This window comes from Jannaschia rubra (genome assembly GCF_001403735.1).
GTDB classification, from domain to species: Bacteria; Pseudomonadota; Alphaproteobacteria; order Rhodobacterales; family Rhodobacteraceae; genus Jannaschia; species Jannaschia rubra.
The window spans coordinates 388,592-472,972 of record NZ_CXPG01000021.1; the positions used below are offsets into that span (position 1 = coordinate 388,592).

The window sequence follows — 84,381 nt, forward strand, 5'->3', positions numbered from 1 at the left end:
GGGCATCGTCGCCCGTTTGCGCGCCAAGGGAAAGGCGATGACAGCCGCTCGCGGCACCAAAGGTTAGGAGGAAACGATGAGTGACTTGCTGAACCAACTGGCCTTCGGCTGGTTTCCATACTTCGCCATCACCGTGCTGATCGTCGGTTCGATCCTGCGGTTCGACGCGGATCAGTATTCCTGGCGCTCGCAGTCCAGCCAGTTTTTGCGTCGACGCCAGATGACGATCGGCTCCAACCTGTTTCACATGGGGCTTCTGGTCTTGTTCGTGGGGCATTTCATCGGCCTTCTGACTCCCGTCGGTGTCTTCGATGCGGTGGGCGTCACCCACAGCTTCAAGCAGATCACGGCCATGGTGGTGGGGGGCATCGCCGGTGTGATGGCGCTGGTCGGTGCGACCCTTCTGCTGCACCGGCGCCTGTTCGATGATCGGATCCGACGCAGCTCCTCGGTGGGCGACATCGCGGTGCTGGTCCTGCTCTGGTTGCAGCTCGTCTTCGGCGTCGCGTCGATCTGGTGGACGGCCCAGCATCTCGACGGCAGCGAGATGGTGCAGTTGATGGGATGGGCGAACGCCATCGTCGTCTTCGACGCCGCCGCACCGGGCCAGCTGGCCGAGGTCGCCTGGATCTACAAGTTGCATATCATCCTCGGCCTGATCCTGTTCACGATCACGCCGTTCACGCGCCTCGTGCATATCTGGAGCGTGCCGATCTGGTTCCTGTTCCGGCCGGGCTATCAGATCGTGCGCAGCCGCCATCCGATCGGCAAGCGACGCGACATTCCGGCCGGACCCTCGCTCCCGGGCGGCGGACAGACGGTGGCGCGACAGGCGTCGGAAAGCGGAGGGTCGGGCGCATGACCAGGCATGAAGTTCCCCGGCTCAAGCCAGAGCCTCGACCAGCGCCGCAGATGATGAACGCCTGCCAGTCCGGCGGCTGCGGCGGCGGTGCACCCGCGCCACAAAAGGCGCCGCCGGTCTTTTCGACGGTTCGCGTCAACGGGGTGGAGATCGATCCCGATGCCATCGCGCAGGAAATGCAGCACCATCCGGCATCGGACGCCGATGCAGCCTGGCGCGGGGCCGCCCGCGCCCTCGCCGTCCGCGAACTGCTGCTGCAGGAGGCGCGGCGGCTGGACATGGCTTCACCGGCCGCGGGAGACGAGATGGATGAGGATGCGCTGATCTCGGACCTGCTGGAGTCAGGGGTCGTCCCCGAGGAAGCCGGCGACGAGGAGTGCCGCCGCTACTACGAGGCGAACCGCCAGCGGTTCCGGACACCGGACCTGTTCGAGGCATCCCACATCCTGATCGAGCCGGACGGAGACGGGGTCGAGGCATGGTCAACCGCAGGCATCCAGGCGCGGCGGATCGCGACGGAGGTGGGCGACGATCCTACGGCCTTCGCGGCCGCGGCGCGCGAGTATTCCGGCTGCCCTTCGGCGCAACAGGACGGATCCCTTGGCCAAGTGCGGCGCGGCGAACTGGTGGCCGAGGTGCAGCAGGCCATCGAGGCGCTGTCTCCCGGCGAGACATGCCGCCGGCCCATCCGCTCCGGGTTCGGCTGGCACGTGATCCGCCTCGCCCGCTGCATCGAGGGGCAGATCCTGCCTTTCGAAGCGGTCCACGAAAAGATCGCCGACATGATGGCGGCCCGCGCCTGGACGATGGGGGCGGCCCGATACGTGGCAGATCTGGCTCAACGGTCCGAGGTCGAGGGGATCGTCATCGAACCGGAGGTCGGATCATGATGCTGGGCGACGTGCTGGCCGCCGCGCAGCGGTCAGGCGCGGATATCGAGACATGGCTGAAACCGGCCGATCCCGACCTCTGGCAGACGTTGAATGCCCAGGCTGCGGCCGGCCGGGAGGACGCCGTCACCTTCGCCCGCGCCGCCATAGCCGATTTCTCGAACCGGGCGGGTGAGGAGGATTGGGCTATGCTGGTATCCAGGATGCGCGACGCCGACGATCCGGGCCGTGCCCTCCTGATCACGATGATACGGTGGCGCCTGGGCATCATCCGAAAGGAGACGTCGGGTGCAAACGAGGAGATGACGCCATGAACGATCCCGTCGGCAAGAATACGGAACGCAGCGGCCTGAACCCGAAGCTGAAGTCCGTCGAAAACACCTCTCGGGATACCGAGACCTCGACACGCCCGCCGGCCGAGAGCGCGTCCGTTCAGCATGACGACAGCCGGGCTTGGCCGATCATCTGGATCGTGGTCACGGTCATCTGCGTCCTCGTCGCGGCATATCTCCTGCTTTGGTAGGCAGCCGGGAAACCCTTCGGGTCGATGACACGGCCCGGGGTGTTGGCAGCGACTACGATGGTCGTCGCCCGCGCGCCCCGGGGAAGTGCGCTTCTGCCCATGCCTTCGACAGGACTACTTCGACCATCTTCCCGTGGCGACACCTCGCGTTCAAGGCCAGCGGACCGCAGAGGTATCTCCAGGCTCAGCCGTAGTAGCGGTCCAACGCGTCGCGAACGGCAGTTTGGTCCTCTGGCGGCATCTTCTCAAGGCTCTGAATGCAGAACGACGCGAAAGCGCCGGATTCCAGCGCCGCCAAGGTGGCCGCGAGCGCGCGCCCCGTTGGGCGCCCGGGTCTGACGTATCCGACGTCGCGGGGCGGTATCACGCGCGCCCCGAGTTCGAGTTCGAGATGATGGGTGAGCCCGATGGGCGAGACCTGTTCCGGCATGCGGAACCGATGGCCGGCCTGCGCGCGCAGCGCTTCCGCATTGCCATCATAAAAGGCGGCAAGGGTCGAACGCCGCATCGGGTGCGGTTGATGTTCAACCAGGAGGTAAGTCTTCCGTCGCCCGACCCGCCGCGCCGCAGAACGCTGGGCGGCGCCGTAGCCCGGCCGCCGGCCTCCGAAGGTCTCCTTCAGCCATTGCAGAGCCGGGGCCGGCAGAGGCTTCATCGCTCCCCGCAATACCGGGATCGGTCCATTGAAATAGTCTTCCGGCTCCATCTCGCGGCCCACGAAGATGTCGTCGTTGAGATAGATGAACCGCTCCGCCAGACCCGGAATGCGGTGCATCATGGTCTCGATGGAGCGCGAGGAGAAGACCGGCAGCAGGTCGGCATGGGCGCCGAACGCATCCGCGTGATCCACAACGCGGACTTTGCCGGACGGGTCGGACAGGGCATCGAGCGCTGCCGGCCGCTGACGGTCGGTCAGGACGTGGATGTGTCGCAGGAACGGGCAGAACCGCAGAAGCGAGGCGAGCGCATAGCGGATTTCGCCGGAACTGGTGAAGCGGACCGGCCCGGCGGCGTCGGCATGGGCCGCCGGATCGCGGTATTGCGCGCGCCGGGCCGCGTGGGCCGGGTCTGCGCCATCGACCCAGGTCACCACCGCGTCGATGGCGTCGGCGGGCGCTTCTTTCGTCACCGCGCTCCCTCCTCCGCGAGCAAGGTCCGGTAGATCGCGATCAGCGCCTCCGCCTCTCGCTCCAGCGAGAAATCATCGACGACATGCGTCCGCGCAGCCGCCGACCAGCGCTCCAGCATCGTCGGGTCCGACAGCGCATCGTCGAGCGCCTGCGTCATCGCCGGCGTGTCGTCGCGGTCCACCAACCGGCCGGTTTCACCGTCGACCAGCAGTTCCTCGAACGCGCCGACGCGAGTGGCCAGCACGGGAACGCCGCACGCCATGGCTTCGAGCGGAGTCAGCCCGAACCCCTCCCAGCGTTGGGGCGCGACGAACAGGTCGAGCGCGCGATACCAGTCGGCTACCTCGTCCACCGGAACCTCTCCACAGAACCGGATGCGGTCCGACAGGCCGGCAGCGTCGATCCGGTCGCGCAACTCCCGCTCGAACCCGCGATGCGCGTCCGTCGCGCGGCCAAGGACCATGCCGGTGACATCGTCGTGCCGGGCGACGGCGGCGAGCATCGCGTCCACGAAGACGTCCGTCCCCTTCTGGTGCCGGATGCGCCCGAAACACCCAACCAATCGCCCGTCGGGCAGACCGAGCCGCGCGCGCAGGGCAGCACGGGCCGCATCGTCGCCGGGCGGCGCGAAACGGTCGGTGTCGATGCCATGATGGATGACGGTCGCCGGCACCTCAAGGTACCTCGCGCCGCGCGCCGAGGTCGCCACCACCGCATCCATCCGCGCAATCAGAGCGCGGGTGTAGCCCGAATGGGCCCGCTGCGAGGCGGAGGTGAACATCAGCGCCAGGTTCTTGCGCAGCACTCCCCGCAAGAGCAGCCCCAGCAGCATCTCGGTGTTGCGCCGCGCGTGCCAGACCCGCCGCGTCCGCCGCGGAAGGAGCGCGACACGCCAAAGCGGCAGATGCGGCGTCGACGCCGGCAGGCCCGGCCCCGTCGCGCGGATCGCGATGGACCGCGCCTGCAAGGGGACAAGCCGCGCAATGGTCGCTGTCACCCCCGACAGCCGCCGCTTGAGGTTCGGGGCGAGGACGCTGGGCCCATCCGAGGGCACGGGAAGTGGCGGCACGGGGTCGGACGATGGCACGGACGGACCTCGCGGGGGCAGGAGCGGAAAGCGTGACCGCCAGATAACGCAAGGCCCCTCCCCATGCAAAGCCCCGCCGCCGCGCCTGAACAGGTTCGCCCTTGCCCAAAGGCGTGATAGGAGCGGCCAGCAGGACAGGACGGACCATGGACAAGCAGATCATTTGCATCAACTGGGGCACCCGCTACGGCGCGCGCTACATCAACAACCTCCATGCGATGGTGGCCCGCAACATCACGCCCCCCTTCCGCTTCCATTGCTTCACCGACGTCCGCGAAGGGGTCCACCCGGACGTCGTCTGCCACGATCTGCCGCCGATGCCGGGCGCTGTCCCGCGCAAGTCGCGGGGCAAGTGGCAGAAGGCGCGGCTCTGGGCTTCCGATTTGGGCGGGCTGTCGGGTCAGGTGCTGTTTCTCGACCTCGACGTGGTGGTGACGGGGTCGCTCGATCCGTTCTTCACGTTCGGCAATCCGGACGACGTCGTTCTGGCGCGGAACATGGCCAAACCCCTGCACCGCCTCGGCCAGACGTCGATCTACCGCATGCCGGTCGGGAAGCTCGCCCCCCTGCAGGAGATGTTCGCCGCCGACCCGGAGGGCGTCGCGGCCGAATACATCTATGAGCAGCATTTCGTGACGCGGAACGCGCCCGGCGGCATCGTCTTCTGGCCCCGCAGTTGGGTGCGGCACTTCCGCATCGAGTGCATCCGCAACTTCCCGCTGAACTACGTCCTTCAGGCCCGGAAACCCAAAGACGCTCGGGTCGTGATCTTCGCTGGCAAGGTCAATCCGCCCGATGCGATCCTGGGGCAATACGACGACAAGACCCCGCACCTGTCCCGCCGCGCCCATATCGCCCGCGCCCTGCGCAGCAAGCGGAAGCTGACCGCGCTGCGGTCCTATCTGCTGCCGACCGACTGGGTGCGCGAGGCGTGGCAGATGGACGAGCCGGACAGCACGCCGACCAACGGCTCCGGCACCGACTGAGGGCGGCCCGGCCCTCAGTCCACCCAGCGCCCTTCGTGCACGGCCGCCTCGACCTCCGCGACGTCCTCCGCGCTCATGCCGTAGTCGCGGACGGCGGCATCCGCGTCGATATAGCCGCGCGCCAGGTCGCGCCGCACCAGCGCGGGGTCGCGGTCGGCTGCCGCGCCATAGCCCGCCCCGCCCGGCAGGCCCAGCATCACGCGCCGGCCGTGGGGCACGAACTGCTTGCCCTTGCCGCGCATGGGCGTGCCGTCGTCTTGTCCGATGGTCGTGGCGCCGCCCGCCGCCCCACCGCGCCGGCCCCGGGCCGGATGGTCCACCCGGTCGAACATGGCCTGGAAATCGAACTCATGCCCCTCGCGCGCGCCGACTTCCATGAACTGCCCCAGTCCGCCGCGTCGCTCGCCCGCGCCCCCCGATCCGGGCCGCAGCTCCTTGCGCCAGATGACGACGGGGCCCGCATGTTCCGTGGCCTCGACAGGCATGGTCATTACCCCCGACGGAAACGCCGTCGCATTCAGGCCGTCATGCGCGGGCCGGGCCCCTGCCCCGCCCGAATTGAAGATCAGCACCTCGGCTCGCCGCGCGCCGTTCGGCGCCGGCGCGTCGGTCCGGGGCCGCAGCGAAAGCTGGAAGTTGCACAGGCACCCCGCCCCTTCGGCCGGCACGACGCCCGGCAGGATCTTGTCGAGCGCATCGTAGACTGCATCCGGCACGAAATGCCCGATGATATGGCGCAACGCCACGGGCGCAGGGTGGACGGCGTTGACGATCGTGCCCTCGGGCGCGCTGATCCGGAAGGGCGCGAGGGAGGCCGCATTGTTGGGGATCTCCGGCGCGATGGCGCATTTCAGGGCATAGCAGGCATAGGCCTTGGCGTAGACCAGCGGGCAGTTGATGCCTTTCGGGTCCACGCCGGACGTGCCCGCGAAGTCGGTCAGGATGTGGTCCTCGGCCACGGTCAGCCGCACCTTCAGCGTGATCGGCGTGTCGAAGCCGTCGACCGTCATCGACCCCTCGGCCGACATCCGCGGCAGGGCGGCGATCCGCTCCAGCGTGGCGCGGTGCGAATTGTCGAGGATGAACTCCGCGATCCCGCTCAGGTCATCTAGCTCGAACTCCTCCATCATCGCGCTCAGGCGACGATGGCCGATGTCGTTACAGGCCGCGAGCGCATACATGTCGCCCACGAGCTGGTCGGGTTCGCGCACATTGCCGCGCACGATCCGCAGCAGGGTTTGGTCGACCTCGCCCCGGTCGGCGAACTTCATGATGGGCAGATACAGCCCTTCCTCATAGACGCTGGCCCCGTCCGCGCCGAAGCCCCGCCCGCCGATGTCGACCACATGCGCGGTGCAGGCGAAGAAGCCGACATGCCGGCCTTTGTGGAAAGACGGCGTCACCATGGTGATGTCGTGCAGGTGGCCCGTCCCTTCCCAAGGGTCGTTCGTGATGTAGACGTCGCCTTCGTGGATGTTGTCGCGTCCGATCCGGCGGATGAAATGCGCGACGGCGTCGGCCATGGCATTGACGTGCCCCGGCGTGCCCGTGACCGCCTGCGCCAGCATCCGGCCATCGGCATCGTAGACCCCCGCCGACAGGTCGCCCGCCTCGCGCACCGAGGTGGAGAATGCCGTCCGCACCAGCGCCTGCGCCTGTTCCTCGACCACCGAGATCAGGCGGTTCCACATCACCTGATAGGCGACGTTCGACGGTTTCACGGATGTCATGGCGCGTCCTTCCGGGTGATGTCGATGCAGCCGTCCGATTGCCTGAGCGCGCAGCGGCTGGATGGGACGATGATCGTGGTCTCGTCTTCGGTGATGGCGGCGGGTCCCTCGACGGTGTCGCCGTCGGTCAGACCGGCGCGGGCGATGACCGTGGCATCCACCCTCCGCGCCAAGGCAGGGTCGAACAGGGAGCGTTGCGCGGTGGAGCGCGCGGGCTCCCCCGCGCCGACCGGCTCGATCCGCGCGACCGTCTCGGGCGGGGTCGTCGCGTTCACGGACCAGACCGTGATCTCGACGTCGAGCCCGGCGACGGTGCGGCTGAACAGGCGGGCGTAATCCGCCTCGAACAGTGCCAGGAAGCTGGCTGCATCAGGCGCCATGGCCTGCGCTTCGGTCAGGGTCACGGGGATTTCCCAGCCCTGCCCGGTATAGCGCATGTAGACCTTGAACTCCGACAGGATCTCGCTGTCGGCGTCGCAGGTCCGCACGAAGCCCGTCGCCTCGTCTCGCAGGTCGGACAGAAGCGCCTTTATGGCGTCCGGATCGAAATCCGAGAGCCGCATGTAGACCGACCGCGTCGCCTCGAACGAAAACGGTGCGCGCAGGAAACCGATGGCCGAGCCCACGCCCGCGCCGGGCGGAACCAGCAGGCGGTCGATCCCCAACTTTTCGCAGAGGCGACCGGCGTGGAGCGGCGCCGCGCCGCCGAAGGCGATCATGGTGTAGCCCGCAAGGTCCTCGCCATTCTCGACCGCGTGGACACGGGCGGCATTGGCCATGTTCTCGTCCACCACCTCGGCCAGCCCGAAGGCTGCCTCGGTCGCGTCCATGTCCAGCGGCTCGCCCAGAACCCGCGTCAGCGTCCCGATCGACGCCTCGGGGGAAAGGCGGATCGACCCGCCCGCGAACCCCTCGGGGTCGAGACGGCCCAGCGTCAGGTCGGCATCGGTCACGGCAGGCCGATCGCCGCCGCGACCGTAACAGGCAGGCCCCGGCTCCGACCCGGCGCTCTCGGGGCCGACACGGATCTGGCGCATCGCGTCGACATGGGCCAGCGATCCGCCGCCCGCCCCGATCTCGACCATGTCGATCACGGGGATCGAGATCGGCATCCCCGACCCCTTCTTGAAGCGATATGTCCGCGCCACCTCGAACACGCGCGCGGTCTTGGGCGTGCGGTCGCGGATGAGGCAGATCTTGGCCGTCGTCCCCCCCATGTCGAACGACAGCACCCGGTCGAGCCCGTGGCGCGCGGCGATGTCTGCGGCGAATACCGCGCCGCCCGCCGGCCCAGACTCGACCAGCCGGACGGGAAACTCCGCCGCGCTTTCCAGCGATATGATCCCCCCGCCCGAGTGCATCAGGAACACCGGACATTCCGCCCCCTGTTCGGCTAACCGCCCGCGCAGCCGTCCCAGGTAGGATTTCATCAGCGGCTTGATATAGGCGTTGGCGACGGTGGTGTTGAAGCGCTCGTATTCCCGCATTTGCGGCGATACTTCGCAGGAGAGCGAGACGGTCACGTCGGCCAGACGCTCGGCCAGCACATCGCGGATCATGCGTTCGTGGGTGTCGTTGAGATAGGAGTGCAGCAGTCCCACCGCGACGCTCTCGACGCCCATCGCGGCGATCCGGTCGGCCAGCGCCTCGACCTCCGCGCGGTCGAGCGGGATGAGGACGTTGCCACCCGCATCGACCCGTTCACGCAGGGTCAGACGCATCTGCCGCGGCAGCAGCGGCTCCGGCAGTTCCAGGTTCAGGTCGTATTGCTCGAACCGCGACTCGGTCCGCATCTCGATCACATCGCGAAACCCCTCGGTGGTGATGAGGGCGGTCTTCGCGCCCCGCCGCTCGATGAGGGCATTGGTGGCCAGCGTTGTTCCGTGGATGATCTGGTGAATGTCCGCAGGCACGATCCCGGCGCGGTCGCAGACCTGCCGCATCCCCTCCAGGATCGCGTCCTCGGGCGCGGCATAGGTCGTCAGCACCTTGGTCGAGACGCGCTGGCCGTGACATTCGAGCACGACGTCGGTGAAGGTGCCACCGATGTCGACGCCCATGCGAATGGAATCCCGTTTCATCGCGTCCCTCGTCCTGCTGCTGGGCGGAGCCTAGTCCGCACGCGGCGTCCCGCGCCAATCGTTTGACGCGATGGGGGCGATAAACCGGTGCGTTCAGCCGACCATCGTCAGGGCCAGCCGCGCAGCCTGCGCAACGTGGGGAGCGGCACGACCTTCATGGAACCGCGCGGCGAGCGACAGCGGCGCAGGCAGCCAGCCGGTGTCGAGCGCGACCAGTTCGCCCGCCGCAATGTGACGCGCCGCGATGGGCTGTGGCAACAGCGCCACGCCGAGTCCGTCGACCACCATCTGCAGGCAGGAGGCCATGCTGCTCGACGGGACAAGCCGTGCGGCCGGGACCCCGAGCTTTGCCGCCTGCGCCGAAAGTTGCGCGAAAGCTTCGGTATGCCGGGCATGGGTCAGGATAGGCTCGGCCGCGAGTGAGATCAGGTCGGGCCGGTCGGGAAGGCCTGCGGCGGCAGAAGGTGCGGCGAGCCAGACATAGGGTGCCTGCCCGAGGTCGATCACCCCGGTCGTGTCCGTGGCGAAGGGCGCGGTCTGGATCGTCAGGTCCAGGGCCCCCGCCGCCAGATCGCGGTCCAGAACGCGCGACAGGTCGACCGTCAGTTCGACGCTGAGCGACGGCCACCCGTCCTTGAGCGCGCGCAGGTAACGGTGGAGCCAGGTGCAGGCGACCAGTTCGGTCACGCCCAGCCGCAGCCGGCCTTCCACAAGATCGGGGCGTTCCGCGACGTCGATGAGCGTCTCGGCTTCGGCCAGGATGCGCCGTGCGGCCGCCAGCACGGCCTCGCCGCGCGCCGTCATCCGTACCGAACCCGCATCTCGCAGCATCAGGACATGGCCGAGCGTCTCCTCCAGCCCGGCGATGCGCGACGAGATATTGGGTTGCGTGGTGTTCAGATGCTCGGCCGCGCGACGGAACCCGCCGAGATCAGCGACGGTGACAAGCGCCTCGATCTGCTTCAGGGTGAAGGCGTTACCGATCATGGGCGGTCGTCCCCGGTGCGACTGCGTCGGGTCGGTGTATCTTGGCCGGCCTTCGCGCTCAACCGGTCGCGTCAGACCACTGTCGATTGCCGCATGGACGACATCAACGTGACCTCACCCATGGCGGTGCCGGGATAGGTAATCCGAAGATCGCCGGATGTCGGGTCGAACAATACCCGCCGGGGCCGCTGACCGCCCAGATCACTGCCCGCAACCGGAATGGAAAGCGTCGAAAGATGCCGCATGCAGGCCGCCGCGATCTCACCCCCCACATCACGGCCGCGTCCAAGGGTGCGCGCCCCGCCGGCGGCCTGCGCGATCAGATCCCGCTGGGCGACGCCCATGCGGGCCATGGAAGCCACGAGGCGGTCGATCTCCGCCGTCACCGCATGACTGCCCGCCGGGCCGGCGTCGACGGATTGGAAAATGTGGTTCATACCCCCAATGCGGGCTGCCGGGGCGTGCAGGAAGATCGCCACGCAGGACCCCAGCGTCGCCGCAAGTCGCAGATCCGCCCGATCCGAGACGAAATGGGCACCCTGTCCCACCTCCCGCCACGGCGCGCGGTCGACGGTCGGAAATTGCCGGGTCATCCACACCGCCTGTCCCTGATCCTTCATTCACGACGCCTTTCATCCGGTCCCGGGCAGGATGGCACTCGAAACCTCACCAAAGTCCTAAAGGGCGTGACCCCATCCTGACTTCCCCGACGGCAAGCGCAGACCGGGATCGCGACCGGAGGCGCCGATGCGGGATGGGACGACACCGACCGGCCGGCGATTGCCGATCGTCGCGACCGGCGCCACGGCGGGCGCTGTGGCCGGCATGATTGCCATGCGGGGGTCCGACGAACGGATTTGCATCGGAATTTCCGACGGTGCGATGCTCCTGGACATGCGGCGAAAGGACTTCACCGCCGAACCGTCGCGGCTGATGGGCGGGGATCTGTCCCGACCCGTCGCCCTGATCCGCGACGCCGGTGGGCGGTCGCAACGGCTGGCGGCGCGCCTTGCCTGCGCCGGGTTCAAGGGGGTGACCGACGTGCCGGAGGGGATGTCAGGCTCCGCCGCCGGGGCGGCGTGGCTGGCGCGGGGCCTGCCGGTTGGGCCAGCCCCTACTCGGCCGGCCGTGCCGTCAGGCTCGACTTCAGTTCCGCCCGCCACTGTGCGGCGCGTTTGGCCACAAGGGGTGCGCGCACCTCCTGCGGAGTGGCCATGGTGCCCGGCAGGACGATCCCCGACAGGCGCGACAGCGGCGCGGCCATCGCGAGACTCAGCATGATGGGCAGGAGCCAGAGCGAGACATAGCCCGTCGCCATGCCAAGCAGGAGCAGGGCACCCAGCCCCGTTTCGAGTGCATGGAAGCGCAAGACGGTGGACCAGTCCTGCATCGCCCCCTCGCGCGTCTGGGGGGCCCAATCGAACTTGCGCCCGGTCAGTGCGGCGAAGACGGCGATGGTCTGCTGCACCATGAGGACGGGCGCATAGGCGATGCTGACCGCAATCTCGAACAAGAGCGAGCCAGCGAAACGTCCCCAGCCGCCCAGCCGCGATACCGGCATCCCGGCGGCGACCAGCGCCAGCGCGCCGACGATCTTGGGCGCGAGCAGCAGGCCGTACATGATGACCATCAGCCAGATGTGGTTGACCGACGACATCTCGGGCCAGTTGGGAACCGTGGGATTGTCAGGCGAGAAGTAGTTGATGACCGACCTGTCCTTGCTGACTCCGATCACCGCCCAGAGCGTGAGCAGCAGGAACCACAAGGGCGACAGCAGATAGCCGATGGCCCCGTGGAACATGTGGAACCGCGACAGGGTGTGCAGGCCCGAGGTGCCCAGAAGGCCCAGATGCTGCAGGTTGCCCCGGCACCAGCGGCGGTCGCGCAGGACGTGGTCGATCAGCGTCGGCGGCGTCTCCTCGTAGCTGCCGCGCAGGCGGGGCAGGAAACGCACGGACCAGCCGGCACGGCGCAGGAGGCCCGCCTCGACGAAGTCATGCGAGAGGATCAGGTTGTCGCGGCTGCGGAAGCCGCGCACATGAGGCAGGCCTGCGCTGGCGGCGAAGGCCTGTGTGCGGATGATGGCGTTGTGACCCCAGTAGTTGCCCTCGCGCCCTGTCCAGCGGGCAAGCCCTTCGGCCAGGGCGACGCCATAGATGGCGTTCGCGAACTGCTGGCTGCGTGCGAACAGGGTGCGCGCGCCGATGAGTTGCGGAAACGACTGGATCAGCCCGGCGGAGCCGTCGCGCCCCATGGCATCGGCCAGCGACCGGATCGCCTGCGCCGACATCAGGCTGTCGGCGTCGAGCACCACCATGGCGTCATGCGCGCCGCCCCAGTGTTCGACCCATTGCGCCAGGTTTCCGACCTTGCGGTCGGTGTTCTGCACCCGCCGGCGATACCAGATGGCGAGGTCGGGCAGCCGCGCGCGCAGGGCGTCGAAGGCGGCCTCCTCCTGCGCCGCCCGGTCCGGGTTGCGTGTGTCTGAGAGGATATAGAGCGACCAGCGGTGCGCGCCCGGCGCGGCGGCCAGGCGTTCCATCATCGCCGCGGCGTTTCCGAAGACGTCCCAGGGCGCCTCCTCATGCACGGGGATCAGCAGGGCCACGTCCAGCGGTCGGACGGGTCCGGTTTCGGGGGCCACCCGGCGGAACATGGCGCCCGCCCCGGCAAGCACGGTGGCGAAGGTCAGCGCGACCCAGAAGAAGCCGATTCCGATGAGCAGGGTCAGCAACCCCTCGGCCCAGGTCGTGCCATTCGTGGCGAACCACGACAGGAATCCCCAAAGCAGCGCGCCGGTGCCGAGCGCGGCAGGCAGGAACGTGCCCGCCCGCCAGACGGCGGCCCCGCGATCCGGCGACACGCCCGGCGCGGAGTCGTCGCGGAACCGGCGCGACAGATCCTGTCGCGGATGGGCCAGCGGCGCATGCGGGGGCATGGAGGTAGGCGTGCGTTCATGCGTCATGAGATGTCCACCGATAAAGCCAGGCTTCGGAGAGGGCGGCGCCATCGCGGAAAAGCTGTGCGCGCAGTTCGACCGTCCGGGAGTCGCCGGGATCGAAGGTGAACGCGAGCCTCGCCCCTCCGGTTTCAGGGTTGCGCTGGAGGATTCCCGCCGACGTCTCGGCCTGCCCGGAGGCGACGTAGACGGCGATGCCGTCCAGCTGTCCCTCAAGCTCCGGCACGTCGAGCGCCGGATGGGCCGCGAAGTCGATTGCCACGATGGTGCGGTCGCGGTCGAAGTTCTGTCCGATGTGCGTGTCGATCACGCGGGCCACGTCCTGCCGGCGTGGGGGCGGCACCGAGGACACCTCGTCGGTCCAGATCATGCGATAGGCGAAGCGGTGCTCGCTTCCTGCGGCCAGCACGGCGTGGGGGCGCCAGTAGGCGACGATGTTGTCGTAGATTTCCTTGTCCGACGGGATCTCGACCAGACGCACGACGCCCGGACCCCAGTCGCCTTCCGGCTCGATCCAGAGGCTGGGACGGTCCTGATAATGCGCTTCCAGATCGGCGAAATCCGACAGGCGGCGGGCGCGCTGCATCAGGCCGAAACCGCGCGGGCCCTCGTCGACGAAGCTGCTGACCTGAAGCTCGGTCGGGTTGGCAAGCTGACGCCACAGCATCTCGCCCGCGCCGTTCCAGATGAGCAGGCCGTCGCTGTCGTGGATCGCGGGACGGAAATCGTCGAACCGGGGGCGGTTGGTTTGATCGTAAAGGAACATCGACGTAAGCGGCGCGATGCCCACGTGATCCAGATCCACGCGGGGGAACAGCGTCGCGTCTACCCGCATCTCGGCGGCAAGACCGGGCGTGATCTGGAACCGGAACGCGCCGGTGACGGAGGGGCTGTCCATCAAGGCGTGAACGGTTATGTCGGGGTCGCCGGGAGCGGGCCGGACCACCCAGTAGCGGATGAACTCGGGAAACTCCTCGCCATCCGGGTCGCCCGTCCGCAAGGCGAGGCCACGCGCAGAAAGGCCGTAGGCCTGCGCAGCGCCGATGGCCCGGAAATAGCTCGCCCCCTGGAAGACGGCGAACTCCCGCTGCTTCGTCTCGCCCTCGAACTGGTGACGCAGGCGCAGGCCCGAATAGCCCATCGTCTCGTCCACAGCCAGTTTCGGCGCATCGTCGGTGCCGGTGAACAGGTCGATATCGAAGGCCAGCCGATGCGCCTGCCCGTCTTCGACCACGTCGATCTCGACCGGGCGGGGGAAGTAGAGACCGGGATGGAACAGATCCATCTGGAACGGCAGGTCGGTGCCCGACCAGACGGCGTTGTCCACGTCGAACCAGATCTTGCGGTATTCGTCGTAGGTCAGGTTCAGCCAGGGCTCGGGCACCTTGGCGCGGGCCGTGAACTCCTGCGCCGCAAGGTCGCGCGCCAGATCGTGCACGGTATCGGGGCCGAAGGACGTGCTTTCAAGATAACGGGGCGTCACGGCACCCGCAGCGGCAGTCATCGCCAGAAGCGAGACGCCCGCAAGAAATCCACGACGTGTCATCGCTGCGCCCTCCAGGGTTGGGATTTGAACCAGCCGACGCAGAAGGCGCAGGCCACAAGAAGGCCGAAGCCTGTCAGGTTGACCAATGTCCAGGTCATGGCGTTCCTGCCGATGACGTCGAGGATGTAGCCATTCACCCGCGCCAGCGCCATGGAGAACACGAAAACGGCGAGACTCTGCTGACCGACCGTCATGACGATCTGCACCGTCTCGTCCCAGAGGCGCGCGGCGACCCCCTGCCCAGTGGCGATCAGGCGGTGCCCCCGCTCGCCCGCGGCGGCCCAAGCGAGGTAGGCGAGCGACAGGAAATCGACGTAGCGCAGGATGGCGAAGTCCGACTTGTCGAACCAGGCGCCGTTGGCCTGCCGCCATTCGATGGCGAAGCCGAAGGCCCGTGCGCCGACGTTCGAGTGAACCGCGCTGAGCACGACCACGGCGAGCGTCAGCGCGACGAGCCACGGCGTGACCGGCGGCGCGGGTATCCATCCCCGCATCAGCGCGAACCCGGTGAAGAACACCAACTGCCAGCCGAATGGGTTGAAGAACCACTGCCGGTCGGACCACGGCTCGGCCGGAAGCGACAGGTGCAGCGCGGAAAGCCCCAGCCACGACAGCAGCGCCTCTTGCGCCAGAAGCCAGACGCCGATCAGAACCGCCCCCAGCAACGGCAGCGACACGCGCGACAGGGCCATTACGAAGGGCATCATGGCCAGCACCGCCATGTACATGGGCAGAACGTCGAAGTAATTCGGCACATAGGTCAGCGTCATCAACCCGATGAGCTGCGGCGCAGGGTCGATGAAGAACTTCCAGAGGTTCAGCGACCCGATGTAGTCGCGGTCTGGGTACCAACCCGATGCGTCGATGGCCGCCATGATCGTGACGATGGCCACGAACAGGCAGATATGGGCCCAGTAGATCTGCCAGACGCGGTAGGCCACGCGCGCCGCGCCGAGCAGCCACCCGGCGCGGTCGAAGGTGCGTCCGAAGGCGATGGCGGAGGCCATGCCCGAGCAGAACACGAAGATTTCGGTCGCGTCCGAAAAGCCCCAGCGGGCCGGGAAGATCCACAGCGTCCAGGCATTGCCCGGCGTGTGCGCGACCAGGATCATGAACATCGCGAAGCCGCGGAAGAAGTCGAGCCGGGGATCGCGGATCGCCTTTCCGGCCGTGGCCATGGTCGGACTGCGCATGACGAGGTCGATGTCGGTTGACGTGGATGTCATTGAGGGAGGTCTCTGGAGGTGCCGGCGCAAATTAGGCAGTCGCGCTCCGCGAACAAGGGAAATTCGCTGCACCGGCGATGAATGCGCGCCGCACCGCCGCATATCGGTCTTCACAGCCGCCCCGCCGGGCGGTTCTGTCGTCCAGAAAGGCGCCGGCTTGAGTCAGAAGGCCAGCCCGGATGCCCGAATCGATGGTGATCCGTTCGAACACGTCGCGCTGTGCATGGCTTCCGCCAATGTCCTGCATGTGGGGCCGAGCGGCGGACAGCGCTGCGAAAGCCGCTGCGTGATCGCCCGCGGCGAAGGCGGCCAGTCCCCGCGCGGCGGCCGGCCCCGGCCCGTGGCGACCCTCCGGCGGCCGTGCCGTATCGGCCAGACGCGAGACGATGCGCCCCGCCGCCGCATCCCGCCCGTCCCCGGTCAGCGCGAGAAGATAGTGCAAGTCGGCGAACACGAGACACCCGTCGGCCGTCCGCGCGTCGGCCAGATCGGCCAGTTCGGACCAGCGATGCCCTACGTCGATGCCCTCCAGCTCAAGTCGCAGCAATAGCGACGTGGCGTTCGCGATGTCGCGGTAATCGTCCGTCCGCTCCGCCCGGACATGCTCGTCGTAGCAAGCCAGCGCCGCATCCATCCGCCCCAGGTCCAGAAGCATCAGCGCGCGGTGCCACCAGACATGGAAGCGGAAGTTGTTACAGTGGCCCCAGGCCGCCTGCCGCCGGTCGATCCAGTCGAGCCCACCCGCCGCATCGGCCGTCATATCGTGGACATGCGCGACGGCGTGCAGGCCCCAGGCGTCATCAGGCGCAAGATCGAGGGCCGCGTGTCCGGCGGCGGTCGCGGCGGCATAGTCGCCCGTCTCCTCCAGCGCGAAGGCGTGGCAACCGAGCAGATACCCGTGCCCCGCATGTTCAGAACCGTAGCACGGCAGCACTCGTTCAATAGACCGGCGCATCCCGGCGGCGTCCCCCGTTACGAACCGCAGCGCATGGCCCAGCTTCATGGCGAGCGTATCGGTCGGCGCGCGTCTCAAGGTCGTCTCGAGCGCCGTCATGGCGGCTTTCGGTGATCCGTCGAGCAGATGCCGCAGCGCCAGCATGAGATCCCGTTCCCGCAGGTTCGCGTCGGCCTCATATTCCTTGGCCCGCGCGAGGGCGGCGCGCGCATCGGCCAAAAGTTCCCGCCGGCCGAGGAGCACCAAAAACAGCCCCTTCAGCGCATGTGCACCCCCGTAATCGGGCGCAAGGTCCAGCAGCCTGGCAAGGTGGTCGGGGGTCGAGGCGCCGTGCGCCAGAAACGCGCCGGCCATCGCGTTCCATTCCGCCACCGCGACCGCGCTGTCCAGCGACACCGGCTGATCGAAGTGGTCGTGGCGTGACATGGCGATCCTCGCAAGGGCGTCGTCACATCCTTTAAGGCGAAGCCGTGCAGTTCCCTATAGTGCGGGCCGCCACATGACGGACACGTGACGGTCCGTCATCGCCCGTAGCGGCCCGTCCAGCGTCCACTTCGCCGCGTCCCGCCGATCAGTCGTCCGCGAAAGGATCCGGCCGGTCGAGCCGGTCCGTATCCGCCCCGAACCGCGGAGGAGCATGCCGATAGGTCACGGGCGTCGCCGAAAGCTTGAGCGGATTGCCGATCAGCGGCATGTGCAGGCCGTCCCGCTCCATGTCGACGAGCATCTCGCGCGCCTCGACCTGGTCGGACGCGAATACCTGCGGAAGGGTCTGCACGGGGCCGACGGGCACCGATGCGCCCTCCAGCCCCGCGATCACGCTTTCCGTCGTGCGCGCACGAATGACCGGGATGAGGTGCTCCGCAAGCGTCTCGCGGTTCGCCATTCGCGCCGGATTGATGGCGAACCGCGCATCCGTCGGCAGATCGTCCAACCCCAGCACGGCGCAGAACCGGCCGAACTGCCGGTCGTTGCCCACCGCCACGATGACGTGGCCGTCCGACGTCTCATAGACCCCGTAGGGAACGATGTTCGGATGCCCGTTGCCCCGTCGCCGTGGCGCCTCGCCCGACAGGCGGGTGTTCACCCCCTCGTTGATGAGCCAGGCGACCTGACTGTCGACCAGCGCCACGTCGACCTGCTGCCCTTCGCCCGTGGCCTCCGCATGGCGCAGGGCGGCCAGGATGCCGACGGCCGCATACATCCCGCACATCACGTCGGCGATGCCCACGCCGACCTTCATCGGCTGACCCTCCGGCTCGCCGGTCAGGGACATGATGCCGCCGTATCCCTGCGCCATCAGGTCGTACCCGGGCTTGGCCGCGTTGGGCCCGGTCTGCCCGTAGCCCGAGACGGAGCCATAGACGAGCCGCGGGTTCACAGCCCTGATCGACGCATAGTCCAGCCCGTATTTCGCCAGCCCGCCGGGTTTGAAGTTTTCGAGCAGGACGTCCGCCATTCCGGCCAGCCGCCGGATCTGCGCCTGCCCCTCGGACGTGGCGATATCGATGGCGACGGAAAGCTTGTTTCGGTTGGCGCACATGAAATATGCCGACAGGTCCGTGTCTTCCGCGCCGTCCTTCACATACGGCGGGCCCCATTGCCGCGTGTCGTCGCCGCCTGTGAGCGGGTTCTCGATCTTCAGGACGGTGGCCCCCAGGTCGCCAAGAAGCTGCGAGCAGGTAGGCCCGGCCAAGATGCGCGAGAGGTCAAGAACGCGTACGCCGGCCAAAGGCCCGGCGGATTTCGATGTCGGGTTGGAAGCGTCCGCCATGGTCTATCCAGTCTGTTCCGCAAGTCGTCAGGGATGGGACGGCTACCCTGCGGCGGCGTCCAAGGCGGACATATCAGCCCCGCACCGCCCGTCAAAGGCATCGCGCATCATTGCGTCGCGGCGTCGGCAACCTTGGCGAAGGCGTCGTCGAGTTCGGCGCCAATGGGTTCCAGGTCCGGCGCATCAGCCACGTAGGACGCAAGAACCTCGGAAGGCAGCCTGTAGCTGAGCGTCGCGGTGCCGTCCGCGTTCTCCGTCACATAGACACGCATCGGCGCCTCGATCATCGCCGGCGTGCTCAGCCGCAGGATCCGCACGGCATAGTCGTTGTTGAACAATCCGATCACGCGGTTGCCCGGTATGTCGATGCCCCGCGCGACGGCAGCTTCCGTCGGCCCCGCCATCGTCACGACGGCAAGGCCGCCCGCCCCCGCCGCCTGCCGCGCATCCTCGATCAGGTCGTCGAACGGCTTGGCGGTCGGCGTCACCGACCAGCCATCGCGCGACGCCATGTCGGCCACCTCCTGCGCGCCGAGCGGCGTGGAGAGAAGAACCAGCAGGGTCGTTGCACGGATAAGCATGACGGCGCCTCCCGACTGTCTCGCGACAGAGACCACGTGTGCCGCGCAGATTGCAAGCGCCTGTCGTTGAAAATGCCGTCGGTTCCGCTCTTGCACCCCACTGCCCGCGTGTCATAAACGACGCCCACGGACAGGTGGCCGAGTGGTCGAAGGCGCACGCCTGGAAAGTGTGTAGGCGGGAGACCGTCTCCAGGGTTCGAATCCCTGTCTGTCCGCCACTTGCCCCCGCGAAAGCGTTCTCCCGATCCGGCTGCGGCCGGATTTTTCCGTTGTATTCGAGGGTTATGCGGGTGGGGCTGAGCACTGCCCCTGCTGCCAGGAGGCCCGGAAGCGGTCTCTCCGGGCCGATATTCTCCGGACCTCATGACTGCGCCCGTTTGGTGAATTTCTTATAAGCCCTTGTAAGATAGCAAGAAAATCCAGCGTCCGAAATTGCTTGGATTGGAGTCGCGTTTGCGTCTGCCGCGACCGGGTTCGGAAGTTCTCTGTCGACGGCGTCCATTGGATTCCAAGCTCGCCTGTGAGAGCGAACTGTCGGCGTGGAGACAACGTTAGCCCCTAGATTTCGGTGTTTACGGCAGCTGGAACCGTAGATATCGTGGACCAGACCTTTAGAGAGACAGATTCAAGATATGCCGGCATGGGGGGAAACGCACGACGTTGCAGTGGCCGAGGCTCTCAGAGAGGGGCGCCGGGCATCGTCGCCCATCTACCAAACCAACTTGGGTTCGGCCTATTGCGGCGACTCTCTGAAGGTGCTCGGTAGCAAGCCGTTTTCGGTACACAAGGGTATGGTACAACTAGCGTTTACTTCGCCACCGTTCCCCCTGAATACGAAGAAGAGCTACGGAAACCTGCAGGGTGAAGACTACGTCCGGTGGTTCGCCAAGTTCGCCCCCCTCCTTCGTGACATGGTGACCGAGGACGGTTCCATCGTCATCGAAATCGGCAACGCGTGGATGCCAGGTCAACCGACCATGTCCACCCACGTGCTCGAGGCGTTCTTGCGGTTCCTCAAGAAGGGCGATCTGCACCTGTGTCAGGAGTTTATCTGGTATAACCCGGCGAGGCTGCCGTCGCCGATCGAGTGGGTCAACAAGGAGCGTTCAAGGGTCAAGGACGCATTCACCCGTATATGGTGGATGTCGCCGACCCCACGCCCGAAGGCGGACAACCGGAAGGTACTGCGGGAATACAGTCCGAGCATGAAGCGCCTCATCGAGACCGGCAAGTACAACGCCGGCGTGCGCCCATCAGAGCATCATATCGGCGCCGAAAGCTTCAAAGCCAACAACAATGGTGCAATTCCGCCCAATGTCGGTGGCGTGGACGCGCTACCCTCCATGGACGGTGTCATCACTCCGAAGGGTTTCGCAGAGTACCTTGAACAAACCGCTAATCTACTCAAGGCAGCCAATACTCTGTCTAGCGACTGCTATCGCAAATTCTGCCTAGAACGGGGTGCTCCAATTCATCCAGCCCGAATGCCTTCCACACTCGTCGAGTTCTTTGTCAAGTTCCTGACTGACGAAGGCGATGTTGTGCTTGACCCGTTCGCGGGAAGCAACACGACGGGGGCAGTTGCGCAGGACCTAGGCCGGCGATGGCTCTCCATTGAGGCAGACTGGAATTATGCCGCCCACTCCATCGGACGCTTCGACCCCACGGCACTCACATCGACCTGCGAAGGACTTGAGGTCAACGAGATCGAGCAGAACGAGGAACTAGGCGACCGGAGTTATAATGCTAAAGCGCCGCCGACTGCATCGTCCTCTGAGATGCTTCTGAAATAGATGCTGAATATGTCGCAGCCAAGAGATGAAGAACGGGCGCGAGTGAGCAGCGATGGCGCAATGCGCGATGCGCGACCGTTTCTGGGGGATCTAACGGTGCTCGACCTTAAGACAGAGTACCGCTCCCTAAAGGAAAATCCTGTCAGAGATTTCTACAGGCCGTGTCTGCTGAACTCCATTATCTACAAGCGAGCGGTCGGGTACTTTCGATCAACAGTTTATAACGTGATAGGTGCGTCATCTATTGAATTCGCTCGCCGTGGAGGTCGGACTGAACTTATTTGCTCCCCTGAGATGTCTGAGGAAGATGTCGACAGTATTGCCCTTGGATATGCCAGAAAGAGCGAAGTTATAGCTCAAAGGCTGACACAACAAATCGACTTCTTAATGTCTTCCGAAGAAACAGCTTTCAATACGCGACTTCTAGCTACACTCGTTTCGCTCGGCGCTTTGGAGATCAAAGTCGCCGTTCGCGCCGACCGGAAGGGCCTATATCACGAGAAGATCGGCATTTTTCTGGATGGTATCGGCAATTCTGTCAGCTTCAAGGGTTCAGCCAATGAAACTTGGAGCGGATGGCATCGGCAGGGAAACTTCGAGTCTGTAGAAGTATTCTGCAGTTGGCGAGAGGGATTGGAAGCGGAGCGCGTCAGAAACCACACGGCACACTTCGATGCGCTGTGGTCCGAGGACGATCCGGATATCGAGGTATTTTCGTTTCCAGATGGAGTGGTGGCTCATCTCAAGAAGGCAGCATTTAAGGACTTGGACGCCGTGGATCCGAAAGACGCAACGTCCCATGAAAAGCGGCGGACACCGCTACCTCACCAGGATGCAGCCGTGAGTGAATGGTTGTCTCGGGGCGGAAGGGGGATCTTTGAACATGCCACTGGTAGCGGCAAAACATTCACAGCGTTGATGGCAATTCGCCGCCAGGCAGAGTGCGGAAAGCCGACGTTGGTGGTTGTGCCGAGTAGACTGCTACTTGACCAATGGGCCTCCGAGATAAGGGACGAAATTCCGGAAGCGGCGTTGTTACTTGCCGGCGGCGGGAACAACGCATGGCGGGCGCCCCATCGTCTCAAGGGCATGACGGGCGCCGATACGGCGCATGGCGGCCGAATCGTTCTTACCACCATGCAAACCGCCTCCATGGACGCATTCCGCCATGCGGTTATCGACGGCGAACATCTCCTACTGGTCGCAGACGAAGTGCACCAGATCGGTAGTCCGCAGCACGCCCGCATCATGACGCTCAATGCCGGGTCGAGGCTTGGGCTAAGCGCAACGCCCATTCGCTACGGCGACCCTGAAGGCACCCGGCAGATATTTGAGTATTTCGGCGGTGTCATACCCCCGCCAATAACCTTAGCGGACGCAATCGAGGCTGGCCGTCTTGTTCCATACGAGTATCAGCCGCATGCGCTCAACTTAACCGCTGACGAAGCGGACGCTTGGCGAAACTATACCGATCGGATACGGCGCGAGATAGTGCAGCAGAAAGCAGACGAAGCGGGCGCACGCCCTCTTTCCGACAAGGCAAAGATGCTGCTTATACAAAGGTCCCGAATTGCCAAAAAGGCTGCGTCCAAGGTTCGGCTCGCATGCGATGTGCTCAAAGCGCATTTCGAGAAGGGGCAAAGCTGGCTCGTTTATTGCGAAGACGCTGACCAGCTCGCGCAAGTTCTCACTATATTGCGACAAGAGGGTATGGACCCTGTCGAATATCATTCGAAGATGGACGGGGATCGCGCCGCCACAATGTTATGGTTCCGCTCCTTCGGTGGCATCTTGGTGTCCATCCGCTGTCTCGATGAGGGCGTTGACATCCCGGACGTATCCCACGCCCTCATTCTCGCGTCATCGCAGAATCCGCGCCAGTTCATTCAACGCCGTGGCCGCGTCCTGCGGCGCGCACCTGACAAACAGGTCGCAGTCCTCCATGATGCCATAGTCGTACCGGTCAGCGCCGAAGACGAGCCCGATCAAATCAGCTTGCTGAAGTCGGAACTGGTGCGGGCGATTGAGTTTGCCGACCACGCGATCAACAAGGGCGCTGGTGCCGAACTCCGCGATATTGCGACCAGTATGGGTATTGACCCCGAGGGCCTGCTCAACAGCGGGCTTGAGGAGGACGAGGAGGAAGCCTGATGTCGGATGATAATGAACTTGGCCTGGAAACGCTTCTTGCCGTGAAAGCTCAGCTGGGCCTCGATTTGGACGATGATTTTCTGGAAGCGTGCTTCGCGATCCAAAAGAAGTACCAATTTAATCATGATAGGACGCTGTCCACACAGGCAATGGACCGCCTCATCGAGGACCGTGTCGAAAAAACCGATGTAAAGCAAACCGAGGGCGGGGCCTGACAGGATGAAGCTTCATAGTCTCAGAGCCCGAAATTTCATGCCCTACAAAGGCGAGATGGAACTGGCGTTTCCGCAGGACGAGCAGCGCAACGTCATGATTGTCTTCGGCGACAACATGCGCGGCAAGACAAGCATCCTGAACGCAATGCGCTGGGCCTTCTATGGTGAAGCACTAGGCCGCCACTCGCGGCCAATCCCGCTGCAGGAGATCGTCAACAAGGACGCGGCCTTGGTGGACGATTGGAGGGTGGAAGTTCACGTCAAGTTCGACGCTAACGGCCATGCATATGATCTGCGCCGGGTTGCCGAGCGCAGAAACATGGTCGCCAAACCTTCCAGACCTGAAGACTTCATTCGGTCGATTCACCTAACTCGCGATGGCTCCGCGGTATCTGGGGACCAAGTTGAAGCCGAGATTGGATTGATTGCGCCAAAGCAAATATCGCGTTTCTTCTTATTTGATGGGGAATTACTACAAGAATATGAAACGCTGCTGATCGAAGATAGCCAGCAAGGCCAGCAAATAAAAGAAGCCATTGAGCAGGTGCTTGGCGTGCCAGCGCTTACAAATGGTCGTGTTGATATTCAGACAATCCTTAAGCAGGCGCAAAAGCGGCAGAACTCCGATCTTAAGCAGATTGCCGGACTCGAAAAACAAGCGGAACGGCACGCGGAGTTGACCGGAAAGATTGATGCAATCGACCGAGACCTTGAGGATTTGAATTTAAGACTGAAGAAAGTTCGTGAAGAACGCACCGCGCTCGACGACGAAGTTGAAGCGGCACAGTCTGTGATCAGCGCAAAAGCGACGTTGGACGCAAAAGTCGGAGAGCGAAAGGTTGTGATTGATGATTGCGACAGGAAGGAAGGGGAGCGGCTCGATCTAATTTCTGGGGCGTGGAAAGATCTGATCGATGGGCAGCTCCAGATTAGGCGCGACCAGCTCGAAAGGCGGCGTAGAGAGTTGGTTGACTCGATCAAGAAGCGAAGCGCCCTAGCGCAGAAAGTCTCCGATCTGAAGCAGTTGCTTGACACGCGAGAATGTCCGACCTGTGAGCAAGAATTGAGTGACGAACGGCGGTTTCAGATTGGTCAGGCATTGGGCAAGGCCGAGACTGACTTGCGATCCATTGATGACAGCAGCTCCGCGCTACAGGACATATCGGGGCAGCTCGACGCGCTGTCGAAAATCCGAGGCATTAATGCCAAAGACCGGCTCAGGCAGGTAGAAAAAGATCTCCAGGGCTATAACGTGCGCCTGACGCAGATCGAAAATGACATAGAAAGGCTGCGCGACGAGATCGCTGGATACGATACGGCGGAGATTGCACGTAAGAGAGTATTGCTGAGCGAAAAAATTAAGGAAGAAGGTCGTTTGCAGGGCGACATTCAGGACCAGAACTCCGAGCGCAAGAAACTGGTAGACGAACTTGCAGTTTCGCAGAAGGCAATCGAGGGCCTGACCAAGGATCGCACGCAGCGCAGTACGCGCAAGGTATCGCTCTGCTCCGATCTTGAAAGGGTGTTTTCTGAGAGCATTGAGCAGCTAAGAAGCAAGTTACGCAAACGTGTCGAAGAACGTGCGAACGACGCTTTCAAACATATGACCACACAAAAAAGTTATCGCGGTCTTGCGATCAACGAGAATTATGGCCTGCAGATCGTCGATCCGTCCGGTCGTCACGTAGCCGTGCGAAGCGCAGGCGCGGAACAGATCGTGGCGCTGTCCCTCATCGACGGTCTGAACCGGACCGGGCGCGCCGCCGGACCAGTAATCATGGATACGCCGTTCGGCCGCCTCGACCTGAATCACCGCGACAACATTCTCAGCTACTTGCCTTCGGTAACGAGCCAGTTCGTGCTGCTGGTTCATAGTGGCGAGATCAGGAAGGAAACAGATCTTGCCATCATCGCCGAAAGAATTGGCGCTGTATACGAGATCAGGGAGATCAGCTCCACACAATCGCGGCTGGAAAGGACCACACTTTGAGCATTGCGGAACCTACCACAATCGGCCTGTCGGAGGGCGCTCACGAAAAGCTGAAGCGACTCCAGGAGGAACGGCAATTCCGAGATCTCCTCGATGGATATCGCTTTGCCATAGGACTTGCGCTTGCGCAGGGAGTTGAGCCGCCCGAAGTCCAGAAGCGAACAACGATCTTTAACGTAGGGACCGTTGATCCCGACCAATCCCTTAAGCGCTCAATCGAAGCGCTGATGGGAGATCGGGTTCAGGGTGCTTCGATATACAAAATGGCTGAGCGACTTGCGGAATGGGGCGTGAACGAACTTTCTGCCCAGGCGGAGGTCGGCAGTCTTGACTTTGTTAGCTTGCTCGACCTTGCAGGCGAAAAGGAGGCCGCCGATACATGACGGAGGCTCCCCTTCGTGCCTTCCTCATGGTGCGTTCGATTGACGGAACTTGGACAGTCACGGTTTGCCGCGACCTCGGTACCGTCGTACGCACATGGAGAGCGCGGAAGGAGCCGAACTTGGACGTGGCCGTGCTGCACGTTGGCTTCGATCGCCCGCCATCGCATAGCTTTAATGAAGTCGTAGATGCGTATCCTGGTCGCCTGCTTCTGACCACAGCGGCGAAGCATGTCGTGCCGACCACGTTCATTTCGTCCGCTGCCCCAGTAGGCACTGCAGAGAACACGGACGTGTTCATCGGGTTGCAAGGCTGGGGATACAAACTTGAAGACCCGACAGCGGGAACAGGCCATATTGAACCGCCACACGCGGAAGCCGCGTCCCGTGAACCGCAGGGTTGGGTTGCTTCGTTTCTGAACCAGCATCCTACGGATGCACAAGAGTTGTCGGAGCACGGAATATTCGACGACAGTACTTATCTTGACCGAGAAGTGGAACTGGAACGAAACGTTCGTCACCGCACTGGGCGGTTTCGCCTACATCACATCGTTGGCGCGAATTGCGATGACCCCTGCAAACTTGCCTGCGCCGCGCCGCCGTGGCTGGCAGCGCGGAATCTGATCTCCTTGAATTTGCCTGTGCGGGCCGCCAACGTCTTCCAGGTCAGCGGCATTGAGACGGTGCGCGATCTCGCCGAGTTTTCGATCGAGGCTCTTTTGAACCAAAAGAACTTCGGGCGAAAATCATTGGGAGATACGTTACAAGCATTGCTCGTCGCTCTTAACGATGGTCCGCCTCGGATGGCGACAGCGGAATCTCTTCCTGAATCAAGCCATTTTCTGACAGAGGTGCGGAGGTCGCTGCTCACATTTTCCGTCCGCGAGCGCGACGTGCTGATACGCCGCCTTGGCTTCGAAACAACCCCGGAGACACTACAGGAAGTTGCGGACGACTACGGCTTAACGCGCGAGCGCATAAGGCAGATCGAGGCGAGCGCTACCAAGAGGTGGATCCGCGAGTCATCCTGGGATGACATACTCGAACAGAAGATCTCCCAACTCATGATCGGCCGAAGCTTTCCCCTCCCGGTTGCTGGCATAGAAGCCATAGACGCGTGGTTTGAAGGTGTATCGGTACACAGGGTGTTTTTTAGAAACTTGGTGCAGACCGTATGCAGTGACCGCATTCATACGCTTCACATCGATGGCCTTTACTACTTCAGCCTCATGGCGCAGGAGATTTGGGGGCGCACGGTTTCTGAGGCCTCCGGGCTGTTGTCCTCTGGAGCGGGAAGGGAATGGAGTGAAGACTACGCCCGCTCGCTGGTGCACGGCTTACTGCCAGACAACGCAAAAGAATTCGGGACGATACTGTGGGATAAATCGTCCCGGCTCTGCCACTTCAGCACCAGCCCGGACGGTTTGCGCGTTCTCACCAGTTATGGTCGCGGGGCGGATCAAGTGGTTGAAGCAATTCTAGCCGAGTCTGATACACCGCTGCACTACACGGAAATTGCCGAGCGCGCAAAAATGCGGGATGGAAGAAGCCTGGATGTTAGAAGGGCGCATAGCGCTGCCGCAAACATAGGTTTCTTGTTCGCGCGCGGGACTTACGGACTTGCACGGCATGTGCCGCTATCCGACGAACAGATCACTCATGTTCGCACTGAAGCCGAAGATATCGTTTGCTCCGAAGCACCTGGTAGACAATGGCACACTTCGGAGATCTTATCAGAGATATCGGAGCGTATGGATGGAGGTATTGAGAGCCTGGACAAGTATCTGCTGGATATCGCACTCTTGAAATCGAGCATGCTTAGGCCTCTGGGAAAGATGACTTGGATCGCAGCCGGCGTTGACACCGAAGATCAATCCCGTATCGACGTTCATCAGGCTGTCGTCGCGATCGTTCAGTCGGCAGGCTGCCCGCTGAACACCAGCGAGATAAAGGAACGCCTTACCGCTGTGAGGGGCGTCAACGAGTTTTTCCAGATTTCCCTTGTAGATCCTCTTATTCGGGTGCAGCCCGGCTTGTGGGGCATAAACGACAGGGACGTGCCTTTTTCTCGTGAAGAACAACGCGAGCTTATCGAGCAGCTCGTACGCCTGCTTGAAGAGAAGCAATCAGGCATTCATGGAAGCGAACTGTCCGGTGTTCTTCCCCTACTAGACTGTCCGACCGATGCATTTCTATCAATTGCCTCACAGGACGATCGGTTAAAAATCGCGCAGGGTCGATATGTTTATCTCGCGCAATGGGGCAACCCAAGGCGCGAAACGATCGGTCACGCGGTTTCGGCCGTCCTTGAAGGAGCCGGCACCCCACTTACTCTTGAGAGAATTACTGGATTGGTCGAGAGCCGAATTGGCAGGAGGATCGACAAGCCAGTTATATCAGGTGCTTTGCAGGCTCTCGAAGCGATGTTCGATAGTGCAACAGGACAATGGAGCCTAACCATTTTGTCACCAGATGATGACGAAGACCTAGTGGAAACTAGCGATTACCATTCAGTCAATGCAAGGTCGGCTCTCTGACTAGCTCACGCGCAGGAATTCATAGTCATGCCAATGCTCGATTATCGAGTTTGTATGGCCCAATCTCGTAGTCCGGTGGGTGTGATGCCTAACTTTTTTCAGGTCTCTCTTGCAGTGCGGTCTTTGTGACTTTGCCAGTTTTTTGCTCCCTCCACTCCACTGGAAATGGCTCCAGCACCCGCGCCAGCGTAACCTCCGGCCCCTGCTTCCCGTCCAGGATCGCCTTGACGATGTCCGGCGCAAGCAGCGTCATACGAAGGACGCGGGTCATGTAGGAGGGCGCGATCCCCTCGCGCTCGGCCAGTTCGGCGATGGTGGCGAACTCGCCCGACTCCAGCATACGCTTCCACCGAAACGCGCGCGCCAGCGCCTTGACCAGCGCGCTGTCTGTGCGCCGCGGCTGCGCGGCTCCTTCGGGCAGTCGCATCTCCTTGCGGCCGCCACGTTTCACGATGCGGAACGGGACATGGAGCGTCATGGTTTCGGAAATCTGGGTGCCGCGGGTCATGCGGCCGCCACCATGTCTTCCGCCAGCATTTCGCGCGCGAGACCGCCGAGGCCATCAACACGGAGTCTGACGTTGAACCCCTCGGTTCCGATATCGACGCGCTCGACCAGCAGCGCCACGATGCGCGCCTGCTCGGCGGGGAACAGTTCGTCCCACAATTGGTCGAGCTGCTGCAGTGCGGTGCATGCGTCGGCTTCGGTGATGTTGGCGGCATGGGCGCGCGCGGCCTTGCAGGTCCCCGCGACGATCTCGGGCTGGCGGAACACGACGCGGAGTTGATCGATGACGGCGGCCTCGATCTCGCCTGCGGGCACGCGGCCGACCGGGCACGACCCACCGCCATGCTTCAGCACCGTCTGGCTGACATAGTAGCGGTAGAGCCTGTCGCCCTTGCGGGTATGCGTCGGCGAGAAGGCCGCGCCATCTGGGCCGAACAGTAGCCTCTTCAGCAGCGCGGGCGTGTCCGAGCGGGTGCGCGCGGCGCGCTCGCGCGGGCTCTCCTGCAGGATGGTGTGAACCTTGTCCCACGTCTCGCGGTCGATGATGGCGTCGTGCTCGCCGGGGTAGCTGTCGCCCTTGTGCACCGCCTCGCCGATGTAGGCGCGGTTGCTCAGCATCCGGTAGATGTATTTCTTGTCGATCCGGTTGCCGCGCGGCGTCCGGATGCCGAGTTTCGTGATCTCTCTCGCCACCTCCGTGCCCGACCCGATCTCGAGGAAGTGGGCGAAGATCCAGCGGACGTGCGCGGCGGCTTCCTCGTCCACCAGCAGTTTGCGGTTTTCCACCCGGTAGCCGTAGGGCGGCACGCCCCCCATCCACATGCCCTTCTTCCGACTGGCGGCGACCTTGTCGCGGATGCGCTCGGCCGTGACCTCGCGCTCGAACTGCGCGAACGACAGCAGGATGTTCAGCGTTAGTCGGCCCATGGAGGTGGTCGTGTTGAACGACTGGGTGACGGAGACGAAGGTCACCCCGTTCCGGTCGAACACCTCCACCAGCTTGGCGAAATCGGCGAGCGAGCGGCTGAGACGGTCGATCTTGTAGACCACCACCACGTCGACCAGCCCGTCCTCGATGTCCTCCAGCAGCCGCTTCAGGCCGGGTCGTTCCAGCGTGCCGCCCGAGATGCCGCCGTCGTCATACTGATCGCGGACCAGCACCCATCCCTCGGACCGCTGACTGGCGATGTAGGCTTCGCATGCCTCGCGCTGGGCGTGCAGGCTGTTGAATTCCTGTTCCAGCCCTTCCTCGGAGGATTTTCGGGTGTAGACCGCACAGCGCAGCTTGCGGACGACCTTCGATTTCTCGGGCGGCTTCGTCATGTCCGCCCCCTGTGGTTCTTGAGCCCGAAGAATACCCAGCCGTTCCAGCGCGTGCCGATAATCGCGCGGGCGATGGCGGACAGCGACTTGTACGGCCGACCTTGCCACTCGAAGCCGTCGGTGGTGACGGTGACGACCTGCTCGACACCCTGCCATTCGCGCAGCAGCCGCGTGCCGGTGATCGGGCGGTCACGGTCGGCGCGCATGCCGCGCTTCTTCCTGTCGGCGCCGTCCAGTTCCTCGCCCAGCCGTTCGAGGTGCCGGATCGTCTCGGGCTTCAGCCCGCCGTAGACAAGTTCCTGGATGCGGTATGCCAGGCGGGACTCGAGGTAGCGGCGGTTGAACGGCAGCGGCTCGCTGTCGAACAAGTCGCGCCATTGCGCCTTCAGCTCCGGCGTCGTCGCGGTCTTCAGCGCGGCCAGGCGCGCGGGGATGGGATCGTGAGTCATCATGCAGTTCTCCGGTGAGTTGGAGTTGCATGACGGCATTGGTCGGGCGGATAGTGTAGGCAACGTTCTCCAGTCTCGTCAGATACTTCGCCCTTCTCCCGCATGCGCAGCCGAACCAGCCCGAGCGCCAGCAGGCCGCACAGCTCAGTGCGGCGCTCTGCGGGCGTCATCTGGTCGGGCGGGAGCGGATTGGGGCGTTTCATGCGGGCCTCGGAGCGGTCGTCTCCTCTGGCCTCTACTCACCGTGATCGCGAACCGTCCCACGGCCGCTGGAAGTGCACGGACCGCGCCCATCCGGACTCGACTCAGGGTTGTTCGGAATGATAGAACATAGAGGGAACAATCAAGCTTGAAAGGAAAGGGATTCCGTTGGGCTCCGACATCAAGAAATTCGTCAATCCGAAGTTTCTCAACAGCATCGATGTCGTGCTCATGCGCGATCTCTTCGCGCGTCATTTCAAGGAAGATAAGCTTCCCCTCGCATTCGACGGTGACATTGCCGAAGTTCGCAAGCGGATGGCGGAGTATTTCGCGACGCCGATCACCGACTGGTCGGAAGGGCTGATCGCGGATCTTCATCGGGTCGCCGAACTCGGAACGGGCGAAGGGATGCAACTCATCCTGAACGAGGCGCGCCGCCGCAGCGTGATCCTCTTTCCCGCGACCGACGCGGAAGATGCCGGGTCCGCGCCGGTGAAGCACGAGGCCAAGCATGTGGCGCTGCACGCCTACCTGCATCATCATCAGATCTTCGAGGCTGCGGCCGATTTCCAGGCGCTGAGGGCGCCGACCGCAATGGCGGAGTTTCGCGGTCCGGAGCGCGATGTCGGGGCCGATCTGACGGAGGAAGCGTCGGCGGCATTCAAGGCCGCCATCGTCAAGCTGTTCGCGCAGGATCTGCAGGGCGATTACTGCCGTCTCGGCCCGTACGAGGAAGATGGCGAAATCAACCTCGTCGTCAGCCATGGCGCGCCTGTCACGACCACGCCGGTCGTGGCCGGCGACCGCGAACAGATCATCACCCTGCGCGCGGTGAAATATGCGGCGCTGCGCTACGCACCGAACGAAGGGCTCCTGCGCATCGGCGGAGTGCCAAGGGCGCAGCAGGCCGAAGTGGCGGCGATCTTCGCCGAACACATCCTCGGGCGACCCGGTTTCTTCGCCGGCAAGGACGCGCGCGATCTCTACACCCTCGATCCCATCACGGCTTTCGGCCCGGACTTCGCATTCCAGCATGCGTTCGACGAGAGGATCCTCGAGGTTCGGATCGTGGCGGCAGCGGCCGATTTCTTCGCCGAGGACGAGGATGGCGCATGGCGCTATATACGCAGTTGGGAATCGAAGGACGCATCCGGCGCGGCACTCCGGCATTTCAAGGCAAGCGAGGTGCGGTTCGGCCGCGGGTGGCGTCTGGGAGAAATCACGTTCCGGGTGTTTTTCAAGAGCGATGCGAAACAGCCCGCCAAGGTGACCGTGCGTTTGAAGCCGCCCGGCACGCTCGCCTTCCGTCGCACCAGGTTCGAGAAGGCGATTCACGCGCTGGTCGCGCGCAACGGGCTCGAAAAGGATCGCGATGCTGACCTGGTTGTGGAAGCGGCTGAGTAACGGCGGAGCGGAGGCCAGTGTCTCCGGCCGGGCGCTGCGCCGCTTCCCCGAGCGGGAGGTCGAAGGGCTGCTTCGGGCGCGGGTTCTGATCGAGCAGCGGAAGGCCGACAGCTGGTCCGTCTGCACGCATCGCGACTGCGGGCTCGACGCACGCCCGATCCGTAACGTCGGAGAACAACTCCTAGCCTGCTGTCCGCGCGACGTCGCGGCGGACGAGATGCTGGAGCCGGACGACCTTCGCCGGTTCGGGATCGATGTCGACAAGCTGATCTCGGCCATTGCGGCATCGGGCGGGTTGCAGGCGGCAGCCACCGTCGTTGCGGACGGGCTGTGGCTGCTGGGACGGTTGCCGACGGGTATCTGCGTCTTTCTCTGCCGCGACACGAATGTGCTGATGGCTCCTGCCACCATCCTCGCGACCAGGATGGCCGCTGGATCGGCACCCATCACCATCATCACCATCGAACTCGACCCGGCAACCGAACTGCAGTTGCGTGCGGCCGGTATCGAAGCCCGCTCGCTCACCGAGTGCGTCCTGGTGGACGATCACGGCACGGAACATCTTGCGCTTGACCGACTCTCGCTGATCGCCGTCACCGCGCCCCGCCTTGTCCTGAGCCGGAGCCGCCAGTCGGCAATGTTCGACGGACGCCGCCTCGATCTCACGCCGCAGATGTTCGCACTGATCCGGCTTTTCGCTGAACAGGCCGGGCAGCGCGACCCCGTGCTACGCAAGGAGGCCATCGACGCGCAGACCGGGCGTCCGGCGAACGAGATCGTGCGGGATCTGCGCAAGGCTCTGGTCGGATGCGGCCTGTCGCGGGCGGCCGCCGACGCCCTGATCGTGACCGTGCGTGGCTACGGCTATCGCCTCGGCATCGCTCCCGCAGAGGTGGCCGTCGAGGACTGAGTCCTCCGCACACAATCCACACACAACAAGCACACGCCAAACACACCGAAAGCCTCGGTGGGTCCGGCAGTCTTGGAACAACAGCAATGACGTTCCGAGGCTCCCACCATGCATCCACCAATTACCCCCGCCGACCTTTCCACGCTGATCGCTGAAGCCGATGTCGCCGCGCGCCGTCTGCGCCGCAAGCTGTTCTTGCCCGCGGCCGATCATGACGATCTCCGTCAGGACCTCCTGGTCGACCTGATCTGCCGCCTGCCTGGCTTCGACGCGCGGCGTGGGAGCATCGGCGCCTTCGCAAACATCGTCCTGCGCAACCAGTCCTCGCGCATCGCGATGCGTCACTACCGCCAGCGCCGTGCGCAGGGTGGGTCGCTGCTCTCGCTCGAGGTGCCGCTGGCCGGAACCCGCGAGCCGGTCGGCGACACGCTGACCGAGGACGACGGGCTTGCCGCCTGGCACGGCCAGACATGTTGCGCGGCGGCCGTCACCGAACTTCACCACGCCCTGCAGGCCGCCCTCGCGCGGCTCCCGGCCGAGGATCGCCGCTTCTGCGCGGCGCTGGCGCATCGCCCGGTCACCGCGCTCGCGGCCGAGGGTTTCGTGAGCCGGTCCACGCTCTACCGCCGCCTCGCCGATCTCCGTCACGTCCTCACCGCCCACGGTCTCGGTCCCGCCTGGGACGATCTCGCGGCGGCCTGAGTAGAGGCGAAAGGAGGAGATCATGTTCATGGGCACCACCGACTTCATCACGGTCCGCGCCCGCCGACCGCTCACCGAGATCGAGTTCTGCGCCTGGGTGGCGCAGGCCGTGCCGGGTGACCGGCTGGAGTACCATCGCGGCTTTCTGGTTCTCGACATCTTCCCGATGTTCGCCCGGCTCCCGGATCAGCAACGCGCGGAACTGGCCCGGCTCGGGTCGCGCGCCTTCTGGGCAGCCGAACAGGGTCTCGTGCACCTGGTGCAGGAGCGCACGGGCCCCGACCAGTTCGCCTACATCGCCGTCGCCCGCCCCAAGCCGAAGGCCGCAGCCGTCTCGCTGTCCGCGCTTCTGCTCGCCGAGCAGGGGCAGCCCGACCACGCCACCGGTTCGAGTGGTCGGGCTGCCGCGTGATGACCGCCTTCCAATCCCTTTTTGCCGATCATGGAGACCCTTACATGCCGTTCCCCGCGAACACCCCCACCGTCGACGACCTGCCGGGCCTCGGCCTGCAGGACATAGCCCAGCTGCCCGTCGAACTGCTGGCCATCCTGCAGCGCGATGTCGATGAGCGCATCAAGCGGGACAAGGCCGCGAAGGCCCGCCTCGATGGCGCGCTGACCGTCCGCTACGCTACCCGCGTCGCCGAGGAGCGGCAGGCCGCTCGCAAGGACACCGGCACGATCCACTTCGACGACGGAGATTTCACCGTGGTCGCCGATCTGCCGAAGCGGGTTGATTGGGATCAGGATCGTCTCGCCGCCATGGTCGAGCGCATCCGCGCCGCCGGGGACGATCCCGCGCAGTATGTCGACGTCGCCTTCAAGGTGCCCGAGCGCAAATACGCCGCCTGGCCCGATGCGATCCGCGCCGGTTTCGAGCCCGCGCGTACCGTCCGGCCCGGGACGCCGAAGATCGAGATCGTCCCGCAGGGAGGCGATTAATGACGGACAAGCTGCAGACGCCGATCGGCATGCGTTTCATCCGGCACGTTCACTTCTGCGATTCCGGCTGCTGGGATTGGACGGGTGCCAGGAACGAACACGGTTACGGCGTGATCGGCCGGGGACGGCGTGGCGAAGGAAACATCAAGGCCCACAGGCTGTCCTTCGAGATCTTCAACGCAGTGCAGCTGAACCCGGAACAGGTCATCTGCCACCGTTGCGAAAACCCGGCCTGCGTCAATCCCGATCACCTCTTCGTCGGCACCCAGCAGGACAATCTGGCCGACATGGCCCGCAAGGATCGGGGATCCATGCCGCCGCTGTTGCGCGGCGCCGAAAATCCGAAGGCCAAGCTGAACGAACACCTGGTCAGGCGGGCGTTCCAGCTTCGGGAGGATGGCCTGTCCACATACCGCATCGCCCATGAACTCCGCGTCAGTCGCCCGGCCATCTGCTCGGTTCTCAACAGAAAAACATGGAGGCATGTCGATGTCCGGACTTCCAAGCATATCGGCTGATCAACGGCTTGCCGAACCACGCGGCATCAAGGACTGCATCTTCGGGGTCAGCGGAATTGGCAAAACGTCACTGCTCTGGACCCTCGATCCCAAGCGCACGCTGTTCATGGATCTCGAGGCGGGCGATCTCGCCATCGAGGGCTGGGCGGGGGACAGCATCCGGCCGCGAACCTGGACGGAATGCCGGGATTTCGCGGTGTTCATCGGCGGACCGAACCCGGCCTTGCGCGACGAGCAGCCCTACAGCCCGGCGCACTACAGGGCTGTCTGCGACCGCTTCGGCGATCCGACAGCACTCGACCGCTACGACACGATCTTCGTGGACTCGATCACCGTAGCGGGGCGGCTGTGCTTCGGCTGGTGCAAGGGCCAGCCCGAGGCGCTGTCGGAGAAGACCGGCAAGCCGGATGTGCGCGGGGCCTACGGGCTGCATGGCCGCGAGATGATCGGCTGGCTCACGCATCTGCAGCACACGCGGGCCAAGAACGTCTGGTTCGTCGGGATCCTCGACGAGAAGCTCGACGACTTCAATCGCAAGGTTTTCCAGCCCCAGATCGACGGCTCGAAGACCGGGTTGGAGCTGCCGGGGATCGTCGACGAGGTGATCACCATGGCGGAGCTGAAGGCCGGTGGCGGCGATCCCTATCGCGCCTTCGTCTGCCAGACGATCAACCCCTGGGGCTTTCCGGCCAAGGACCGCTCGGGGCGTCTGGATCAGGTCGAGGAGCCTCACCTCGGCCGTCTGATGACGAAGATCCGCGCCCCAGTCGCGCCAGCGCCCAAGCGCCTGACCTACACCCCGCCACCCGCCGATCCGGCGGCTGACGCCCAATCCCAACCGCAATCCTGATCAGAAAAGGAGGTTCCCCATGGGTTCCTGGACCGATTTCAACGACGCGCAAAGCAACACCAACCTGATCCCGAAGGGCACGCTGGCCAAGGTGCGCCTGACCATCCGCCCCGGCGGTTTCGACGATGCCTCGCAGGGCTGGACCGGCGGCTATGCGACGCGCGGCTCGACCGGCGCGGTCTATCTGAACGGCGAGTTCACGGTGACCGAGGGGCAGTACGCCCGGCGCAAGATCTTCACCCTGATCGGGCTCTACGGCCCCAAGGGGCCGGACTGGGCGAACATGGGCCGCAGCCTCGTGCGCGGCATGCTGAACTCGGCCCGCGGGATTTCCGACAAGGACATGTCGGCCGAGGCGCAGGCGGCACGGCGCATCAGCGGCTTCGCTGATCTCGATGGGATCGAGTTCATCGCCCGCATCGACATCGGCACCGACGCCAGCGGCGACGACAAGAACGAGATCCGCAGCGCAGTCACGCCGGATCATCGCGATTACGCGCAGGTCATGGGGGCGGCTGGGCTGCAGTTCGGCGGACAGGGTGCAGCAGGACATGCCCCGCAGCAGACCACCCCTGCGGCACCGGCACATCAGCCCAGCCAGCCCGCTTCCGCCCCCGGGTTCGCCGGTCGGCCGAGCTGGGCGCAGTAAGGGGGAGACCGGCCATGCGCCTTCGCCCCCGCCAGAAGACCTTCGTCGAGCGCAGCGTGGCTGCGCTCGCCTCCCGCGGCAACACGCTGGGCGTGGCGCCCACTGGCGCGGGCAAGACCATCATGCTCTCGGCGGTCACCGGCGAGATGATCGGCGACGGCGCCAAGGCTTGCGTGCTCGCCCATCGCGACGAGTTGACGGAGCAGAACCGCGCCAAGTTCCAGCGCGTGGTGCCGGGCGTCGCCACCTCGGTCATCGACGCCACGGAGAAGTCCTGGGGCGGTCAGGTCGCCTTCGCCATGGTGCCGACGCTGGCGCGGACATCGAACCTTGCCGACATGCCACGTCTCGACCTGCTGGTCGTGGATGAGGCGCACCATGCCGTCGCCGACAGCTACCGCCGCATCATCGACCGGGTGCGCGAGGCCAATCCCGATGCCCGCATCTTCGGGATCACCGCCACGCCGAACCGGGGCGACAGGAAGGGCCTGCGCGACGTCTTCGACAATGTCGCCGACCAGGTGCGGCTGGGCGAGTTGATCGCCTCGGGCCATCTCGTGCTGCCCCGCACCTTCGTCATCGACGTGGGCGTGCAGGACGAACTGCGCTCGGTCCGCAAGACCATGTCGGATTTCGACATGGCGGAGGTGGCGGGCATCATGGACCGCGCCCCCGTCACCGACGAGGTGATCCGCCACTGGAAGGAAAAGGCGGGCGACCGGCAGACCGTGGTGTTCTGCTCCACCGTCGCCCACGCCGAGCACGTCACCGAAGCGTTCCGGGCGGCGGGCGTTTCCGCCGCGCTGATCCATGGCGATCTGGCGGCCGAGACCCGCAAGGCGATCCTCGCCGACTATGCGGCGGGCAGCATCCGCGTCGTGGTCAACGTGGCGGTGCTGACCGAGGGCTGGGACCATCCGCCCACCTCCTGCGTCGTGCTGCTGCGCCCCAGCTCCTACAAGTCCACCATGATCCAGATGGTCGGGCGCGGCCTGCGCATCGTCGATCCCGAGGAATACCCCGGTGTCGTGAAAACCGACTGCATTGTACTGGACTTCGGGACGTCGAGTCTCACGCACGGCACGCTGGAACAGGATGTCGATCTCGACGGGCGCGTTCCGACGCCGGGGGAAGCCCCCACGAAACTCTGCCCCGAATGCAAGGCCGAGATCCCGATCGCGGTCACCGAATGCCCGATATGCGGGTGCGAGCTGCCGCGCGAAGGCGCGGAGCCCATCGACAGTTTCGTCATGACCGAGCTCGACCTTCTCGAGCAATCGAGTTTCGCGTGGGTGGACCTGTTCGGCGACGACGCGGCGCTGATGGCCAACGGCTTTCACGCCTGGGGCGGCGTGTTCTTCCTCGAGGGCCGATGGCACGCGGTCGGGGGCGCCAAGGGCAAGGCGACGCGGCTCCTGAGCGTGGGCGAGCGCATCGTCTGTCTCGCGCAGGCCGACGACTGGCTGAACACCCATGAGACCGACGAGAGCGCCTTCAAGTCGAAGCGCTGGCTGAAGCAGGACGCGACGGAAAAGCAGCTGAACTGCCTGCCGCCCGAGTTCCGGCGCGACTACGGCCTTACCAGATATCGCGCCTCCGCGCTGATCTCGTTCCAGTTCAACAAGCGCGACATCCGGCGCCTCGTCACGGCGGCCGAGCCCGAGCGGAGGGCGGCGTGAATCATGTCGCGCAACTCCCATCCCCGCCCGCAGCGCCTGCGGATTGCCCGGAGCGTATTCGGCTCTGGCACCCGCGCCTCAAGCCTTGCGCCGTCTGTCTGCGCCCCGCGCGCGGCTTCGGTTTCTTCAACCCCAACAAACCCCGCCCCCGTGAACACCGCTGGTTCTGCTCGATGCACTGCCAGGCGTTCTTCGCGGCGCGCCACCGGAAAGGACTGACCATGCAGGGAACGACCGATGAAGAACGCCTCGCCATAGCGATGGTGATGAAACGGCTGGGCCAGACAATGGACCTGATCGGCTGGGACAAACGGCTGCGCGATCTCACCGAAACCGATGTCACCGCCCTGATCGAGGAGGTTCTGGAGGGCTATGGCGCCGAGATGTCGCGCATCGCCGCCAAGGGCGAGGTGCCGTTCTGATGCTGGATTTCAACCCGCGCCCCTCCATGGCCGAGCGGATCAACGCGCTGGTCGACGTGGCACTCATCGCCGAGCGGAAGGCCACGCCGCGCCGGACCTATCTCGGCGCGTCCCGTCTGGGGCATGCCTGCGAACGCGCGCTGCAGTTCGAGTTCGCGGGCGCGCCCAAGGATGAGGGCTCGGACTTTGGCGGGCAGACCCTGCGGATTTTCGAGATCGGTCACCAGCTCGAGGACCTGGCGATCCGCTGGCTGCGGGCGGCCGGGCTGGACCTCTACACCCGCAAGGGCAACCGCCCCGATGGGGAACAGTTCAGCTTCTCCGTCGCGGGCGGCCGCATCCGTGGCCATGTCGACGGGGTGATCGCCGCGGCCCCGGCCGCGCTCGGTCTGCGCACCCCGGCGCTCTGGGAATGCAAGACGATGAACGCGAAGAACTGGCGGGCCTGCGTCAAGGACGGGGTCGCCGTCTCCAAGCCCGTCTATGCCGCCCAGATCGCGATCTACCAGGCTTACATGGAGCCGTCGGTGCCAGGCATTTCCTCGGCCCCGGCACTGTTCACGGCGATCAACAAGGACACGGCCGAACTGCATCACGAGCAGGTCGCCTTCGATGCCGACCTCGCGCAGCGCATGTCCGACCGCGCGGTGCGGATCCTGCAGGCCACCGACGCGGGCGAGCTGCTGCCCCGCATCGCTGCCAACCGCGACTTCTTCGAGTGCCGGTTCTGCGTTCATGCCGAGCGGTGTTGGAGTCTGGCTGCATGAGCGACGAGCCCACCGAGCCATCCGATCCCGACCAGGAGCCAGCCATGCGCGACGACACCACGCCCGATGAGCCCAAGGAAAACATTGTCCATTTCAACCCATGGCGCGACTTCAACGACGCCGCGCCGCAGATCGACGTCTTCGGCGACGAGCCCGACCCTGCGCAGATCGCGCAATTCATGCAGCTCGTCTTCGGGTATTGCGACGGGCTGATCCCGGTCCGCAGCTTCATCGACAAGGGCCAAGGCATCGACGGCCGCCCGCATAACATCTGGCTGGAGGCGGATCATTCCGCCCCGGAAAAGATGGCGACCTTCGCGACATGGGCCTCGCGCGAGGGGGCGGCGGTCTATGTGATCCCCGGCACCGTGGCCGCGCCCGGTCAGGCCAAGGCGGCCGACATCCTGCAGATGCAGACGGTGGTGGTCGATCTCGACACCGGTGACATCGCCGCCAAGCGCGCGCACCTCGAGCGCCACCTTGGCGCTCCCAGCATGGTGGTGGAGAGCGGCGGCGTCACGGCCGAGGGGCAGCGCAAGTGCCATGTCTGGTGGGCGCTGACCGAACCCGCCGAGGGCGACGACATCGCGCGTGTCTGCCGTCTGCGCGGCGACATCGCCGCAAAGGTCGGCGGCGACATGCATTTCCGCTCCGCCCATCAGCCGATCCGGGTGGCGGGCAGCGTCTATTACAAGAACAACCTCAAGACGCAGGTGCGGATCGTCGAACTGAACGCCGACCGCGAACGCGATCTGGCCGAATTCATCGAAGCCGTCACCGACATGCCGCCCGCGCCGGGCGTGTCCCTGCAGCCCGCGTTCACCCATCCCGACAAGCCCAACCTGGACAATGTGCTGGTCACGCCGGTGCGCGAAGGGGCGCAGGACGACTGGTCCCGCTTCGAAGGTGCGTCCGCCGCGATCGGGCATTTCATCCGCATGGTCCACGAGGGCCGGATGACAAAGGACGAGGGCTGGATCGGCATCTGCGGCTACAACGCCGCGATGCTGCGACCCCAGTGGCCCGTCGAGCGGCTCAAGCGGGAATCCGAGCGGCTCTGGGAACGGCATGTCGAGAAATACGGCCCGCCGCTGATCCGGCTGGACTCCGGCGCACCGGGACCGGTCGAGATGCCCGCCTTCACGTTGGGCGCGCTGCTGGACGATCAGAGCCCGATGCCGGAGGACATCATCGCGCCCCGGGTGCTGACGCCGGGCGGACTGCTGGTGCTGGGCGGTGCGCCCAAGGTGGGCAAGAGCGACCTGCTGATTTCCTGGCTCGTCCACATGGCCGCTGGCGTGCCGTTCCTCGGCTTCACGCCGCCAAGGCCGCTGCGGATCTTCTACCTGCAGGCCGAGATCCAATATCACTATCTGCGGGAGCGACTGAAGCAGATCGCCCTGCCGTCCGACGTGCTGGCCGCCGCGCGCGACACCTTCGTCGCCACACCCAAGCTGAAAATGCTGCTCGACAACGAGGGCAGCGTGCGGGTCGCCCGTGCGATCCGGACGGCATTCCCGGATGCGCCGCCCGACATCTTCTGCGTCGACCCGATCCGGAACCTATTCGATGGCGGACCCGATGGCGGTGGCGAGAACGACAACACCGCCATGATGTTCTTCCTAAAGGAGCGGGTCGAGGTTTTGCGCGACCACATCGACCCGGACTGCGGGGTCATCCTGATCCACCACACCAAGAAGCTCAACAAGCACCAGGTGAAGGAGGATCCATTCCTCGCGCTTTCGGGCGCCAGCGCCCTGCGGAGCTTCTACACCTCCGGCCTCATCCTGCACCGCCCCGACGAGGACGCGTCAGAGCGCAAGCTGGAGATCGAGCTGCGCAACGGCCCCGCGCTGCCCTCGAAGCTGATCGACAAGGTTCGCGGCCAATGGGTCGAGATCAACCCGATGAACGAGCGCCTCGTGCGTCAGGACATCGGCGCCAGACACGATGCCGAGCGGGATCGGAAAAACCAGGTCGTCCTGGGGATGATCTTCGACGAGGCGGCCGAGGGTCGGCTCTACACCGCCACGCAGTTCGCGGAGGCGTTCGAGAACCAGCACGATCTCGGCGGGCGCTACAGCATCCGTGAGCGGCTGTCGGTGCTCGCCACAAAGGGCCTGATCAAGTTCCGCCGGAGTTTCACGGAGCACGGGTATGCCGGGACGCAATCACATTTCGGATATCTCGTGATCAGGGACATGCGCTTCGGCCGCGATCCCGTGATCGACACGGACACCGGAGAGGTCCTTGCCGAAGGCGTCGCGGTGCTGCCGACCCACTACAAATGCCCCCATTCCGGCCGCGCGCGAGAGGTCGAGAACCCCTCCGTCTGGGTCTATCCGGAGGAGGCCCATGACTGACTTCCTCATCATGAGCGCGACCTGCCTCATTCTCATCCCTTCCTCATGGTCCAATGAAATCAATGGGTTGGCGATGAGGATGAGAAAGGCCTTCCTCATCGACCCGCCTCATCCCTTGAGTCGTGAAAAATCAACGGGAACAGAGTCTTGCAGCCATAACATGAGGCGAGTGGGCAAGCCCCCATACTATGTATGGGGAGGCCAACCGGCAGGTTTGGCCTCGCCTCCCATACGTCGAGGGTGTCCGCGCGCGGGCTCCGACGCTCCCTGCACATTCCGATCCGACGACGGCGGCCCCGTACCGCCAAGCAACAGACCGCCGTCGTCTTCCACCCGAGCAGCCAACCAGAAGAGGAGACCACCCATGGCTGACCTGACTCTCGCCACCTCCAGCCGCGCGGCAATCCCCGATCTGCGGCCCGTCGTCCACGCCAACCGGGTGATGCTGGCGCTCGACCTCGGCACCGCAACGGGATGGGCGCTGCACGGCATCGACGGGCTGATCACCTCCGGCACGGCGTCGTTCCGCCCCGGCCGGTTCGACGGTGGCGGCATGCGGTATCTCCGCTTCACCAACTGGCTCACCGAAATCTACCGGCTGTCGGGCCCCGTCGCCGCCATCTGGTTCGAGGAGGTCCGCCGCCATGCCGCGACCGACGCCGCCCATGTCTACGGCGGGCTGATGGCCACGCCGACGGCATGGGCCGAACTGCGCGGCATCCCCTACGAGGGTGTCCCGGTCGGCACCATCAAACGCCACGCCACCGGCAAGGGCAACGCGAACAAGGACGCCATGATGGCCGCTGCCCGGGCGCGCGGCTTCTCGCCCGCCGACGACAACGAGGCCGACGCCATCGCGATTCTGCTCTGGGCGCTGGAAACGCGCGGAGGTGTGCAATGAGCGGGATGCGGTTCACGCCCAAGGGCTACGGCGGCCATCGCCGCAATCCCGACGAGGTCAAGCGCGACGGCTGGAAGGAACAGGGCCTGTTGGCCGTCGCCATCGACGACGACCGCCTGGCCTGGCCGGAGCGCGAGTTGGTCCGTCAGCTCGGCGAGCGGCTCTACGGCAAGCGGGAACGGGAGGCGCGTCATGGGTGAGTGGACCACAGCGCAGGTGCAGGACCGGCTGGAACTTGCGGCGGGCGTCATGCGGCAGATGCCGGGCGTCATGCCACAGGGCTTCTTCAACGCGTGGCCTGAGTATTTCCACAGCTTCGCCGACAAGGTCGGCCAGGAGCCGCAGATGCGTCGCCCGAGGCCCAGCCCGCGTCAGATCACGCAGGCCGAGGAAGCGATGCTCTGGCTGCGCTGGCTCGAGCCCGAGGATGGGCGCCTGGTCTGGGCCCGCGCCGACGGCATGGCGTGGAAGCCGATCTGCTGGCAGTTCGGCCTGTCGCGCACGGCCGCGACCAAGCGCTGGCAATACGGCCTTGCGGTGATCACCTGGCGGCTGAACGGTCGCGTGCCGTCGTCCCGGCGCTCGCAGCAGTTCGTCATCGAAAACGCCAATCGGCTGTCAAGAAAAATCGTCCTCTGAGGAAATTTTCGGGTGTACATCGCGGGCCCTTACACATTTCGTCGGGGCCGTTAGAAAACGAATATGCTCGGGAGAGGAGCGGGCAGGCAAACGCCGCGCCGCTGGCTTCCGGGGTCCAGCGAAAGGTCCGGCCGGGGTCCAATGGGCTAACCCATTGAGTTCTTGGTTCCTTCCTGGCGATATTCGTATGCTGGCGGGCGAAGCGCGGGACATCGCCAGCGACAAGGCCGGATTTTTGGGAAGCCACCCGGAAGCCGGACCCGCTCATGCCCCGCTCAAACACCAATGAACGCTGGCCTTCCGACCGGACACCGCTGGTAGCCGCTGGACCCCGCTTGGAGTCCGGCCCGGCATCCGGAGTCCGGAAGCCACCGGCATCCACCCGACCGAGGAACCTTGCCCACCATGACGCTGAGCTTCGCCCCGGACGCGATCGAGACGTGGCCGCTGGCCAAGCTCCAGCCCTACGCGAAGAACGCGAAGGCGCATGGCGCGGACCAAGTGGCGAAGATCGCCGCCAGCATGGCCGAGTTCGGCTGGACCGTGCCATGCCTCGTGGCCGAGGACGGGGAACTGATCGCGGGGCACGGGCGCGTGCTGGCGGCAACCCAGCTGGGACTGAACGAAGCGCCGGTCATCGTGCTCGGGCATCTGACCGAGGCGCAGCGCCGGGCGTACCGCATCGCCGACAACAAGCTGACCGAACTCGGCACCTGGGACGAGGCGCTGCTGTCGGCGGAACTGAACAATCTGCTGGCCGAAGACTTCGACCTGTCGCTGGTCGGGTTTTCCGATGGCGAACTGGACAAGCTGCTGGCCTACGTCGCGGAAGACGACGGTGAAGAAGGTGGCGCCGGGGGCTCCGTGCCGCCGGTGACCATCCCCGAACCGCCGCGCAATCCTGCCTCGCGCACCGGCGATCTGTGGATCCTCGGCGACCACCGCCTGCTCTGCGGTGACAGCACCAGCGCTGCCGATGTGCGCCTCCTGATGAACGGCGAGCGGGCGATCCTGTTCGCGACCGACCCGCCGTATCTGGTGGATTACGACGGCTCGAACCATCCGACGCGGAACAAGGACTGGTCGGCGTCCTACGGCACGACCTGGGACGACAGTTCGCAGGGCGCGGAACTCTACGACGGCTTCATCGCGGCCGCCGTGGCGGAGGCCATCGCCGAGGACGCCGCTTGGTACTGCTGGCACGCCTCGCGTCGCCAGGCGATGCTCGAGGCCTGCTGGGAGAAGGCCGGGGCCTTCGTCCATCGGCAGATCATCTGGGTGAAGGACCGCAGGGTCCTGACCCGCTCGCATTACCTCTGGAAGCACGAGCCCTGCTTCATGGGCTGGCGCCGCCCGAACCGCCCACCCAAGGTCGCCGAGCAGACGCTGCCCTCGACCTGGGAAATGGCGTCCTTCGCCAAGGACGAGCGCCCGGACCACCCGACGCCGAAACCGCTGGACGCTTTCGGCATCCCGATGCGCCAGCACGTCGCCCGTGGCGGCCTCTGCTACGAGCCCTTCTCGGGCTCCGGCTCGCAGATCATGGCGGGCGAGGCCAACGGCCGTCGCGTCTTCGCGATGGAGATCAGCCCGGCCTACGTCGATGTCGCCGTGGAACGCTGGCAGGCCGAGACCGGCCGCGACGCGATCCGTGACGGCGACGGTCGGACCTTCGCGCAGGTGAGGACCGAGCGGCTGGGCGACGACGCCGAGGCCCGGGCCGATACGCCGGACCCGGACGCCGCCCCAGAACCCGCGCGAAAGCGCAAGACCGCCGCGTGACATGCATGACCTGGCTTTACCTTCCGCCGGACGCGCTTCCGGAGCCGGAGACGCATGCCTCTTCGGCCTCTCGCTCTGTTCCGGCGCAGGTGGTCTCGACCTCGGGCTCACCATCGCCATCCCCGGATATCGTGCTGTGGGCCATGTCGAACGGGAAACCTTCGCCGCAGCCACTCTCGTGGCGCGGATGGAAGACGCGTCCCTGGATCAGGCTGTTGTCTGGGACGACGTGGGAACCTTCGACGGCCGCCCTTGGCGCGGCGCGGTGGACATCGTCACTGCGGGCTATCCGTGCCAGCCGTTCTCAGTCGCAGGCCGACGGCTCGGTGCCGATGATCCACGCCACCTTTGGCCGCATGTCGCCCGCATCATCGGGGAATGCGAGCCGCCCTTCGTCTTCCTCGAGAATGTCGCCCATCATCTCCGCCTCGGCTTCCCCGAAGTCGCCGCAGGACTGGTCGGCATGGGCTACCGCCTTGCGGCAGGCCTCTTCACGGCGGCGGAAGTCGGCGCGCCCCAAAAGCGCGAGCGGCTGTTCATCCTCGCCATCCGCGAGGGGGACGAATTGGCCGACCCCGCGCGCCTGCTCTGGCACCCGGTCGAGTGGCGGGAACCGGACAGAACTGCTGCGGCTGTGGCCGACGCAGAAGGCGAGCGCCAACGAGAACCGGCAAACGAAGCCGACGCCGTCGCAGGAAGCGGGCCAGCACGGCATGAACCTCGCGACGACGGCAGCCCTATGGCCGACGCCGCAGATCGACAGTTTCCGCAGCCGGGGTGGCGAGCGGAAGGACGAGAAGGGTCTGGACCGCATGGCGCGGGACTGGCCGACGCCGATGGCGAACGACGGCTGCAAGCCGAGCGCGGGCAACCGCAGGAGTGCCGACCTGACCCACGCGGCCGGGATGTGGATGACGCCGACGGCGCGGGACCACAAGGATGGGGCGACGACACTGGCGAACACGCCGGTCAACGGCCTGCTTGGCCGCCAGGTCCTGGTGACGCCGATGGCTGGGACGAATACCTCCGATGCGCGCCGGACCTTGAACCCGCTGTTCGTCGAGGCGCTGATGGGCTGGCCCACCGGGTGGACCGGCTTCGCCTCTGTGGCAACGGCGTGGTCCCCTTGGTTGCGGCGCATGCGCTGCGAACTCTGGCGGCTGAACTGCTGGCCGATGGATGAGGCAGCCGCCTAATGCGTCAGTCAAGCGGCCAGTTTGAAGTTTTCGCGGAAGGGCTCCCGGCTTCGGAGAATGGCCCAGAGCACGTTCACGCGCCGTCTTGCCAGGGCGATGACGGCCTGGTGGTGACGTTTTCCTTCGGCGCGTTTGCGGTCGTAGAAGGCGCGGCTGTCAGGACGGCCGAGGGAGGTGAAGGCGGCCTGGTAGAAGAGGCGCTTGAGGGCCTTGTCGCCGCCGGCGGCGCGGCGCAGGAAGCTTGTCTTGCCGGACTGGCGCAGCACCGGGGCGAGGCCTGCGGCCGCGGCGAGGGCATCGGCGCTGTCGAAGCGGCCGATGCGGCCGACGAGCGCGATGAACTCGGCGGTGAGCGTGGCCCCCATCCCCGGCATCGAGAGGATGAGGGCCGCGTCAGGGTGGTTTGCAAGCCGCTCCCGGATCGCCTGATCGGTGGCCTTGAGCCGGTCGAGGGCGACGAGCGCCTCGCGGGCGATATCGGCGATGATCTCTGCCTGCAGGCGCCCGCCCGGAATCGCGACGGTCTGCGCCTGAGCGGCCCGGACGGCGTCCTCGGCCAGCGCCTCGAGGCCGCGCAGGCCGGTCGCGGCCTTGGTGAGCCTTCGGACGATGCGCTTCGCCCCGGCGGCGCGGATATCTTCGGGCGCGGCATAGTGGCTGAGAAACATCAGGCCGGTGCCGGTCGTGGGGTCGATGCGCCGCTCCAGCGCCGGAAAGAGACCGGAAAGCAGGTCGCGCAGACGCGCCGCGCGCCGGGTCTGCTCGGTGACGAGCTCGCGGCGGCGTCCGACCAGGAGGCGGATCTCGGCGTCGAGCCGGTCGGACGGCTCCACCGCGCGCAGGTCGGGCCGCGTGCGCGCCAGCTCGGCGATGACGGCGGCGTCCTTCGGATCGGACTTGCGCTCGCCGCCCCGGATGCCCTGGCGCGCGCGGTTCACCGCGAGCCCCGGCGTGTGGACGAGCGGCAGCCCGGCCTCGGCGAACATCGCGCAGAGGAGGCTCGCCGCGCCGCCGAGCATGTCGATCGCTGTCCGCGTGGCGCGGGCCTCCAGCGCCTCGATCTCGTCGATCAGCGCCCCGATGGCGGCCGGATCGTTATCCACCGCATGGCTGAACAGGACCCGCGCATCGCGGTCCATGGCGCAGGCCCAGTGCACCTCCTTGGCCACGTCTATCCCGATGAAGACAACCATTCCTCCCTCCGTCGCTGTTGCGTCCCACGGCGCCCCGCCTTCGCCGTCGTCGCCTTACGGAGCGATGGATCGCGCAGCCTAATCAGCGGTCGAGACGGGCCTCGGAAGCGGGGGGAAATGCCACCTGAACCATCGCGGGCAGCCAGCATGATATCCATCCCCGCTTCCCTGCCATCCCCGGATCATATCCCCGGAATGGCAGACGCCGAAGCGCAGAAAAAAGGGTAAGGCGGCATGAAGCAGTCCCGCCTCATGTCGCTGGTCGAGTCCGTCGTCAACGTGCTCGTCGGCTACGGCGTCGCGGTCGTGACGCAGATCCTGATCTTCCCGATCTTCGGGCTGCACACGACGCTGGCGCAGAACCTGAAGATGGGCGCGGTGTTCACCGTGGTGAGCATTGCACGGTCCTTCGCCCTGCGGCGGGTGTTCGAGGCGATCCGGATGCGGAGCGCCAAATGATCGACCGCCGCCCCGGAGGGACGGCGGCAATCGACTTGTCTGGGTCCGGTGCCTCAGGCGGCAGGGAGTTTGTACACACGCCCCCGGTTCTCGACCTTCTCCGAGGTCACCTCGAGCCCGAGCTTCTTCTTCAGCGCCCCGGCCATCGCGCCGCGCACCGTGTGCGACTGCCAGCCCGTCGCGGCCATGATCTCCTCGATGGTCGCGCCGTCCGGCGCGCGCAGCATGGCGATCAGCGTGGCCTGCTTGGTGCCCTCGCGCGGCGTGCGCGTCTTAGGCGCAGCCTTCGGTTCGGTGGGGGTGTCCGGCGCGGGCTCCTCGGTCGGCGCGTCCGTTGCGCCCGCAGGCGCGGGGTTCGCGTCCTCGGTCTCGATGCCGATGGCGGCGAGGCCTGCGTCGGTGGCGACCAGCGTGACGCCGTGGCCGTCGCCGGTCTCGCGCCAGACGGGCTCGCTCTTGCGCATGTCCGCTTCGACCTCTTCGAGGAAGCCCTTGGCGAGCATCGCGCCGACCACCTTGGCGGCGGCGCCACCCCGCAGGCTCTCGGGCAGCGGCAGGGCGATGTGCTCGGGCCGCCGTGCGGCGGCGCTCAGGATCAGGGCTTGGGTGTCGGAAAGTTTGGTCATCGTCGTCTCCCGTATCGGGGCGCGCGGAATGCGGGCCCTTCTACGAGGTCGAGCCCGCCATTCGGCGGGCGGGACCGGGGGCGGGTCGTCTCACTCGGCGTGTTCGCCTTCGCTGAAGGCCATGTCGGTGATCTCGCGCAGCTTGTCGCGGTAGTGGTTCAGGGTGCCGACATGGCCCCAGTTGATCTCGTCGGGGCTGTTCTCGAAATGGTCCGCGCTGAGGGCGGCGAGCCGCTCCAGCATCGCGTCGATCTCCGTCTTCGCGGCGATGAAGGCGTCGAGGGCTTTCGTGTTGTCGGTCGCGCGGCGGGTCATCTTGGTGGCTCCTTGGTGAGTTGCATCGCTTCTTTGAAGTGACGTTCGCTCCCCTGGCGAGGCTTATCAACTAGATAAGCACATGATCTTGAATGATAATCGGAGCTGTCGATGCAGGGCATGAGCGAGCGCCAGTACGCCGCCCATGTCGGGCTGTCGCGGGGCGCGATCCAGAAGGCGAAGACCGCCGAGCGCCTGGTCCTCTATCCCGACGGCAGCATCAACGCGGCCGCCAGCGACGCCAGGCGCGCCGAGACGACGGACCCGTCGAAGACCCGCAAGCCACCCGCGCCGAAGCTGAAGCCCGTCCCCGAGGCCGCGGTGACCGCTGTCGGCGATACATTGCGCGAACAGGGTCTGGCGGTTCCGGCGGTCGGCGGCGGCACGACCTTCCTGCAGGCGAAGACGGCGAACGAGGTGCTGAAGGCGCAGGAGCGGCGCATCCGGCTCCAGAAGCTGAAGGGGGAGTTGATCGAGCGGGCCCGCGCGCTGGCGCTGGTGTTCCGCCTGGCGCGGGAGGAACGGGACGCGTGGGTGAACTGGCCCGCGCGCGCGGCGGCGCTGATGGCGGCCGAGCTCTCGGCCTCGTGCAGCGAGGCAACAGGCCAGCAGATCACCGCGGAGCCAGCCGCGATGCAGAAGGTCTTGGAGAAACATGTACGCGCCCACCTCGACGAACTCGCCGAGGTCCGGCCCGACTTCCGATGAGAGCGGCGATGATCTTGGCGGCCTGAGGGACTTCGACGGCGCGGGCGAGATACTGCGCGCCTGGGGCAGCGGGCTGCGGCCAGACCCGGACCTGACCGTCTCGGAATGGGCGGACCGGCACCGCATGCTCTCGGGCCGCGCCTCGGCCGAACCGGGGCGATACCGTACGGTGCGCACGCCCTACATGCGCGAGATCATGGACCGGCTGAGCCCCGGCGATCCCACGCAGCGGATCGTGTTCATGAAGGCCGCGCAGGTCGGGGCGACAGAGGCGGGCAACAACTGGATCGGGTTCGCGATCCACCAGGCGCCGGGTCCGATGCTGGCGGTCCAGCCCACGGTGGAACTGGCCAAGCGCAACTCGCGCCAGCGGATCGACCCGCTGATCGACGAGAGCCCCGAGTTGCGGGAGCGGGTGAAGCCTGCGCGATCCCGCGATGCGGGCAACACGATGCTGTCCAAGGAGTTCGGAGGCGGCATCCTGATCATGACCGGGGCAAACTCGGCGGTCGGGCTCCGGTCCACCCCGGCGCGCTACATCTTCCTCGACGAGGTCGACGCCTATCCGGCCTCGGCCGACGAGGAAGGCGACCCAATCACGCTCGCCGAGGCCCGGTCGCTGACCTTTGCCCACCGGCGCAAGGTGCTGCTGGTCTCGACGCCGACGATCCGGGGGCTGTCGCGCATCGAGCGGGAGTTCGAGGCGAGCGACCAGCGCCGGTTCTTCGTGCCGTGCCCGCATTGCGGCCACGCGCAGTGGCTGAAGTTCGACCGGCTGCGCTGGCAGAAGGGCCGCCCGGAGACGGCGGAGTACCACTGCGAGGGCTGCGAGAGGCCCATCGCGGAACACCAAAAGACGGCCATGCTGGAGGGCGGCGAATGGCGGGCGACCGCCACGGCCGCCGATCCGACCACGGTCGGGTATCACCTCTCGGCGCTCTATTCGCCGATCGGCTGGCTGAGCTGGGAGCGGATCGTGCGGGCTTGGGACGCGGCGCAAGGCTCGGACGAGGCGATCAAGGCGTTCCGCAACACGATCCTCGGCGAGACATGGGTCGAGACCGGAGAAGCGCCGGACTGGCAGCGGCTCTACGACCGGCGCGAGCGCTGGACATCCGGCATGGTGCCTGCGGGCGGGCTGTTCCTGACAGCGGGGGCCGACGTGCAGAAGGACCGGATCGAGGTCGATGTCTGGGCCTGGGGTCGCGGTCTCGAAAGCTGGCTCGTCGATCATGTCGTCATCGAGGGCGGGCCGGACCGGCATGACGCGTGGTCGGATCTGACCGCCTTGCTGGATCGAAACTGGCCGCACGAACGCGGCGCGCATCTCAGGATCGCGCGGCTCGCCATCGATACCGGCTACGAGGCCCCGGCGGTCTATTCCTGGTCGCGAGCGCAAGGCTTCGCGCAGGTCTCGCCGGTCAAGGGCGTCGAGGGGTTCAACCGCTCGAGCCCGGTGTCGGGCCCGACCTTCGTCGACGCGACCGAGGGCGGCAAACGCCTCCGCCGCGGGGCGCGGCTCTGGACCGTGGCGGTGTCGACCTTCAAGGCCGAGACATACCGCTTCCTGCGGCTGGAGCGCCCGACCGAGGAGGACATGGCCGACGGGGCGGCGTTCCCGCCCGGCTCGGTGCACCTGCCGCATTGGGTCGACAACGAATGGCTGAAGCAGTTCGTGGCCGAGCAGTTGGTGACGGTGCGCACGAAGCGCGGCTTCGCCCGGCTGGAATGGCAGAAGCTGCGCGAGCGCAACGAGGCGCTGGACTGCCGGGTCTATGCCCGCGCCGCCGCCTGGATCGCGGGCGCGGACCGCTGGCCCGACGAGAAATGGCGCGACCTCGAGGATCAGCTCGGGGCGGCGCCAACGGAAATGGATGGCGCAGGGCGGGTCAACCGACCGCAATCCGCACCCCAAGGAAAGCGGCAGTCGGACTGGCTGGGCCGACGCGAAGGATGGTTCTGACATGACCGACTGGACGGAAACCGAGCTGTCGGCGCTGCGCCGCGCCTATGCCAGCGGCACGACCCGGGTCAGCTACGACGGTAAATCCGTTGATTATGGATCAGCCGAGGATCTGCTGGCGCGTATTCGCACCATCGAGCGGGCCATCGCAGGCACGACACGGCCACTGCCGGTCGCTGGTCTCGCGGGCTTCTCGCGCGGTGATCGGTGATGTCCGCGAACTGGTTTGACCACGCGATTGCCTCCGTGGCACCCCGCACAGCGGCTCGCCGCGTGCTGGCCCGGCAGGCGTTCGAAACCCTGACTCGGGGTTATGATGGCGCGGCCAAAGGGCGGCGGACGAAGGGGTGGCGTGCGCCGGGAACTTCCGCCGACACCGAAGTCGGCATCGCCGGGGCGCTCCTGCGGGACCGGATGCGCGATCTGGTCCGCAATAACCCGCATGCGGCGAAGGCCGTGGCGGTGCTGGTGAACAACATCGTCGGTGCGGGCATCATGCCCCGCGCGGCCAGCGGCAATGACAAGCTGGACCGCAAAGTCGATGCGCTCTTCGCACGGTGGTCAGATGCCGCCGATGCCGATGGTCAGCTCGACTTCTATGGGCTACAGACCCTGATCTGCCGCGAGATGGTCGAAGCAGGTGAGGTCCTTGTGCGTCGCAGGCTACGGCGATCCTCGGACGGTCTGCCGGTGCCGCTCCAATTGCAGGTGTTAGAGGCCGACTTCCTCGATGCCACGAAATCCGGCGCGCTCGGCGTAGGACGTCTGGTCCAGGGGATCGAGTTCGACCCGGTCGGCAAGCGCCGGGCCTACTGGCTCCACGCAGAGCATCCGGGCGACGCCTACGGCGCGCTGCAGAACGGCCTGCAGAGCCGTCCGGTCCCGGCGACCGAGATCGCTCATGTCTATGAAAAACAGCGCACGCAGGCGCGCGGGGTTCCCTGGGGCGCACCGGTGATCCGGTCCCTGCGCGATCTCGACGACTACGAGGTGGCGGAACTGGTCCGCAAGAAGACCGAGGCCTGCGTCACCGCCATCGTCTTCGGCGATGACGAAGCCCAGCAGGGTATCGCGCCCTCGGTGGTCGATGCCGACGGCAACCGCGTCGAGCAGTTCGAGCCGGGCCTCATCGCCTATGCGCGCGGTGGAAAGGACATCCGCTTCAACCAGCCCTCGGCCACGGGTGGCTACGGCGAATACAAGCGCGCGAGCCTGCACACCAACTCGGCCGGGTTCCGGGTGCCCTACGAATTGCTGACGGGCGATCTTAGCCAAGTGAACTATTCCTCGATCCGCGCCGGGCTGGTCGAGTTCCGCCGCCAGATCGATGCCGTGCAGTGGCAGCTGTTCATTCCGATGTTCTGCGCCCCGGTTTGGCGCTGGTTCACCGAGGCCGCGTGGGCAGCAGGGCAGATCCCATCGCCGGACGTACCGGTCGAATGGTCGCCGCCGAAGTTCGAGGCGGTCGATCCGCAGAAGGATGCGATGGCGAACCTGCTGTCGATCCGCTCCGGCACCATGACGCTCGCCGAGGTGATCGCGAAACAGGGCCGCAATCCCGACGCGGTGCTGGCCGAGATCGCCGCGACGAACGCAAAGCTCGATGCGCTGGGGCAGGTGCTCGACAGCGACCCGCGGCGCGTCACGAAAACTGGCAGCGCACAGAGCAAAGATCCGGCGAATGATCCGGCCGCCGACGACACCACCGCCGAAGCGGATGAAACCGACCCGGCGCAGGCCGACCAACAGGACTGACCTTCATGGACACGATGATCGAACTGCCGGCCATGCGCCGGTCGGCGGAGCTTGCGCCAAACTCGGCCGATGCCGACGCCCGCACCGTTGAGGTGGTCTGGTCGGCGGGGGCCCGCGTCCGCCGCGCGACCTTCTTCGGCGAGCCCTATGACGAGGAGCTCAGCCTCGACCCGTCCCATGTTCGGCTCGACCGGATGAATGCGGGCGCGCCCTTCCTCAAGGTGCACGAGCTCGACACGCTCGACGCGGTGATCGGCTCGGTCGTGCCGGGTTCGGCGCGGATCGAAAACGGGCGCGGCATCGCCTTGATGCGGATCAGCGAGCGTGCCGATCTGGCGCGACATTCAGGCAGACCCCATCCGGGCGGTCTAAATCGGCTATCAGTCCACCGCTTCGAGGTCTCTAAGCCCTATGGCCAGTGATAGCTAGTGCAAGCAGATGTTTAGACCGCATTGTAGACCATAGCTGAGAAGGCCGGTCAAAGTCTACGGTTTCCACTGGAAACCAAGTTGGCTTGGAGATGATCAATTACCTCCATGTATGAACGCCCCCTCAACGAAGGGACTGAACCCCTATTTATACGAGCGATGCAATCATCCTCCTCCAACTCACCGACGATCACGGCGGCAAGCGTTCCGTCACCTTTGAGGCCCACGAACGCCCATTCGCGTCCATCGCCTTCGAAGATTGTGCCGGGTTCAAGGGCATGTTCGCCGTACAAAAAATGCTCAAGTACTCCTTCGAGGTTCAACCAACGCTCCTGCGACAATTTGCGAGCGCGAGTGCACGCTGAACGACGATTCATCTCATGCCGAGACATTGGGGGAGACCATTGATCTGGCTCACACCCATGCTTTTCACTGAACTTTCGAAGCAATAGAACGGGTTTCAGGCCGTAATCCTCAGACGCCGCTGCAATCGCGAGCTTTGCCGCGGTGCCTGCTCCAAGCGATTCCTCAATCTGCCCTAACGCATCAATCAAGCTCTGCAAAACGATCCCCCTATAAGCCAGTTTCGCGCATTCGCACATTATAGTTTTGCTTTGTCCGCGAAAGCCTTGAAACGGTGGACATCAGCACCAATGGCCTCTCGCGCGACGAGGGGGAAGCTGAACCGTGGCGTCAGTATTGTCGAGTAAGCCCGCCGAACACGCGAACTGCACTCGACCTCGGACTTCCCCGAGATCTTGTCGGCGGTGACCAACAAGACCCTTCGGCAGGCCTATGAGGCCTATTCCCGCACCTTCATGCTGTTCTGCCGTCAGGTGCTCGCCACCGACTTCAAGGCGATGCACCGTGTCCAGCTCGGCGAGGCGCCGCAACTGCTGGAGGTCAGCGAGAGCGGCGAGTTCAAGCGCGGGACGCTCGGGGAGTCGAAGGAGAGCTACAAGGTCAAGACCTATGGCCGGGTGGTCGCGATCACCCGCCAGACGCTGATCAACGACGATCTCGACGCCTTCACCCGCATCCCGGCGATGTACGGCAACTCCATCGCTCAGCTCGAGTCGGACGTGGTCTGGGGCATCATCACCGCCAACCCGGCGATGGCCGACGGCAATGCGCTGTTCCACACCACGCACAAGAACCTCGCGGGCACTGGGACGGCGCTGGCGGTCGACGCGGTGGGCGCGGCCCGCGCCGCCATGGCCAAGCAGACCGGTCTCGACAAGAAGACGGTGCTGAACGTCCGCCCGGCCTTCCTCATTGTGCCCGCCTCGCTGGAACTGAAAGCCGAGCAGTTGGTCGCGCAGAACCTGGTGCCCGCCGCGACCTCCAGCGTCGTGCCGCAGTCGATCCGCACGCTGGCGCCGATCAGCGAGCCCCGGCTCGACGCCGCCAGCGAGACCGCCTGGTATCTGGCGGCCAGCCCGAACCAGATCGACACCATCGAGTACGCCTATCTCGAGGGTCAGCAGGGCGCCTACATCGAGACCCGCAACGGCTTCGACGTCGACGGCGTCGAGATCAAGTGCCGCCTCGACTTCGGCGCCAAGGCCATCGACTGGCGCGGCCTCTACAAGAACCCGGGCGCGTGACGCACCCATCCTGAACCCTGACATGCGGGCGGTCCTCACGGGCCGCCCTTCGTCTTTCCACGAGGATTACGTCCATGAAAAACTACGTCCAGCCCGGCAACACCATCACGCTGACCGCACCCTATGCCGTCGCCTCCGGCGATGGCCTGCTCGTCGGTTCCATCTTCGGCATCGCCGCCGGGGACGCCGGCATCGCCGACCCCGTCGAGTCCGCGCTCGTCGGCGTGTTCGACATCACCAAGGTCGGCTCCCAGGCGTGGACAGTCGGCACGAAGGTCTATTGGGACGACACCAACAAGCGCTGCACCACGGTCGCGACCGACAACACCCTCATCGGCGTGGCGGTCGAGGCGGTGGCGAGCGGCGCGGGCGACACCATCGGCCGAGTCCGCCTGAACGCGATGTTCTGATGAGCGCCTTCGCCGCCGCCGTCGGCGCGCTCTTCGCCGATCCCAATGTCGGCCGGGACGCGGTCTACATCGCCGACGGCGGCGCGCCCGTGCTGGTGCGCGTCGTGGCCCGGCGCAATGACGCCATATCGGAATTCGGCGATGCCCGGCTCTGGTCCGAAACCGCCCGGATCGACCTGCGCGTCGCCGAGGTGGCGAACCCACGCCCCGGCGACCGCATCGAGATCGACGGCGACGCCTTCCTAATTCAGGGCGAGCCCGTGCGCGACCGCGAGCGGCTGGTCTGGACCGTCGATCTGAGGCCCGCGTGAAACTGAAGCTCGACATCGATCCCGACATCGTCGCGATGATGGCGACCGAAGTCGCGGCGGGGGAACGCGCTGTCACGGGCGCCATGCGCGAAGCCGGGACGGGGCTGAAGTCAGCGTGGCGGCTGCAGATAACCGGTGCGGGACTCGGCCCCCGGCTGGCCAACTCGATCCGGAGCCAGAACTTCCCGAGGTCGGGCGAGAGCCTGGACGCCGCGGCACTGGTCTGGTCCAAGGCTCCGGTCATCGTGGGCGCGCATGACACGGGGCCGCTGATCCGCTCGAAAAACGGGTTCTGGCTGGCGATCCCGCTGCCCGCGGCGGGCAAGTCCCTGCGCGGCGGTAGGATCACGCCCGGCGAATGGGAGCGCCGCCGCGGCCTGCGCCTGCGCTTCGTCTACCGCCGTACCGGACCGAGCTTGCTGGTCGCGGAGGGGCGGCTGAACACGAAGGGTCAGGCGGTGGTGTCGCGCTCGAAGACCGGGCGCGGAAAGGTCACCGCGCCGATCTTCCTGCTGGTGCCGCAGGTGAAGCTGCCCAAGCGCCTTGATCTGGCGCGGGACGCGGACCGGGCGTTGGACAGTGTGCCGGGCCTGATCGTGGCTAACTGGGTGAGCACGAAGCTTGATGGCGGCTAGTGTTCTGCGTCGAGCTTCGCAACGCTATCTCCCAGTGCATTCAGGAGTCGTCGAAAATCGTCACCCTCCCGAAGAATATTCTTGGCATCCTCAATGAAGCCCGCATCGCCGTCGAACGAAGGATGATCTTTACCCATGTCGATCACAGCTTGAGCATGCGCCACCATCTCATTGAGAGTGTCCCGAGTTTTCTGCAGGGTGCCCGTTTTGTTCATCTCGCGCAACGCGCTATACAAATGATGCAACGAAATCATCGCGTAGTAGTGTTGCGGAACACCTCTTGAAATCAGTTTATTGCAGAAATCCACTCTTTCGGACAGAATCCCGACTAGGAGCTCGAGCTTTTGTTCCTTTGGAATTCCAGCTGTCGAGATTTCCTGCTGCATATTCCCAAGGAGCCACACCATCTGCTTTAAAGAAGGGACATCGCCAGCGATGGCTTCTTTCCTAATAACCAAGGTGATTTCTCTTTGTTTATCGCTGCCAAGCCATGCGCTGATAAAATCCTCGTCACCAAGGATTTCGGAAGTTTTCCTTCGATCGGCGTAGAGCAAATTGGCCACCGCCTTGGGGTCTTGACAGATTTTAGTGTAGTTTTTCTTCTTTCCCAACCCAAACAAAATTCTTCCTTTCATCTTCCCCAATCGTGAGCGCCGCCGTCCGACGTTAACCATACGCCATCAGAAAGGTATATCGGTCCGCCGTCGCCCCCAAGGGCGGAATATAGGTCATCCTCGCGATCCCGAACCCTAGGAGGCGGCTTCGGTAGGGCTTTTGTGGTCTGTATCGGCTTCACCATGGCCTCGAGGTTCTCCGAGTTTTGAAGGAAAGACTGACCAAATTTCGCTGTGCGTTCTAGGATGTTATCTCGGCTTCCATGGAATGTTTGTCGATTGAAAGGGCCGTCGCCCTGGCTGGTTGAAAGAACCGAGTTTGGTTTCATTTCTTCGACGGGGAGGCCTTCAATGATCTGCACGTCAATTCCGTTCTTTCGCATAAGTATGAGCGAAGTTTGACGTTTATTAATCGCCGAATAGGCCATCTTGTACATCTTGCTCGCGGGCCGACGTGGTATCCACCCTATCCTGTAGAGGTAAACTGCTAGATCATAAGGACGCGCCATGCCCTCCACACTTCGCGACTGGCCGGGCGGCAATATGATACCTTCTTGAGTGAAACGCGCTTCGGACGCGAGGCATTCGATTGTATTTTGACAGTTCCAGTTAAGGAAATTTATGTCAGATATGCGCGCCCACTTCAGCGGTCGGTTGTTCATCTTGACCACGACCTCATCACCGATTTTCAGATCGGTCCGAAGGCAGTTCACCGGATAGGTCGTCCCGGTGTTATCGAAAGCAACATGTGCGATTATGTATGACAACTACGGCTCCCGTCATCTTGAAGCCAATGTCCCTATAGAGTTGAAGCGGGTCAAGGACCTATGTTGCTCGACAGTTCGGACACTTCGCAGCGGCTTTTTTGCCCTAACAGAATAGCGATCTCATGCCCACCCCACGCGAAACCATCCTCGCCGCGCTGCACGCGCGGCTTTCGGCGCTGCCCGCCACCGCGCTGCGGGATGACGTGCTGCCCGAGCGCGTCCCGGCCGAAGGCCTGCTGATCCTGCGCGATGGGGAGCCGGGTGAGCCCGAGGTGACATTGTCGCCGCTCACCCACCATTACCAGCACCGGGCCGAGATCGAGGCGGTCGTTCAGGGCGCCGCCCGTGACATTGCCTTCGACACGCTGACCGCCAGCATCGGCGCGGCGCTCGCCGCCGACCGGACGCTGGGCGGGCTCTGCGACTGGGTCGAGGCGGAAGCGCCGAGGCCGGTCGATCTACCGGTCGAGGGCGCGGCCAGCCTGAAAGCCGCCGTCATCCCGGTGGTCCTGCACTATTCCACGGCCGATCCGCTCGGCTGACTTCTCTCACGATAGGAGAACACCATGGCACGAGCCCAGGGGGCGCGGGCGCAGATGGCGCTTGCGTTCGAGACGACCTATGGAACGCCGCCCGCAAGCGGCTTCACGAAGATGCCCTTCGCCAGCACCTCGCTGGGCGCGGAACAGCCGCTGCTGAACTCGGAGCTGTTGGGCTACGGCCGCGATCCGCTGGCGCCGATCAAGGACGCGGTGACCGCCGACGGCGATGTCGTGGTGCCGCTCGACGCCGAGGCCTTCGGCTTCTGGCTGAAGGCGGCCTTCGGCACGCCCACGACCACGGGCGCGGAGGCGCCCTACACCCACGAGTTCCAGTCGGGGTCCTGGACGCTGCCCTCGATGTCGATCGAGACCGGCATGCCGGAGGTGCCGCGCTACGCGATGTACTCGGGCTGCGTACTCGACCAGATCACCTGGCAGATGCAGCGATCCGGGCTCCTGACCGCGACAGCCCGGCTGGTGGCGCAGGGCGAGACGGTCGGCACCACGACCAGCGCCGGAACGCCCGCCGCGCTGGAACTGAAGCGCTTCGGGCATTTCAACGGGGCGATTACGCGCAATGGCACGGCGCTCGGCAACGTCGTCTCGGCCGAGATCACCTATGCCAACAACCTCGACCGCATCGAGACCATCCGCTCGGACGGGAGGATCGACGGCGCGGACCCGTCCATCGCGGCGCTCACCGGCCGGATCGAGGTGCGCTTCGCCGACCAGACGCTGGTGACGCAGGCGATCAACGGCGAAGCCTGCGAGATGGAATTCGCCTACGTCCTGCCCTCGGGCGAGAGCTTCACCTTCACCGTGCACGCCGTCTACCTGCCCCGCCCGCGGATCGAGATTTCCGGGCCGCAGGGCGTGCAGGCGACCTTCGACTGGCAGGCCGCCCGCGACAGCGTCGTCGGCCGGATGTGCACGGCGACCCTGATCAACGACATCGAGGTGTACTGATGCTTTCGCTCGATCTGACCAATGCCCCGCGCTGGCATGACCTCGCGCCCGGCGTCCGGGTGCAATTGCGACCGCTGACCACAGCGCTGATGGTGGCGACACGCAGCGACCCGGCCGTCGAGGCCGTGCCCGAGGAAGCATCCGACGAGGAGCGCGCGGTCGCCTTCGCCACGGCACTCGCGCGACGGGCCGTGCTCGCCTGGGATGGCATTGGCGATGCAGACGGCAACCCCATCGACCCAAGCCCCGAGGCCATCGACGCGCTGCTCGACGTCTGGCCGATCTTCGAGGCTTTCCAGCTGACCTACGTCTCCAAGGGCCTGCTGCTGGAACAGGAAAAAAACGACTCCGCGCTCTCGCCGACTGGTCCTTCGGCGGGGGCGAGCGATACTGCGACGCCTGCCAAACGGCGTGCGAAAACTGCCCGGCGCGGCTGAACCGTCCGCTGACCCATGAGGGCTGGCAGGTCTGGGACCTGGTCGGCCGTCTCGGCGGTCAGCTTCGCGTCCTGCCCGGCGCCGTGATCGGCTGGGACATGTCGGCCGCGCTGGGGCTGGGTGACGCCCTCGGCGTGCCGCTACTCGCCATGGCCGAACTGCTGCCCGCGATCGAGGCGGTGATGGTGGCCAAGCTCAACGAACAGATGGATCATTCCCATGGCTGAGAAAAAGGTCAGCGTCCGCCTCGCGGCCGTGAGCGGACGGCAGGTGCGTGCCGAGATGGAAGGTGTCGGCGAAGCCGGATCGCGCGGCTTCGGACGGCTGAGCCGCGAGATGGAGGCGGCTAACGCCCGGCTGGCAGCTTTTTCCCGCCGAGTCGCTGTGGCCGCCGCCGCTGCCGTGGCCGCCGCTGCCGCCGCTGGCGTGGCGATGATCCGGTCCGGGCTGCAGACGGTGGATGCGCAGGCCAAGCTCGCGCAATCGCTTGGCACCACGGTCGCCTCGATCCAGACGCTGGAGCGCGCGGGCGAGCTGGCGGGCGTTTCCATGTCCGGCATAGAGCAGGCGACGAAGGATCTGACGCGCCGTCTCAGCCAGGCGGCCGCCGGGACCGGCCCGGCCGCCGATGCGCTGGACCGGCTCGGGCTGTCCGCCAACGAGCTAATCGCGCTGCCGCTGGACCAGCGCGTTGGCGCGATCAACGCCGCCATCGAAAGCTTCGTGCCTGCCGCCGAGCGCGCCGCCGTCGCGGGCCAGCTCTTCGGCGAGGAAGGCTCCATCGCCATGAGCCGGATCGACACGGCGACGCTGCGCCAGGCGACGGAGGATGTCCTCGCCTTCGGCGTCGTCGTCTCCGAGCAGGATGTCGACCAGATCGAGCGCACGAACGACGCCATCTCCCGGCTCGGCCTCATCTGGCGCGGGCTGTCGAACCAGCTGGCGGTCGCTGCGGCTCCGGCGCTGGAAGCCGTCGCCGACGCCATGGCGGCGGTGGCCAGCAGGACCGGGCCGCTCGGCATCGCAATTCGCAGCCTCTTCGACAACATCGGCCGCCTGACGATCTATGCGGCTACTTTCGCTGCCTTCCTCGCGGGACGCTGGGTCGCCGGCATGGCCGCCGCCGCGCTCTCCGTCCGCGACATCGCCTCGCCGAACCCACCCGCCTCGTCTCAGGTGCGGGTGGGTTCGGCGAGGCGATGTCGCTCCTGAAGGACCTCGCGGTCGAGGTCTGGGAGCGGATCAGGATGGGCGCCGCTGCGGCGGGCGCGGTCGCCACGGCGATGTTCTTCGACCTGAAGGCCGATGCCGCGGCGGGCATGCAGAACGCCATCGAGAGCGTCGTGGCTTTTGGCAACACTGCCGCGAACACGTTTGAGGGGGCATACGAGGCGATCAAGGCAATCTGGGGCATGCTCCCGGCGGCCATCGGCGATCTGGCGTTTCAGGCGGCCAACAGCCTGATCGACGGTGTCGAGGCGATGCTGAACGGCGTGGTCTCGCGCATCAACATATTCATTGGCGGGATCAACCAGGGGCTGGAAGCGCTCGGGTCCGAACGGCGCATCTCGATCATCCCCGATCTTGAACTGGGCCAGATCGAGAACCGGTTTGAGGGTGCCGCGACGGCCGCGACCACCGCTGCACAGGCAGCGTTCGATCGCGCTTTCGAGAACAACGCGCTGACTGCGCCCGATTTTGGGCTCACCGCAGCGGCCAATACCGCGCTTGTCACGGCCAACACCTATCGCGGTGCGGCACGCGACTTGGCCGAGGGCGCGCGTGCGCCGCTCGCCAGTTGGCAGGCCCTGCGTGACGCGGTGCAGGGCAGTAATGAGGGTGGCGCAGACGCGCTGAACGAGGCGACTGGCGCGGCTGAGCGTTTGGAGACAGCCCTTGGCGATGCCGGACGTGCTGCCACGAGTACAGGCGCTGCGGCCGGGGCTGCCGCCGAACCCGACACCGAAGCCGCCGTCACCGGCTGGCAGGCGGTCACCGCAGCGCTCAGCGACTATGCCAGCAAGGCCCGGGATATCGGCGGCGATATCGGCCAAGCGCTGGTTGGCGCGTTTCAGTCGGCTGAGAATGCCGTCGGCGAGTTCGTCAAGACCGGCAAGCTGGACTTCCGCGGTCTGGTCACCTCGCTGTTGGCCGATCTCGCCAAGCTGGCGGCGCGGCGGTTCATCCTCGGGCCGATCGCCAATGCGCTCTCCGGCGCGCTCGGCGGTGCTGGAGGGATCTTCGCGAACATCTTGCATGCAGGCGGTATGGTCGGAGCGACTGGACCCTCGCGGATGGTCCCGGCGATGGCCTTCGCGGCCGCGCCCCGGATGCACTCCGGCGGCGTTGCAGGGCTCCGCCATGACGAGGTGCCTGCAATCCTGCAACGGGGCGAGCGGGTGCTGTCGCGGCGGGAGGCCCAGACCTACGGCGCAAGCGGTGGCGTCAACGTCACCATCATGGCCCGCGACGCTGAAAGCTTCCGGCAATCCCGCACGCAGGTCGCCGCCGATATCGCTCGCGCGGTGTCGCTCGGCCGAAGGGGCATGTGATGGCCTTTCATGAGGTGCGGTTCCCCGAAAATATCAGCCGCGGGGCGCGCGGCGGGCCGGAACGCCGCACACAGATCGTCGAACTGGCCTCCGGCGATGAAGAACGCAACGCCAGTTGGGCCAATTCGCGTCGCCGCTACGATGTCGCCTATGGCATCCGCCGCGCCGACGATCTGGCGGCCGTGGTTGCCTTTTTCGAGGCGCGCAACGGTCGGTTACATGGTTTCCGCTTCAAGGATTAGGGCGACCACAAGTCCTGTTTGCCCTCGGACACACCATCTCCCACCGATCAGGTGATTGGCACCGGCGACGGCACGATGACGGCCTTCCATCTCGTGAAGCGCTACACGTCCGGCGCGCAATCCTGGACGCGGACAATCGCAAAGCCGGTGACAGGCAGCGTGCGCATTGCGGTCGGCGGGGTGGAGCAACCCTCGGGCTGGTCGGTCGACACGACCACTGGACTCGTCAACTTCGACACTGCGCCGGGATCCGGCGTCGCGATCACCGCAAGCTTCGAGTTCGACGTGCCGGTCCGCTTCGACAGCGACGCCCTCGATGTGACGCTCGATCTTGAGCGGTTGGGCTCGATCACCTCCATCCCATTGCTGGAACTTCGCCGATGAAGAACATTACCCCCGATCTGCAAACGCATCTCGACGATGGCACCACCACGCTCGCCTGGTGCTGGCGCATCGCCCGCGCGGATGGCGTGACCTTCGGCTTCACCGACCACGACCGGACGCTCAGCTTCGATGGCACCGATTTCGAGCCGGAAAGCGGGCTGACGGCTTCAGAGGTGCGCTCGGGCTCGGACCTGTCGGTCGATGCGCAGGACGCCGAAGGTGTGCTCACCTCTGACCGGATCACCGAGACCGACATTCTCGACGGCCGCTGGGACAATGCCGAGGTCGAGGTCTGGCGGGTGAACTGGGCCGACACCGGCCAACGTGTGCTGATGCGCCGGGGTGCCATCGGCCAGATCCGGCGCGGGCGGCTGGTATTCGTGGCCGAGGTCCGCTCGCTCGCGCATGTCCTCGGCCAGACGGTCGGTCGGACCTTCCAATCGACCTGCGATGCCGCGCTCGGCGATGCGCGCTGCGGAGTGGACATCGAAAATCCCGCCTTCAAGGGCACCGGTGCCGTCATCGATCTCCTGCGAGATCGGGCGTTCACAGCCTCGGGGCTCGGCGGATTCACATCTGGCTGGTTCACCTTCGGCACGCTGGACTGGACGAGCGGCGCGAACGCGGGGCGTCAGACGGAAGTGCTGGGCCATGACGTAACGGACGGGATCGCCGTGCTGGCCCTGCTCGAAGCGCCGGTGCGCGCGATCGCAGAGGGCGACGCCTTCACCATCCGCGCGGGCTGCGACAAGCGCATGGAGACCTGCGGAGCGAAGTTCGCCAACACCGTCAACTTCCGGGGTTTCCCGCACATCCCGGGCCAAGATGCCGTGCTGCGCTACGCCACGAAGGACGGCGGGCACGAGGGGTCCGTGCTTTGACCTCCGCTGATCCCGCACGCGTCATCACCATCGCGCGGTCATGGCTCGGCACGCCATACCACGACCAGGCCAGCCTCAATGGCGTCGGCTGCGACTGCCTCGGGCTCGCCCGGGGCGTCTGGCGCGAAGTCGTTGGGCCAGAGCCGTTCCCGATCCCGCCCTACAGCCGGGATTGGGGCGAGACCGGCCCGCACGAGGTGCTGGCCGAGGGCGCTCGGTGCATGATGCCGGAAATCGCATCTGCTGACGCCGGTCCCGGCGCGCTGGTCCTGTTCCGCATGGCACCCCGCGCCATTGCCAAGCATGTCGGGATCCTCACCGGGCCCGACAGCTTCCTCCACGCCTACGAGCGGCTCGGCGTGATCGAGGAGGCGCTCACCCCGTCCTGGCGGCGGCGCATCGCCTTCGCCTTTATGTTTCCGCAACGCTGAGATTATCCCATGGCTACCCTCGTTCTCGGTGCCGCTGGTGCTGCCATTGGCGGCAGCATTGGTGGCGCTATCCTCGGCGTCAGTGCAGCCACCATCGGCGGTTTCATCGGCTCCACCATCGGATCGGTTGTCGACAGCTGGATCATCTCGTCACTGGCACCGACGCAGTGGATCGAAGGCGCGCGACTGGACAATCTGCGCATCACCTCGGCCACCGAAGGGGCGGTAATCCCGCGCCTCTATGGCCGCATGCGGATCGGCGGCAACATCATCTGGGCGACGGATTTTCGCGAGGAGACAAAGACCACGACGCAGGGCGGCGGCAAGGGCGGCGGGGGTGGCGGCAATGTCAAAACCACCGAATACTTCTACTATGCCTCCTTTGCGGTCGCGCTCTGCGAGGGGCCGATCACCGGCATCGGACGCATCTGGGCCGACGGCAAGCTGCTCGACACAGCCGGGATCACATGGCGCTGGTATCCGGGCGATGAGAGCCAGGCGGCCGATCCGTTTATCACGGCGAAGATGGGCGCGGGCAACACGCCCGCCTATCGCGGCACGGCTTATGTGGTCTTCGAGGAACTGGCGCTCTCGACCTTCGGCAACCGCCTGCCGCAGCTGTCCTTCGAGGTGTTCCGCCCGCTCGCCGATCCCGACACCGCCGAGGGGCTGACCCGCGCCGTCACCATGATCCCGGCCTCGGGAGAGTTCACCTACGCCACGCAGGCGATCCGCAAGACCGATGGCGGCGCGACGCAGGCGGAGAACCTGAACGCGCTGGCCGATTCCACCGACATGGTGGAGGCGCTCGACCGGCTGCAGGCGATGGCCCCGGCTGTGACAAGCGTCAGCCTCGTCGTCGCCTGGTTCGGCGACGATCTACGCGCGGGATCGTGCAAGGTGCGGCCGGGCGTCGAGGTGTCGGCCAAGTCGACCACGCCCGCCACCTGGTCGGTCAATGGCGTCAGCCGCACCGACGCCTTCCTCGTCAGCCGAGATGCAGAGGACCGTCCCGTCTATGGCGGCACGCCGTCCGACTTCGCCGTGGTGCAGGCCATCCAGGAGATGAAGGCGCGCGGTCTGCGCGTGACCTTCTATCCGTTCATCCTGATGGACGTGCCGCCCGGCAACACGCTGCCGAACCCGTATTCCGACAATGCCGCCGAGACAGGCCAGCCCGCCTTCCCCTGGCGGGGGCGGATCACCTGTTCTCCCGCAGCGGGGTTCGCTGGGACCGTGGACAAGACCGCCACGGCCGCAAGCCAGGTCGCGGCGCTGTTCGGCGCGGCCACGCCCGCGAGCTTCAGCGTCACAGGTCAGTCGGTTTCGTGGACAGGTACGCCCGGTGACTGGGGCCTGCGCCGGATGGTGCTGCACTACGCCCATCTTTGCGCGGCGGCGGGCGGGGTCGACGCCTTCCTCATCGGGACCGAGATGCCGGGGCTGACGACGATCCGGTCGGACGCGTCTACCTATCCGGCCGTGCAGGCCTATCGGGACTTACTCGCCGATGTGCGGTCCATTCTCGGGTCCGGGACGAAGATCGGCTATGCCGCCGACTAGAGCGAATATTTCGGGCACCAGCCGGGCGACGGCAGCGGCGACGTGTTCTTCCATCTCGATCCGCTCTGGGCCGAACCGGAAATCGATTTCGTCGGGATCGACAATTACATGCCGCTCTCCGATTGGCGGGACTGGTTCGAGCATCGCGATGCGGCCGAGGGCTGGCCCGCGATCTATGACCGCGCCTACCTGCAGGCGAACATCGCCGGTGGAGAAGGCTTCGACTGGTTCTATGCCTCTGCCGCCGACCGATCGGCGCAGGTGCGGACCCCGATCACCGACGGCTCGGCCAGCAAGCCATGGGTCTTCCGCTACAAGGATCTGCGTGCCTGGTGGTTCAACCCGCATTACAACCGCCCGGGCGGCGTGGAAAGCGGGACGCCGACGGCATGGGCGCCGGAGTCGAAGCCGATCTGGTTCACCGAGCTCGGCTGTCCCGCCATCGATCGCGGCACCAACCAGCCCAACGTCTTCTTCGACCCGAAGTCGTCCGAGAGCTCCACACCGCATTTTTCGCGGGGCTGGCGCGACGACGCGATCCAGCGCGCCTATCTCGAGGCGACGTACCTCTGGTGGGGCGAGGCCGCGAACAACCCGATCTCCGTCGTCTACGGCGGCCGGATGGTGCATGTCCCCGAATGCGCCGCCTGGACCTGGGACGCGCGGCCCTATCCGTTCTTCCCGGCGCTGACCGACGTCTGGCCGGACGGGGCGAACTGGCGGCTCGGCCACTGGCTGACCGGGCGGCTCGGCGCGGTGTCGCTGGCTGCCCTTGTCCGACACCTCTGTATCCGCGCCGGGCTGCCCGAGGATCGCATCGACGTCACCGGCCTCTGGGGCGCGGTCGAGGGCTACGCCATCACGGCGCTGGAAAGCCCGCGCGCCTCGATCACCACGCTGTCGCGCCACTTCGGCTTCGACGCGGTGGAGACAGAGGGCTTGATCCGCTTCATCATGCGCGGCCGGGCCTCCGTCGCCACCCTCGTACCCGACGATCTGGTGGCCGCACGTGAGGGCGACGTGCTGGAACTGACGCGCGGCCAGGAGACGGAACTGCCGCAGGCGCTGAAATGGCAGGTCGCGCGGGCGGATGAGGATTACGACGCGGCCCTCGTCGAGGCGCGGCGCATCACCGTGGACACCACGCGCATAGCCTCGGAGTCCTTCCCGATGGCGGTGCCGCCCGAGGAGGCCGAGCGGCGCTGCCGCCGCGCGCTGATGGAGGCGTGGGTGGGGCGCGAGACGGCGGCGTTCCGTCTGCCGCCCTCGCGGCTCGCGCTCGATCCGGCCGACGCGATCAAACTGGAGCATGACGGGCGGCTGGTCGATCTGCGGCTCGTCTCCATCGCCGACGCCGAGGCGCGCGGCATCGAGGCGGTCCGCCAGGACCGCGCGATCTACGATCTGCCACCCGGCGATCCGCGCGCGGCGTCGCTGACGCGGGCCGTCGTGTTCGGCGCCCCGGATGCGGTGCTGATGGACCTGCCGCAGCTGACCGAGGACCAGCCCGCACATCGACCCTTCGCGGCCGCGCACGCGGTTCCCTGGCCGGGTGAGATGGCAGTGTTTCGCAGCCCCTCGACCGATGGCTTCGAGTTGCTGACCACGTTCGGCAGTCGCGCCCGGATCGGGGCGCTGGTCTCCGACTTCTTCGCGGGGCCGACGTCGCGCTTCGACCTCGGCAATGCGCTGGTGGTCGATCTGCTGACGGGCACGCTGGAGAGCGTCACCGACCTGACCCTGTTCGGCGGCGCCAATGCGCTCGCAATTGAAAGCGCACCCGGCGTCTGGGAGATCGTGCAGGCGGGTGCGGCGGATCTGCTGGCGCCCGGCCTTATCGTCTGACCCGGCTCCTGCGCGGCCAGCGCGGCAGCGAAGGCGCCATGGGCAACCCGGCGCCTGCTGGCGCGCGGGTCGTGGTGCTGGACGACAGCATCGCGTCCCTGCCATTTGCCGAGGCCGATCTCGGCATTCCGTGGAACTGGCGCATCGGCCCGGCGAGCCGCCCGGTCATCGACGAGACCTATGTGGCGCAGGCCTTCGCACCCGCGGGTGTCGGGCTGCGGCCGTTCTCCGTCGCTCATGTCGAGCAGCCATGGCGCACACCGCGCAGTCCCGGAGATCTGACGATCCGCTGGACGCGCCGGTCGCGCGCACTCGCGGCGGACACCTGGGGCGGACTCGAGGTGTCGCTGGCCGAGGAATTGGAAGCCTACGAGGTGGAGATCCTCGACGGCCCTACTGTGAAGCGGGTGCTGAGCACGACCACGAACAGCGCGCTCTACACGACTGCCCAGCAGACCGCCGACTGGGGCGCTCCGCTCGGCCACGACGACACGCTCGACATCCGCATCTACCAGCTCTCCGCCCTCGTCGGGCGGGGCGCGTCCAAGACCGTCACGCTGATACTCTGAGGCCCCCATGTCGGACACCACGACCCATCTGCTGCTGCCCTACATCCTGGCGGCGCAGGCCCAGAAGCACGTCACCCACAACGAGGCGCTGCGGATCCTCGACGGACTCGTCCAGCTCTCTGTCCTCGACCGAGATCTGTCAGCGCCGCCCGGCAGCCCCGCCTACGGCGACCGATACATCGTCGGCTCGGGCGCGACGGGCGACTGGGCGGGCTGGGACTTGAATATCGCGCTCTGGACCGATGGCGCCTGGCTGCGCCTTCCGCCGCGGACGGGGTGGCGCGCATGGGTCGAGGACGAGGCTCTGCTGCTGCTCTACGACGGGTCCGGCTGGGTCGGCACCACGCCTGCGGCGCTGCAGAACCTCGCTCTGCTTGGGCTCGGCACGACGGCCGATGCAGCAAACCCGTTCTCGGCCAAGCTCAACGCGGCGCTGTGGACCGCGAAGACCGTGGCCGAGGGCGGCACCGGCGATCTGTCCTACACCATGAACAAGGAGGTGGCGGGCGACGACCTCGGGCTGACGCTGCAGACCAACTTCGTGACGAAGGCACTGGTCGGCCTGTTCGGGTCGGACAGTTTTCGGCTCGCGGTTTCCGCCGACGGCAGCACCTTCTTCGACGGGCTCAGCGTCGACAACGCCACCGGCATCGTCGACCAGCCCCGGCTGCCGCGGTTCAAGGCGTACACCAACTACGACAACTACGTGGGCGTTGGCACCTGGACGAAGATCGGCCTGAACAACACCGACTACAACGATCAGGGCGCGTTCGACGCCGCGAACAACCACTTCGTCGCCCCCGTGGATGGCACCTACCTGTTTGGCGCGACGCTTCTCTACAAGGTCAACGCCAGTACGACCGCGCGCATTCGAGGCCGCCTAGTGCTGAACGGCACGACCGAAATTCGCGGCTCGATGGGTGAGATCTCCGCCACGCACGTCTCGCTCGCCACCGCGATCTGGCTGCAGACCATGGCGCCGCTGACCGCAGGCGATACCGTCGAGCTGCAGGGGTATTTCCGGGTCGCCGACGGCTACTTCGCCGCCGATCAGACATCCTTCTGGGGCTGCAAGATCGGCTAAATTCTTGGCACGCTGACGGCACTGTTCCCCGGGCAGTCGTAACCTTCAGGATTGGCCTGACGCGTCGCCCGCCGCATCCTGGTTGGCCTCCCAATCCGCGTAATTGCTTCCGTCTGGAAGCTTCCACAGGATCCGGCCATTGGCGCTTGCGCCAATGACGGCCGCAGCCGCGGCAGAGGCAGATGTGAAGCTGTAGGCGCTTGTGAAGACGAGAAAATCGCCTTCCTCGCGGAGGACGTCCTTCTCGACAAGGGTGTTCCGGAGCGTGACCGTCCCTCTCGGTATCGTTCGCGTCGTTTTGACCCTTGCCTTAGAACCTGCCTTGACGATGAAATCGCCAGAGGGTCCAATCATCATCTCTGCCGCGAAGCCTTCGCCTCTGAAGAAAAACCGAGGGCTTGCATGGAACTCCGCCCTCGGAAGTTCTCTATCTGCGATTTGCTCCAGCGCTCGACCACGGATTTCTCGGAAAAGATCCCAGCCGAGTGCTCCAACCAAGGTTTTTGTCTGATCCACGAACTCGTCCATAGCTGCGCGGTCAGGAAGCGGTAGCTTACCTGCGTCGTCAGAGGGCATGCGCGTATTGGGCAGGGTCCAGCGCGGATTGCTGACAACGCCTCGGATTAGGCACGCTTCGACATAACGCGCGTGACTCTTGGTCAGGTTCTCGTCCTTGCTGATCAGCACGACCGTGTCAGTCCAGAAGCCCTTGGCGTCGCGACCAGCTTCATTCGAGTTGTGATACGATAGTCGAGCGCCGACGCCTTCGGACTCGCCGATATATGCAAGCTGCCGGTCCTGCACGTCTTCATCGGCACCGATGAGGATATAAACGCCGGGCCGTTCGATCTCAGAGAAAGCTTCACGAACCCGACGAAGTTGGTTGCGCCGAAAGGCAATCGCCTGGATTGTCGACATTGAAATTTGCGACACCCGGATGCCGTTCGGGTCGCCGTCAAGCAGGAAGATATTGATCGAGCGGGGTTTCAAGTCATCGCTTCTCAAATGGCATTTCCGGAAACCAGCTCACGACCAGCCATTCCTCATGAGCTGAGCGAAATCTCGGCGTGAAAGAACTTCTGTGCATTCCCGCCAGTCTCGATCGGAGGGTTCCGCGGTTGCGTTGTAGCGAAGATCAAACCCTGTCGCTTCCCGCTGCGCATCGATGTATTCATCCATCTTTTCGCCCAGAGTCTCGATGTCGTCTATCCATTCATCTCTAATTGTGTCTGGTAACGAACCAAATAGGTCAAAACGATCCCGCATTCGCTCAGAGAGTCTGTCGTACACTTTCTCATCGACGGTTTGTTCGTTCACGAGATTTAGCATATCGACCTTTTCTCTAGCTTGGCCGAAACGCTTAATCCTTCCTATCCTCTGTTCTAAGCGCGTTGGATTCCATGGGAGATCAATATTGATCAGAGTGCCGAGAGTCTGCAGGTTCAATCCTTCGCACGCAGCATCTGTCGCAACCATGATTTTTATCTCGTGCTCAGCGACCATTTTCTTGAGCGTCTCGCGCTCGATGCTAACGCTGTCGCCCTTCTGGTAAAGTCGGCTTCTGGATGCGCCTGCATAGAGCCCTATCGCCAAGTCGGGATATAGGGCGGCTAAAGAGTCAGCAATCCACTTTGCTGTATCGTAGTATTGGCTGAATATTATTGCTCCGTGTTCTAGCCACTTTTCTTTATTTAGGAAATGAATCGTAGCCTGAAGCTTTGGATCTCCGTCGATCCTTTCCAGGCGAGAAATCAGACGCTCTAGAGCAAGTTTTTCCTCAGAACTCTCTGCGGTTAACTCGATAACCTGATCTTCCGTTTCCTCCTCTACGGTTCGGCCGGCCAAGAGCTTTCGAGCGGTGTTCAGTCCGGCTGCGATGCTCGAGCAAATCCGCTGCTCCATGAGATTCTTCATAGAGCCGCTTCCCTTCCCGCGTTTCGAGAGTGCCTTGCCGAATGCTCTGGCCTCCCGATACGCTTCCCGGAAATCATCATTGGTCCGAAGCGCCTTGCCTTCGAACAATGCGTCAAAACGCTGTGTATCGCGGATGTATCTGCGATCAGGATGCAGATCGACACCGATCCTCGGCAGCAACCCTGAGGCTTCGAGGTCAGCGCGCTTTCGCAGGACTATGTGTCGGATTAAGGGGTTCTCTCTCTGAAAGAACGTGGCACCCGAGATCTTCCGCTCAAGATCCTCCTCTAGAATTTCTCTCGTATCGTCAGTCAATTGCGTGATGGGTGCAGAGGTCTCAGTCTGTCGTTCGTTAAGTCCGAGGTCTTGGCGGATGGCGCTAAAGAGTCTCCGGGCCCGCGGTTCATCGGTGGAATTGACAACGGGTAGAGGTGAGCGCAGCAGTTCCCATCCGAAGTCTGGATCTTCTACATTGGTTTGCCCGGAGATCAGCTGCGGCACCTCATCTGGCTAGTGCCATCTGGAATACTCGTTGCCAAGTACGAAGCGACCCTTGCCTCTGTGGAGGATGCGCATGAGGTCCCACAGATCCTCTGACCGCGTCTGGATCGGAGTTGCGGTGCCGAGCAGTACATGGTCACTGCGTTCTGCGACTGCGCTGGCGAAAGCGAGGAGCTCATTCGGTGTGCCAGCGTCACGACCGAAACCTTGTCGACTTCGTGCCTTGTGCGCTTCGTCGAGGATCACCAGCGCGAAGCGCAGACCTAGAAGATGCTGTTTTTCGAGGCTGTCGCGCATCATCAGGCCCGTGGACACGACGCCGATCCGCAATGGACAGCGCCCGATCTGTTCACGCCCAGCCGGAGAGATCACTCGATCATCGTGATCGAGCCAGACTTTTTTCTGCGTCTCCCATCTCGCGCAAGGTATCCCGAGCTTGTCGATCATCTCCGTCTGCCATTGCTCGCAGAGTGTGGCAGGTGCGAAGATCACGACAGGCTTTTGTCCGCCGCTATCCTTGTCCTGAAGGAGGCAGAGGGCGAGCGCTGCGGTGCCGAGCGAGAGCGTCTTTCCAAGACCAACTTCATCGGCAAGTAGAAGCCGCACGATGCCATGGTTGGAGTAGTGGCGGAGGCACTCAGTCAGGAAGCCTTGCTGCCACGGCTGCAGCGAAAAGCCCTCTCGATAGAGAGGCGACTCGATGAGGGCAGCCGGAGCGATATCTTCTGGGTCATCAAGTTCGTCGAAGAAGACTTCACGGCGATAGCCGCGCCGGTGCACCTCGCGGATCACTGCGCGCGGCAATTCCTTTGCCGCTCTCCAGAGGAAGTCGAACTCCTCTTCGATCCAAGCAACGCCCTCGGGGGACGAGTCCTCCCACAGGATTTCATAGTGACGCTGCCAGCCGCTGCTGGTCTCATTCATGGACCCGATAAAGCCCAGCTTTCTGCCATCCGCGCACTCGATCACGCCGGCCTTGCCGTGGAGGAAGCCACAGACGTTATCGGGGGCGACCCGAACCGCCTGGCCGTGCTTCTGAAGAAATGTGTCCAGCCGCCGGTACCGCTCTCGGTTCAAGAGAGCTTCAGCCTCCAGCGCACGCTCGTTCCAACGCCCGATCATCTTGGCTTCGCGCAGCTTGGCGACCTTCAGATCGTCTGGATGAATGTCGACGTTGCAGACGATTTTCACCTCGGGGATCTGATCCAGCAACTCACCTGCAACCTCGAAGAGCGAACTGGTGAAGTAGCCGGCGATCCGCTTGTAGCTGCGGGCGCCCTTGAGGTGCTCGAGCAAGATCGTCTGATCGAGACGATGGGTCCGTGAAGAGAACCGACGTATGGTCATGTCGCGGATCCCTCCTTGAGCGCGGTACTGACTGAATGCGCGGAGGTTCTTGAGACGCCCGCCGAGGACCTCGGCGGCATCACGGACCTCTTGTTCGGGGGCTTTCCGCTCGATGAACGAGAGCATGTCGATCAGCAGCGGCCGGATTTCGAGGAAGTCCGGCAGGTCTTCCTGGATCTGTCCCACAACGACCGCCGGTTCCGTTTCCGCCAGAAGCTGCTGCAGACCGATGATCAGTCGGCCGAGCCAAGTCGGCCCGATCTCGGTGCTGTCCGTCAGGTCGCGGGAGGCGAACTCGGTCAGCGTGCCCTGCCGTTTCAGGATCCCCCGCAGCGCGTCTAGCAGTTCCTCGTCCGAGAAATGGCGACTGCGTGCATCCACGATTTCTCGCGCGCGCAGAAACAGCGCTTTGTCGACGATGGCCGGATAGGCACCCTCGGCCCGGATCCACATGTCCCGTGGATTCACGACACGGCGCTGCTTCAGCGTGAACGACACCTTGTTGAAGACGTTGTTCCCGATGTATTTTTCGTTGGTCAGAACCTGATGGACCGTCGCCCGGGTCCACGGTCGGTCGAGATCGGTGCGGTGCCCTTCGCCGTTCAGAACCTCCGCGATCTCGCGCTCGGGCCGCCCCTCATCCACGAACATCTCGTACATGCGCTCGACGACCCGCTGTTCTTCCTCGGGGCCAGGGACCAGGATCACGCGGTCGGTCTGCAGGCTCTTCTGCTCGCCGCGCGACAGCTCACCCTTCGGGTTGCCGTGCTCGTCGATCAACACGCGCCGCAGCCCGTATCCGGCCGCGCCGCCTTGGCGATATCCAAGCTCTACCAGGCGGCATTGGCCCGCAAAAACCTTCACCGAAAGCTCACGGCTGTATTCGCCGGCCATGACGCGCTTGACGGTCTTCAGAAGGTTAGAGCCGATGCTGCCATCGTTCTCGAACTGCTCGCCGCAGTAGTGGACCCTGATCCCGGCGCGGGAACAGACGTGCTCATGGTATGCGCCCTCATCGGCGTCCTGAAACCGGCCCCAGCGACTGACGTCATAGACGAGGATCGCTTTGAAATCGGCAAGGCCGGATTGGACCTCGGCCATCAGCTTCTACAGTGCCTCGCGTCCGTCGAGCCGTAATCCCGATCGGCCGGAGTCCTCAAACGTACGCAGAATGGTCAGGCCACGGGCCTCGGCATAGCTGCGAATGACATCGAGCTGGTTCTCAGTGGAGTACTTCTGGTGATCGGTCGACATCCGCACATAGGCGACGGCCGGCACATCCTTCTTAGGCGGCGCGTCGCTCGTGTCCGAATGGGTCGCCCAACGACCGCTCACATCCGTATCTCCTCATTATCCCATGCAAATCCATCGCTCCCGTCGGAATCAACGGCTGAATTCTTCGGGTCCATGTAGAGCGAAGGAGGGTGGAATGTCGTTTCCGAAAAAGGGCAAGTTCTTTCCAGGGGAAAACGGATATAATGGAAAAACGGAGCAGCTAACGAATGGCGGCTTCGTCGAAGAAATCGCGGCGGCATTGAAACGGTCGCTGGGAGATAGTCGGGCGGGCGTGAAGACCGTGGCGGCCTGGACGGGTGCCAACGAGAAGACGGTGAAGAACTGGTTCTCGGGTACCTACGGTCCGAGCGGTGTGCACCTTATCGCGCTGGCGCGCCACTCCGACGAGGTGCTCTCCACGTTCTTGGCCATGGCGGGGCGCGAGGATCTGATGGTGGCCATCAAGCTCTCGGCGGCCGAAGATGCGATTTCGGATCTACTTGATGCGGTGCGTAGGCTTGGTAGTGACGACCCAAGCAACTGATTTAGCGAACGATTTGCAGAACACCTACCTGTATTGCTTGGCTAGACAACGCTTTGCGATTGTCGATGGCGCTCGAAAAATGGGCGCCGTTCACAACATCATGAAACTGTGCTTTTTTCGGAAGTGCTTCGCAAGGTTTTTGGACTTCACCTGAGTATTGCACTCCGGACATTCGATCATATCGTCTTCGGGGAAATTAAAGGTTTTCGGAAATTTGATTGGAGCCAAAATTTTGAAAGAGTACATTTCGTCCTCGATCCATCGGATAAATGTACACGCGGGATCAAAAACCGCGATCCGGCCGACTAAAAATCCCGCGCTGTTCTTTATGAGCAGCATTAAATTGTCCTTCTCGCCCGTTTGAACATTTATTAAAGTTGTTTCATTGAACAGAGAAGTTTCGGCCTCTGTGACAACTCCGACAATGAGACCGTTCTGCGTACTGCTCGCGGGAAGCTTGTAGTCGGAGGCCAGCGAGCTGCGTGTTTTCGACTTTGTACCGGAGCCGGTATCCATGCACCCATGCTTGTACCATGGTGGCCCGAGCGGTGGATCGATCCAAACGCTTCCACCGTTATGACGGATGAAAAAGACGCGGTCACCACATTCAGGGCAGTCAGTTTGGAAGCAAGAGCTTTCGTTGCTCGAAAGATATCCCGTAAAATCATTGCCAGACGAGTAACCACCTCCAGAACTGCAGCCGCCGAACGGATGGATGGGAATACATCTCCCTCCGACATATCGAAACTCCACGGGTTGACCGCAGCGGCTGCAAGTCGACATAAATCCCCCAAATGTATGGCGTCAGCTCCTTTAGTTTTGCTTGAAGTCTTCGTCGGTGACCAGTCCTGATGCTTTGCTGAGCGTCCTCGGATTAGAAACCTCTTTTGTGCCTCCTGCCTCAAGACAGCACTTCAGGACCTGATGTCTGCAAGAATTGCGCAGCAATTCGCGCCTGTCACGCCGGGTCCGACACAGTCACGAGAGAGAGTTGGTCGCCGGAGTCATTTGCTCCGCCACTTGCCCTCGCGAAAGCGTTCTCCCCATCCGGCTGCGGCCGGATTTTTCCGTTGTTTTCGAGGGTTATGCGGGTGGGGCTGTTAACCGACCCTGCTGCCTGAAGGCCCCGAAGTGGTCTCTCCGGGCCGATATTCTCCGGACCTGTTGCCTGTGCCCTTTTGGTGAAGTTCCCGCAAGGCACTGATAAGTAATCATTTATACGTCCGTGCAGGCTGTTGCCTTTGAACAGTCCAATTGCATGCCGACCGGAACCCGGATCGAACTACCCTTAGCCAATGAACGGGTCACACTGCCCACTGCGATGAGAGCGCTTCGGCCTGCCGGAGGACAGTTTGCACAGCGGCATCCTGTAGGTCTGGCGGGAAACCTTGCTTGGAAATTGCCCAGCAAATGCAGGCGGTCGAAAAAACCGTCACGAACGCCAAGCGGGCGCTGATCCACGACCACATGGACCATTGCCTGGACGCCGAGGGCTCCGAGACCGATCGCGCAGAGCTGCGGACGATCGCCCGCTACCTCTGAGGCCCGCCATGCTCGAGATCCTCGCCGACCGCACCTACCGCCACCTGTTCCTCGCGCAGGTGGTCGCCCTTCTGGGAACCGGACTCGCGACGGTCGCGCTCGGGCTCCTGGCCTTCGATCTCGCGGGGGACGGGACAGCGCTGGTGCTCGGCACCGTCTTCACGATCAAGATGGTGGCCTATGTTGGCATCGCTCCCGTTGCCGGAGCCTTCGCGGACCGGGTGCCGCGCCGCGCATTGCTGGTGGCGCTCGATCTGGTGCGCGCCGCTGTGGCGCTGGCGCTGCCCTTCGTGACACAAATCCGGCAGGTCTACGTGCTGATCTTCCTGCTGCAATCGGCCTCCGCCGCCTTCACTCCGACCTTCCAGGCGTCCACCACCGTGCCCGAGCGCAGCGTGATGCCCCTGTCGGCCAGATGCGCGTTCACCTCCGAGGAAATTGCTTCGGGTCGACCGTACCGCTCCAGCAGGTGGCGGAAGTTCAGGATCGTCGTTTCGTCCGGCATGCGGTCGCCGACGAGCTCGATTCCGGCGAAGCGGCGCATCGCTTTGCTGTCGTAGAGCATCCTCTCAGCCATTGGATCGCCGAGCGCATATCGGTTCTGGAGAAAGTAGCCCCGCAGCATCGTCTCCAGCGGCATCGGCAGGCGTCCGCCCTTCGACCAGCCTTCGGATGGTGCGGCTCGATCAGAACAAGCAGACGCCCCCCAAGGCACCACGGCTTCCATCTTCCAAAGAAACCGCTCCCTCCGCGTCTGCTTCATCTTCATCGATGGGACAGGCTGGGAAAACCACGCTGCTTCGGCATGGGAGAGGCCCCTCGTCGGATCAGTCCAGCCCACCAGATCACCCCAAAGGCCGATGGTTCTTCAGGCCTTCCCTTGCAACAGCGGAGAATACTCGGCCCCGTCGCTGATATCTCGCGGCGAAGGTCGAGGTCGGAGTCCGTCCCGCGGGCCGCTTCCCTCGTCTGAACGCCCACAACGCCAGTCGGGGACAGGATCGCGCACCGTCGTGCCGGAAACTCTTCCGGAGGGAACGGTGTTGCACCGGTCCTGTCTTCTTCAGGCAGGCCCCGTCCCCGCTGGTTGTCCACTGGGTGGGCGGCGGGCTGCATCATCCTAATCTCTTGAGGAGACGATCATGAAGATCATGACCCGGCTTGGACGGACCGTCCTGGCGCTTGCCACCGGTGCGGCGATGCTCGCGCAGCCGTTCGCCTTCACGGCGGCGCAGGCACAGGAAGCCACCGAACAGAACCCTGCATTCGCGGGCCTGACGCGTCCGCCCAGCGAATCCGACGCGCAAGTGCTCTTCGACTCGAGCGACGCGGTTCTGCTGATGCTCGATCACCAGACGGGCCTGTTCCAGACGGTGAACGACGTGCCGATCGCCGATCTGCGCAACAACGCCACCGTCCTCACAAAGATCGCCCAGCAGGCCGACATGCCGATCATCTATACGGCATCCGAGCCCAAGGCCCCAACGGCCCCTTGATGCCGGAATTGGTCGAACTGTTCGAATCCGATGACGATGCGCAGTACATCGCACGTCAGGGTGAGGTCAGCGCCTGGGACAACGCCGATTTCGTCGAAGCCGTCGAAGCCACCGGTCGCAAGACACTCGTGATCGCCGGCGTCTGGACGAGCGTCTGTGTCGCCTTCCCGGCGCTGCAGGCCAATGCCGAGGGCTACACCGTCTATACGGTGATGGATGCCTCCGGCGATGTCAGCAAGATGGCGTCCGATGCGGCGCTCGATCGGATGGTGGCGGCGGGAATCATCCCCGTCACGACCAACACGATGATGAGCGAGACGCATCGTACCTGGAATCGTGACGACTGGCAGGAATGGCTCGGCCTCTATTCCGAGCTGGTGCCGGAATACAATGCCGCGGTCCAGAACTACAATTCGGCGCAGGAAGCTGCAGGCGAGGACGTTTCGCCCGTGGACAACAACTAGGACATCAGCCCTGCCTTGAGGGGCGGATGGTACCGGATAGCCGGTCGCGCTTCGGCGCGGCCGGCCCGGCCGAAATCAGGAGGATACGATGCAATCGATCAGAATGACCGGTCTGCGGACCGTGGCGCTCGCTGCGCTCGTCGCGGGCACACCCGCCCTCGCCCAGGATCAGCAGCCTGCAGACCTCATCGTCACCAATGCCGGCAGGGTCCATACCGGGGCTGAAGGTCAAGCCGATGCGACAGCCTTCGCCGTCCGGGACGGCATCTTCGTCGAGGTGGGCACCGACAGGGACATGGACGCCTATCGCGACGACGACACGCAGGTCATCGACGCGGATGGCCGGACGGTCATCCCGGGTCTCAACGATTCCCATTCCCACCAGATCCGGGGTGGACGCTTCTACAACCTCGAAACACGCTGGGACGGCATCCCCACCTTGGCGGAGGCGCTCGACCGGATCCGCACCGAAGCCGACCGCGTTCCCGAGGGCGAGTGGGTCCGCGTGATCGGCGGCTGGTCGCCCTATCAGTTCGAAGAGAACCGCATGCCTACCGTCGAGGAGCTCAACGAGGCGGCCCCCGATACGCCCGTCTTCGTGCTCTACCTCTACAGCCAGGGTTTCCTGAACCAGGCCGGCGTCGAGGCGCTCGGCTACACGCCAGAGACGGAGACCGCCGACGGGTCGCGCATCGAGTTCCTCGACGGCGGCGGCGCGATCCTGCATGCCGAGCCGAACCCGTCGATCCTCTACGGCACCATCAGCGCGCTGCCGCAGCTGTCCGAGGAGGACATGGTCAACTCGACCAGGCACTACTACCGCGAGCTCAACCGCCTGGGGATGACGTCGTCGATCGATGCCGGCGGCGGCGGGCATGTCTTCCCCGAGGATTACGTCGGCACGCGCAACATCGCCACCAATGACGGGTTGCCCTTGCGGATGAGCTACTACCTCTTCGCGCAGGACCCCGGCGGCGAGGTGGCCGAGTTCGAGACCTGGATCGCGAACAACCAGGTCGGAGAAAACCTCGATGTGTCCCACGAGCATGGCTATGAGCTCGACGGCGGCGGGGAGTTCCTCGTCCATAGCGTCGGCGACTGGGAGAACTTCCTCGCACCCCGCCCGAGCCTTGCCGAGCGCGAGGCCGAAGGTCAGGATCCGCGCGGCGACCTGCACGAGGTCACCACCATGCTGGTCGAGGCCGGCTGGCCCCTGCGCCAGCACGCGACATATGGCGAGAGCATCGAACTCATCATGGACGTGTTCGAGCAGGTGGCCGAGGAACAGGGCACGTTCGCCCCCCGCTGGGCCATCGACCACGCCGAGACGGTGCGCGACGCGGAGCTGGAGCGGATCAAGGCCCTGGGCGGCGGCATCGCGATCCAGGACCGCATGGCCTTTGGCGGCGAATACTTCGTCGACCGCTACGGGGCGGAGGCCGCCGAGGCCGCGCCGCCGGTGCGCAAGATGCTCGACATGGGCATCCCCGTCGGGGCCGGAACCGACGGCACGCGGGTCAGCAGTTACAACCCCTGGCCGTCGCTCTACTGGCTGGTGACGGGCAAGACCGTCGGCGGCCTGCAGCTCTGGGACGAGGAGAACGTCCTCAGCCGTGAGGAGGCGCTCGACCTCTTCACCTCGGGCAGCGCCTGGTTCTCTCAGGAGGAGGACGTGAAGGGCACGATCGAGGAGGGCATGTATGCCGACTTCGCCATCCTGTCCGACGACTACTTCTCCGTTCCGGAGGAGGAGATCATGGGGCTGGATTCGGTGCTCACCGTGACCGGCGGCAACATCGTCTATGCGGCCGAACCCTATGCCGAGTTCGCGCCGGAAGACCTGCCTCCGGTCAGCCCAGAATGGTCGCCCGTCGTGAACTACGAGGGCGCCTACACGCAGGAATGATCTTTCGCCACCGCGCTTCGAACGGCGCGGTGGCGTCCTGTCGCCATGGCTCGTCTTCATCGGGTTCGATCATGACTTACGGCTTTTTCCGGTCGGGCGTGCTCGCCTTCATGTGCGGCTTCGTGGACACCATTGTTTCCGTTTACATGGGCGCTCCGTCGTTCACGTCACCGGCAACTTCGTCCTTCTGGTCGCGACGATCGCCGGAGCATCCGGGACAATGGCGCACTCGAACACGGCGGCCCTGCAGATCAACACCTTTCCCGTGTTCCTGACGGCAGAGTTTCCGGCGTCGCTTCTGCACGACCGATGGCCAGGTCGCGACGGCATCCGGCTCGTCTGGATCGTCGCCATCCTCACGTTGGCGGCAGCGACATGGTCCGTCACAGGCATCACGGAGGATGTCGGTGCATCGCTTTCGCTCATATGTGCCATGGCCACGCTGAACGCGGCGCAGAGGCCGGCACCGGAAATCAGGCCGCCGACGACCGTCATGACCGGAAACACCACGCAGCTCGCAGTGTCGCTCGCAGGCGCTGGCGACCGGTCCATCGCCCGCCAAAAGCGTCTCATCCGCGCACGCAGGTCTTTCTCGTGATGACGATCTTCGTTGGCTGCGTACTGGGTGCGCTGAGCGCGGCTCCATTCGGGCTTGCCGCGGTTGCGCTGCCGGCTGCGATGCTGATCGGCATCCTCGCATTCTCTCGGCACTACGGGCGGACCGGTGCCGTGACCCCGCTGCCGTCGAGAAGAAGATACGTGCCGCGGCCCCTTCCTGATGGCGTCGTCGTTGCAAAATGAGCAACGATCAATGCGAGATTGTCGGTATTCTGCCGAAGGACCGGACGGCCTAACTTCATCATCAAGCGAGATCAGTCCGCCGGGAGCGTGACATCGGGCAAGAAAGGACGCCTGGTGATCCTCCCGCCGCCCGCATCTCCGACACGCAAACCGAAGGCACCGCACGGACCTTCCCCAAGCCAGCGAGCGATATCATGAACATCACTGCCATCCCCGGCCTGCACCACGTCACAGCCATCTCCGGGCCGCCACAGGCCAATCTGGACTTCTGGGTCGGCACGCTGGGCCAGCGTTTCATCAAGCGGACGGTGAACTTCGACGATCCGGGCACCTATCATCTCTATTACGGCGACCCGGATGCGGCGCCGGGGTCGATCATGACCTTCTTCCCCTTCGTCGATGCGGGGCCCGGTCGCGCGGGTCCTGGCATGGCCTCCGCCGTCGCCTATGCGGTGCCGGATCTCGACGCGCGGATGATGGCGCTGGCCGGGGCAGCGGTGGATTTCGAAGGTCCGTTCGAGCGTTTCGGCGAGCGGGCCATAGCGCTCCGGGACCCGGACGGGTTGCGGGTCGAACTGATCGAGGGCGGCGCCCGCGACGAGGGCTTTCATTCGGTGACGCTATGGCTGGATGACGTGGAACCCACGGCGCGCGTGCTCGAGGCGATGGGGTACACGCGGGAGGCGGAGGAGGCGCCGGCCACCGGCGGCACGGGCGGCACCGAAACGCGGGTGCGCTACCGCTCGACCGACCCGGAGCGCGGCTCTGCCGTGGACCTGATGACCTCGGATGCCGCTTCCATCGGGCGTCCCGGTGCGGGCACCATCCACCACGTCGCCTTCCGGGCGCGGAATGCCGAGGAGCATCGCGCCTGGCGGGAGCGTCTGGCCACCGCCGGCATGGAGGTGACGCCGGTGATCGACCGGCAGTATTTCGACGCCATCTACTTCCGGACTCCCGGTGGCGTCCTGTTCGAGATCGCAACCGATCCGCCGGGCTTCGCCGTGGACGAGGACGCCGCCCATCTCGGCGAGGCGCTCAAGCTTCCTGCACAGTACGAGCCGCACCGCGACCGCATCGAGCGGGTCCTGCCTTTGATCCGGGTGCCGTCGTGAGTGTCCGGCTCGACCCCCGGACGACGGGGCACGGTCCGCATGCGGGGCAGCGGCTCGTCGTGGCCGGGGCTCGGCTGGAAACGGACCGGCTCGCCGTCGTGATGACGCATGGTCGCGGCGGCTCGCCCGAGGACATGGTTGGGCTGACGGACCATCTGGCCTTGCCGGACCTTGCCGTCGTAGCGCCCGAGGCGGCGTTTCGGTCGTGGTGGCCGGACTCCTTCCTCGCGCCGCTGGAGGCGAACGAGCCCGGCCTGGGGAGCGGGCTGAGCGTCGTCGAGGCGCTCCTGGACGATCTCGCGGAACAGGGCTTCGGCCCGGAACGCACCGTGCTTGTCGGCTTCTCCCAAGGGGCCTGTCTCGCGCTCGAAGCGGCGGCACGGCTCGCGCGTCCGTTCCGCGCGGTGGCCGCGCTGTCGGGGGGCCTCATCGGCACGGGCGACGGTGACGGTCCACCTCGGGACGACCTCTACGGCCGCCGGGCCAAGCTGTTCGACTACGCCGGGCGGCTAGACGGCGTGCCGGTTCTGCTCGGCTGCCACCAACACGATCCGCACATCCCGCTGGCCCGGGTCCGCAAAAGTGCCGACGTTCTACGCACGATGGGGGCGAGCGCCGACACGCTCGTGATACCGGGTACCGGTCATGGGATCGTCGCGGACGAAATCGCCTGGCTGCGCCGACATCTGAACGACCGTGCCTGACCTGCGGTTTTTCCGGCCGGGCGGTCTAGGTTGTCTTGTTCCACGCAATCCTTCGAAAGTCCCTCGATGACCCTGTCGTTCCGCCTCGCCCTGCCGCTTGCAGCCTGCATCGCCCTGAGCCCCGCCGCCTTGCGGGCGGAGGGGGATCAGGGGCGGGGGACGATGCGGCAGATCTCGACCCACATGGGCGAGATGACCATGTCGGCCGAGGCGGGGGACCTTTCGGTCGACGACGCCCTGCGGTTCGAGCCCTACCAGCAGCTCGAGGAGATGTTCGGGCGCGACGACGTGGTCTACCTGATGCGCCACGGCCCGACCGACTGGTCGAAGCTCGACCGAAAGGACGTGGCGCCGCAGGATTGCGCCGACCAGCGGGTGCTGAGCGAGGCGGGCGCGGAGGACATGCGCAACCTGGGCACGCTGATGGCGGCGAACGACGTGCTGCCGTCGCGGATCGTAGCCAGCCAGTGGTGCCGCAACCAGCAGACGGTGGAGGCCCTTCTCGAAGGCTTCGACCGGGTGGACCCGGAGATTGCGGCGACCATGCCGGTCGCCTCCGACGCGGAGCTCAACCTGCTGCTGTCGCTGCAGGGCGCCCGAAGCACCGCCGCGCTGCGCGACCTGATCTCGGCCTGGGACGGCGACCCGGAGCGGCCGGGGCCGCTGCTGCTCGTCAGCCATTACACCAACATCGAGGAGCTGACGCAGTTCCGGGTGTTCGAGGGCGAGGTCCTGGTGCTCGACCCCGGGCGCGACAACCAGGTGCTGGGCTACCTGCGCCTGCGGTCGGCGGAGCCGGACGTGGGGCATTTCGCCGACGCGCTGGCCTCGCCGCTTCTCGACCGCAGCCGGGCGCTCGACATGCTGGACCGGTACTACGTGGCGCTGGACACCGGCG

At 65.0% G+C, this 84,381-nt stretch carries 81 protein-coding genes, 1 tRNA gene and 7 pseudogenes (1 of these 89 running past the window's edge); 62 read left to right on the forward strand and 27 right to left on the reverse strand.

Annotated features, from left to right (window positions below; all coding sequences use genetic code 11):
* The 5 genes in view from narJ to JAN5088_RS15485 are tightly spaced (at most 9 nt apart) and all read left to right on the forward strand, a layout consistent with a single transcriptional unit that may run on beyond the window.
* A protein-coding gene (gene narJ / locus JAN5088_RS15465) for a nitrate reductase molybdenum cofactor assembly chaperone (protein ID WP_055683712.1) crosses the window boundary here: on the forward strand, nt 1–67 show its end. Its footprint begins 632 nt before the window's first position; only the last 67 of its 699 coding nucleotides appear in the window; its start codon lies off the left edge, out of view; the stop codon is at nt 65–67.
* A gap of 9 nt (nt 68–76) precedes the next feature.
* The gene (gene narI, locus JAN5088_RS15470) at nt 77–862 is read left to right on the forward strand and encodes a respiratory nitrate reductase subunit gamma (RefSeq protein WP_055683713.1); all 786 of its coding nucleotides are present in this window, start codon (nt 77–79) and stop codon (nt 860–862) included.
* Nucleotides 859–1,752, forward strand: coding sequence for a peptidylprolyl isomerase (locus tag JAN5088_RS15475; RefSeq protein WP_082430042.1), 894 nt, complete (start codon nt 859–861; stop codon nt 1,750–1,752). The genes narI and JAN5088_RS15475 overlap by 4 nt, the downstream gene beginning before the upstream one ends.
* Nucleotides 1,749–2,066 carry a hypothetical protein gene (locus tag JAN5088_RS15480; RefSeq protein ID WP_055683715.1) on the forward strand — a complete coding sequence of 106 codons (318 nt, stop codon included), beginning with the start codon at nt 1,749–1,751 and terminating at the stop codon, nt 2,064–2,066. Before JAN5088_RS15475 ends, JAN5088_RS15480 begins: the two co-directional genes overlap by 4 nt.
* On the forward strand, nt 2,063–2,275 hold the full coding sequence (locus JAN5088_RS15485; RefSeq protein WP_055683716.1) for a hypothetical protein: 213 nt from the start codon (nt 2,063–2,065) through the stop codon (nt 2,273–2,275). Before JAN5088_RS15480 ends, JAN5088_RS15485 begins: the two co-directional genes overlap by 4 nt.
* A gap of 184 nt (nt 2,276–2,459) precedes the next feature.
* On the opposite strand, the gene JAN5088_RS15490 is transcribed toward JAN5088_RS15485, so the two are convergent.
* Nucleotides 2,460–3,404, reverse strand: a complete 945-nt coding sequence (locus tag JAN5088_RS15490) for a stealth family protein (RefSeq protein ID WP_280522495.1) — start codon at nt 3,402–3,404, stop codon at nt 2,460–2,462.
* Nucleotides 3,401–4,459, reverse strand: a complete 1,059-nt coding sequence (locus tag JAN5088_RS15495; RefSeq protein ID WP_074962680.1) for a glycosyltransferase family 4 protein — start codon at nt 4,457–4,459, stop codon at nt 3,401–3,403. The genes JAN5088_RS15490 and JAN5088_RS15495 overlap by 4 nt, the downstream gene beginning before the upstream one ends.
* 179 nt (nt 4,460–4,638) lie before the next feature.
* Between JAN5088_RS15495 and JAN5088_RS15500 the strand changes: the two genes are divergently transcribed.
* Nucleotides 4,639–5,478, forward strand: coding sequence for a hypothetical protein (locus JAN5088_RS15500; protein ID WP_055683717.1), 840 nt, complete (start codon nt 4,639–4,641; stop codon nt 5,476–5,478).
* A gap of 14 nt (nt 5,479–5,492) precedes the next feature.
* On the opposite strand, the gene JAN5088_RS15505 is transcribed toward JAN5088_RS15500, so the two are convergent.
* The 10 genes from JAN5088_RS15505 to JAN5088_RS15550 form a co-directional block, all read right to left on the reverse strand.
* Entirely contained in the window at nt 5,493–7,208 is a 1,716-nt protein-coding gene (locus tag JAN5088_RS15505) for a hydantoinase B/oxoprolinase family protein (protein WP_055683718.1), read from the reverse strand.
* A complete protein-coding gene (locus JAN5088_RS15510; protein ID WP_055683719.1) occupies nt 7,205–9,289 on the reverse strand; it encodes a hydantoinase/oxoprolinase family protein in 2,085 nt (694 codons plus the stop codon). Before JAN5088_RS15510 ends, JAN5088_RS15505 begins: the two co-directional genes overlap by 4 nt.
* 93 nt (nt 9,290–9,382) lie before the next feature.
* Nucleotides 9,383–10,276 carry a LysR family transcriptional regulator gene (locus JAN5088_RS15515; RefSeq protein WP_055683720.1) on the reverse strand — a complete coding sequence of 298 codons (894 nt, stop codon included), beginning with the start codon at nt 10,274–10,276 and terminating at the stop codon, nt 9,383–9,385.
* 71 nt (nt 10,277–10,347) lie between these two features.
* A complete protein-coding gene (locus tag JAN5088_RS15520) occupies nt 10,348–10,755 on the reverse strand; it encodes a chemotaxis protein CheD (RefSeq protein ID WP_158448495.1) in 408 nt (135 codons plus the stop codon).
* Between the two features lie 635 nt (nt 10,756–11,390).
* Nucleotides 11,391–13,241 carry a glucans biosynthesis glucosyltransferase MdoH gene (gene mdoH / locus JAN5088_RS15525; RefSeq protein WP_055683722.1) on the reverse strand — a complete coding sequence of 617 codons (1,851 nt, stop codon included), beginning with the start codon at nt 13,239–13,241 and terminating at the stop codon, nt 11,391–11,393.
* The gene (locus tag JAN5088_RS15530; RefSeq protein ID WP_055683723.1) at nt 13,231–14,781 is read right to left on the reverse strand and encodes an OpgD/OpgG family glucan biosynthesis protein; all 1,551 of its coding nucleotides are present in this window, start codon (nt 14,779–14,781) and stop codon (nt 13,231–13,233) included. The genes mdoH and JAN5088_RS15530 overlap by 11 nt, the downstream gene beginning before the upstream one ends.
* On the reverse strand, nt 14,778–16,007 hold the full coding sequence (locus tag JAN5088_RS15535; protein ID WP_055683724.1) for an OpgC family protein: 1,230 nt from the start codon (nt 16,005–16,007) through the stop codon (nt 14,778–14,780). Before JAN5088_RS15535 ends, JAN5088_RS15530 begins: the two co-directional genes overlap by 4 nt.
* 31 nt (nt 16,008–16,038) lie before the next feature.
* Complete coding sequence (locus JAN5088_RS15540) at nt 16,039–17,388, reverse strand: tetratricopeptide repeat protein (protein ID WP_055683725.1); 1,350 nt, start codon at nt 17,386–17,388, stop codon at nt 16,039–16,041.
* A gap of 145 nt (nt 17,389–17,533) precedes the next feature.
* Nucleotides 17,534–18,736 carry a CaiB/BaiF CoA transferase family protein gene (locus JAN5088_RS15545; RefSeq protein WP_055683726.1) on the reverse strand — a complete coding sequence of 401 codons (1,203 nt, stop codon included), beginning with the start codon at nt 18,734–18,736 and terminating at the stop codon, nt 17,534–17,536.
* A gap of 107 nt (nt 18,737–18,843) precedes the next feature.
* On the reverse strand, nt 18,844–19,317 hold the full coding sequence (locus tag JAN5088_RS15550) for a DUF302 domain-containing protein (RefSeq protein WP_055683727.1): 474 nt from the start codon (nt 19,315–19,317) through the stop codon (nt 18,844–18,846).
* Between the two features lie 128 nt (nt 19,318–19,445).
* Here JAN5088_RS15550 and JAN5088_RS15555 point away from each other — a divergent pair.
* The 7 genes from JAN5088_RS15555 to JAN5088_RS18395 all read left to right on the forward strand — a co-directional run bounded on the left by JAN5088_RS15555 (nt 19,446) and on the right by JAN5088_RS18395 (nt 28,383).
* Nucleotides 19,446–19,535 (forward strand) — tRNA-Ser (locus tag JAN5088_RS15555).
* A 447-nt stretch (nt 19,536–19,982) separates the two neighbouring features.
* On the forward strand, nt 19,983–21,110 hold the full coding sequence (locus JAN5088_RS15560; RefSeq protein ID WP_199502159.1) for a DNA-methyltransferase: 1,128 nt from the start codon (nt 19,983–19,985) through the stop codon (nt 21,108–21,110).
* Nucleotides 21,111–23,261: a DEAD/DEAH box helicase family protein gene (locus tag JAN5088_RS18390; RefSeq protein ID WP_082430043.1), complete on the forward strand. Its 2,151-nt coding sequence runs from the start codon at nt 21,111–21,113 to the stop codon at nt 23,259–23,261. It abuts the gene before it with no gap.
* Nucleotides 23,261–23,476, forward strand: coding sequence for a DNA modification system-associated small protein (locus JAN5088_RS15570; protein WP_055683730.1), 216 nt, complete (start codon nt 23,261–23,263; stop codon nt 23,474–23,476). The genes JAN5088_RS18390 and JAN5088_RS15570 overlap by 1 nt, the downstream gene beginning before the upstream one ends.
* Nucleotides 23,477–23,480: 4 nt before the next feature.
* Nucleotides 23,481–25,466 carry an AAA family ATPase gene (locus JAN5088_RS15575; RefSeq protein ID WP_082430044.1) on the forward strand — a complete coding sequence of 662 codons (1,986 nt, stop codon included), beginning with the start codon at nt 23,481–23,483 and terminating at the stop codon, nt 25,464–25,466.
* Nucleotides 25,463–25,849 carry a hypothetical protein gene (locus tag JAN5088_RS15580; RefSeq protein WP_055683732.1) on the forward strand — a complete coding sequence of 129 codons (387 nt, stop codon included), beginning with the start codon at nt 25,463–25,465 and terminating at the stop codon, nt 25,847–25,849. The genes JAN5088_RS15575 and JAN5088_RS15580 overlap by 4 nt, the downstream gene beginning before the upstream one ends.
* A gap of 125 nt (nt 25,850–25,974) precedes the next feature.
* Nucleotides 25,975–28,383 carry a DNA-directed RNA polymerase subunit alpha C-terminal domain-containing protein gene (locus tag JAN5088_RS18395; protein ID WP_233489823.1) on the forward strand — a complete coding sequence of 803 codons (2,409 nt, stop codon included), beginning with the start codon at nt 25,975–25,977 and terminating at the stop codon, nt 28,381–28,383.
* Nucleotides 28,384–28,471: 88 nt separating this feature from the next.
* Here JAN5088_RS18395 and JAN5088_RS15590 read toward each other — a convergent pair whose 3' ends face one another.
* From JAN5088_RS15590 to JAN5088_RS15600, 3 genes are read right to left on the reverse strand one after another with little or no spacing between them, the layout of a single operon-like run.
* Nucleotides 28,472–28,891, reverse strand: a complete 420-nt coding sequence (locus JAN5088_RS15590; RefSeq protein WP_055683734.1) for a hypothetical protein — start codon at nt 28,889–28,891, stop codon at nt 28,472–28,474.
* Nucleotides 28,888–30,213: a recombinase family protein gene (locus tag JAN5088_RS15595; protein WP_055683735.1), complete on the reverse strand. Its 1,326-nt coding sequence runs from the start codon at nt 30,211–30,213 to the stop codon at nt 28,888–28,890. Before JAN5088_RS15595 ends, JAN5088_RS15590 begins: the two co-directional genes overlap by 4 nt.
* Nucleotides 30,210–30,665: a DUF2924 domain-containing protein gene (locus JAN5088_RS15600; protein WP_055683736.1), complete on the reverse strand. Its 456-nt coding sequence runs from the start codon at nt 30,663–30,665 to the stop codon at nt 30,210–30,212. Before JAN5088_RS15600 ends, JAN5088_RS15595 begins: the two co-directional genes overlap by 4 nt.
* A gap of 366 nt (nt 30,666–31,031) precedes the next feature.
* On the opposite strand from JAN5088_RS15600, the gene JAN5088_RS15605 reads away from it, so the two are divergent.
* The 18 genes and pseudogenes from JAN5088_RS15605 (at nt 31,032) to JAN5088_RS19340 (ending at nt 46,587) form a co-directional block, all read left to right on the forward strand.
* Nucleotides 31,032–32,267 (forward strand): hypothetical protein, encoded by a 1,236-nt coding sequence (locus tag JAN5088_RS15605; protein WP_055683737.1) that lies wholly within the window; start codon nt 31,032–31,034, stop codon nt 32,265–32,267.
* Nucleotides 32,236–33,177 carry a helix-turn-helix domain-containing protein gene (locus JAN5088_RS15610; protein WP_074962675.1) on the forward strand — a complete coding sequence of 314 codons (942 nt, stop codon included), beginning with the start codon at nt 32,236–32,238 and terminating at the stop codon, nt 33,175–33,177. The genes JAN5088_RS15605 and JAN5088_RS15610 overlap by 32 nt, the downstream gene beginning before the upstream one ends.
* A 108-nt stretch (nt 33,178–33,285) precedes the next feature.
* Nucleotides 33,286–33,879 (forward strand): sigma-70 RNA polymerase sigma factor region 4 domain-containing protein, encoded by a 594-nt coding sequence (locus tag JAN5088_RS15615; protein WP_055683739.1) that lies wholly within the window; start codon nt 33,286–33,288, stop codon nt 33,877–33,879.
* A gap of 22 nt (nt 33,880–33,901) precedes the next feature.
* Complete coding sequence (locus tag JAN5088_RS15620) at nt 33,902–34,291, forward strand: hypothetical protein (RefSeq protein ID WP_177220080.1); 390 nt, start codon at nt 33,902–33,904, stop codon at nt 34,289–34,291.
* Between the two features lie 44 nt (nt 34,292–34,335).
* Nucleotides 34,336–34,821: a hypothetical protein gene (locus JAN5088_RS15625; RefSeq protein WP_055683816.1), complete on the forward strand. Its 486-nt coding sequence runs from the start codon at nt 34,336–34,338 to the stop codon at nt 34,819–34,821.
* A complete protein-coding gene (locus tag JAN5088_RS15630) occupies nt 34,821–35,339 on the forward strand; it encodes an HNH endonuclease (RefSeq protein ID WP_055683740.1) in 519 nt (172 codons plus the stop codon). The genes JAN5088_RS15625 and JAN5088_RS15630 overlap by 1 nt, the downstream gene beginning before the upstream one ends.
* Entirely contained in the window at nt 35,311–36,189 is an 879-nt protein-coding gene (locus JAN5088_RS15635) for an ATP-binding protein (protein WP_055683817.1), read from the forward strand. Before JAN5088_RS15630 ends, JAN5088_RS15635 begins: the two co-directional genes overlap by 29 nt.
* Before the next feature lie 19 nt (nt 36,190–36,208).
* Nucleotides 36,209–36,838 (forward strand): hypothetical protein, encoded by a 630-nt coding sequence (locus JAN5088_RS15640; RefSeq protein WP_055683741.1) that lies wholly within the window; start codon nt 36,209–36,211, stop codon nt 36,836–36,838.
* A gap of 14 nt (nt 36,839–36,852) precedes the next feature.
* Complete coding sequence (locus JAN5088_RS15645; protein WP_055683742.1) at nt 36,853–38,517, forward strand: DEAD/DEAH box helicase; 1,665 nt, start codon at nt 36,853–36,855, stop codon at nt 38,515–38,517.
* A gap of 221 nt (nt 38,518–38,738) precedes the next feature.
* On the forward strand, nt 38,739–38,939 hold the full coding sequence (locus JAN5088_RS15650) for a DUF6511 domain-containing protein (protein WP_036179811.1): 201 nt from the start codon (nt 38,739–38,741) through the stop codon (nt 38,937–38,939).
* Between the two features lie 26 nt (nt 38,940–38,965).
* On the forward strand, nt 38,966–39,706 hold the full coding sequence (locus JAN5088_RS15655; protein WP_233489816.1) for a hypothetical protein: 741 nt from the start codon (nt 38,966–38,968) through the stop codon (nt 39,704–39,706).
* A gap of 44 nt (nt 39,707–39,750) precedes the next feature.
* On the forward strand, nt 39,751–42,069 hold the full coding sequence (locus tag JAN5088_RS15660; RefSeq protein WP_055683744.1) for an AAA family ATPase: 2,319 nt from the start codon (nt 39,751–39,753) through the stop codon (nt 42,067–42,069).
* 364 nt (nt 42,070–42,433) lie between these two features.
* Nucleotides 42,434–42,970, forward strand: coding sequence for a hypothetical protein (locus JAN5088_RS15665; RefSeq protein WP_055683745.1), 537 nt, complete (start codon nt 42,434–42,436; stop codon nt 42,968–42,970).
* A complete protein-coding gene (locus tag JAN5088_RS15670; RefSeq protein ID WP_082430047.1) occupies nt 42,967–43,170 on the forward strand; it encodes a hypothetical protein in 204 nt (67 codons plus the stop codon). The genes JAN5088_RS15665 and JAN5088_RS15670 overlap by 4 nt, the downstream gene beginning before the upstream one ends.
* Entirely contained in the window at nt 43,163–43,609 is a 447-nt protein-coding gene (locus tag JAN5088_RS15675) for a DUF6362 family protein (RefSeq protein ID WP_055683746.1), read from the forward strand. The genes JAN5088_RS15670 and JAN5088_RS15675 overlap by 8 nt, the downstream gene beginning before the upstream one ends.
* Before the next feature lie 405 nt (nt 43,610–44,014).
* Nucleotides 44,015–45,391, forward strand: a complete 1,377-nt coding sequence (locus JAN5088_RS15680) for a site-specific DNA-methyltransferase (RefSeq protein ID WP_055683747.1) — start codon at nt 44,015–44,017, stop codon at nt 45,389–45,391.
* Nucleotide 45,392: 1 nt separating this feature from the next.
* A pseudogene (locus JAN5088_RS19335) lies at nt 45,393–45,914 on the forward strand (DNA cytosine methyltransferase); the annotation flags it as partial.
* Nucleotides 45,915–46,104: 190 nt separating this feature from the next.
* Nucleotides 46,105–46,587, forward strand: coding sequence for a hypothetical protein (locus JAN5088_RS19340; protein WP_055683749.1), 483 nt, complete (start codon nt 46,105–46,107; stop codon nt 46,585–46,587).
* 8 nt (nt 46,588–46,595) lie between these two features.
* Here JAN5088_RS19340 and JAN5088_RS15695 read toward each other — a convergent pair whose 3' ends face one another.
* Entirely contained in the window at nt 46,596–47,780 is a 1,185-nt protein-coding gene (locus JAN5088_RS15695) for an IS110 family RNA-guided transposase (RefSeq protein ID WP_055683750.1), read from the reverse strand.
* A 234-nt stretch (nt 47,781–48,014) separates the two neighbouring features.
* On the opposite strand from JAN5088_RS15695, the gene JAN5088_RS15700 reads away from it, so the two are divergent.
* Complete coding sequence (locus tag JAN5088_RS15700) at nt 48,015–48,239, forward strand: DUF7220 family protein (protein ID WP_055683751.1); 225 nt, start codon at nt 48,015–48,017, stop codon at nt 48,237–48,239.
* A gap of 53 nt (nt 48,240–48,292) precedes the next feature.
* Here the strand turns inward: JAN5088_RS15700 and JAN5088_RS15705 are convergent, their stop codons facing one another.
* Nucleotides 48,293–48,865: a DUF3489 domain-containing protein gene (locus JAN5088_RS15705; RefSeq protein ID WP_055683752.1), complete on the reverse strand. Its 573-nt coding sequence runs from the start codon at nt 48,863–48,865 to the stop codon at nt 48,293–48,295.
* Between the two features lie 90 nt (nt 48,866–48,955).
* Nucleotides 48,956–49,180, reverse strand: coding sequence for a hypothetical protein (locus tag JAN5088_RS15710; RefSeq protein ID WP_055683753.1), 225 nt, complete (start codon nt 49,178–49,180; stop codon nt 48,956–48,958).
* Between the two features lie 111 nt (nt 49,181–49,291).
* Between JAN5088_RS15710 and JAN5088_RS15715 the strand changes: the two genes are divergently transcribed.
* The 5 genes from JAN5088_RS15715 (at nt 49,292) to JAN5088_RS15735 (ending at nt 54,028) form a co-directional block, all read left to right on the forward strand.
* Nucleotides 49,292–49,888, forward strand: coding sequence for a hypothetical protein (locus tag JAN5088_RS15715; protein ID WP_055683754.1), 597 nt, complete (start codon nt 49,292–49,294; stop codon nt 49,886–49,888).
* Complete coding sequence (locus tag JAN5088_RS15720; protein WP_055683755.1) at nt 49,836–51,851, forward strand: phage terminase large subunit family protein; 2,016 nt, start codon at nt 49,836–49,838, stop codon at nt 51,849–51,851. The genes JAN5088_RS15715 and JAN5088_RS15720 overlap by 53 nt, the downstream gene beginning before the upstream one ends.
* Before the next feature lies 1 nt (nt 51,852).
* Nucleotides 51,853–52,062, forward strand: a complete 210-nt coding sequence (locus JAN5088_RS15725) for a phage head-tail joining protein (protein WP_028030714.1) — start codon at nt 51,853–51,855, stop codon at nt 52,060–52,062.
* Nucleotides 52,063–52,124: 62 nt separating this feature from the next.
* Nucleotides 52,125–53,606: a phage portal protein gene (locus JAN5088_RS15730; RefSeq protein ID WP_233489817.1), complete on the forward strand. Its 1,482-nt coding sequence runs from the start codon at nt 52,125–52,127 to the stop codon at nt 53,604–53,606.
* Between the two features lie 5 nt (nt 53,607–53,611).
* Nucleotides 53,612–54,028 carry a hypothetical protein gene (locus JAN5088_RS15735; protein ID WP_055683757.1) on the forward strand — a complete coding sequence of 139 codons (417 nt, stop codon included), beginning with the start codon at nt 53,612–53,614 and terminating at the stop codon, nt 54,026–54,028.
* 56 nt (nt 54,029–54,084) lie between these two features.
* Here JAN5088_RS15735 and JAN5088_RS18730 read toward each other — a convergent pair whose 3' ends face one another.
* Complete coding sequence (locus JAN5088_RS18730; RefSeq protein WP_143114871.1) at nt 54,085–54,597, reverse strand: hypothetical protein; 513 nt, start codon at nt 54,595–54,597, stop codon at nt 54,085–54,087.
* A gap of 204 nt (nt 54,598–54,801) precedes the next feature.
* Between JAN5088_RS18730 and JAN5088_RS15740 the strand changes: the two genes are divergently transcribed.
* From JAN5088_RS15740 to JAN5088_RS15755, 4 genes are all read left to right on the forward strand, one after another.
* On the forward strand, nt 54,802–55,641 hold the full coding sequence (locus tag JAN5088_RS15740) for a phage major capsid protein (protein WP_233489818.1): 840 nt from the start codon (nt 54,802–54,804) through the stop codon (nt 55,639–55,641).
* Nucleotides 55,642–55,715: 74 nt separating this feature from the next.
* On the forward strand, nt 55,716–56,051 hold the full coding sequence (locus JAN5088_RS15745; RefSeq protein ID WP_055683758.1) for a DUF2190 family protein: 336 nt from the start codon (nt 55,716–55,718) through the stop codon (nt 56,049–56,051).
* Nucleotides 56,051–56,362: a head-tail joining protein gene (locus JAN5088_RS15750; protein ID WP_055683759.1), complete on the forward strand. Its 312-nt coding sequence runs from the start codon at nt 56,051–56,053 to the stop codon at nt 56,360–56,362. Before JAN5088_RS15745 ends, JAN5088_RS15750 begins: the two co-directional genes overlap by 1 nt.
* Nucleotides 56,359–56,997 carry a DUF6441 family protein gene (locus tag JAN5088_RS15755; RefSeq protein ID WP_055683760.1) on the forward strand — a complete coding sequence of 213 codons (639 nt, stop codon included), beginning with the start codon at nt 56,359–56,361 and terminating at the stop codon, nt 56,995–56,997. The genes JAN5088_RS15750 and JAN5088_RS15755 overlap by 4 nt, the downstream gene beginning before the upstream one ends.
* On the opposite strand, the gene JAN5088_RS15760 is transcribed toward JAN5088_RS15755, so the two are convergent.
* Complete coding sequence (locus JAN5088_RS15760) at nt 56,994–57,632, reverse strand: hypothetical protein (RefSeq protein ID WP_143114868.1); 639 nt, start codon at nt 57,630–57,632, stop codon at nt 56,994–56,996. The genes JAN5088_RS15755 and JAN5088_RS15760 overlap by 4 nt on opposite strands.
* Nucleotides 57,629–58,378 carry a hypothetical protein gene (locus tag JAN5088_RS18735; RefSeq protein ID WP_143114865.1) on the reverse strand — a complete coding sequence of 250 codons (750 nt, stop codon included), beginning with the start codon at nt 58,376–58,378 and terminating at the stop codon, nt 57,629–57,631. Before JAN5088_RS18735 ends, JAN5088_RS15760 begins: the two co-directional genes overlap by 4 nt.
* Nucleotides 58,379–58,500: 122 nt before the next feature.
* Here JAN5088_RS18735 and JAN5088_RS15765 point away from each other — a divergent pair, with 122 nt between their 5' ends.
* The 10 genes and pseudogenes from JAN5088_RS15765 (at nt 58,501) to JAN5088_RS15805 (ending at nt 69,874) form a co-directional block, all read left to right on the forward strand.
* Nucleotides 58,501–58,920 carry a hypothetical protein gene (locus JAN5088_RS15765; protein WP_055683762.1) on the forward strand — a complete coding sequence of 140 codons (420 nt, stop codon included), beginning with the start codon at nt 58,501–58,503 and terminating at the stop codon, nt 58,918–58,920.
* Nucleotides 58,921–58,944: 24 nt separating this feature from the next.
* Nucleotides 58,945–59,886 carry a phage tail tube protein gene (locus JAN5088_RS15770; protein ID WP_055683763.1) on the forward strand — a complete coding sequence of 314 codons (942 nt, stop codon included), beginning with the start codon at nt 58,945–58,947 and terminating at the stop codon, nt 59,884–59,886.
* Complete coding sequence (locus JAN5088_RS15775; protein WP_055683764.1) at nt 59,886–60,323, forward strand: phage-derived protein YdaY family protein; 438 nt, start codon at nt 59,886–59,888, stop codon at nt 60,321–60,323. Before JAN5088_RS15770 ends, JAN5088_RS15775 begins: the two co-directional genes overlap by 1 nt.
* Before the next feature lie 83 nt (nt 60,324–60,406).
* Nucleotides 60,407–60,550, forward strand: a complete 144-nt coding sequence (locus tag JAN5088_RS19345) for a DUF7697 family protein (protein WP_158448497.1) — start codon at nt 60,407–60,409, stop codon at nt 60,548–60,550.
* Nucleotides 60,543–62,875, forward strand: a pseudogene (locus JAN5088_RS15780) (phage tail tape measure C-terminal domain-containing protein). Before JAN5088_RS19345 ends, JAN5088_RS15780 begins: the two are co-directional and overlap by 8 nt.
* Nucleotides 62,875–63,501: pseudogene (locus JAN5088_RS15785) on the forward strand (phage distal tail protein, Rcc01695 family). Before JAN5088_RS15780 ends, JAN5088_RS15785 begins: the two co-directional pseudogenes overlap by 1 nt.
* Nucleotides 63,498–64,382, forward strand: a complete 885-nt coding sequence (locus JAN5088_RS15790) for a phage/gene transfer agent baseplate hub protein (RefSeq protein WP_055683765.1) — start codon at nt 63,498–63,500, stop codon at nt 64,380–64,382. Before JAN5088_RS15785 ends, JAN5088_RS15790 begins: the two are co-directional and overlap by 4 nt.
* A complete protein-coding gene (locus JAN5088_RS15795; RefSeq protein ID WP_055683766.1) occupies nt 64,379–64,813 on the forward strand; it encodes an NlpC/P60 family protein in 435 nt (144 codons plus the stop codon). Before JAN5088_RS15790 ends, JAN5088_RS15795 begins: the two co-directional genes overlap by 4 nt.
* 9 nt (nt 64,814–64,822) lie before the next feature.
* Nucleotides 64,823–68,790 (forward strand): annotated as a pseudogene (locus JAN5088_RS15800) (baseplate multidomain protein megatron).
* 7 nt (nt 68,791–68,797) lie between these two features.
* A complete protein-coding gene (locus JAN5088_RS15805) occupies nt 68,798–69,874 on the forward strand; it encodes a DUF2793 domain-containing protein (protein ID WP_055683767.1) in 1,077 nt (358 codons plus the stop codon).
* A 45-nt stretch (nt 69,875–69,919) separates the two neighbouring features.
* Here the strand turns inward: JAN5088_RS15805 and JAN5088_RS15810 are convergent, their stop codons facing one another.
* The 4 genes and pseudogenes from JAN5088_RS15810 to JAN5088_RS15820 form a co-directional block, all read right to left on the reverse strand.
* The gene (locus tag JAN5088_RS15810; protein ID WP_055683819.1) at nt 69,920–70,864 is read right to left on the reverse strand and encodes a GIY-YIG nuclease family protein; all 945 of its coding nucleotides are present in this window, start codon (nt 70,862–70,864) and stop codon (nt 69,920–69,922) included.
* 36 nt (nt 70,865–70,900) lie between these two features.
* The gene (locus JAN5088_RS19090) at nt 70,901–72,289 is read right to left on the reverse strand and encodes a C-terminal helicase domain-containing protein (RefSeq protein WP_199502161.1); all 1,389 of its coding nucleotides are present in this window, start codon (nt 72,287–72,289) and stop codon (nt 70,901–70,903) included.
* A gap of 9 nt (nt 72,290–72,298) precedes the next feature.
* Nucleotides 72,299–73,762: an SNF2-related protein gene (locus JAN5088_RS19095; RefSeq protein ID WP_306455514.1), complete on the reverse strand. Its 1,464-nt coding sequence runs from the start codon at nt 73,760–73,762 to the stop codon at nt 72,299–72,301.
* 171 nt (nt 73,763–73,933) lie between these two features.
* Nucleotides 73,934–74,890, reverse strand: a pseudogene (locus JAN5088_RS15820) (recombinase family protein); the annotation flags it as partial.
* A 175-nt stretch (nt 74,891–75,065) separates the two neighbouring features.
* Here JAN5088_RS15820 and JAN5088_RS15825 point away from each other — a divergent pair.
* Entirely contained in the window at nt 75,066–75,455 is a 390-nt protein-coding gene (locus JAN5088_RS15825) for a hypothetical protein (RefSeq protein WP_055683768.1), read from the forward strand.
* Nucleotides 75,456–75,545: 90 nt separating this feature from the next.
* Here JAN5088_RS15825 and JAN5088_RS19100 read toward each other — a convergent pair whose 3' ends face one another.
* A complete protein-coding gene (locus tag JAN5088_RS19100) occupies nt 75,546–75,971 on the reverse strand; it encodes a hypothetical protein (protein ID WP_199502162.1) in 426 nt (141 codons plus the stop codon).
* A gap of 864 nt (nt 75,972–76,835) precedes the next feature.
* Here JAN5088_RS19100 and JAN5088_RS18415 point away from each other — a divergent pair.
* Together JAN5088_RS18415 and JAN5088_RS15835 are read left to right on the forward strand one after the other, a co-directional pair.
* Nucleotides 76,836–76,997, forward strand: a pseudogene (locus JAN5088_RS18415) (metal-sensing transcriptional repressor); the annotation flags it as partial.
* Between the two features lie 8 nt (nt 76,998–77,005).
* Nucleotides 77,006–77,413, forward strand: a pseudogene (locus JAN5088_RS15835) (MFS transporter); the annotation flags it as partial.
* Here JAN5088_RS15835 and JAN5088_RS18420 read toward each other — a convergent pair.
* Complete coding sequence (locus tag JAN5088_RS18420; protein ID WP_143114862.1) at nt 77,308–77,766, reverse strand: transposase; 459 nt, start codon at nt 77,764–77,766, stop codon at nt 77,308–77,310. The pseudogene JAN5088_RS15835 and the gene JAN5088_RS18420 overlap by 106 nt on opposite strands.
* Before the next feature lie 373 nt (nt 77,767–78,139).
* Between JAN5088_RS18420 and JAN5088_RS19105 the strand changes: the two genes are divergently transcribed.
* The 8 genes from JAN5088_RS19105 to JAN5088_RS15865 all read left to right on the forward strand — a co-directional run.
* Nucleotides 78,140–78,493, forward strand: a complete 354-nt coding sequence (locus JAN5088_RS19105) for a cysteine hydrolase family protein (protein WP_199502163.1) — start codon at nt 78,140–78,142, stop codon at nt 78,491–78,493.
* Nucleotides 78,493–78,957 carry an isochorismatase family protein gene (locus JAN5088_RS19110; RefSeq protein WP_199502164.1) on the forward strand — a complete coding sequence of 155 codons (465 nt, stop codon included), beginning with the start codon at nt 78,493–78,495 and terminating at the stop codon, nt 78,955–78,957. Before JAN5088_RS19105 ends, JAN5088_RS19110 begins: the two co-directional genes overlap by 1 nt.
* Before the next feature lie 88 nt (nt 78,958–79,045).
* Nucleotides 79,046–80,863 (forward strand): amidohydrolase, encoded by a 1,818-nt coding sequence (locus tag JAN5088_RS15845; protein WP_055683771.1) that lies wholly within the window; start codon nt 79,046–79,048, stop codon nt 80,861–80,863.
* 112 nt (nt 80,864–80,975) lie between these two features.
* Nucleotides 80,976–81,461, forward strand: a complete 486-nt coding sequence (locus JAN5088_RS15850; protein WP_074962668.1) for a DUF1275 family protein — start codon at nt 80,976–80,978, stop codon at nt 81,459–81,461.
* The gene (locus tag JAN5088_RS18745) at nt 81,461–81,664 is read left to right on the forward strand and encodes a hypothetical protein (protein WP_143114859.1); all 204 of its coding nucleotides are present in this window, start codon (nt 81,461–81,463) and stop codon (nt 81,662–81,664) included. The genes JAN5088_RS15850 and JAN5088_RS18745 overlap by 1 nt, the downstream gene beginning before the upstream one ends.
* A gap of 194 nt (nt 81,665–81,858) precedes the next feature.
* Nucleotides 81,859–82,779 carry a ring-cleaving dioxygenase gene (locus tag JAN5088_RS15855; protein ID WP_055683773.1) on the forward strand — a complete coding sequence of 307 codons (921 nt, stop codon included), beginning with the start codon at nt 81,859–81,861 and terminating at the stop codon, nt 82,777–82,779.
* Complete coding sequence (locus tag JAN5088_RS15860) at nt 82,776–83,483, forward strand: alpha/beta hydrolase (protein WP_055683774.1); 708 nt, start codon at nt 82,776–82,778, stop codon at nt 83,481–83,483. The genes JAN5088_RS15855 and JAN5088_RS15860 overlap by 4 nt, the downstream gene beginning before the upstream one ends.
* A 66-nt stretch (nt 83,484–83,549) precedes the next feature.
* Nucleotides 83,550–84,381 (forward strand): SixA phosphatase family protein (locus JAN5088_RS15865; protein ID WP_055683775.1); only part of this gene is annotated, 832 nt, incomplete at its 3' end.

Coding starts and splice junctions, on each gene's coding strand:
- JAN5088_RS15710 (WP_055683753.1), bottom strand. CDS start 49,180: ATGACCCGCCGCGCGACCGACAACACGAAAGCCCTCGACGCCTTCATC.
- JAN5088_RS15790 (WP_055683765.1), top strand. CDS start 63,498: ATGAAGAACATTACCCCCGATCTGCAAACGCATCTCGACGATGGCACC.
- JAN5088_RS15475 (WP_082430042.1), top strand. CDS start 859: ATGACCAGGCATGAAGTTCCCCGGCTCAAGCCAGAGCCTCGACCAGCG.
- JAN5088_RS15770 (WP_055683763.1), top strand. CDS start 58,945: ATGGCACGAGCCCAGGGGGCGCGGGCGCAGATGGCGCTTGCGTTCGAG.
- JAN5088_RS15500 (WP_055683717.1), top strand. CDS start 4,639: ATGGACAAGCAGATCATTTGCATCAACTGGGGCACCCGCTACGGCGCG.
- JAN5088_RS15590 (WP_055683734.1), bottom strand. CDS start 28,891: ATGACCCGCGGCACCCAGATTTCCGAAACCATGACGCTCCATGTCCCG.
- JAN5088_RS15720 (WP_055683755.1), top strand. CDS start 49,836: ATGTACGCGCCCACCTCGACGAACTCGCCGAGGTCCGGCCCGACTTCC.
- JAN5088_RS15615 (WP_055683739.1), top strand. CDS start 33,286: ATGCATCCACCAATTACCCCCGCCGACCTTTCCACGCTGATCGCTGAA.
- JAN5088_RS15655 (WP_233489816.1), top strand. CDS start 38,966: ATGGCCGAGCGGATCAACGCGCTGGTCGACGTGGCACTCATCGCCGAG.
- JAN5088_RS15825 (WP_055683768.1), top strand. CDS start 75,066: ATGTCGTTTCCGAAAAAGGGCAAGTTCTTTCCAGGGGAAAACGGATAT.
- JAN5088_RS15630 (WP_055683740.1), top strand. CDS start 34,821: ATGACGGACAAGCTGCAGACGCCGATCGGCATGCGTTTCATCCGGCAC.
- JAN5088_RS15765 (WP_055683762.1), top strand. CDS start 58,501: ATGCCCACCCCACGCGAAACCATCCTCGCCGCGCTGCACGCGCGGCTT.
- JAN5088_RS15745 (WP_055683758.1), top strand. CDS start 55,716: ATGAAAAACTACGTCCAGCCCGGCAACACCATCACGCTGACCGCACCC.
- JAN5088_RS15610 (WP_074962675.1), top strand. CDS start 32,236: ATGCTGACCTGGTTGTGGAAGCGGCTGAGTAACGGCGGAGCGGAGGCC.
- JAN5088_RS15695 (WP_055683750.1), bottom strand. CDS start 47,780: ATGGTTGTCTTCATCGGGATAGACGTGGCCAAGGAGGTGCACTGGGCC.
- JAN5088_RS19100 (WP_199502162.1), bottom strand. CDS start 75,971: ATGGATACCGGCTCCGGTACAAAGTCGAAAACACGCAGCTCGCTGGCC.
- JAN5088_RS15600 (WP_055683736.1), bottom strand. CDS start 30,665: ATGATGACTCACGATCCCATCCCCGCGCGCCTGGCCGCGCTGAAGACC.
- JAN5088_RS15725 (WP_028030714.1), top strand. CDS start 51,853: ATGACCGACTGGACGGAAACCGAGCTGTCGGCGCTGCGCCGCGCCTAT.
- JAN5088_RS19105 (WP_199502163.1), top strand. CDS start 78,140: ATGAAGATCATGACCCGGCTTGGACGGACCGTCCTGGCGCTTGCCACC.
- JAN5088_RS15535 (WP_055683724.1), bottom strand. CDS start 16,007: ATGACATCCACGTCAACCGACATCGACCTCGTCATGCGCAGTCCGACC.
- JAN5088_RS18745 (WP_143114859.1), top strand. CDS start 81,461: ATGACGATCTTCGTTGGCTGCGTACTGGGTGCGCTGAGCGCGGCTCCA.
- JAN5088_RS19095 (WP_306455514.1), bottom strand. CDS start 73,762: ATGCTCTCGTTCATCGAGCGGAAAGCCCCCGAACAAGAGGTCCGTGAT.
- JAN5088_RS15485 (WP_055683716.1), top strand. CDS start 2,063: ATGAACGATCCCGTCGGCAAGAATACGGAACGCAGCGGCCTGAACCCG.
- mdoH (WP_055683722.1), bottom strand. CDS start 13,241: ATGACGCATGAACGCACGCCTACCTCCATGCCCCCGCATGCGCCGCTG.
- JAN5088_RS15760 (WP_143114868.1), bottom strand. CDS start 57,632: ATGAAAGGAAGAATTTTGTTTGGGTTGGGAAAGAAGAAAAACTACACT.
- narI (WP_055683713.1), top strand. CDS start 77: ATGAGTGACTTGCTGAACCAACTGGCCTTCGGCTGGTTTCCATACTTC.
- JAN5088_RS19340 (WP_055683749.1), top strand. CDS start 46,105: ATGAACCTCGCGACGACGGCAGCCCTATGGCCGACGCCGCAGATCGAC.
- JAN5088_RS15650 (WP_036179811.1), top strand. CDS start 38,739: ATGCAGGGAACGACCGATGAAGAACGCCTCGCCATAGCGATGGTGATG.
- JAN5088_RS15675 (WP_055683746.1), top strand. CDS start 43,163: ATGGGTGAGTGGACCACAGCGCAGGTGCAGGACCGGCTGGAACTTGCG.
- JAN5088_RS15570 (WP_055683730.1), top strand. CDS start 23,261: ATGTCGGATGATAATGAACTTGGCCTGGAAACGCTTCTTGCCGTGAAA.
- JAN5088_RS15750 (WP_055683759.1), top strand. CDS start 56,051: ATGAGCGCCTTCGCCGCCGCCGTCGGCGCGCTCTTCGCCGATCCCAAT.
- JAN5088_RS15735 (WP_055683757.1), top strand. CDS start 53,612: ATGGACACGATGATCGAACTGCCGGCCATGCGCCGGTCGGCGGAGCTT.
- JAN5088_RS15845 (WP_055683771.1), top strand. CDS start 79,046: ATGCAATCGATCAGAATGACCGGTCTGCGGACCGTGGCGCTCGCTGCG.
- JAN5088_RS15680 (WP_055683747.1), top strand. CDS start 44,015: ATGACGCTGAGCTTCGCCCCGGACGCGATCGAGACGTGGCCGCTGGCC.
- JAN5088_RS15505 (WP_055683718.1), bottom strand. CDS start 7,208: ATGACATCCGTGAAACCGTCGAACGTCGCCTATCAGGTGATGTGGAAC.
- JAN5088_RS15550 (WP_055683727.1), bottom strand. CDS start 19,317: ATGCTTATCCGTGCAACGACCCTGCTGGTTCTTCTCTCCACGCCGCTC.
- JAN5088_RS15480 (WP_055683715.1), top strand. CDS start 1,749: ATGATGCTGGGCGACGTGCTGGCCGCCGCGCAGCGGTCAGGCGCGGAT.
- JAN5088_RS15545 (WP_055683726.1), bottom strand. CDS start 18,736: ATGGCGGACGCTTCCAACCCGACATCGAAATCCGCCGGGCCTTTGGCC.
- JAN5088_RS15635 (WP_055683817.1), top strand. CDS start 35,311: ATGTCCGGACTTCCAAGCATATCGGCTGATCAACGGCTTGCCGAACCA.
- JAN5088_RS15660 (WP_055683744.1), top strand. CDS start 39,751: ATGCGCGACGACACCACGCCCGATGAGCCCAAGGAAAACATTGTCCAT.
- JAN5088_RS15620 (WP_177220080.1), top strand. CDS start 33,902: ATGTTCATGGGCACCACCGACTTCATCACGGTCCGCGCCCGCCGACCG.
- JAN5088_RS15515 (WP_055683720.1), bottom strand. CDS start 10,276: ATGATCGGTAACGCCTTCACCCTGAAGCAGATCGAGGCGCTTGTCACC.
- JAN5088_RS19110 (WP_199502164.1), top strand. CDS start 78,493: ATGCCGGAATTGGTCGAACTGTTCGAATCCGATGACGATGCGCAGTAC.
- JAN5088_RS15805 (WP_055683767.1), top strand. CDS start 68,798: ATGTCGGACACCACGACCCATCTGCTGCTGCCCTACATCCTGGCGGCG.
- JAN5088_RS15645 (WP_055683742.1), top strand. CDS start 36,853: ATGCGCCTTCGCCCCCGCCAGAAGACCTTCGTCGAGCGCAGCGTGGCT.
- JAN5088_RS15775 (WP_055683764.1), top strand. CDS start 59,886: ATGCTTTCGCTCGATCTGACCAATGCCCCGCGCTGGCATGACCTCGCG.
- JAN5088_RS15510 (WP_055683719.1), bottom strand. CDS start 9,289: ATGAAACGGGATTCCATTCGCATGGGCGTCGACATCGGTGGCACCTTC.
- JAN5088_RS15670 (WP_082430047.1), top strand. CDS start 42,967: ATGAGCGGGATGCGGTTCACGCCCAAGGGCTACGGCGGCCATCGCCGC.
- JAN5088_RS15640 (WP_055683741.1), top strand. CDS start 36,209: ATGGGTTCCTGGACCGATTTCAACGACGCGCAAAGCAACACCAACCTG.
- JAN5088_RS15855 (WP_055683773.1), top strand. CDS start 81,859: ATGAACATCACTGCCATCCCCGGCCTGCACCACGTCACAGCCATCTCC.
- JAN5088_RS18390 (WP_082430043.1), top strand. CDS start 21,111: ATGCTGAATATGTCGCAGCCAAGAGATGAAGAACGGGCGCGAGTGAGC.
- JAN5088_RS18420 (WP_143114862.1), bottom strand. CDS start 77,766: ATGAAGATGAAGCAGACGCGGAGGGAGCGGTTTCTTTGGAAGATGGAA.
- JAN5088_RS15595 (WP_055683735.1), bottom strand. CDS start 30,213: ATGACGAAGCCGCCCGAGAAATCGAAGGTCGTCCGCAAGCTGCGCTGT.
- JAN5088_RS15705 (WP_055683752.1), bottom strand. CDS start 48,865: ATGACCAAACTTTCCGACACCCAAGCCCTGATCCTGAGCGCCGCCGCA.
- JAN5088_RS15625 (WP_055683816.1), top strand. CDS start 34,336: ATGCCGTTCCCCGCGAACACCCCCACCGTCGACGACCTGCCGGGCCTC.
- JAN5088_RS15575 (WP_082430044.1), top strand. CDS start 23,481: ATGAAGCTTCATAGTCTCAGAGCCCGAAATTTCATGCCCTACAAAGGC.
- JAN5088_RS15665 (WP_055683745.1), top strand. CDS start 42,434: ATGGCTGACCTGACTCTCGCCACCTCCAGCCGCGCGGCAATCCCCGAT.
- JAN5088_RS15540 (WP_055683725.1), bottom strand. CDS start 17,388: ATGTCACGCCACGACCACTTCGATCAGCCGGTGTCGCTGGACAGCGCG.
- JAN5088_RS15530 (WP_055683723.1), bottom strand. CDS start 14,781: ATGACACGTCGTGGATTTCTTGCGGGCGTCTCGCTTCTGGCGATGACT.
- JAN5088_RS15700 (WP_055683751.1), top strand. CDS start 48,015: ATGAAGCAGTCCCGCCTCATGTCGCTGGTCGAGTCCGTCGTCAACGTG.
- JAN5088_RS15715 (WP_055683754.1), top strand. CDS start 49,292: ATGCAGGGCATGAGCGAGCGCCAGTACGCCGCCCATGTCGGGCTGTCG.